At 67.1% G+C, this 88,830-nt stretch carries 74 protein-coding genes (1 of these 74 cut by a window edge); 39 read left to right on the top strand and 35 right to left on the bottom strand.

Features of this window, described 5'->3' with window-relative positions; genetic code table 11:
* The first annotated feature begins 109 nt into the window (after positions 1–109).
* The 3 genes from AC06FB_RS09610 (at position 110) to AC06FB_RS09600 (ending at position 6,669) form a co-directional block, all read left to right on the top strand.
* A complete protein-coding gene (locus tag AC06FB_RS09610; RefSeq protein WP_053515984.1) occupies positions 110–499 on the top strand; it encodes an I78 family peptidase inhibitor in 390 nt (129 codons plus the stop codon).
* A 174-nt stretch (positions 500–673) separates the two neighbouring features.
* Entirely contained in the window at positions 674–5,128 is a 4,455-nt protein-coding gene (gltB, locus tag AC06FB_RS09605; RefSeq protein ID WP_065174109.1) for a glutamate synthase large subunit, read from the top strand.
* A 95-nt stretch (positions 5,129–5,223) separates the two neighbouring features.
* Positions 5,224–6,669 carry an FAD-dependent oxidoreductase gene (locus AC06FB_RS09600; protein WP_478053629.1) on the top strand — a complete coding sequence of 482 codons (1,446 nt, stop codon included), beginning with the start codon at positions 5,224–5,226 and terminating at the stop codon, positions 6,667–6,669.
* Here AC06FB_RS09600 and AC06FB_RS09595 read toward each other — a convergent pair.
* Positions 6,655–9,015: an ATP-binding protein gene (locus tag AC06FB_RS09595; protein WP_478053628.1), complete on the bottom strand. Its 2,361-nt coding sequence runs from the start codon at positions 9,013–9,015 to the stop codon at positions 6,655–6,657. The genes AC06FB_RS09600 and AC06FB_RS09595 overlap by 15 nt on opposite strands.
* A gap of 260 nt (positions 9,016–9,275) precedes the next feature.
* On the opposite strand from AC06FB_RS09595, the gene AC06FB_RS09590 reads away from it, so the two are divergent.
* Entirely contained in the window at positions 9,276–10,151 is an 876-nt protein-coding gene (locus tag AC06FB_RS09590; RefSeq protein ID WP_065174107.1) for a methylglyoxal synthase, read from the top strand.
* 92 nt (positions 10,152–10,243) lie between these two features.
* On the opposite strand, the gene adhP is transcribed toward AC06FB_RS09590, so the two are convergent.
* The 3 genes from adhP to AC06FB_RS09575 form a co-directional block, all read right to left on the bottom strand.
* Entirely contained in the window at positions 10,244–11,272 is a 1,029-nt protein-coding gene (gene adhP, locus AC06FB_RS09585; protein ID WP_053515992.1) for an alcohol dehydrogenase AdhP, read from the bottom strand.
* Between the two features lie 94 nt (positions 11,273–11,366).
* Positions 11,367–12,005: a bifunctional 4-hydroxy-2-oxoglutarate aldolase/2-dehydro-3-deoxy-phosphogluconate aldolase gene (eda, locus tag AC06FB_RS09580; protein ID WP_283220042.1), complete on the bottom strand. Its 639-nt coding sequence runs from the start codon at positions 12,003–12,005 to the stop codon at positions 11,367–11,369.
* Entirely contained in the window at positions 11,992–13,011 is a 1,020-nt protein-coding gene (locus AC06FB_RS09575; protein WP_065174104.1) for a sugar kinase, read from the bottom strand. The genes eda and AC06FB_RS09575 overlap by 14 nt, the downstream gene beginning before the upstream one ends.
* Positions 13,012–13,296: 285 nt before the next feature.
* Between AC06FB_RS09575 and AC06FB_RS09570 the strand changes: the two genes are divergently transcribed.
* On the top strand, positions 13,297–16,062 hold the full coding sequence (locus AC06FB_RS09570; RefSeq protein WP_478053627.1) for a TonB-dependent receptor: 2,766 nt from the start codon (positions 13,297–13,299) through the stop codon (positions 16,060–16,062).
* A gap of 137 nt (positions 16,063–16,199) precedes the next feature.
* Positions 16,200–20,000, top strand: a complete 3,801-nt coding sequence (locus AC06FB_RS09565; RefSeq protein ID WP_478053626.1) for a LamG-like jellyroll fold domain-containing protein — start codon at positions 16,200–16,202, stop codon at positions 19,998–20,000.
* Positions 20,001–20,019: 19 nt separating this feature from the next.
* Here AC06FB_RS09565 and AC06FB_RS09560 read toward each other — a convergent pair whose 3' ends face one another.
* Genes AC06FB_RS09560 through AC06FB_RS09550 form a run of 3 tightly spaced genes read right to left on the bottom strand, consistent with a single transcriptional unit; the run spans position 20,020 to position 23,276 of the window.
* Positions 20,020–20,607, bottom strand: a complete 588-nt coding sequence (locus tag AC06FB_RS09560; protein WP_053516003.1) for a cysteine dioxygenase family protein — start codon at positions 20,605–20,607, stop codon at positions 20,020–20,022.
* A gap of 51 nt (positions 20,608–20,658) precedes the next feature.
* The gene (locus tag AC06FB_RS09555) at positions 20,659–22,296 is read right to left on the bottom strand and encodes a carboxylesterase/lipase family protein (RefSeq protein WP_478053625.1); all 1,638 of its coding nucleotides are present in this window, start codon (positions 22,294–22,296) and stop codon (positions 20,659–20,661) included.
* Positions 22,293–23,276, bottom strand: coding sequence for an alpha/beta hydrolase (locus tag AC06FB_RS09550; RefSeq protein WP_478053624.1), 984 nt, complete (start codon positions 23,274–23,276; stop codon positions 22,293–22,295). The genes AC06FB_RS09555 and AC06FB_RS09550 overlap by 4 nt, the downstream gene beginning before the upstream one ends.
* Before the next feature lie 155 nt (positions 23,277–23,431).
* Between AC06FB_RS09550 and AC06FB_RS09545 the strand changes: the two genes are divergently transcribed.
* The 9 genes from AC06FB_RS09545 (at position 23,432) to AC06FB_RS09505 (ending at position 32,906) form a co-directional block, all read left to right on the top strand.
* Complete coding sequence (locus AC06FB_RS09545) at positions 23,432–24,256, top strand: 2-keto-4-pentenoate hydratase (RefSeq protein WP_478053623.1); 825 nt, start codon at positions 23,432–23,434, stop codon at positions 24,254–24,256.
* 40 nt (positions 24,257–24,296) lie between these two features.
* Positions 24,297–25,301: a TRAP transporter substrate-binding protein gene (locus AC06FB_RS09540; protein WP_065182105.1), complete on the top strand. Its 1,005-nt coding sequence runs from the start codon at positions 24,297–24,299 to the stop codon at positions 25,299–25,301.
* 10 nt (positions 25,302–25,311) lie between these two features.
* On the top strand, positions 25,312–25,851 hold the full coding sequence (locus tag AC06FB_RS09535) for a TRAP transporter small permease (protein ID WP_478053622.1): 540 nt from the start codon (positions 25,312–25,314) through the stop codon (positions 25,849–25,851).
* A gap of 3 nt (positions 25,852–25,854) precedes the next feature.
* Complete coding sequence (locus AC06FB_RS09530; RefSeq protein WP_053516013.1) at positions 25,855–27,138, top strand: TRAP transporter large permease; 1,284 nt, start codon at positions 25,855–25,857, stop codon at positions 27,136–27,138.
* A 16-nt stretch (positions 27,139–27,154) separates the two neighbouring features.
* The gene (locus AC06FB_RS09525; protein ID WP_263176690.1) at positions 27,155–28,744 is read left to right on the top strand and encodes a family 43 glycosylhydrolase; all 1,590 of its coding nucleotides are present in this window, start codon (positions 27,155–27,157) and stop codon (positions 28,742–28,744) included.
* A gap of 40 nt (positions 28,745–28,784) precedes the next feature.
* On the top strand, positions 28,785–29,843 hold the full coding sequence (locus AC06FB_RS09520; RefSeq protein ID WP_053516017.1) for a LacI family DNA-binding transcriptional regulator: 1,059 nt from the start codon (positions 28,785–28,787) through the stop codon (positions 29,841–29,843).
* A gap of 184 nt (positions 29,844–30,027) precedes the next feature.
* On the top strand, positions 30,028–30,876 hold the full coding sequence (kduI, locus tag AC06FB_RS09515; protein ID WP_197572129.1) for a 5-dehydro-4-deoxy-D-glucuronate isomerase: 849 nt from the start codon (positions 30,028–30,030) through the stop codon (positions 30,874–30,876).
* 80 nt (positions 30,877–30,956) lie between these two features.
* A complete protein-coding gene (kduD, locus tag AC06FB_RS09510) occupies positions 30,957–31,712 on the top strand; it encodes a 2-dehydro-3-deoxy-D-gluconate 5-dehydrogenase KduD (RefSeq protein WP_053516021.1) in 756 nt (251 codons plus the stop codon).
* Between the two features lie 93 nt (positions 31,713–31,805).
* A complete protein-coding gene (locus AC06FB_RS09505; RefSeq protein WP_197600178.1) occupies positions 31,806–32,906 on the top strand; it encodes a GDSL-type esterase/lipase family protein in 1,101 nt (366 codons plus the stop codon).
* Positions 32,907–32,941: 35 nt separating this feature from the next.
* Here the strand turns inward: AC06FB_RS09505 and phhA are convergent, their stop codons facing one another.
* Positions 32,942–33,835, bottom strand: coding sequence for a phenylalanine 4-monooxygenase (phhA, locus tag AC06FB_RS09500; RefSeq protein WP_445393956.1), 894 nt, complete (start codon positions 33,833–33,835; stop codon positions 32,942–32,944).
* Positions 33,836–33,960: 125 nt separating this feature from the next.
* Here phhA and AC06FB_RS09495 point away from each other — a divergent pair, with 125 nt between their 5' ends.
* Positions 33,961–34,446 carry an Lrp/AsnC family transcriptional regulator gene (locus AC06FB_RS09495; RefSeq protein WP_053516027.1) on the top strand — a complete coding sequence of 162 codons (486 nt, stop codon included), beginning with the start codon at positions 33,961–33,963 and terminating at the stop codon, positions 34,444–34,446.
* A 24-nt stretch (positions 34,447–34,470) separates the two neighbouring features.
* Here the strand turns inward: AC06FB_RS09495 and AC06FB_RS09490 are convergent, their stop codons facing one another.
* Both AC06FB_RS09490 and AC06FB_RS09485 read right to left on the bottom strand, forming a co-directional pair.
* Positions 34,471–35,463 (bottom strand): patatin-like phospholipase family protein, encoded by a 993-nt coding sequence (locus tag AC06FB_RS09490; protein WP_478053621.1) that lies wholly within the window; start codon positions 35,461–35,463, stop codon positions 34,471–34,473.
* A 182-nt stretch (positions 35,464–35,645) separates the two neighbouring features.
* Entirely contained in the window at positions 35,646–36,668 is a 1,023-nt protein-coding gene (locus AC06FB_RS09485; RefSeq protein ID WP_053516031.1) for a TIGR00266 family protein, read from the bottom strand.
* Positions 36,669–36,828: 160 nt separating this feature from the next.
* On the opposite strand from AC06FB_RS09485, the gene AC06FB_RS09480 reads away from it, so the two are divergent.
* Positions 36,829–39,096, top strand: a complete 2,268-nt coding sequence (locus AC06FB_RS09480) for a TonB-dependent receptor (RefSeq protein WP_478053620.1) — start codon at positions 36,829–36,831, stop codon at positions 39,094–39,096.
* Between the two features lie 106 nt (positions 39,097–39,202).
* On the opposite strand, the gene AC06FB_RS09475 is transcribed toward AC06FB_RS09480, so the two are convergent.
* The gene (locus AC06FB_RS09475) at positions 39,203–40,042 is read right to left on the bottom strand and encodes an acid phosphatase (protein ID WP_478053619.1); all 840 of its coding nucleotides are present in this window, start codon (positions 40,040–40,042) and stop codon (positions 39,203–39,205) included.
* A 259-nt stretch (positions 40,043–40,301) separates the two neighbouring features.
* On the opposite strand from AC06FB_RS09475, the gene AC06FB_RS09470 reads away from it, so the two are divergent.
* Together AC06FB_RS09470 and AC06FB_RS09465 are read left to right on the top strand one after the other, a co-directional pair.
* Complete coding sequence (locus AC06FB_RS09470; protein ID WP_065182116.1) at positions 40,302–41,180, top strand: hypothetical protein; 879 nt, start codon at positions 40,302–40,304, stop codon at positions 41,178–41,180.
* Positions 41,181–41,191: 11 nt separating this feature from the next.
* Positions 41,192–42,397, top strand: a complete 1,206-nt coding sequence (locus AC06FB_RS09465; protein ID WP_478053618.1) for a DUF4785 domain-containing protein — start codon at positions 41,192–41,194, stop codon at positions 42,395–42,397.
* 88 nt (positions 42,398–42,485) lie between these two features.
* On the opposite strand, the gene AC06FB_RS09460 is transcribed toward AC06FB_RS09465, so the two are convergent.
* Entirely contained in the window at positions 42,486–43,244 is a 759-nt protein-coding gene (locus AC06FB_RS09460; RefSeq protein WP_231107769.1) for an ABC transporter ATP-binding protein, read from the bottom strand.
* Positions 43,245–43,458: 214 nt separating this feature from the next.
* Between AC06FB_RS09460 and AC06FB_RS09455 the strand changes: the two genes are divergently transcribed.
* The 4 genes from AC06FB_RS09455 (at position 43,459) to AC06FB_RS09440 (ending at position 47,529) form a co-directional block, all read left to right on the top strand.
* Positions 43,459–44,661: a DesA family fatty acid desaturase gene (locus tag AC06FB_RS09455; RefSeq protein WP_053516042.1), complete on the top strand. Its 1,203-nt coding sequence runs from the start codon at positions 43,459–43,461 to the stop codon at positions 44,659–44,661.
* Positions 44,658–44,987: a hypothetical protein gene (locus tag AC06FB_RS09450; protein WP_197572617.1), complete on the top strand. Its 330-nt coding sequence runs from the start codon at positions 44,658–44,660 to the stop codon at positions 44,985–44,987. The genes AC06FB_RS09455 and AC06FB_RS09450 overlap by 4 nt, the downstream gene beginning before the upstream one ends.
* Before the next feature lie 19 nt (positions 44,988–45,006).
* Positions 45,007–45,819, top strand: a complete 813-nt coding sequence (gene mutM, locus AC06FB_RS09445; protein WP_053516047.1) for a bifunctional DNA-formamidopyrimidine glycosylase/DNA-(apurinic or apyrimidinic site) lyase — start codon at positions 45,007–45,009, stop codon at positions 45,817–45,819.
* Between the two features lie 105 nt (positions 45,820–45,924).
* Positions 45,925–47,529 carry an OpgD/OpgG family glucan biosynthesis protein gene (locus AC06FB_RS09440; RefSeq protein ID WP_053516049.1) on the top strand — a complete coding sequence of 535 codons (1,605 nt, stop codon included), beginning with the start codon at positions 45,925–45,927 and terminating at the stop codon, positions 47,527–47,529.
* Between the two features lie 214 nt (positions 47,530–47,743).
* On the opposite strand, the gene AC06FB_RS09435 is transcribed toward AC06FB_RS09440, so the two are convergent.
* Together AC06FB_RS09435 and AC06FB_RS09430 are read right to left on the bottom strand one after the other, a co-directional pair.
* Positions 47,744–48,364: a thymidine kinase gene (locus AC06FB_RS09435; RefSeq protein WP_053516051.1), complete on the bottom strand. Its 621-nt coding sequence runs from the start codon at positions 48,362–48,364 to the stop codon at positions 47,744–47,746.
* A gap of 39 nt (positions 48,365–48,403) precedes the next feature.
* The gene (locus tag AC06FB_RS09430) at positions 48,404–49,162 is read right to left on the bottom strand and encodes an SEL1-like repeat protein (RefSeq protein ID WP_053516053.1); all 759 of its coding nucleotides are present in this window, start codon (positions 49,160–49,162) and stop codon (positions 48,404–48,406) included.
* Between the two features lie 118 nt (positions 49,163–49,280).
* Here AC06FB_RS09430 and AC06FB_RS09425 point away from each other — a divergent pair, with 118 nt between their 5' ends.
* Both AC06FB_RS09425 and AC06FB_RS09420 read left to right on the top strand, forming a co-directional pair.
* The gene (locus tag AC06FB_RS09425) at positions 49,281–51,257 is read left to right on the top strand and encodes a UvrD-helicase domain-containing protein (RefSeq protein ID WP_065182170.1); all 1,977 of its coding nucleotides are present in this window, start codon (positions 49,281–49,283) and stop codon (positions 51,255–51,257) included.
* A gap of 86 nt (positions 51,258–51,343) precedes the next feature.
* Positions 51,344–51,871, top strand: a complete 528-nt coding sequence (locus tag AC06FB_RS09420; RefSeq protein WP_053516055.1) for a GNAT family N-acetyltransferase — start codon at positions 51,344–51,346, stop codon at positions 51,869–51,871.
* A 48-nt stretch (positions 51,872–51,919) separates the two neighbouring features.
* Here the strand turns inward: AC06FB_RS09420 and AC06FB_RS09415 are convergent, their stop codons facing one another.
* The gene (locus tag AC06FB_RS09415; RefSeq protein WP_478053617.1) at positions 51,920–52,570 is read right to left on the bottom strand and encodes a YceH family protein; all 651 of its coding nucleotides are present in this window, start codon (positions 52,568–52,570) and stop codon (positions 51,920–51,922) included.
* Positions 52,571–52,669: 99 nt separating this feature from the next.
* Between AC06FB_RS09415 and AC06FB_RS09410 the strand changes: the two genes are divergently transcribed.
* The 5 genes from AC06FB_RS09410 to plsB all read left to right on the top strand — a co-directional run bounded on the left by AC06FB_RS09410 (position 52,670) and on the right by plsB (position 59,254).
* Positions 52,670–53,587 (top strand): 5'-nucleotidase, lipoprotein e(P4) family, encoded by a 918-nt coding sequence (locus AC06FB_RS09410; RefSeq protein ID WP_128987646.1) that lies wholly within the window; start codon positions 52,670–52,672, stop codon positions 53,585–53,587.
* Positions 53,584–54,309 carry an orotidine-5'-phosphate decarboxylase gene (gene pyrF, locus AC06FB_RS09405; protein ID WP_180876196.1) on the top strand — a complete coding sequence of 242 codons (726 nt, stop codon included), beginning with the start codon at positions 53,584–53,586 and terminating at the stop codon, positions 54,307–54,309. Before AC06FB_RS09410 ends, pyrF begins: the two co-directional genes overlap by 4 nt.
* A 219-nt stretch (positions 54,310–54,528) precedes the next feature.
* Positions 54,529–55,350, top strand: a complete 822-nt coding sequence (locus tag AC06FB_RS09400; protein WP_065182122.1) for a serine protease — start codon at positions 54,529–54,531, stop codon at positions 55,348–55,350.
* A 365-nt stretch (positions 55,351–55,715) separates the two neighbouring features.
* Positions 55,716–56,618, top strand: a complete 903-nt coding sequence (locus tag AC06FB_RS09395) for a hypothetical protein (protein WP_277381242.1) — start codon at positions 55,716–55,718, stop codon at positions 56,616–56,618.
* Positions 56,618–59,254: a glycerol-3-phosphate 1-O-acyltransferase PlsB gene (gene plsB, locus AC06FB_RS09390; RefSeq protein ID WP_065174083.1), complete on the top strand. Its 2,637-nt coding sequence runs from the start codon at positions 56,618–56,620 to the stop codon at positions 59,252–59,254. Before AC06FB_RS09395 ends, plsB begins: the two co-directional genes overlap by 1 nt.
* Positions 59,255–59,327: 73 nt before the next feature.
* On the opposite strand, the gene AC06FB_RS09385 is transcribed toward plsB, so the two are convergent.
* A complete protein-coding gene (locus AC06FB_RS09385) occupies positions 59,328–59,531 on the bottom strand; it encodes a YdcH family protein (protein WP_053516066.1) in 204 nt (67 codons plus the stop codon).
* Positions 59,532–59,622: 91 nt separating this feature from the next.
* Between AC06FB_RS09385 and ttcA the strand changes: the two genes are divergently transcribed.
* From ttcA to AC06FB_RS09360, 5 genes are all read left to right on the top strand, one after another.
* The gene (ttcA, locus tag AC06FB_RS09380; protein ID WP_262218840.1) at positions 59,623–60,543 is read left to right on the top strand and encodes a tRNA 2-thiocytidine(32) synthetase TtcA; all 921 of its coding nucleotides are present in this window, start codon (positions 59,623–59,625) and stop codon (positions 60,541–60,543) included.
* Positions 60,544–60,579: 36 nt separating this feature from the next.
* Complete coding sequence (locus AC06FB_RS09375) at positions 60,580–61,485, top strand: recombination-associated protein RdgC (protein WP_053516071.1); 906 nt, start codon at positions 60,580–60,582, stop codon at positions 61,483–61,485.
* Positions 61,486–61,544: 59 nt separating this feature from the next.
* Complete coding sequence (locus AC06FB_RS09370) at positions 61,545–62,324, top strand: M48 family metallopeptidase (RefSeq protein ID WP_065174487.1); 780 nt, start codon at positions 61,545–61,547, stop codon at positions 62,322–62,324.
* A gap of 36 nt (positions 62,325–62,360) precedes the next feature.
* Complete coding sequence (locus AC06FB_RS09365; RefSeq protein ID WP_478053616.1) at positions 62,361–62,756, top strand: hypothetical protein; 396 nt, start codon at positions 62,361–62,363, stop codon at positions 62,754–62,756.
* A 119-nt stretch (positions 62,757–62,875) separates the two neighbouring features.
* Positions 62,876–65,677: a TonB-dependent receptor gene (locus AC06FB_RS09360; RefSeq protein WP_478053615.1), complete on the top strand. Its 2,802-nt coding sequence runs from the start codon at positions 62,876–62,878 to the stop codon at positions 65,675–65,677.
* 36 nt (positions 65,678–65,713) lie between these two features.
* Here the strand turns inward: AC06FB_RS09360 and ligD are convergent, their stop codons facing one another.
* From ligD to AC06FB_RS09345, 3 genes are all read right to left on the bottom strand, one after another.
* A complete protein-coding gene (gene ligD / locus AC06FB_RS09355) occupies positions 65,714–68,167 on the bottom strand; it encodes a DNA ligase D (RefSeq protein ID WP_322523025.1) in 2,454 nt (817 codons plus the stop codon).
* Between the two features lie 3 nt (positions 68,168–68,170).
* Complete coding sequence (gene ku, locus AC06FB_RS09350) at positions 68,171–69,091, bottom strand: non-homologous end joining protein Ku (RefSeq protein ID WP_053516081.1); 921 nt, start codon at positions 69,089–69,091, stop codon at positions 68,171–68,173.
* 104 nt (positions 69,092–69,195) lie between these two features.
* Positions 69,196–69,594 carry a hypothetical protein gene (locus AC06FB_RS09345; RefSeq protein WP_053516083.1) on the bottom strand — a complete coding sequence of 133 codons (399 nt, stop codon included), beginning with the start codon at positions 69,592–69,594 and terminating at the stop codon, positions 69,196–69,198.
* Positions 69,595–69,739: 145 nt separating this feature from the next.
* On the opposite strand from AC06FB_RS09345, the gene AC06FB_RS09340 reads away from it, so the two are divergent.
* Positions 69,740–70,084, top strand: a complete 345-nt coding sequence (locus AC06FB_RS09340) for a hypothetical protein (protein WP_065182172.1) — start codon at positions 69,740–69,742, stop codon at positions 70,082–70,084.
* 25 nt (positions 70,085–70,109) lie between these two features.
* Here AC06FB_RS09340 and AC06FB_RS09335 read toward each other — a convergent pair whose 3' ends face one another.
* The gene (locus AC06FB_RS09335; RefSeq protein ID WP_478053614.1) at positions 70,110–72,224 is read right to left on the bottom strand and encodes a TonB-dependent receptor family protein; all 2,115 of its coding nucleotides are present in this window, start codon (positions 72,222–72,224) and stop codon (positions 70,110–70,112) included.
* 171 nt (positions 72,225–72,395) lie between these two features.
* Between AC06FB_RS09335 and AC06FB_RS09330 the strand changes: the two genes are divergently transcribed.
* The 3 genes from AC06FB_RS09330 to AC06FB_RS09320 all read left to right on the top strand — a co-directional run bounded on the left by AC06FB_RS09330 (position 72,396) and on the right by AC06FB_RS09320 (position 75,642).
* Complete coding sequence (locus AC06FB_RS09330; RefSeq protein ID WP_053516086.1) at positions 72,396–73,598, top strand: amino acid aminotransferase; 1,203 nt, start codon at positions 72,396–72,398, stop codon at positions 73,596–73,598.
* Between the two features lie 209 nt (positions 73,599–73,807).
* The gene (locus AC06FB_RS09325) at positions 73,808–74,824 is read left to right on the top strand and encodes a class 1 fructose-bisphosphatase (protein WP_053516088.1); all 1,017 of its coding nucleotides are present in this window, start codon (positions 73,808–73,810) and stop codon (positions 74,822–74,824) included.
* A 107-nt stretch (positions 74,825–74,931) separates the two neighbouring features.
* Positions 74,932–75,642: a 2OG-Fe(II) oxygenase gene (locus AC06FB_RS09320; protein WP_074902476.1), complete on the top strand. Its 711-nt coding sequence runs from the start codon at positions 74,932–74,934 to the stop codon at positions 75,640–75,642.
* 710 nt (positions 75,643–76,352) lie between these two features.
* Here AC06FB_RS09320 and AC06FB_RS09315 read toward each other — a convergent pair.
* From AC06FB_RS09315 to gyrB, 15 genes are all read right to left on the bottom strand, one after another.
* A complete protein-coding gene (locus tag AC06FB_RS09315) occupies positions 76,353–76,634 on the bottom strand; it encodes a hypothetical protein (RefSeq protein ID WP_262100984.1) in 282 nt (93 codons plus the stop codon).
* Positions 76,635–76,879: 245 nt separating this feature from the next.
* Positions 76,880–77,140, bottom strand: coding sequence for a hypothetical protein (locus tag AC06FB_RS09310; RefSeq protein WP_478053613.1), 261 nt, complete (start codon positions 77,138–77,140; stop codon positions 76,880–76,882).
* Between the two features lie 330 nt (positions 77,141–77,470).
* A complete protein-coding gene (locus tag AC06FB_RS09305) occupies positions 77,471–77,689 on the bottom strand; it encodes a hypothetical protein (protein ID WP_128987638.1) in 219 nt (72 codons plus the stop codon).
* A gap of 749 nt (positions 77,690–78,438) precedes the next feature.
* Positions 78,439–79,530, bottom strand: a complete 1,092-nt coding sequence (locus AC06FB_RS09300) for a PA0069 family radical SAM protein (protein ID WP_478053612.1) — start codon at positions 79,528–79,530, stop codon at positions 78,439–78,441.
* Between the two features lie 77 nt (positions 79,531–79,607).
* Complete coding sequence (locus AC06FB_RS09295) at positions 79,608–80,351, bottom strand: pyridoxine 5'-phosphate synthase (RefSeq protein WP_065182131.1); 744 nt, start codon at positions 80,349–80,351, stop codon at positions 79,608–79,610.
* Between the two features lie 9 nt (positions 80,352–80,360).
* Complete coding sequence (locus tag AC06FB_RS09290; protein ID WP_053517208.1) at positions 80,361–80,630, bottom strand: hypothetical protein; 270 nt, start codon at positions 80,628–80,630, stop codon at positions 80,361–80,363.
* A gap of 40 nt (positions 80,631–80,670) precedes the next feature.
* The gene (gene cls, locus AC06FB_RS09285) at positions 80,671–82,134 is read right to left on the bottom strand and encodes a cardiolipin synthase (protein WP_065182132.1); all 1,464 of its coding nucleotides are present in this window, start codon (positions 82,132–82,134) and stop codon (positions 80,671–80,673) included.
* 160 nt (positions 82,135–82,294) lie between these two features.
* Complete coding sequence (locus AC06FB_RS09280) at positions 82,295–82,708, bottom strand: ExbD/TolR family protein (RefSeq protein ID WP_053517211.1); 414 nt, start codon at positions 82,706–82,708, stop codon at positions 82,295–82,297.
* A 3-nt stretch (positions 82,709–82,711) separates the two neighbouring features.
* Positions 82,712–83,137 carry an ExbD/TolR family protein gene (locus AC06FB_RS09275; protein WP_053517212.1) on the bottom strand — a complete coding sequence of 142 codons (426 nt, stop codon included), beginning with the start codon at positions 83,135–83,137 and terminating at the stop codon, positions 82,712–82,714.
* Between the two features lie 61 nt (positions 83,138–83,198).
* Complete coding sequence (exbB, locus tag AC06FB_RS09270) at positions 83,199–83,960, bottom strand: TonB-system energizer ExbB (protein WP_053517213.1); 762 nt, start codon at positions 83,958–83,960, stop codon at positions 83,199–83,201.
* Positions 83,961–84,052: 92 nt separating this feature from the next.
* A complete protein-coding gene (locus AC06FB_RS09265) occupies positions 84,053–84,721 on the bottom strand; it encodes an energy transducer TonB (protein WP_053517215.1) in 669 nt (222 codons plus the stop codon).
* Between the two features lie 143 nt (positions 84,722–84,864).
* Entirely contained in the window at positions 84,865–86,058 is a 1,194-nt protein-coding gene (locus AC06FB_RS09260) for a tetratricopeptide repeat protein (RefSeq protein ID WP_128987818.1), read from the bottom strand.
* Between the two features lie 132 nt (positions 86,059–86,190).
* On the bottom strand, positions 86,191–86,997 hold the full coding sequence (locus AC06FB_RS09255) for a M48 family metallopeptidase (protein ID WP_053517217.1): 807 nt from the start codon (positions 86,995–86,997) through the stop codon (positions 86,191–86,193).
* Positions 86,998–87,067: 70 nt separating this feature from the next.
* Positions 87,068–87,913: a CPBP family intramembrane glutamic endopeptidase gene (locus AC06FB_RS09250; RefSeq protein WP_053517218.1), complete on the bottom strand. Its 846-nt coding sequence runs from the start codon at positions 87,911–87,913 to the stop codon at positions 87,068–87,070.
* 67 nt (positions 87,914–87,980) lie between these two features.
* A protein-coding gene (gyrB, locus tag AC06FB_RS09245; RefSeq protein ID WP_065174070.1) for a DNA topoisomerase (ATP-hydrolyzing) subunit B crosses the window boundary here: on the bottom strand, positions 87,981–88,830 show its 3' portion. It continues 1,610 nt past the right edge of the window; only the last 850 of its 2,460 coding nucleotides appear in the window; the start codon falls outside the window, past its right edge; it ends in the stop codon at positions 87,981–87,983.

Genomic DNA, 88,830 nt, shown 5'->3' with positions numbered 1-88,830 from the left:
CAGCAGTGTGGCGATCGACATGACGCGGCCGCGTCAATAACGCAAGACAAACACGTGAGGATGGGTTCGCGGCTATGCTCCGGCTTTCACAGTCCCTTCCGGAGTCATGATGTCGTTCCCGATTCGCGCCCGTTCGCTCTCCGCCCTGCTGCTGCCGGCCGTGCTGGCCTTGTCCGCCTGCCAGGCGCCGGCGCTGGATGAACAGGATTCGGCCACGGCCCACGCCCAGCAGGCCGCCGAAGCCGCCAAGGCACCGGCCGATGAAGCCGGCAAGGCCACCGAGGCACCGCCGGTGGGCACCTGCGACGCCAGCCAGGTACAGAGCCTGGTCGGCCAGGCCTACACCGATGCGCTGGGCAAGCAGGCCCAGGAAGATGCCGGTGCTCAGCAGGTGCGCGTGCTGCACCCCAATGACGCGACCACGATGGAGTTCCTGGGCGACCGCCTGAACATCGAAGTGGACGCCAAGGACGTGGTCAGCGGCGTCCGCTGCGGCTGATCCCGGCCCGCGCCGGCGGATCACCGCCGGCGCTTTCCGTTGCACCTGCAACCGTGTATTGCGGCGCTGCAGCAACCTGTGCTTTATTCGAGGCATCCGGTGGCCTCACGATGCGCTCCAGGGATTGGGCGGGCTTGAGTGTCCCCGCTCATTTCATTCCGCATCGAGGTAGAGATGGCCCCCCGCAACCGCCAAGGGCTTTACGACCCGCGCTCCGAGCGCGATGCCTGTGGATTCGGCATGGTCGCGCAGCTCGACGACCAGCCGTCGCGCCTGCTGGTGGATACCGCCATCGCCGCGCTTTCACGGATGACCCATCGTGGTGGCGTCGCCGCTGACGGGCTCACCGGTGATGGCTGCGGGCTGCTGCTGCGTCGCCCCGATGCATTCCTGAAACTGCTGGCCAGCGAAGCGGGCATCACCGTGGCCACCCGCTTCGCGGCGGGCCTGGTGTTCCTTCCGCACGACGCCGACGCCGCGCAGGCCTGCCGGACGCAGCTGCAGGTGCAGCTTGAAGCGGTGGGCTGCCGCGTGGCGGGCTGGCGCGAGGTTCCCATCGACGACAGTGTCTGCGGCCAGCTCGCGCGCGATACGCTGCCGCGCATCGAGCAGGTGTTCGTCGATGCCGGTGTCGGCCAGGACGGCACCGGCTTCGCCCTGGCGCTGTACCTCGCACGCCGTCGCAGCGAGCAGCAGCTGCGCGACCATGGCGATTTCTACGTCACCACGCTCACCCCGGATGCGATCAGCTACAAGGGCATGGTCCTGCCGGACAAGCTCAGCCGCTTCTATCCGGATCTGCAGCGGCGCGAGCTGGCCTCCAGCGCGATCGTGTTCCACCAGCGCTTCTCCACCAACACGCTGCCGCGCTGGCCGCTGGCGCATCCGTTCCGCCTGCTTGCGCACAACGGCGAGATCAACACCATCGAGGGCAACCGTCGCTGGGCGCAGGCGCGCAGCAAGGTGTGGAAGACACCGCGCTTCGACATCGCCGAGTTCGATCCGGTGATCTCCATGCATGGCTCGGACTCGCAGAGCCTGGACAACATGCTGGAACTGATGGTCGCCGGCGGCATGGAATTGATCCAGGCGCTGCGCATCCTGGTGCCACCGGCGACGCAGTCGCTGGAGTTCAAGGATCCGGACCTGGCCGCGTTCTACGAGTTCCATGGCCTCAACAGCGAGCCCTGGGACGGCCCGGCCGGCATCGTCGCCTGCGACAGCCGCTATGCGGTGTGTACGCTGGACCGCAACGGCCTGCGCCCGGCGCGCTGGATGCTGACCGCCGACCGCCACTTCCTGGTCGCCTCCGAAGCGGGCGTGTGGGAAGTGCCGACCGAGCGCGTGGTACGCAAGGGCAAGCTCGGCCCCGGTGAAATGGTGGCCATCGATCTCAAGCGCGGCGACCTGCTCGATTCGGACGCGGTGGACCGCATCAACCGCGGCCGCGCACCGTACAAGCAGTGGCTGCAGCAGGGCGTGACCTACCTGCAGACCGAACTGATCGATCCATCGCTGGTGGAGGAGCCCTTCGACGAGGGCACCCTGCGCAGTTACCACAAGCTGTACCAGCTCAGCAGCGAGGAGGTGGAGCAGGTGCTGCGGCCGCTGGCCGAGACCGAGCAGGAAGCCACCGGCTCGATGGGCGATGACACGCCGATGGCGGTACTGAGCCAGCGCAGCCGGCCGCTGTACGACTATTTCCGGCAGGCATTCGCGCAGGTCACCAATCCGCCGATCGATCCGCTGCGCGAAGACTGCGCCATGTCCCTGTCCACCCAGCTCGGCAAGGAGACCAACATCTTCCATGCCGGCCCGGAGACGGTGAACCACGTCATCCTCAACTCGCCGGTACTCAGCCAACGCAAGCTGCGCCAGCTGCTGAAGATGGACCAGTACCTGCAGGCCAACCGCCTGCTCGACCTGTCCTACAGCGAGGAAGAAGGGCTGCGCAACGGCATCGAGCGCATCTGTGCGGAGGCCGAACGCGCCGCACGCGAAGGCATGGTGATGCTGCTGCTGTCCGACCGCTATCCGGTGGCCGGGCGACCGATGGTGCACGCCCTGCTGGCCACCAGTGCGGTGCATCATCACCTCTCGCGGCTGGGGCTGCGCTGCGACGTCAACCTGATCGTCGAGACCGGCACTGCGCGCGACCCGCACCATATGGCCTGCCTGCTCGGCTTCGGGGCCACTGCGGTGTACCCGTATCTTGCCTACCAGACCCTGTTCGACCTCGGCCGGCGCGGCATCCTCAAGCTCAGCAAGGGCGGTGAGCAGTCGCAGATCGGCCGCCGCTACCGCAAGGGCGTCTACAAGGGCCTGTCGAAAATCATCTCGAAGATGGGCATCTGTACCGTGGCCAGCTACCGCGGCGCGCAGCTGTTCGAGATCATCGGCCTGGAGCCGGAAGTGGTCGCGCTGTGCTTCCCCGACACCGCCTCGCGCATCGGCGGCGCCGGCTTCGCGCGGCTGGATGCCGATGCGCGCGAACTGTGCGCGCAGGCCTGGGATGCACAGCAGGATGTCGATGTCGGCGGCCTGCTGAAGTACGTGCACGGCGGCGAGTACCACATGTACAACCCGGACGTGGTCACCACCCTGCAGCGCGCGGCGCGCAGTGGTGATGCCCGCGCCTGGCAGCAGTACTGCGATGCCGTGCATGCCCGGCCGCCATCGGCGTTGCGTGACCTGCTGCAGCTGGTGCCGGCGCCGGCACCCACGCCGCTGGACGAGGTGGCGCCGGCCAGCGAACTGTTCCCGCGCTTCGACACCGCCGCGATCAGCCTCGGCGCGCTGTCGCCGGAAGCGCATGAGGCGCTGGCCATCGCGATGAACCGCCTCGGCGGCCGCAGCAATTCCGGCGAAGGTGGCGAAGACCCGGCCCGCTACGGCACCCCACGGCGCAGCAAGATCAAGCAGGTGGCGTCGGGTCGCTTCGGTGTCACCGCCGAGTATCTGGTCAATGCCGAGGTGCTGCAGATCAAGGTCGCGCAGGGCGCCAAGCCCGGCGAAGGCGGCCAGCTGCCGGGGCACAAGGTCAACGAGCTGATCGCCCGCCTGCGCTACGCGCGGCCGGGCATCGGCCTGATCTCGCCGCCACCGCACCACGACATCTATTCCATCGAGGACCTGGCGCAGCTCATCTACGATCTCAAGCAGGTCAACCCGACCGCGCTGGTATCGGTGAAGCTGGTCAGCCATGCCGGCGTCGGCACCATCGCCGCCGGCGTGGTCAAGGCCGGCGCGGACCTGATCACCATCTCCGGCCACGACGGCGGCACCGGTGCCTCGCCGGTCAGCTCGATCCGCTACGCCGGTGTGCCGTGGGAGCTGGGCGTGGCCGAAGCGCACCAGGCGCTGCTGGCCAACGACCTGCGCGGGCGCACCCTGCTGCAGACCGATGGTGGCCTGAAGACCGGCCTGGACGTGGTCAAGGCCGCGCTGCTGGGTGCGGACAGCTTCGGCTTCGGCACCGCGCCGATGATCGTGCTGGGCTGCAAGTACCTGCGCATCTGCCACCTCAACAACTGCGCCACCGGCGTGGCCACCCAGGACGAACGCCTGCGCGAGAACCACTTCACCGGCCAGCCCGAGCGCGTGGAGAATTTCTTCCGCCTGCTGGCCGAGGAAGTGCGTGGCTGGCTGTCGTACCTGGGCGCGCGTTCGCTGGAGGAGATCGTCGGCCGCACCGACCTGCTGCGGCAAATCGAGGCCGCACCGCGCGACGGCGTGCGCGTGGACCTGTCGCGCCTGCTGGCAGATGCGCGCTACGAAGGCAGCCACTGCGCGGCGCAGCGGCTGTACGAATCTCCGGACAGCCTGGCCACGCAGATGGATGGCCTGCTGGCGGACGCGATCGAACAGCGCAGGGGGGGCGAACATCGCTTCCTGATCCACAACACCGACCGCAGCATCGGCACCCGCCTGGCCGGCGCGGTGGCACGCGCGCACGGCAACCAGGGCATGGCCGACGCCCCCCTGGAGCTGCGCTTCCGTGGCAGCGCCGGACAGAGCTTCGGCGCCTTCAATGTCGGCGGCCTGCATCTGGAAGTGGAGGGCGAAGCCAACGACTACGTCGGCAAAGGCATGGCCGGCGGCCGCCTGGTGGTACGTCCGCCGCGCGGCGCGCGGTTCGAGGCGCGCAGCACTGCGATCATCGGCAACACCTGCCTGTATGGCGCCACCGGTGGCGAGCTTTTCGCCGCCGGACGTGCCGGCGAGCGCTTCGCGGTCCGCAATTCCGGTGCGCTCGCGGTCGTGGAAGGCGCCGGCGATCACTGCTGCGAGTACATGACCGACGGCGTGGTACTGGTGCTGGGCAAGGTCGGCCTGAACTTCGGTGCCGGCTTCACCGGGGGGTTGGCCTACGTGCTGGATGTGGACCGCGACTTCGTGGACCGTTACAACCACGAGCTGATCGACATCCATCGCGTGTCCGCCGAAGGCTTCGAGAACTACCGCCAGCACCTGCACCGCCTGATCGGCCGCCATCGCGAACTGACCGGCAGCATCTGGGCGCAGCAGATCCTGGACGAGTTCCGCGATTACATCGGCAAGTTCTGGCTGGTCAAACCGAAGGCCGCCAGCATCGAATCGCTGACCGAGACCCTTCGACGCGCGGCGTAAGCGCCTCCGGCGCGCCGCCCGCAACCGGCGCGCGCCTGCTCCCTCACCGCAGTAGTGCCGGCCTCTGGCCGGCCATCGAAATCACAGAGCCCGCCATGAGCCGCAAGCACGCCTTCCAGTTCCTCGATCTGCCCCGCACCATGCCGCAGCGCATTCCGGTTGAACTGCGCACCTCCGGCGACTGGGGCGAGCTGTACGGAAAGTTCGGCAAGGAGGATGCGCAGTACCAGGCCGGGCGCTGCCTGGACTGCGGCAACCCTTACTGCAGCTGGAAATGCCCGGTACACAACGCCATTCCACAGTGGCTGCAGCTGGTGCAGGAGAACCGCGTCCACGAGGCCGCCACGCTGTGCCACAGCACCAATCCGCTGCCGGAAGTGTGCGGCCGGGTCTGCCCGCAGGATCGCCTGTGCGAAGGCAGCTGCACCCTGGAGGAATTCGGTGCGGTGACCATCGGTGCGGTGGAGAAGTACATCGTCGATACCGCACTCGCCAGCGGCTGGCGTCCGGACCTGGGTGCCGTGCAGCCCACCGGCCACAGCGTGGCGGTGATCGGTGCCGGTCCGGCGGGTCTGGCCTGTGCCGATCGCCTGGCCCGGGCCGGCGTCACCGCCGTGGTGTACGACCGCTACGAACAGATCGGCGGCCTGCTGCAGTTCGGCATCCCCAGCTTCAAGCTGGACAAGGACGTCATCCATCGTCGCCGCGAGGTGCTCGAAGGGATGGGCGTGCAGTTCCGCCTGGGCGTGGAGATCGGCCGCGACATCAGCGTGCAGCAGCTGCTGGACAGCCACGACGCGGTGTTCGTCGGCACCGGGGCCTACCGCTACACCGACGGCGGCCTGCCGGGCCAGGACCTGAAGGGGGTGCTGCCGGCCCTGCCGTTCCTGGTGCAGAACAGCCGCATCGTCGGCGGCGATGACCCGCAGGGTCGACCGATCGCCGGCTGGGAGGACCAGATCGCCCTGCCCGACCTCAACGGCAAGCGCGTGGTCGTGCTCGGCGGCGGCGACACCGGCATGGACTGCGTGCGCAGCGCGGTGCGGCTCGGCGCGGCCAAGGTCACCTGCGCGTACCGTCGCGACGAGGCCAACATGCCCGGCAGCGCGCGTGAAGTCGCCAATGCGCGCGAGGAAGGCGTGCGCTTCCTGTTCAACCGGCAGCCGCTGTCGATCGAGGCCGGCGCCGACGACGAAGCGATCGGCGTGACCGTGGTTGAAACCCGGTTGGGTGAGGCCGACGCCCAGGGACGCCGCAACGCGGTGCCGATCGAGGGCAGCGAGTCGCTGCTGGAGGCGGACGTGGTCATCATCGCCTTCGGTTTCGCGCCGAGCGTTCCGGCCTGGCTGGCCGAACACGGTGTGCAGGGCCAGGCGAACGGTCGCATCGTTGCCGGCGGCAAGGACCGCCTGCCGTTCCAGACCGCGCATCCACGCCTGTTCGCCGGCGGTGATGCGGTACGCGGCGCCGACCTGGTGGTAACCGCTGTGGCTGAAGGCCGCGACGCCGCTGCCAGCATCGTCCGTCTACTGTCCAACTGAGCCGGGTTCCATTGCCGGCAGTACGTCGGCCAGCGTCGTGCGCAACCCCTGGGTGTCGACCGGCTTGGCCAGGAACCGGTCGATGCCGGCGGCACGACAGGCCTCGCGCGTGCTCTCCAGCACGCTGGCCGTCAGCGCGATGATCGGCACCCGTGCGCGCGAAGGACAGGGGTCTTCGCGGATCGCACGCGCCAGCGCGAACCCGTCCATGCCGGGCATGTGGCAATCGGTAACGACAACATCGAAGCCCTGCGCCCGCCATGCCGCCAGCGCCTGCAGGCCATCGGCAGTGGCGTGCACCTGCAGGCCCAGCTCGCGCAGCCGCTGCACCAGCAGTTGCAGGTTGGTCGGGTGGTCCTCGGCCACCAGCACCCGTGCCGCAGGCAGTCGCGCGACCACCTCGGCCATGGCCGGCACCGCCTCCAGTGGCGCCAGGCAGCTGGCGAACTCCAGGTCGAACCAGATGCGCGTGCCCTTGCCCGGCGAGCTTTGCAGCTGCAGCTCGCCGCCCATCGAGGCCACCAGGTCCCGGCAGATGGCCAGGCCCAGGCCGCTGCCGCCGAACCGGCGCCCCGTCGACGGCTCGGCCTGGATGTAATCGGCGAACACGGCCTGCTGCCGCTCGGGACTGATGCCTACGCCACTGTCGCTCACCTGCAGGCGCAGGCATTGTCCTGCTGCCTGCGTCCGCAGCACCCGCAGCCGCAGTTCCACACCTCCGTGCAGGGTGAACTTCAGTGCGTTGCCCACCAGGTTGAACAGGACCTGGCGCACGCGCAGGCCATCGGCCAGCAGCCACCGCTGCAGCGCAGGATCAAGCACGCACCGCAGGTGCAACGCACGGCTGGCCGCCATCGGTGCCAGCAGCTGCTGCACGGCCGTGGCCAGCGCACCCATGTCGGTGGCACGCAGCTGCAACGGCAGCGCCTGCAACCGATGACTGTCGAGCACATCATCGAGAATCTGCCGCAGCATCTGCGCGGCCACATCGACGGTGGACAGGACCTGCCGCTGGCACGGGTCCAGGGGGCTGTCCGCCAGGCATTCGAGCATGCCCAGCAGCGTGCTCATCGGTGTGCGGATCTGGTGGCTCATGGTGGCCAGGAAGTGCGTCTTCGCCGCTGCAGTCTCTTCGGCCTGATGGCGTGCCCCGGCCAGGGCACGGGTGCGTGCCTGCGCCTGGCTGACGTCCATCCAGTAGCCACTCCACTCGATGTCGTCGCTCTCGCCCGGCAACGGCCTGCCATGCGAACGGATCCAGCGCCAGCCATGGGGACCCAGCGTGCGGAAGGTGATGTCGATCGGCGCACGGGCCCGCGCTGCGGCTTCCAGATGATCCAGCACCGGCTTGCGATCGTCGACATGCACCGCCGCCATGAGCCGGCGATGGTCCAGCCGCACACTGTCCAGACTCATGCCGAACAGCGACTGCACGTCGCCGGCGACCAGCGGCAGGCTGTAGTCGCCCTCGCCGCTGCGGCGCGCCCGGTAGACCACCGCAGGCAGGTTGGCGGTCACTTCCTGCAGCCGCTGTTCCAGCGCGCGGCGCTGGCTGCTTTCGCGATGCAGCCTCCAGTAGCCGAAGGCATACACCAGGATCAGCGCCAGCGCGACCAGCAGCACCGGCACCAGCCAGCGCAACGGCGACCGTGCGGGCGGCGCGCGTGCTCCGCTGGGCGCCCACGTCGCACGGAGCGCGTCGCGCTGCGCGTCGTCCAGTTCCTGCAGCACGGTGTCGAAGGCGGCGACGGTGGCCGCACAGGCCGGCGCAGCCGCCAGCACCCAGGCATCATCGAAGCCGGCCGGCGCGGCGATCACCAGGGCATCGCTGCCGGGCCTGCGCAATGCGGCTTCCACTTCGCCCAACGTGGCAACCACCGCGTCCACCTGGCCGATGGCCAGCAGCTGCAGCGCATGATCGAGCGCGTCGACCTGCAGCAGCCATGCGCCCGGCGCCTGCTCACGCAGGTGGGCCGCCAGTGGCACCGTGTCGAGGCTGGCGACGCGGCGGCCGCGCAGACCGCCCAGTCCCTGCAGTGGCGTGTCGTTGCGACGGCGCACGATCACCTGTGACAGCTGCAGGTAGGGCCTGCTCACGACCCAGCCGTCGGGCACCTGCTCGCGCGGCCATCCCAGCACGGCCTGGGTACCGGCCGGCAGCGCCCCGACCGCGCCGGCCGCGGCGGGAAGCGGATGTGGACGCAGCGCGATCTGCTCGCCCAGCCGCCGCAGGTAGTCGGCAACCAGGCCGCCGGGCTGGCCCTGCGCGCTGAAGGACAGTGGCGGGCGGTCACTGGGCCAGGCCACGGCCAGGGGCATGTCGCACCCGTCGGCCCGCGTGATCATGGGCCACAGCAACAGGGCAGGCAGCACGATGCGGGATCGCAGCCACGGGCAGGAGCGTGCAATGGATGCGGCCGCAGGGCCGGCGGCATTCACGATGGGCATCCTCGAATCGCAGGCGGAGACGACGGCCGCGCAGCGGTACCGCTCTGCCTGCCACGCTAGCGACGCACGGCACAGCAACAATGAGGAAAGTTGCAAAGCGCGCAGAATTGGCCGTTCACGACATAAACTGCCGCTTCCACCAGCCCACGGAGCGTTCGATGCGTATCGGCCTGGCCGCCAACCGGCTCCACCACCAGGATGCGCGCGCCGCCCTGTTCCGCTGGCTGCGTGCCTGCGAACCGGGCCTGCGCGAACTGGGCATCACGCTGCACGCTGTCGGCCGCACCCATGATGCGATCGGACGCCACGGCTTCCTCGACGGCTATGCCGGCCTCCATCGCTATCCCTACGGCCGCGAGGGCGGGCTGATGAAGCTGGTCGCCGAGGTGGTCGGCATGGGCCCGCAGCGCACGCTCGACGGTGCCATCTATCTGATCGATCCGGTCGATCCGTCCTCGGTGTTTCCTGAAGCGACCGCGCTCAAGCGGCAGTGCGTGATCCACGGCAAACCTTTCATTTCCACGGTAGCCACCGCACGCGACTGGATCGAGGTAGAGCGCGTGCACGCCGGCCTGCAGGCCGACGCCGGTGCCGACGATCTGCATGCCTTCGGTACCCAGACCCTGGCACTGATCGCGCACGATGCGATGAAGCCGGCGATGCTCGCCTTCGCCGACGAGCACTTCGACGTGCTGGCACGCTTCGGCGAGCGGGTGGCGACCGGGACCACCGGTCAGCGCCTCAACGAGCTGGCATGGAGCCGCGGCTGGCCCAGCGACACGCCCTGGGTGACGCGCTACCAGAGCGGACCGATGGGCGGCGACGCACAGATCGCCGACCGCGTGCTGGAGGGCCGTTGCCAGCGCGCCATCTTCTTCGAGGACCCGCACGTGGCACGCCAGCACGAGGCAGACATCCAGCTGCTGGAACGCGCGGTGACCACGGTGACCGACCAGGCGGTGTGCATCACGGCTCCGGTGGTGGCGGCGCGCTGGGCGACGGCTGCCGCCCGGCGCGCTGGGTCACAGCGCTGACCACCTGCGCAGCTACGCCGGGCGCGCATCGATCGGCATGACCGCCGCACCCGTGGGAGAGGGTGCCGGGCCGCGGCGGCCATGCACGGGTGTCAGGCGGCCATGTCCAGTACCACGCGCCCGTCGATGGTGCCCGCGCGCATGCGTGCGAACACCTCGTTGATGTTCTCCAGGCGGTCGGTGCTGACCGTGGCCGCGACCTTGCCCTCGGCGGCGAACTGCAGCGACTCCTGCAGATCCAGCCGCGTGCCGACGATCGAACCGCGCACCGTCACGCCATTGAGGACCATGCCGAAGATGTCCAATGGGAAGTTGCCCGGTGGCAGTCCGTTGAGCGAGACCGTGCCGCCCCGCCGGACCATGCCCAGCGCCTGCTCGAAGGCCTTGGGCGATACCGCGGTGACCAGCGCCCCGTGTGCGCCACCGATCTCCTTCTTCAGGAATGCTGCCGGATCGGTCGTGCGCGCGTTGACCGTGACCTGCGCGCCCAGCCGCCGCGCGAGTGCCAGCTTGCTGTCCTCCACGTCGATGGCAGCCACGTTCAGGCCCATCGCACGCGCGTACTGCACCGCCATGTGGCCCAGGCCACCGATGCCGGAGATCGCCACCCAGTCACCGGGCTTCGTGTCCGTCACCTTCAGGCCCTTGTAGACCGTCACGCCGGCGCACAGCACCGGCGCGATCTCGACGAAGCCCACCTCCTTCGGAAGCAGGCCGACATAGTTGGCATCGGCCAGTGCGAACTCGGCGAAGCCGCCGTTGACCGAGTAGCCGGTGTTGCGCTGCGTCTCGCACAGCGTTTCCCAGCCGCCCAGGCAGTGTTCGCAATGGCCACACGCCGAGTACAACCAGGGGATGCCGACCCTGTCGCCTTCCTTGACATGCCCGACCCCGCCGCCCACGGCCACGATGTGCCCCACGCCCTCGTGGCCGGGGATGAACGGCGGGTCCGGTTTCACCGGCCAGTCGCCCTCGGCGGCGTGCAGGTCGGTGTGGCAGACACCGCAGGCTTCGATCCTGACCAGCACCTCGCCCGCCCCCGGGCGCGGTACCGGAACTTCCTCGATGACCAGTGGGCTGCCGAACTCGCGAACGACAGCGGCCTTCATGGTTCTGTTCATGGGTTTTCCTCCGTCGTGCGCTTGCAGACAGAGTGACGCCGGCACGAGGCCGGCGCTTTGATCCCGATCAAATCCTGGGAGATTGCCTGCCGGTTCACCCCGCCAGCACGGACGCCTCACGTGCCAGGCGTTCGATCGCGCCCCAGTCGCGGGTCTGCAGCAAGGCCGCCGTGGTCAGCCATGAACCGCCCACGCACAGCACGTTCGGCAGGTGCAGGAACTGCGCCGCGGTCTGGGCACTGATGCCACCGGTCGGGCAGAAGCGCACGTCGGCGAAGGGGCCGTGCCAGGCCGCCAGCAGCGGTGCACCGCCGGCCTGCACCGCGGGGAAGAACTTGAAGGTATCCAGGCCATGCTCGAGGCCAAGGATCAGCTCGGACCCCGTGGCCACGCCCGGCAGATACGGCAGGTCGGCATCGCGCGCGGCCGCGTACAGCGTCGGCGTTGCGCCCGGCGACACCGCGAAGCGCGCACCTGCGGCCCTGGCCGCCTCCATCTGCGCGGGCGTCAGCACCGTTCCGGCCCCCACCACCGCGTCGGGTACGGCCTCGACCATGGCCCGGATGGCATCCATCGCACGGGGTGTGCGCAGGGTGACCTCGATCACCGGCAGACCGCCCCGAAACAGCGCCTGCGCCACCTGCACGGCATCGTCGACATCATCGGGGGTGAACACCGGAATCACCGGTGCCAGTTTCAGTACCGCGCGAACGCGCGGATCAGCGCCGGACATCGAATCGCTCCTCGCCCATCTGGGCCAGCACGTCAGCTTCGCTGACAGGATTGAAATCGCCGGGGATGGAATGCTTCAGTCCGCCGGCAGCCAGGCCGAAACGCACGGTGGCGTCGGCATCGAAGCCTGACAGGATGCCATGCAGGATGCCTGCCGCGAAGGCATCGCCGCCGCCGATGCGATCGATGATGCCGGTCAGCTGCCGCACGGGCGCCTGCGCACGCACGCCCTCGCGGCCCAGCAGCAGGGCGCCCAGCACATGATGGTCCACGCTCAGCGCCTGCCGTTGCGTGCATGCCAGCCATTGCAGCCGCGGGAACGCGGCGAATGCCGCCGCTGCGGCAGCGTCCACGCGCTCCACGGCGCCGGCCTGGGTAAAGCGCTGGCCCAGGATCACTTCGATATCGCGGTAGTCGGCGAACACGATGTCAGCCTGGTCGAACAGGGCATGCAGGATCGCCTGCGCGTCGCCGCCCCAGCGCTGCCACAGCGTGGGCCGGAAATTGCCGTCGAAGGAAACGCGCACGCCACTGGCACGCGCGGCGCATGCCGCCGCCAGCGTCGCCTCGGCCACCTGCGGCCCCAGCGCAGGGCTGACGCCGGACAGGTGCAGCCAGTCCGCGCCCTGCAGCAGCGCCGGCCAGTCATGATCGGCTGCAGTGCTGCGCGCGAAGGCCGAATCGGCCCGGTCGTACACCACCTCGCTGGCACGTTGCACGGCGCCGGTGGTGAGGAAGTACAGGCCCATGCGACCGTCCGCCACCTCGCGCACCGCCCGCGTATCGACGCCATGGCGGCGCAGTTCACCCAGTGCGTGCGCCCCCAGGGCATTGCCGGGCACCGTGCTGACCATGGCCACGTCATGTCCGAATCGGGACAGCGAGACACCCACGTTTGCTTCCGCCCCGCCCACGTGCACCTGCAGCTGCGGCGACTGCAGCAGCAGCTCGCGACCGGGCGCGCCGAGCCGCAACAGCAGTTCCCCGAAACATACGATACGCCCCATCTCCACTCCTCCCCGCTTGCCGCCAGCATGTGAAACTGCACGGCGTGAATGTGTACCACGCGTCGGCGCGGCGTTTGGCCATCGGTGTCATTCTAGCCTTCCGATGCGCCCCACGCACCCGTAGGAACTGACGGAAGCATTGTCCTGCAAGCCTCTTGGAGACATTTCAGATCTGTTGCGGTGCAAGATGCCGGATCCGGGACGTGCTGCTAACGTCCGCTCTGACCAGCGGTGTCATCACGCTGAAACAGCCGCAGCACCAGACCTTTGGGAGAGGGGAAAGGCATGCAGTCTCGGAACCACCAAAAAAAGACACCGGTTACCTTGCTCGCTATGGCCGTCGGACTGGCCCTGGCGGCCAATGCGACCGCCCAGCAGCAGAGCAGCGCCGCCGGCGCCACGGACCTGGATACGGTCACCGTCACCGGCTACCGCGCCAGCGTGGAGAAGGCGCTGGACATCAAGCGTGGCGAGGCCGGCGTGGTCGACGCCATCGTCGCCGAGGACATCGGCAAGTTCCCGGATCTGAACCTGGCCGAGTCGTTGCAGCGCATCCCGGGTGTGGTCATCACCCGCGAGGCCGGCGAGGGCCGCAACATCTCGGTGCGCGGCCTCGGCCCGGATTTCACCCGCGTGCGCATCAACGGCATGGAGGCGCTGACCACCGTCGGCGCCGGTGACCAGAGCGGTGGTACCAACCGCGGCCGTGGCTTCGACTTCAATGTCTTCGCCTCCGACCTGTTCTCGCAGCTGGTGGTGCGCAAGACCGCTTCGGCCGATGTCGAAGAAGGCTCGCTGGGCGCCACCGTCGATCTGCGCACGGCGAGGCCGTTCGACTATGACGGCTTCACCTTCGCCGCCAGCGGCCAGGCCGGCTACAACGCGATGGCGGAGAAGGCCGACCCGCGCATGGCCGCGCTGGTGTCGAACATCTTCGCCGACGGTACGTTCGGCGCCCTGCTGTCGGTGGCCTACTCCGAGCGCCAGGCGCTGGAGGAGGGCTCCAACACGGGCCGCTGGGCCAACGGCCCGAGCAACGGCAACTTCAGTGCCTCGTCCCCGTTCACCGCCGCGCGCAGTGCCGACGTCTACCACCCGCGCTTCCCGCGCTACGTGCAGATGGAACATGAGCAGAAGCGCCTGGGCGTGACCGGTACGCTGCAGTGGAAGCCCAGCGACGCGACCGAGATCTCGCTGGACGCGCTGTACTCGAAAATCGATGCCACCCGCGACGAGCACTACATCGAGGCGATTTCCTTCAGCCGCGGTGCCAACACCAGCCAGCCACGCCTGGCCGGCAAGCCGTCGATGATCGTCAGGAACGGCGTCATCGAGAACAACGCGCTGGTCTACGGCGAGTTCGACAACGTCGACATCCGCAGCGAGAACCGCCACGACGAGTGGAGCACCGAGTTCAAGCAGATCAGCCTCAACGGCCAGCACCGCTTCAGCGACGACTTCACCCTGTCCGGCAAGCTGGGGGTCTCGCGGTCCCGGCATGAGAACCCGGTGCAGACCACCATCATCATGGACAAGTACGACGTCGACGGCTACAGCTACGACTACCGGGGCAACAACCGCTCGCCGATCCTCAACTACGGCATCGATCCCACCGATCCCAACGGCTGGGAACTGGCGGAGATCCGCCTGCGACCGCAGTACGTGGACAATGATTTCGATACCGGCCAGATCGACTTCAACTGGAACATCAGCCCCGGCTTCCGCCTCAAGGGTGGCGTGCTGGCCAAGGATTACACGTTCAAGACCACCGAACTGCGCCGTGGCAGCGAGCTGGCCGTGCCCACCTTCGCCGATGGCAGCAGGATCGTTCCGGTGGACATGACCACGCAGGCCGGCCTGAAGGGCATCAGCGGCAATCCCTCGAACTGGGTGGTGCCGGATCTGGACGCCGTCGCCGATCAGTTCGACATCTACAGCAACAGCGGCATCTACGCCGTCGCACCGCGCGCCAACAACGTGCGCAGCGTGGAAGAGAAGGATCGCGGTGCCTACCTGATGGGTGAGTTCTCCACCGAGATCGGCTCGCTGCCGCTGTCCGGCAACTTCGGCGTACGCTATGTGCGCACCAAGCAGTCCTCCACCGGGCTGTCGACGCTGGCCAGTGGCACCACGTCCACCACCGCCACCCGCACCTACGACGACACCCTGCCCTCGTTCAACCTGGTTGCCGAAGTCACCCCCGATTTCCTGATCCGCCTGGGTGCGGCCAAGGTGATGACCCGACCCGGCCTGGGCAGCCTGACGCCGGGTGCCACTGTGGCCGTGGCCGGTGGCGCACGCACCATCTCCAGCGGCAACCCCAACCTGGATCCGACCCGCGCGACCAATGTCGATCTGAGTTTCGAGTGGTACTTCGCCGAAGGCGCCATGGCCGGCCTTGGCCTGTTCTACAAGGACATCGAAACCTCCGTACAGACGCTGCGCGAGAATCGGCCGTACACCGACAGCGGCCTGCCTGCCGAACTGCTGATCGGCACCGGCGCATCGCCGACCGATGAGTTCACCTTCACCCGTCCGGTCAACACCCCGGGTGGCGAGCTGTTCGGCGCAGAAGCGAACTACACCCAGCCCTTCACCTTCCTGCCGGGCAAGTGGGCCAACCTCGGTCTGCAGCTGAACTACACCTGGGTGGATTCGAAGATCCAGTACATCAACTCGGCCGGTCAGCCGGTGATGAAGAACGATCTGCTGGGCCTGTCCAACACCTCGTGGAACGCGACCCTGTTCTACGAAGGCACCACCTTCTCCGGGCGCATCTCGGCCACCAACCGCGACGACTACCTGACCCAGGTGCCGGGCCAGGAAACCGGCTTCAATCTGGACGGTTACCACGGCATGACCGGTACCACGGTCATCGATGCGTCGGTCCGTTACCGGATCAGTGACCAGCTGGAACTGAGCCTGGAAGGGGTGAACCTGACCAACGAAGCGTCCGATGAGTGGGTGTATTCGCCCGCGACCGGCCGCCTGCCGTTGCAGTACACCGAGACCGGCCGCCAGTTCCTGCTCGGCGTGCGCTACAAGTTCTGAGCAGCGCCGGCGATGCGCCGACCGGTGCATCGCCGTTCGCCACGACCGCTGCTGCGCCGCAAGGTGCCGTGGCGGCGTGGCCTTGCTACGGTCCGGCGGCCCTACGCCGGCTGTCGCCCGTTGAAAGGAAACATCTGATGCCGCATCGCTCGACCCTGTCCCGCTGCCTGCTGCTGGCAGTGGCCCTGGCTGCTGGCCCTGCGACAGCTGCCGATGGCCCAACCCTGCTGTTCCACGTCGACGCCAACCAGGGCCTGCAGGCCACCGTGGCGCACGGCGAGGCGATACCGAACTTCCGCGACAGGGTGGCGGTGGTCGATGACGGTGTACGCGGCAAGGCCATCCAATGGCAGGACGATGGCGTCCTGGCGTGGGATGCACCGGGCAACATCCTGGCCCAGCGCGGCACCCTGGCGTTCGATTGGCGTGCGCGGTACGCGGTGGGCGAAGCCCCGTTCGTGATCTTCCGCGTCGGCTATGCCGATCACAGCAGCTGGGACATGGCGTGGCTGCGCATCGACTGGAACGGCCACGGTTTCGATGCGTTCGTCACCGATGCCAATCTTGCCCGCACCCGCGTCTCGTTCCGCATGGACACGCCGCCACGCGCGGACCAGTGGCTGCATCTGGCCTTCGCCTGGGACGAGGACCAGGGTGTACGCCTGTTCATCGATGGACGCGAAGTGGCCCGCGCGCAGACCACCGGCGACTACGATGCCGCGCTGGACCAGCTTGGCCTGGCCGGTCGGGTGATGGCACCGTACCAGGTACAGAGCCGTTACAACTTCCTGCGCGGCAGCGATTTCCAGCACATCCGCATCTACGACCGCATGCTCGATGCGCCGGCCGTGGCGGCGCTGGCCCGTGGCGTTACGCCCACCACCGCCGAGGTTCCCGAGGCAGGCCTGCGTGCCTGGCGCCATCGCTTCGGCTGGGACGGCGCCGCACCACCGGCGCTGACCGCGCCGACCACCCGCATCCGCAAGGTCGAATTCGCCGACACCCGCGATCTGAAGGCGTGGATGTGGAAGGCCACCGACGGCATCGCCGAGACCACATGGCCCGGCGTCTACAACCGCTCGCGGCTGCCCGGACGCAACGACTACTTCCAGCTGCCGGACTGGAACACCTACGTGGAGGGTGGAAAGCACCTGGACCTGACGCTGCCGGACGGCGAGACGGTCAACCGCATCGAGATCCGCGGTGCGGCCTTCGGCACGCTGGCACATGGCAGCGACGCCGCGCACGCCACCCGCACCCTGTTCACCCACCCGCGCGGCGGGGTGCGCAGCGTCGATCCGATCCCGTCCCTCAGCGGCGGCGTGCTGCGCTTCAGCAACGTCGAGCAGGAAACGCCGATCCAGGAAATCTGGGCCTACGCCGTGAGCGAGGGCAGCGAGCCGGACGGCACGGTCAAGCAGACCTACACGATCGACAGCCAGGCGCTGCCGGACTACACCAATCTGGATGCCCTGCGCCGCTACATCGACGGTCGCTATCCCGAGGCCGAACGCAGCACGGTGATGGCGCTGCCCAAGGGGGCCGGATCGCGCCGCCGCGATGCCGGTACCCTGCCCACGCAGCCGCGCCCGATCGTGCACGTGCTCATTCCTTCCGGGGTAGGCGATGCGCCGCCCGACCAGCCGCTGATCCGCAGCTGGGCCTACAGCTGGGAGAACATGCACGACGGCCTGGACGGCGTTGCCATCGATCTTCCCGCGCTGGATCTGGCGGCCACGCATGAAGGCCTGATTCCGCTCAACATCCGCATCAAGGACCCGATCTGGCCGGCGCGCGACATGATCGACGTGTCGGTCTCGGTGCAGCCGGGACAGAAGCGCACCCTGTGGCTGGACCTGCGCGACCGCATCCTCACCCCTGACAGCCTGTGGTTGAGCATCGCCTCGGCCGCGCCCGGCTTCGATGCCCGGGCGCTCGATGGCGCGCAGATCCGGCTGGTGTTCAAGCCGCGCGCCGAAGCGCTGAAGGAGCACGTGGCCGACCGCTTCAACCAGGTGCGCGACAACTGGGGATTCCTGGTGGAGGAGCACACCACCTCCAAGCGACAGCGCCTGTATGCGCGCGTCTACGCCGACCTGAGCGACCTGCTGCGGGTCGATCCGGACCACGCGCTGGGGCGGCAGTACTGGAACTACATCAGCTACAACAGCCAGGGCCGGCCGCCCTACTCCGCACCGGCGGTGCCTGCCGGTGTGCCGGCCTGGGCCTTCCACCAGGTGCAGGACCTTGCACAGGTGCGTCGCTTCGTCGACTGGTGGATCGACCATCGCCAGGTGCCCTACGGCGACTTCGGCGGCGGCATCTCCGATGATTCCGATCTCACCCAGCAGTGGCCGGGCCTGGCGCTGATGGGCGTGCAGCCGGACCGCCTCAATGCCTCGCTCACCGCCCTGTCCGATGCGGTGTATCGCAATGGCATGTTCAGCAACGGCCTGAGCACCATCGAAACCGATGAGCTGCATGCCTACGAAGAGGGCATCAACACCAACAGCGCGATGCTGTACCTCAACTGGGGCGATCCGCTGACGCTGGAACGGCTGATGGAGACGGTCAAGGCATTCGACGAGCGGATCATCCTGCCCAATCCGCAGGGACACCTGCTGTTCTCCAGCAACTGGTTCGGCGGCAACAGGATCTACCGCGAACCGAACTGGCAATGGCAGAAGCCGTATTCGTTCCCGGTGCTGCACCCTGCGTTCCTGCTGGGCCAGTACAACGCCGATCCGACCGGGCGCCGGCTGGTGACCGGCCTGGCCGACAGCTACCTCGCCCATGCCGGCACGGACGCGAAGGGACGCTTCACCCTGCCCAACGAGATCCACTGGGCCACCGGCGCCACCCGCGGCGGCGAACTCAACGACGGGTCCGGCAGCGGCGACACGCTGCACACCTTCTGGGCCGCCTGGCGCTGGACCGGCGATGCGAAGTACCTGCAGGCGCTGGACTATCGCGTGGCACGCGGGGGACCGGGCGCGCTGGCCAATCTCGGCGAGAACATCGTCGAGGTGCTGGGACGCCAGCAGGACTGGTATCCGCAGCTGACTGCCGAAGCCGACGCCGGAAAGACCGGTTTCGCCAGCCTGATGGCCTGGCAGGCCAGTGGTGACCTGAAGTACATCGATGCACTGCATGCCGAAGGACTGCAGGCCAAGGTGCTGCGGGCCTACATGAACACCGAGGGCCACTGGTGGTCCGATCGCGTGGAAGCACCCAGCGAGTTCCTGCAGCGCGCCCGGCTGGGGGGCATCGCGCTCAAGCGCAACCAGAGCTGGCCCGGGCATACGGTCAGCTGGCGCTTCGATCGCGACGGTGCCGCCGAACAGGTTGCACTGCTGGTGCATGCGCCCTCGCGCGAGCGCTTCACCATCACCAGCCACAATCTGGGTAACCGCACCATCAGTGCCGACATGACCGGCTGGAACGTTGCCAGCGGCACGTGGCGCATCCGTGCCGGCGTGGATGCCGATGGAGATGGACGCATCGATGGCACGCCGACGGAGCGCACGGTGCGGCTGGAAACCAGCCGCGCGGTGCCGATGCAGTTCCGTCCCGGGCGCACGGAACTGTTCGAGTTCGAGCGCGTCGTCGCCGGCAGCCCGGTGGAAACACGCGCCGACCTGGGCGTCGGCCGCGGTGATGTGCAGGTGGACGGCCAGCGTGTGCGGGTGACCGTGCACAGCCTGGGCCACGTGGCCACCGGCGCGGGCGTGGCGATCCTGGAAGACACCACGGGCCGTGAGATCGCGCGTGCCGATGTGCCCGCGATGGCGGCACCCGATGACCTGGAACCGAAGACCACCCACGTGACACTGATGATCCCCGCAGGTCATCAGGGTGGCCTGCGCGTGCGCGTGGCCCTCGCTGACGGTGGCGAGGAAGTGACCCTGCTCAACAACGTCGTGGACGTGCCGCGCTGAACGCGGCGGCCGGCGCGGGCTATGCCGCGTCGGTCTCCATCCGCTTCACCCGTCGCTGGTACCAGTCATCGCCCAGCGGCTCGAACACCGCGCTGCGCTCCATCACGCCCTGGTAGACGTGCAGCGACACGGCCACATCGGCATCGCTGGCATTGCGCAGCGTGTGGTATTCGTGCGGGGGAATCAGGCTGCCGGCGCTGCCGCGCTGGCCGTACAGTGTCGGCTGCGCGGCAAAGCGGTGGCGAGTGCCCTTCCGCTCCAGCAGCGCATACGGCGTGACCAGCAGTTCGCCCTGCCAGACGCCTTCCACGCACCACATCGCATCGTGATCGTGCAGCGGCGTACCCTGCCCCGGGCCCCAGCACATGGCGATGACGCTGTACCCCAGGGTCCGGCTGCGGTGCAGTTCACGACGTGCGTAGTGACCACGCACCGGTCGCCTTACACACGGCGGTAGCTGTATCGAAGGATCGGTGATGGCATCACGCAGCACGCGCTGCAGGCCCTCGGTGATCGCGTGCGGATCCGCCAGTGCTACCGCACCATCAATGGCGGCAAGCAGGCGCTCCCGGCCGGCGAACGGCAGTGGCGTGAACGTGTCTCCCATGACCCGACTCTAGCCGAGCGGAGTTAACAGAATGTTTGTGCTGCGGTGTCATCACTGCGTGCCGCGCTGCACGAAAGGCACTTTTTCGTAGAGCGCGCGCTCGCCTGCGCGCGGATCGTCAACCGCGCGACTGGTGCGATCGAACAGCATTGTCCGCCGTTGCGGCAGCGTATAAGGGGCCCATTGCGACAATCCGGCGTGATTGGGGTCGCCGCTGCGGGCGAAGGCGATCAAGGCCTCGCTCATGGTCGCCGCCAGCGCACGCGCATCATCGCCCCCCCCGGTGCGCGCGCCCGGCAGCCCTGCGTTGTCAAAGACCAGCGGGATGTCCAGCGTATGGAAAGCACGCAGGCGCCCCTCCTCCACCGGCGACCCCCAATCCAGCTGGTACGCCCAGGTCGGTGCTGCACCCGCGGGCTGGCGCGCCCGCGCTTCCAGTTCCTCCACCGCTCCGCGCCAGCTGCGGCCAGCCGTGGTTGCAGCAAAAAACACTTCGGACGGCGTGTAGTGCGGATACAGGCGGCGATACTCGGCGATCACGGTCTCCGGCCGCAGATCGACGAACTGCTGTCGTTCGAGCTGTGCCGGCAGTGTTTCCCAGGTCAGGGCGAAGTTGGCGGGATCGTTGCCGAGGAACGCGCGGGTCTCGTCGCGGGTGTTGCCGATCACCATCGGAATCGCCGCCGACTGCTGCGGCGCCTGTGGCCAGAACGGATGCACCGGCAGCACCACATCGTCCAGCACCGGGCCGAAGTACAGCGACGTGCTTTCCACGCGCGAGGGATCACGCGCACGGGTGGCTTCCAGCAGCACGTCGACCGGCAGGTCCAGCAGTGCCTGCACGTCTCGTGCAGCGACGGCCTGCATCGCGATCGCAGCCCGCTGCGCGGCCGCGCGCGGTCCGGCAGCGGTGACCTGCTGGCCACTCATCGTCCACGCGCGCTGGAACAGCCCTCGGGCCGCCGGCATCGCCATCAGCGTGGCGATCTTGGCGCCCCCGCCGGACTGCCCGAACACCGTGATGTTCGCCGCGTCGCCACCGAAGACCGCCGCGTGCTGCCGCACCCACTGCAGCGCCTGTACCAGGTCGAGCTGGCCGACGTTGCCCGAGGCGGCGTAGCGCGGATCGCCCAACGCCCCCAGGTAGAGATAGCCAAACGTGTTGAGGCGATGATTGAGGGTGACCACCACCACATCGCCGCGGCGGCACAGCGCAGCGCCGTCGTACAGCGGATCACTGCCGGACCCGTTGTTGAATCCACCGCCGTGAACGTACACCAGCACCGGCCTGCGTCCATCGTCGCCGAGCGCGGGCGTCCACACATTGAGGAACAGGCAGTCCTCGCTGCCGGGCCCTTCACTGCCGCCCTGCGGTGCGCCCGGACCGTACTCCAGTGCATCGGCGATGCCGCGCCAGGCAGCTTCATGCCGCGGCGGCTGGAAGCGGTGGCGAGCGGTATCGGCACCATAGCGAAGCCCACGGAACACCAGTACCCCGTGCTCGCGCTGGCCACGCACACGTCCGCCACGGACCCGGGCCAATGGCAGGCGGTCGTCGCGGACACCCGGCACGCTGGCCAGCGTTGGCAATGCGGTGAAGGCAGCCGTAGCGGACGCGGTGGCCAGCGCCCAGCGGGCGCTGTCGCGCAGGAACCGCCGACGCTGCAGGTCGGCCGGCGCATCGTTCATCGCGCGTCCTCCGCAGGGCCCAGCCAGCGTTGCGCGAGCAGCGGCCAGAGTGCCAGCGTCGACCGCGCGGGGATGTCCATGCCAAAGCCGTGGCCGCCATGGGCGAAGACGTGCAGTTCGTGCTCGACACCCGCACCCGCCAGTGCCTGCGCCATGAGTTCACTGTTGTGCACCGACACCACGGCGTCGTCGGCGGCGTGGACCAGCAGCGTCGGCGGCATGTCGCCACGTACGCGCTGCTGCATCGAATAGTCTGCCTGCAGCGAGGTCCCCGGATGCTCACCCAGCAGGCGGGCGCGCGAGCCGCTGTGCGCATGCGCGCCCATGTCGATCACCGGGTAGACCAGCACGGCACGGCTCGGGCGGGCGCTCAGCCGGTCGAGGTCATCCCGTGCGGGATGGACGGCGATGTCGAAGCCGGTGGCCAGCCGCGCCGCGACGTGGCCGCCCGCCGAGAAGCCCATCACCGCCACGTCGTTCGCGTCCAGCCCGCGCCGTCGCGCCTGGTCGCGCACCACCCGCAGCGCGCGCTGCGCGTCGGCGAGCGCGGCCTGGCGGTCGCGCCCCGGCTGCGGCAGGCGGTAGCGCAGGACGAACAGGGTGTAGCCGGCGCCGTCCACCCAGAACGGAACCAGCGCGCTGCCCTCCTTGTCGATCACCACCCGCTGGTAGCCGCCGCCGGGGATCACCAGCAGGGCCCGGCCGTTCGGCCGGGCGGGTGTGTACACCTGCAGAGAGGGCGCGTCGATCTGGTCGGCGTAGCGGTCCGGGCGTGCAGGGTCCGCACTGCGCTCGACCACCCGCGTCGGACGTGCGGGGCCGGTTTCGCCCGGCACTGCGCCTGCCGGCCACAACGGCAGCTGCTCGCCGGGCAACGCCTGGGCCACACGCTCGCCTTCGCGCAACGACGTGTCGACCGCGCAGGCGGGCGCCGCCGGCAGCAGCAGGGACAGGCACAGCAACACGATGGGCAGACGCATGACTGACGGGGCTCCAACAGGACAGGACAGGGCGCTGGCGGCGTCGGCAAAGACGGCGTGATGCGCTGCCGCTTGCGTGATGACACCGGTTTACCATATACACGTCCTGCAGACGCTGTCGATAGGCAGCGCAACAACGCCAGAGGGAGACGTTCTTGAGCAACGAACACGGCACACATGGGCACACGCCGCCGGCCGATGCGGTCGCGATTGCCCAGGCCTTCACCACCGCACGCCTTGCGGGCCAGGCACTGGAGGCGTTCCCGGGCGACATCCCGGCGGACCTGGTCGCGGCCTACCAGGTCCAGGACCTGGCCATCGCCCGCTGGAACCAGCCGGTGGTCGGCTGGAAGGTCGGCTACATCGCTGCCGAACGCCGCGATGCGTCCGGGGACGAACGGCTGCTGGGCCCGATCTTCAAGCCTCAACTCAAAAATGCTACCGGTGGAACAACGGATGTTCCGGTGTTCGTCGGCGGTTTCGCCGCGATCGAGGCCGAGTACGTGCTGGAACTGCTGGAGGATGCCCCCGCCGACCAGCTGCACTGGTCGCCGGAACAGGCTGAAGCGTTGCCGGCCCGCCTGTACCTCGGTGTCGAGGTTGCCAGCAGCCCGCTGGCAACGATCAACGAGCTGGGCCCGCGCGTGGTGGTATCCGACTTCGGCAACAACAACGGCCTCGTGCTGGGGCCGGAGATCGGCAACTGGACGTCCCTCGATGAGTCGGCGTTGCGCGCCGAGACCCTGATCGAGGGTGAAGTGGTCGGGGTCGGCGGCGCGAGCCGCCTGCCCGGTGGCCTGCGCGCAGCGTACGCGTTCGCGTTGTCCCGTTCCGCGCTTCGCGGCCGGCCCCTGCGGCGTGGCGACCTGATCGCCACCGGCAATGCGACCGGCATCCACGACATCCAGGCAGGACAAACGGCGCTGGTGCGCTTCGCCGGCTTCGGCGAGATTGCCTGCAGGGCCGTGCCGGCCGGGTAAGCCGCGGCACGAACCAGTGAACACGCGCGGGAGGGCGCAGATGATCACACGACGACATTTCCTGGCCGGTGGCGCCACTGCACTTGCCACTCCCCTGCTCGCCGCCTGTGGCCGCGGGCCGGGCCCTGACGCAGCCGGCGGCCAACTGCTGACGGCGACCGATGTGCACGTGGCCGATTACCCCACCGTGACAGCGGTGAAGTGGATCGGCGAGACCCTGCAGCGTGAGACCCAGGGACGCCTGCGTCTGCGCCAGTACCACTCGGGCCAGCTCGGCCGCGAGTCCGAAGCGATCGACATGGCCCGCTTCGGCGCCATCGACATCACCCGTGTCTATGCGGGCGCGCTGAACAACGCGTTTCCGCTGACCCAGGCGCTGTGCCTGCCCTACGTGTTCGAATCGGTGGCGCATCAGCGGGCAGCGCTTGATGGCGGCGTGGCCGATGCCGTGCTGCGCGGCTTCGAACGCCGCGACCTGGTCGGCCTGGCCATCTACGATTCCGGTGCGCGCTGCTTCTACAACACCCGGCATCCGATCACGCAGCCCGGTGACCTGCACGGACTGAAGCTGCGCGTCGCATCATCGGACATCTTCATCCAGCTGATGCGGCTGCTCGGCGCCAACCCGACGCCGATGTCGCTGGGCGATACGTTCTCCGGCATGGAGACGCACATGATCGACGGTGCCGAGAACAACATGCGCAGCTTCCACTCCAGCCGTCACTTCGAGGCTGCGCACTACTGGTCGCAGAGCGATCACTCCTATGCACCGGACGTGCTGCTGATGTCACGCGCCAGTTTCGAGCGGCTGCAGCCGGATGACCGCCAGCTGCTGCTGGAGACCGCACGTGCGTCGGTGAAGGTGATGCGCGACCAGTGGGATGCCTCCGAGGATGCGGCACGACGCGCGGTGCTGGCGTACGGCGTGAAGGCCAACGAGGTCGACATGCCGGCGTTCCGCGCCGCCGCGCAGCCCCTGCTGCAGCAGTACCTGCAGCACGCGGAAATCGCCGCGCTGGTCGATCGCATCCGCGGTGCAGCCTGAGGACACAGCCATGACCGAAACGACGACATTTTCCCCACCCGGCCCCGGGCAGCGCCTGCTGGACCGCGTCGCCGACATTGCCATCTACACCGCCGTGGCGGCCCTGCTGGGGCTGGTGGTGGTGCAGGGCTGGCAGGTCTTCGCGCGCTATGTGATCAACGATTCCCCGAGCTGGACCGAACCGGTGACCCTGCTGCTGCTCAGCACCGCGATGAGCCTGGGCGCGGCCTGTGGCGTGCACACCAACCGCCACTTCGGCTTCTTCCTGCTGCATGCCTACATGGCGCCGGCGCTGCGCCGCGCTGTGGACGTGCTGGTGCAACTGGTGGTGGCCGTGCTGGGCGCGTTCATCGCAGTGTGGTCGGCCGAGCTTCTTCTCGACGGCCTGGACATCAAGACCGCCGGTGCCGAGCTTCCGCAGAGCATCAACTACCTGCCGCTGGCGCTGGGCGGCGTGCTGATGGTGGTGTTCGCGCTGAACCGTGCGTGGAAGGCCACGCAGTCCCCGCCGGCAGACGCTGCCGCCGATGACGCTGAAGGAGATCGTTGATCCATGGGTATCGCCATTCTGTTCTCGGTGTTCGCGGTGTTCCTGCTGCTGGGCGTGCCGGTGGCCTACGCGCTGGCTGCGGCCGCCCTTGCCACCCTGCTCTACCTGGACATCCCGTCCATCGTGCTGGTCCAGCAGATTTCGGCAGGCACCGGGTCCGCATCGCTGATCGCCATTCCACTGTTCATCTTCGCTGGCGAGATCATGATGCGCGGCGGCATCTCCGAGCGCCTGATCGCGCTGGCGTCCTCGCTGGTGGGGCGCCTGCGTGGCGGCCTGGGCCAGGTTTCGATCCTGTCCTCGCTGTTCTTCGGCGGCGTCTCCGGCTCGGCCATCGCGGATGTCTCGGCGGTGGGTGGCACGATGATTCCGCAGATGGTCAAGCGCGGCTATGACCGCGATTTCGCCGTCAATGTCAGCATCACCGCCGCCCTGGTCGCGCTGCTGGTTCCGCCCTCGCACAACCTGATCCTGTTCTCGGCCGCAGCCGGTGGCGGCCTCTCGATCGCCGATCTATTCGCGGCCGGCATCGTTCCGGCACTGCTGATGACGCTGGCATTGATGATCACCGGCTACGTCGTCGCGCGCCGCCGCGGCTATGGCGTGGAGGTGTTCCCGGGCTGGCGCGCGGTGATGCTGCGGATGATCTCCGCCCTGCCCGGCCTCGGTCTGGTCGCGCTGATCTTCGTTGGCATCCGCGCTGGCATCTTCACTGCGGTGGAAAGCGCGGCGATCGCCGTGGTGTACGCACTGCTGGTGACTACGGTGCTGTACCGGCAACTGCGCTGGCGCGAGTTCTTCGCCACGGTCGTCCACGCCGCACGCAGCACCGGCGTGATCCTGTTCGTGATCGCCACCGCTGCGGTATTCGGCTGGCTGCTGGCCTACCTGCAGGTGCCGGCGGCGGCGGTGGATTTCCTGCAGTCCTTCGCGCACAGCCAGTTCATGGTGCTGCTGATGATCGTGGTGATGCTGTTGCTGCTGGGAACCTTCATGGACCTGGCACCGATGATCCTGATCTGCACGCCGATCTTCCTGCCGGTGGCGCGCGCGTACGGCATCGATCCGATCCACTTCGGGCTGGTGCTGGTGCTGACCGGCGGCCTGGGCCTGGTGACACCGCCGGTGGGCTCGGTGCTGTTCATCGGTACCGCCATCGGCAAGATCAGCGTGGGCCAGAGCATGCGTACCATCTGGCCGTTCTGGTTCGCTGCGCTGGGCGTGCTGCTGGTGGTCACCTTCTTCCCTGCCCTGTCGCTGTGGCTACCGGCCACGCTGCGCAGCTGAGCCGGAGACCGCTGCCATGCACCGTCCGCTTCGCCGCATCCCTGCCGTGGCCCTGGCCAGCCTGCTTCTGGCCGCGCTTCCGGCGCTGGCCTCCGGCCCGGCCTCACCGACCTGGGCACGTGGGCTGGAGAACCAGCGCCAGGCCGATCTCGGCGACGGCACCTACCTGAACCCGGTGCTGGCCGGCGACCGCCCCGATCCGTCGGTACTGAAGGACGGACAGGACTACTACCTGACCCTGTCCTCCTTCGACGCCTATCCCGGCCTGCCGATCTGGCATTCGCGGGACCTGGTCAACTGGCAGCCGCTGGGTCATGCCATCACCCGCAACGTGGGTGCGATCTGGGCACCGGACATCGTCAAGCACCAGGGTCGCTACTTCATCTACTTCCCGGCCCGGACCGGCGAACACCGCAGCAACTTCGTGGTGTGGGCCGATGACATCCGCGGGCCGTGGAGCGATCCGATCGACATCGGCCTGGGCGGCTACATCGACCCCGGCCATGCGGTGGGCGAGGACGGCAAGCGCTACCTGTTTCTCAGCGGAGGCGACTATGTGCAGCTGGCCGATGACGGGCTGAGCGTGGTCGGCACACCGAAGCATGTCTACGACGGCTGGCGCTATCCGCAGAGCTGGGATGTGGAAGCCTATGCGCAGGAAGGACCGAAGATCCACTTCCGCGAGGGCTGGTACTACATGACCACCGCCGTGGGAGGCACCGCCGGCCCACCCACCGGGCACATGGTGATCACTGCGCGCTCGCGCTCCATCCATGGGCCCTGGCAGAACGCACCGAACAATCCGATCACGCGCACGCAGTCGGCGTCCGAGCCGTGGTGGTCACGAGGCCACGCGACAGTGATCGAAGGCACCGACGGTCGCTGGTGGATGATGTACCACGGGTATGAGAACGGCTTCTGGACCCTGGGCCGGCAGACCCTGCTGGACCCGATCGAGTGGACGGACGATGGCTGGTTCGTGGCCAGGGGCGGTGACCTCGGCCAACCGCTGCGCAAGCCTTCCGGAAGCGGCCTGGCACCGCACGGCATGGCGCTTTCGGATGATTTCCGCGGCGGCAGGCTCGGGCCACAGTGGGCGTTCTTCAACCCGGGCAGTGACGAATACGAGCGCCTGCGCTTCAGCGGCGATGGGCTGGTGATGCAGGGCAAGGGCAGTGCGCCGCGCGATGCGTCTCCGCTGACCACCATCGCCGGCGATCCGGCCTACCAGTTCGAGGTGGAGCTGGAGGTAGCGCCGGGCGCAGTCGGGGGCGCGCTGCTGTTCTACAGCGACCGTCTTTATGTGGGCGTGGGCAGCAACGGCGAGCAGTTCATCATGCACCGTTACGGCGAGGAACGCCCTGCCCGGCTTGCGCCCAGCGAGCGCGGCGGGCGGCTCTGGCTGCGCGTCACCAACAACCGCCATATCGTCACCTTCCATACCAGCAGCGACGGCCGGACCTGGCAGAAGTACCCGGTTCAGATGGAAACCTCGGGTTACCATCACAATGTGGCTGGTAAGTTTCTCGCCCTGAAGCCGGCGCTGTACGCTGCCGGTGACGGTGCGGTGACCTTCCGCAGCTTCCGCTACCGCGCGCTGGACTGAGTGCGCGGCCGGAAATCCCCCGACTTACCTGGTCCATTACATGTCAGTGCGCAACAAGAATGATGCCGCCACGCCGGCATTGGCCAAAGGCAAGGCAGCCACGATCAACGACATCGCGCGACTGTCCGGAGTGTCCAAGAAAACGGTTTCAAGGATCATCAACAACTCACCGCTGGTGCGCAAGGACACGCGCGACAAGGTAGAAGCCCTGATGCGCGAGGTGGGCTATACGCCCGATCCGCTGGCGCGCGGCCTGGCCTTCCGTCGATCCTTCCTGATCGGCATGGTCTACGACAACCCCACCGCCCAGTACATCGTGGACATGCAGTACGGTGCACTCGACGCGCTGCGCGGTTCCAGCTTCGAGCTGGTCGTGCACCCCTGCGACAGCCGCAGCCCGGGCTACATCGACGGCGTGCGCCGCTTCGTGCAGCAGCAGAAGCTGCATGGGGTGATCCTGGTGCCGCGTGCCTCCGAGGACCAGGCGCTGGCGGACATGCTGGATGAGATCGGCTGCCGCTTCACCCGCGTGGCTGCGCTGCCGCTGGACGAGAGTTCGCAGATGGTGGTCACCCACGATCGTGACGGCGCCGCCGAAGCCGCCGACTACCTGCTCTCGCTGGGCCACCGCGACATCGCCCTGGTGACCGGGCCCAGCGCCTATCGTTCGGCGCACGAGCGTACCGCCGGCTTCATCGATGCGCTGTCGCAGCGTGGCATCGAGCTGCCCAAGGACCGCATCATCGAGGCGGGCTACACCTTTGAATCGGGTGTGGCCGCCGCCGAGAAGCTGCTGCTGGGCAAGCGCCGGCCGACCGCGATCTTCACCGGGAACGATGAAATGGCGGCGGGCATCTACAAGGTGGCGCTGCGTGCAGGCATCAACATCCCGCGCCAGCTGTCCATCATCGGCTACGACGACAGCCCGCTGGCCTCGCGCCTGTGGCCGTCGCTGACCTCGGTACGGCGCCATACCCGCGATACCGGCCGCACCGCTGCGGCGATGCTGATCCAGCCCGACGGCCAACCGGCGCTGCAGATCGCCAGCGTGCGCCCGCACCTGATCGTGCGCGACTCCTGCCAGCCGCCGGAGGACTGATCCGGCGGGGATCAGTCCGGTAGCCCGCAGGCCTGCCTGCGACTCCGTTGAAGCCGCCTCACCTTGCCGCGACCGTTGAGCGCTATCGTGCGGCGCAAAATGACACCGGTTACCAACGTCGCTAAAATCCCCCTGAACCGTGCCGGGGCCGAATGATCGGCCCGCCCCCTGCTCTGGAGATGCCATGTACTGCAAGACCCACTACGCCACCCATCCCGACGCCATCAAGGGCGCCAGCAACGACCAGCTGCGCGAGCTGTACCTGCTCGACGGCCTGTTCAACCCCGGCCAGGTGACGCTGAAGTACACCCACTACGAGCGCTTCGTACTCGGTGGCGCGGCGCCCCTGGATGCGCCGCTGGCGCTGCCGGTGCAGACCGACCCGGCGTCGGCCGCCGGCCATCCGTTCCTGGAGCGTCGCGAGCTGGGCGTGATCAACGTCGGCAGCGGTACCGGTACGGTCACCGTCGACGGCACCGTCTACACGCTGGGCCCGAAGGATGGCCTGTACGTGGCGATGGGCAGCAAGGACGTCGTGTTCGCCTCGCAGGACGCCGCCAACCCGGCTCAGTTCTACCTGGCCTCGACCCCGGCCCATGCGCGCTTTGAAACCAAGCAGCTGTCGATCAAGGACGCGGTAGCGCTGGACCGCGGCGCGCTGGAGACCAGCAACGAGCGCACCATCTACCAGTACATCGTGCCGGCCACCTGCCAGTCCTCGCAGCTGCTGCTGGGCCTGACCGTGCTCAAGCCCGGCAGCGTGTGGAACACCATGCCGCCGCACCTGCATGACCGCCGCAGCGAGGTCTATTTCTACTTCGACCTGGGCGACAACGACCGCGTGTACCACTTCATGGGCGAACCGGACGCGCAGCGCCACATCGTCATCCAGAACAACGAAGCCGTGGTATCGCCGCCGTGGTCGATCCACATGGGTGCCGGTACCAGCAATTACGCCTTCATCTGGGCGATGGGCGGCGAGAACCTGGATTACACCGACATGCACGTGCTGGACATCTGCCAGCTCAAGTAAGTCCTGCCTGGCCGCCGCGCACGCGTGCCGGTGGCCGTTCGCCTGCATCACGCACACCTCTACCAAGGAACGCACACGCAATGGCCAATCCCTTCAGCCTGGAAGGCAAAGTCGCTCTGGTAACCGGTGGTAATACCGGTCTGGGCCAAGGTATCGCGGTTGCGCTGGCCACCGCCGGCGCCGATGTCGCCGTGGCCGGCATCGCGCCGCCCACCGAAACCATCGAGAAGATCACCGCGCTCGGCCGACGCTGCCTGGCGGTGGAAGCCAACCTGATCAGCATCGAGCCGGTCGAGCGCGTGGTGCGCGAAACCATCGAGGGACTGGGTGGCCTGGATATCCTGGTCAACAATGCCGGCCTGATCCGCCGCGCCGACGCGGTGGAGTTCAGCGAACAGGACTGGGATGACGTGATGAACGTCAACATCAAGTCGGCGTTCTTCATCTCGCAGGCGGCGGGCCGTCATTTCATCGCCCAGGGCAGCGGCAAGATCATCAACATCGCCTCGATGCTGTCGTTCCAGGGCGGCATCCGGGTGCCGTCGTACACCGCCAGCAAGAGTGGCATCGCCGGCATCACCCGCCTGCTGGCCAACGAATGGGCCGGCAAGGGCGTCAACATCAACGCGATCGCGCCGGGCTACATGGCCACGGACAACACGGCGGCCCTACGTGCCGATGCCGACCGCAACAAGGCGATCCTGGATCGCATTCCGGCCGGCCGTTGGGGCACACCGGAGGATCTGGCCGGCGCGGCGGTGTTCCTGGCATCCAGCGCATCGGATTACATCAACGGCGCCGTGCTGCCGGTCGATGGTGGCTGGTTGGCGCGCTGAGGCACACCAGTCTGTAGAGCCGAGCCCATGCTCGGCTGTCGCGCTCTGATCGAAAAACAGCCGAGCATGGCTCGGCTCTACAGGAGTGCCGCGATGCGAAGGCTGTTGCTGTTGTTGCTGCTGTCGTGCACCACCGCGCAGGCGGCGCCGGTGCGGGTGTTCATCGCAGGTGACTCCACCGCGGCCGAGTACGGTCCCGAGCGCGCGCCGCAGGCGGGCTGGGGCCAGGCCCTGCAGAGCTACCTCGATCCGGCGCGGTTCGAAGTGCGCAACCACGCCCGGGGAGGCCGCAGCACGCGCAGCTTCATCGATGAAGGCCGCTTGGATGCGATCGCCACCGAGCTGCGCCGTGGCGACGTGCTGCTGATCCAGTTCGGCCATAACGACGCCAAGTTCGAAGATCCCACGCGCTATACCGATCCGGACAGCGACTATCCGCGCCTGCTGATGCGTTACGTGCAGGTGGCGCGCGACAAGGGCGCCACGCCGGTGCTGGTCACGCCGGTGGCGCGGCTGCTGTATGACTTCGGTTCGCTGCTGGACACACATGCGCGTTACACGCGGGCGATGCAGCAGCTGGCCGCGCGCGAGCGCGTTGCCCTGATCGAACTCAACGACCGCAGCACGCGCTGGATACGCGCGCTGGGCGAGCAGGGTGCACGCCCCTACTTCCTGTTCGTGCCCGAGCAGGGCAAGGCCGACGGCACCCACTTCAGTGTGGCCGGCGCCAACGCCGTTGCCTGCCTGGTGCTGCGCGAGTGGAGGGTGCTGCAGCCGGGGCTGGAAGATGCACTCGTGCGCGACATCGACTGTGACGTGGGCGCGGCGGCGGGGCAGGGCGGGCAACCGGCGCAGCCCTCGCGCGTGGTCCATGAGCATGACATCGCCATCCGCCAGCCCGGCCCGCATGGTGGCGCCGGGCCGACCACGGCCTATCCGTTCTTCGCCGGAGAGAAGGACCTGCCGTTCGTGCTGCGCAAGCGCGTACTGCACAAGGGTGCAGGCATCGGCCTGCATCCGCAGCACAAGGACGAGATCTACTACATCGTCAGCGGGAAGGGCAGCTACGTGCTGGACGGAACGCAGTACGACGTCAGCGCAGGCGATGCCCTGCTGACGCGCAAAGGCAGTTCGCATGCACTGCAGCAGGTGGGTGACGAGGATCTGGTGCTGCTGCTGGCATACCCGCGCTGACCCGTGGAGCCGGCCTTACGGATGCCCCTGCCGCATCACACGTCGCCGCCGTCGGCCCAGCCTTCGCCGGTTCCCTTCTGGAACACACGGTCGTCGGCCTGCACGTCACCGGCCGGCAGGTGCTGCTGCTCGGCCAGCGAGGCATAGATCGGGGTGAAGTCCGGCGACGTCGCCTGCATCAGCTGCTCGAAGCTGTCGATAACGAAGTAGGTCTTCTGGAAGGTATCGATGCGGTAGCGCGTGCGCATGATGCGCTGCAGGTTGAAGCCGATGCGGTTGGGCGCGGCCGATTCCAGCGAGTACAGCGATTCGCCCTTTGACGAGACGATACCGGCGCCGTAGATGCGCAGGCCATCCGGGGTATCGATCAGGCCGAACTCCACCGTGTACCAGTACAGGCGCGTGAGGTTCTGCAGCGCCTCCGGGCCGATGGCGTGGGCTTTGACACCGCCACGGCCGTAGGCCTCCATGTAATCGGCAAACACCGGATTCATCAGCAGCGGCACATGGCCGAACAGATCGTGGAACAGGTCCGGCTCGGCGATGTAGTCGATCTGGTCGGGGCGACGGATCCACCACGTGACCGGGAAGCGACGGTTGGCCAGGTGGTCGAAGAAGTCCAGCTCCGGCAGCAGCCCCTCCACGCCCACCAGCGTCCAGCCGGTGGCTGCGCCGAGCACTTCGTTCAGCTGGTCGAAGCGCGGAATCATGTGCGCGCTCATGCCCATCTCGTCCTGTGCGTCCAGGAACTCCCGGCACGCACGGCCGACCAGCAGCTCGCGCTGGCGCTGATACAGCGTGCTCCACGTCGCGTGGTCATCGGCGCTGTAGGTGTCCCACGGCTGCTCGACGAGCGCGGTGGTGTACACCGGCACGTAGCCCTTGTCGGTCTGCTGGTGTTCGACGCGGCGGGGCTGGGCGGGATCCATGGGACGCTCCTTGAAGGGATGTCCACGATGCTAGGGCAGGGCGGGCGCAACAGGGTTGCAAAAGTTGCGCGGAATGACCTTGCTGGCGCAATATCCTTGCGTACACACCATGTTGCGGGGCAACAATGGCCGGAGAAGTCCAGTTCGATCGCACGGATATACGCCTGCTGGCCGAAATCCAGCGGGATGGTCGCGCCACCAATGCCGAGCTCGCGGCCCGGGTGAACCTCTCCCCCTCCGCCTGCCTGCGCCGCCTGCAGCGGCTGGAGAGCGAGGGTGTGATCGTCGGCTATGGCGCGCGCCTGGAACCCCGGCAGCTGCGGCTGGGCCTGCAGGCGTTCGTGCGGGTGCAACTGGAAAAGCACGACCAGGCGGCCATCGCGCATTTCGTGGACAGCGTGCAGGGCTGGGATGAAGTGGTGGCCTGCCATGCGCTCACCGGCGACATGGATTACCTGTTGCACGTCTACGTGCGCGACCTCGAGCACTTCTCGCGCTTCCTGCTGGACCGCCTGCTCAATGCCGGTGGCGTGGCCGATGCCAATTCCAGCTTCGTGCTGCGCACGGTGAAGGGCTTCCAGGCGTTGCCACTGTCGCAGCTGGAACCCTGAGCACCGGTCAGCGCGGGCGAGGGCTCAGCACTTGTCCTTGCGCCCCATCAGCCTGCCCAGCCGCGAGGTCTCCTCGCACTTCGGCGCGGCTACCGGTGGCGGTACCAGCGCGGCGGCGCGCGCCTTCTGCAGCTGCTGGATCTTCGCGCGGATCTGCGGCATCGCGGCCATCGCCGCCTTTTCCCCCTCCAGGATCGCGGTCCCGCGCTGGCTGAAATCAGCCGCACCGATATCCAGCACGCGCGGGCGGATCACGATGTCGGCGCGGGCCAGTTCCTGCTCGCCCAGGCGCTGGCCCATGATCGCGATCGACTGGTTGACGATGCCGAGCATGTCAGTCGGTGCCTTGCCACTGGCCTTGCTGGAGATGTCCACGGCGATCACGAAGTCGGCACCGAGCTGGCGCGCGGCATCGACCGGCACCGGGCTCACCACGCCGCCATCGACGTAGTTGCGTCCGCCGATCTTCACCGGCTCGAACACGCCGGGGATGCTGCTGGACGCACGGACGGCCTGGCCCACATTGCCGCGCACGAAGATCGCGCGTTCGCCGGTTTCGAGCTGGGTGGAGACGGCGGCGAACGGCTTCTTCAGGCGCTCTGCCGGACGGTTGGCGACCTGCTCGTTGACGTAGTCCTGCAGCTTCTGGCCCTGCACCAGCCCGCCGGAGAACAGGCGCACGTCGCGGATGCTGGCTTCATCCAGCGCGACGGCCCGGCTCTGCATCTGGAACGCATCCATGCCGCTGGCGTACAACGCGCCGACCACACTGCCGGCGCTGGTGCCGGACACCACCACCGGCTCGAAGCCATTAGCCTCGAGCATCTTGATCACGCCGATGTGGGCAAAGCCCTTGGCCGCGCCGCCGCCCAGCGCGATGCCGATCTTCACCGGCTTGGCCTGCGGCACCACGGTCGGCGCCGGCGGCGGCGCCGGACGCACCGGATCGCCACCGCAACCGGCCAGCAGGCCAAGCAGGGCAACGGACAGCAGCACGCGGGGACGGAACAGGCTCATCGGCAATGCGCTCGCGGCGCCGGATTCAGGGAAGGGCGCCAGCATACCGAAGCCACGGCGGGCCGGGCAGGGCAGGACGACGCCCTATTCATGGACCGCCATGGATAGCGCCGGGCATGGCCTGGCGGGCAGTTCAGGGCCGCTGCGCTCGCCGGGCATGGCCCGGCGCTACGCGCGGGTGATCAGAACCGGTTGTCGCCGTCGAGGATGCGGCCGATGCCGCCCAGCACCGAGCCTTCGCCGCGGTTCTGCCCACCGCCCTGCGGCGCGGCCATCCACATCCGGCCGGCCAGGCGCGAGAACGGCAGCGATTGCAGCCAGACCTTGCCCGGTCCGGTCAGGGTTGCCAGGAACACACCCTCGCCACCAAACACCATGCTCTTGATGCCACTGACCCGGCGCACGTCCATGTCCACCGTCGGGTGGTAGGCGACCACGCAGCCGGTATCCACGTCCAGCCGCTCGCCGGCGGCCAGTTCGCGCTCGACCACACAGCCTCCGGCGTGGATGAACACCCAGCCATCGCCTTCCAGCTTCTGCATGATGAAGCCTTCGCCGCCGAACAGGCCGGTCATGATCTTGCGCTGGAACTGCACGCCGATCTGCACACCGCGCGCCCCGGCCAGGAAGCTGTCCTTCTGGCAGACCAGGCGGCCGCCGTGCTGGTCCAGCTTCATGGCCAGCACGGTGCCGGGGTAGGGCGCGGCGAAAGCGACCTTGGCCTTGCCCTGCCCGGTATGCGTATAGAGCGTGGCGAACAGGCTCTCGCCGGTCAGCACGCGTTTGCCGGCCGACATCAGCTTGTCCATGATGCCGCCGCCCTGGCCGCTGTGCGTGCCGTCGCCGAACACCGTATCCATCTGCACCGAGGCGTCCTTGAACATCAGCGCGCCGGCTTCGGCGATGGCGCTCTCGCCGGGATCCAGCTCGATCTCCACGAACTGCATCTCATGGCCGACGATGCGGAAGTCGATGTCGTCGGCCCGGCCCCGCGCAGGCCCGCCCGGCACGGGTGGCGGCGTGTTGGGCATGCCCGGGGCGGGCGCCTGCAGCTCGGGCACCTCGGCGATGGCGGTCCAGCCGCTCATGCCCTGGCACCAGGCCAGCGCGCGGGGGTTGGCCTGCGCGTAGCGGCGCGCGGCTTCGTCATCGAGCGGCCCGATGCGGTCGGCCTGGGCGGAGGAATGGAAGTACCACTGGGTCATGGCGGTGCGCCGGGTCGGGGTGGGAAAGCCCGAGTCTAGCGACCCTCCCCGGTGGCCCGCGACCGCGCCATGAACAGCGGCCATTTGCGGCGCAGGTGCTGTATTGCAACAATTATCTGGTAGCGCCGTTTTACCACCCCTCCAAACACAGCCTACCGCCATGTCCCCGACCCGCACTTCCCGCGGCCGTATTCCGGTCGCGCGCCCCCTCGTTGCCGCTCTCTCCGCCCTGCTGCCGCTGGTTGCAGCCGCCCAGGAAACCCCCGCCGCCAAGGATCCGGTCGCGCTCGATACCCTGCAGGTGACGGCCCAGCGCCGCGTCGAGAATGCCAAGGACGTGCCGGTCGCGATCACCGCGATCCAGGGCGAGAAGCTTGATGTGCTCGGCTCGGCCGGCGACGACATCCGCTTCCTGGCCGCGCGCGTACCCAGCCTCAACATCGAATCGTCCTATGGCCGTGCCTTCCCGCGCTTCTACATGCGCGGCCTCGGCAACACCGACTTCGACCTCAATGCCTCGCAGCCGGTCTCGCTGGTGTACGACGACGTGGTGCAGGAAAGCCCGCTGCTGAAGGGCTTCCCGTTGTTCGACCTGGCCAACGTGGAAGTGCTGCGTGGGCCGCAGGGCACCCTGTTCGGCCGCAACACGCCGGCCGGCGTGGTCAAGTTCGATTCGGCGCGTCCGTCGCAGGATGCCGATGGCTACGTCCGCGTCGGCTACGGCAGCTACAACAGCTGGAACGTGCAGGGCGCCTACGGCGGCCCGCTGACCGACCGCTGGTCGGCACGCGTTTCGGCGATCTACCAGCGCCGTGACGACTGGGTCGACAACACCCGCGTCGGCGCGCCCAACAGTGGTTTTGAAGGCTATGACGAGGCCGCCGGCCGCGTGCAGTTCCTGTACGAGGGCGACGATTTCGAGGCCCTGTTCAACCTGCACAAGCGCAAGCTCAACGGCACCGCCCGCCTGTTCCGCGCCAACATCATCCAGAAGGGCAGCAACGCGCTGGTCGAGAACTTCGACCGCGACAAGGTGGCCAACGACGGCGTGAACTTCTCCGACCTGGAAACCTGGGGCGGCAGCGCGCGCCTGCAGTGGAACCTCGGCTCGGTGACCCTGCACTCCATCACCGGCTACGAGACTGCCGAATCGCTCAACCGCGGCGATATCGACGGTGGCTACGGTGCTTCGTTCCTCGGCGCCGGCAATTATGGCCCGGGCTTCATTCCGTTCCCGTCCGAATCGGCCGATGGCCTGCCGCACCACCGCCAGTGGACCCAGGAATTCCGCGTGGAATCCAATGAGTGGGGCCGCTTCGACTGGCAGGCCGGTGTCTTCTACTTCGATGAAGACGTCACCATCGACAGCTTCAACTACGACTCGCTGACGCCGGGCAATCCGCAGACCGGCCATGCCGTGCAGAGCCAGCGCAACAAGGCGTGGGCGGTGTTCGCATCGGGCGACTTCGATGTCACCGACCGCTTCAAGCTGCGCGCCGGCGTGCGCTACACGCAGGACAAGAAGGACTTCACCGCGCGCGTGCTGCAGGCCGTGCCCGGCGGCACCCCGGTGAGCGGGCCGTACCTGGCCAACACCGACGTCGATGACGTCAGCTGGGATGTCAGCGGTGTGTACAAGCTGACCGACAACGTCAATGCGTATGCGCGCGTGGCCAAGGGCTTCCGCGCGCCGTCGATCCAGGGCCGTCTGGCCTTCGGTGGCGTGTCGCAGGCCGATTCCGAGAAGGTGATCTCGTACGAAGCCGGCATCAAGGCCGACCTGTTCGATCGCCGCGCCCGCCTGGGCTTCAGCGTGTTCCGCTACGACGTCGACGGCCAGCAGCTGATCGCGGTCGGCGGCAGCAACAATACCGCCACCCTGCTCAACGCCGACAAAACCATCGGCCAGGGTGTGGAGCTGGACCTGGAAGCCTACCTGGCCGACAACGTCCTGCTGACCCTGGGCAGCAGCTACAACGACACCGAGATCAAGGACGGGAACCTGGCCGTGGCGATCTGCGGCGGTGGCTGCACCATCACCGATCCGACCACGGTGATCAACGGCGGCACCTACGCCCTGGTCAACGGCAATCCGCTGCCGCAGGCGCCGAAGTGGATCCACAACATGACCCTGCGCGTGGGCTTCCCGCTCACCGATGGCAGCGAGCTGTACGCCTACACCGACTGGGCCTACCGCAGCCCGGTGAACTTCTTCATCTACGAGTCGCCGGAGTTCCGCAGCCGCAGTTCGCTGGAAGGCGGCCTGCGCCTGGGCTACAACTGGGAGTACGGCCAGTACGACGTGGCGGTGTTCGGCCGCAACCTCACCAACCAGACCCGCGTGGTCGGTGCGATCGACTTCAACAACCTGACCGGCTTCCTCAACGAGCCGCGGACCTGGGGCGTGGAGTTCACCGCGAAGTTCTGATGCGGTCGCTGTAGCGAGGCAATGCAGAAGGGCCGGCGCAATGCCGGCCCTTCCGCGTTCGGTGTCCGCCGGGCGTGGCCCGGTGCCACCTGTGCGCCGCGCGCGCTTACAGCGCGCTCTGCGGGCGTACCTTCAACACTGCCTCTTCGGCGGTGCAGTTGCGGCTGGAGTGCAGGCCGGCCTTGCGCGCGGCGGCGATCTCGCTGCGTGCCGCCAGCAGGTCGCGCTGGAACGCGGCATTGTCATGCAGCCGGGCAACGGCAGCAGCCCCCATGAAACGGCCTTCGAGGATGTCGCTCTGCCAGTGCACGTTGCACACCAGGCGGCTCTCGCCGTAGTTGCGGCCGCGGGCCTGGATGGCATCGGCACGATCCGGCGCGATCTCCGACAGGATCAGGGCCCATGCCCAGCCGATCGAGGTGTGGCCGGACGGATAGGACCCGTTGCTGCGCAGGCCCGCTTCATCATCCGGCGTGCAGGTCGGCTCGCCGTTGACCATGAACGGGCGCGGGCGCTGGTAGTGGTTCTTGGCGACCTTGGTGGCAGCACTGGCGTCGATCCGGCTGCGCTCCAGCAGGCGGTACAGCGCGGGCGTCTTCACCGCGTCCACATCGATGTCGACCGCGCAGGAGAACTGGTTGGCACCTTCCGGAAAGCCCAGTTCGGCATCCCGCGTGGCCTGGGCGAAGCGTGGGCTGCCGCGCAGTGCACGCGCTTCGCGGCTGACCTGTTCATCCAGGGCGAAGCCCGCCGAGCCCGCGGTGGGTGGCGCCGGAACCAGGGCCAGGCTGGCCGGTACGGCGCGCGCGTCCAGATAGCCCACGGCCTTGGTGGTGACGTTGGCTTCGACGGCGGTCGGCCGGGCAGCAGACGCGGCACAGCCGGCCAGCGCCAGCACGATGGCCAGGCCAAGCAGGGGACGGGCAGGGCGGAAGATCACAGACATGGTCAGGCTCAGCAGAGGAAACACCGTGCCATGATCGCAGCCCGCAGCCGGCGTGGCAGTGGCCGTCGGTCATACGGCCAGACCCGGCATGGTCATCAAAACGGGGCAAAAGCGTCATCGCGCTCCGCCATTCTCCCGAATCCGGGCGCAGCGCACGGACTTTCACGCGCCGGGGCATCGAGCATCGGCGCAACGATGGCATGCGTGCCATTCCATTCCAGCCGGGTCGGGGGGATCCGCTGACAGAGGGAGAGAAGCGATGCGCAGCACCGCAACAGGAAGTACCGTCCTGGTCCTGCTCGCCACCATGGCCGTCACGCCGGCCACCGCCGCCGATGTGGTCGGCGTGGCCTTCGTGCACGGCACCGGCGCGCAGACCAACGCCACCCAGGACTACTGGCAACCGGCGATCATCGACACCGTCCGCCAGGGGCTGCCGAACAGCAGCAACTATGTGGTCATCAACTGCGATTTCACGCAGTACATGTGGAAGCCGGAAGCCGCCGGCTGCCTGGCCGACCAGCTCACCGGCTTCATCAACAGCCGCGGCATCACCCAGCTGGTGGTCATCACCCATTCCAACGGCGGCAACGTGATGCGCTGGATCCTCTCCAACCCGACCTACGACAGCCGCTACCCGAACATCATCCGCACGGTGCGCAAGGTCAACGCGCTGGCACCCTCATCGGCGGGTACGCCGCTGGCCGATGCCGTGCTCAACGGCAACACCTTCGAAACCTCGCTGGGCTGGCTGCTCGGTTACAAGAACGATGCCGTGCGTATGCAGCAGGTCGCCAGCATGGCCACCTACAACGCGCAGAACCTGTACGGCACGGCCGGTCGGCCGGCACTGCCCAAGCCGTTCCGCGCGGTGGTCGGCAGCGATGTCGAATCGGCCGTGTGGGACAGCAACAGCTACTGCGGCGGCTACGCGGCCAACGTCGGCCTGGAGTTCACCCAGAACTGGCTGTCCTCGTGCTCGGACGGATTCCTGGAGTGCAGCAGCCAGAAGGCAGCGGGCAGCACCTGGTTCACCGACACGGCGCGTACCCAGGGCGCCGAGCCGTTGAGCCACAACCAGAGCCGCCGCGAGTGCTTCGGCCTGGGCGCCATCCTGCGCAACGACCTGGCCCAGTGAGGACGACGACGATGACGATGATTTCCCTTCCGCTGACCACCGCCGTGCTGGCAGCCCTGGCCACAGCCTCCGTCACGGTGCACGCTGCGCAGCCGCTGCGCTCCCTCCCCGGCGACCAGGTGGTGGCCACGCTGGTGGCCGCACCGCTGCCGCCTGACGACAGCGAACACGCGCCCCTGGCGTTTGCCTGGGCACTGGACCCGGCGCAGGCCCTGCAGGCCTCCACGCCCTACGCCTCGGTCAGCCGCAGCTACTGGCAGCAGGTCGATGGCGCGCAGCTGCAACGTGGCCTGGAGCTGCCGCTGACCGCCCCCGATGCGGTGATCCAGCTGAGCCCGGCAGCCGGTGCGCGCGCGGTTCCGGCGCAGTCACTGCAGGTCCGGGATCCGGCCGGCCGCAGCAGCGTCGCCCGCGCCGTCGACGCGCGGCAGCTGCAGGACGCCGGCATGCCCGTGGGCGAAGGCAGCAGCATGCTGCGCACCGGCACGGGCAGTGCTGCGGGAAATTACCGCCTGCAGAGCGCGCAGGCGCAGGGCCGCTACGTCGTACAGGTGCTTGAACCCAACAGCCCGTTGCGGCTGGAGGTGCAGGCCAGCCAGGCGCAGGTCCTGGCCGGCGGCAGCGTACAGCTGCGGGCACGCCTGCTTGAAGACGGAGCCAGTCCCGCCCAGCTGCAGGCGCGTCGCGGGGGACTGGGCGGCGAAGCCTTGCTGGTCGCACCCGATGGCCGCAGCTGGCCGCAGCGGTTGCTGCGTACGACTGACGGCAGCCTGCACGCGCAGGTACGGATTCCCGCCGAGGCCAGCAACACGCAGGGCCTGTGGGAACTGCAGGTGTTCGCCCAGGCCGATGGCGTACTGCGCGACGGCAAGGTCGCCTTCGCCGTAGCCCGGCCGACCGCCCGCTTCGTCGGGCGGGCCACACCGGACCAGGCCAGCCGGCGCGTGGCGCTGCCGTTGCAGGTCGCCGCCGCCGGGCGCTACGAAGCGCGCGGCACCCTGCACGCCACGGGCCCGGATGGCCAACTGCGTCCGGTCGCGCAGGCGCACGCCGCCGCATGGTTCGACGGTCCCGGTCGCGGCCAGCTGGTGCTGCCGTTCGACCAGGCAGCGCTGCCGGCCGGCTTCGGTGCCCCCTTCGAACTGCGCGAGCTGCAGTTGCATGACCAGAGCCGGATGGCACCGATCGAGTCACGCGCAGTCGCGTTGCGGTTCTGAGGCATGACGTGGCGGGCCGGAATGCCGGCCCGCTACCCTGCACCGCCTGCAGCGCCACGCCGACGCCGGCACTGCGCAGGCGTACTGCTCACCCCGCGTACGCCGTCAGCCGGCCATCCTGTTCAACCACCCGGATCGGCCCGCCGAACACCTCCGACAGAGGCTCGTCACACAGCAGCGTGGCCCGACTGCCGTCAGCCAGCACGCGGCCGTCGCGCAGCAGCACCACCCGCTCGATCTCGGGAATGACCTCTTCGATGTGATGGGTCACCAGCACCAGGGTGATGCCCTGCTGCGCCAGTGCCCGCATGGTCGCGATCAGCTGCTGGCGGGCGACCAGATCCAGGCCGGTGGAGGGTTCGTCCAGCAGCAGCGCCTGCGGCCGGTTCACCAGCGCGCGCGCGATCAGCACCCGGCGCGTCTCGCCGGCAGAGAGCTCTGCATAGGCGCGCTCGCGCAGGGCCAGCGCACCGGTCATCGCCAGTGTCTCGCCGGCGCGGGCACGCATCTCGGCGGTCACCTCACGGAAAGCCGGCACCACGCAGCTGGCGAAGAAACCGGACAGCACGGCCTGCTCGACGGTGAGCCCCGGCATCTCGGACAGCGTGCTGCTGAGGTCACCGGTGACGATGCCCAGCTGCGAGCGCAGCCGGTCCACCTGCCAGCGGTTCTGGCCCAGCACCTTCACCGCGACCGCGCCGTCGCCCTGCGCCAGCGGGTAGAGCTCGCGGGTGATCAGCTTGATGAAGGTCGATTTGCCGCAGCCATTCGGGCCGAGCAGGGCGGTGTGCTGGCCCTGCGCGATGCGCAGGCTCAGCCCATGCAGGACCTTCACCTGGCCGCGCATCACGCTGGCGCGGTCCAGTTCGATCAACGGCGGCCGCTCCCCGGCGGACGGGACGGCGACAACGGCGCGGGCGCGCGGATCCAGGCTCGACAACTCAGGTCCCCAACTGTGAACGGTGCCACGGAAGCGGTGCTGGCGCACCGCGGTCAGAGGTGCAGTTTGCAACGCAAGCGGCCATGATGTCTGCCATCCCCGTGCGATCCGGAGAGCCTCCATGTCCGATGCCCTGATATCCCTGTTGACCGGTGGCGTGCTCGGCCTGGGAGGGTGGGCCATGCTGGCGGTGCTGCTGGTCTTCACCCAGATCACCATCTTCTCGGTGACGCTCTACCTGCATCGCAGCCAGGCCCATCGCGGCGTCGATTTCCATCCGGCACTGGCCCACGTGTTCCGCTTCTGGCTGTGGCTGACAACCTCGATGATCACCCGCGAGTGGGTGGCCATCCATCGCAAGCACCACGCCAAGGTGGAGACCGAGGACGACCCGCACAGCCCGGTCACGCGCGGCATCGGCACGGTGTTCTGGCGGGGAGTGGAGCTGTATCGGGAAGCACGCGGCATGCGCGCGGATATCGAGCAGTATGGACGCGGCACGCCCGACGATGCCATCGAGCGCCACCTGTATACCCCGCATGCGACCCTCGGCCCGGTGCTGCTGCTGGCCATCAACAGCGTACTGTTCGGCCTGCCGGGCGTAGCACTGTGGGCGATCCAGATGGCGTGGATTCCGTTCTGGGCGGCCGGCGTGGTCAATGGCCTGGGGCACTGGTGGGGTTACCGCAACTACGAATCGGCCGACACCTCCACCAACCTGACACCGTGGGGCGTCTGGATCGGTGGCGAGGAACTGCACAACAACCACCATGCCTTCCCCAGTTCGGCACGCTTTGCCATGCGGCGCTGGGAAGTCGACATCGGCTGGTGCGCGATCCGCCTGCTGCAGGCCCTGCGCCTGGCCAGGGTGCTGCGCGTCGCACCGGCGATGGATGTGCGCCCGAACATCGCCGTGCCCGACGCCGAAACCCTGAAGGCACTGCTTTCGCATCGCTTCCAGGCGATGACCGATTACCAGCGCAACGTCTTCATGCCGGCCCTGCGCGAGGAGGCCGCCCAGGCGGGCGCCAAGCTGCGTCGGCTGCTGCCGCGGCGGCTGCGCCGTGGCCTGGTCAACGATGGGCGCTGGCTGAAGCCGGACAACCGTGCCCAGCTCAGCGAATGGGTGGCGCAACGCCCGCGCATCCGTGTGCTGGTCGAATACCGCGCGCGGCTGGCTGCGCTGCTGGAGGCGCGCGGGCACGATGCCGCCGAGCGCCTGCGACACCTGCAGGCGTGGTGCCGCGAGGCCGAGGGGAGCGGAATCGCGGCGCTGCAGGCCTATGCCGAACGGCTGAAGGGCTACACGCTGGTGGGCGCATGAGGGCAGGGGCGCTGCTGCTGGCCGCGCTGCTGCCGGCCGCCGCCCCGGCCCAGGTCAGCGACACCCGCAGCTACCTGCAGAAGATGGACAGCGACGGCGACGGCCGGGTCAGCGAGACCGAGTACGTGCAGTGGATGCTGTATGCCTTCGACCGCATGGACCACAATGGCGACGGCGTGCTGACTGCCGATGAACTGCCCGGTGGCAAGGGCAGAGCGATCACCCGCGAGCAGCAGCGGCAGGTCATCGTGCAGCGCTTCCACAAGCAGGATGCCAACGGTGACGGGTTTCTCGACGCCCGTGAGCTGTCCGCGCCCCCGCGTTGAGCGGGCGTAGAATCGGGGCATGCCTGAACTGCCCGAAGTCGAAACCACCCGCCGCGGCCTGGCCCCGCATCTGCAGGACCGCCGCGTCCACGGCGTGATCCTGCGCCGCGCCGACCTGCGCTGGCCGATTCCGCCGGAGATTGCGCAGCTGCTGCCGGGACAGCGCATCGAAGGCATCCGCCGGCGCGCGAAGTACCTGCTGCTGGACACGGCCATCGGCAGCGCCGTACTGCATCTGGGCATGTCCGGCAGCCTGCGTGTACTGCCCGGAGATACCCCACTGCGGCCACATGACCACGTGGATATCAGCCTGGACAACGGGCGCCTGCTGCGCTTCAACGATCCGCGCCGCTTCGGCAGCCTGCTCTGGCAACCGGCCGGGCAGGTCCATCCGCTGCTGCAGGGGCTGGGGCCTGAACCGCTGGACGAGGCCTTCCATGGCGATTACCTGTTCGCCCGCAGCCGAGGCCGCAGCGCCCCGGTCAAGACCTTCCTCATGGACCAGGCGGTGGTCGTGGGCGTCGGTAACATCTATGCCGCCGAGAGCCTGTTCAAGGCCGGCATCAGCCCGCTGCGCGAGGCCGGCAAGGTCTCACGCGAGCGCTACCAGCGGCTGGCCACCGCGGTGAAGGAAACGCTGGGCTACGCGATCACCCGCGGTGGCACCACACTGCGTGATTTCATCAGCCCCGATGGCGCACCGGGCTACTTCGAGCAGGAACTGCTGGTCTATGGCCGCGACGGGTTGCCCTGCCCGACCTGCGGACGCCCGCTCAAGCACGCCATGATCGGCCAGCGTGCCAGCGTGTGGTGCAGCCACTGCCAGCGCTGAGGCGGTCCAGCCAGCGGCAGCTGAATGGGAGGTTGCGCCCTCCGCTGCCCGTTAACGTTTGTCTGCCTATGATGGCCGACCCTTCCCTGTGCCTGACGCGCCTGCATGCAACGACGCGACTTCATCCGCAACGCCTCCCTGGCCCTGGCAGCCTTCGGCCTGCCGTCCCTGCCCGCCTGCGCTGCCAGCAGGAACGGCCAGGTCGGCCTGCGCCGCCTCGGCCAGCCGCAGCCGTTCAGCTTCGCCACCCTGAAGGGGCAGGCACGCGCACTGGCACAGGCCCCCTACCAGAGCCACAAGCGGGTGCTGCCGGGCCGGCTTGAAGCGCTGGACTGGGACCAGTACCAGTCCATCAGCTATCGCCAGGACCACGCGCTGTGGGCCGATCAGCCCGGCAAGTTCCAGGCCAAGTTCTTCCACCTGGGCCTGTACTTCCATTCGCCGGTGCGCATGTTCGACGTGGTCGACGGCCAGGCGCAGGAACTGGCGTATGACGGTGCAGCGTTCAACTACGGCAAGAGCGGGATCCGCAACGGCGAACTGCCGGCGGACCTGGGCTTCGCCGGGTTCCGCCTGAACACCCGCAAGGATACCGACCGCGATTTCGCGGCGTTCCTTGGCGCCAGCTATTTCCGCGCGGTCGGCAAGGAAGGCCAGTACGGGCAGTCCGCGCGCGGACTGGCGATCGATACCGGCATGGGCAGGCCGGAGGAGTTTCCCGACTTCATCGCCTATTACCTCGAACAGCCTGCCGCCGATTCGGACACCATCATCGTCTATGCGTTGCTGGACTCGCCCAGCGTAGCCGGCGCCTACCGCTTCGCCATCACCAACGGCGATGTGCTGCTGATGGACATCGACAGTGCGCTCTATCCGCGCAAGGCGATCGAGCGCCTGGGCATCGCGCCGTGCACCAGCATGTACCAGGTGGGTGAGAACGACCGCCGCATGGACTGGGACTGGCGCCCGGAGATCCACGATACCGATGGCCTGTCGATGTGGACCGGGGCCGGTGAGTGGATCTGGCGGCCGCTGTGCAATCCGCGCAACCTGCGCTTCAACATGTTCGTCGACCGCAATCCGCGTGGCTTCGGCCTTCTGCAGCGCGACCGCAACTTCGATCACTACCAGGACGACGGCGTCTTCTATGAGAAGCGGCCCTGCCTGTGGATCGAGCCGAAGGGCGAATGGGGCGAGGGCTCGGTGCAGCTGGTGGAGATCCCCACGGTCGATGAGACCTTCGACAACATCGTCGCCTTCTGGAATCCGAAGGAGAAGCCGCAGCCGGGACAGGAGCTGCTGGTCGGCTACCGCCTGTACTGGGGCGCCGAGCCGCCGGCACGGCCACCGCTGGCGCATTGCGTGGCCAGCCGCACGGGGCTGGGCGGTGTGGTCGGCAAGAAGCGCGAGTACTTCTCGTGGCGCTTCGCCGTGGACTTCGAAGGCGGCGAACTGGCCAAGCTGATCGACAAGGCCGAGGTCGAGGCAGTGGTGGAAACCAGCCGGGGCCGTGTCGAGATCGTATCGGCGCGTCCGCTGCGCGAGATCGACGGTTACCGCGCGATGTTCGACCTGGTGCCGCCGGAGGGCAGCACCGAACAGATCGACATCCGCCTGTACCTGCGCAGCGGTGGCAAGCCGCTGACAGAAACCTGGCTGTACCAGTACACGCCGCCGCCGGCCGGTGCACCGGAGCGGACGCTGTACTGAGTGGGTGTCGGTTTGCAGGGCTTGCAGCCCCCCATCCGCAGACGCTGGAGCAACGTCAGAAGCTGGCTTCCTGTGGATGGGCAGTTTCCCGGGGTGAGTTGGATACGTCGATGGGGTCAGATCCCTTTTCCCGAAGGGAAACGGATCTGACCCCACAGTTTCATTCGACGTTGACGTTGCTTCTGCAGGTGAGCGCAGCCCTGCCAAACACCGCCTACAGCGGCAAGGGTGCCTGCATCGGCTCGATGCGGCCTTCACCGCGGGTGATCTTCTTGAACTCGGCCCGGCTCACCGACACATAGCGGTCGTTGCCGCCGATCTCCACCTGCGGGCCGTCCTGCACGGCATGCCCATGCTCATCCACACGGACGGTCATGATCGCCTTCTTGCCGCTGTGGCAGATGGTCTTGATCTCCTGCATCTCGTCGGCCCATGCCAGCAGGTACTGGCTGCCTTCGAACAGTTCACCGCGGAAATCGGTGCGCAACCCGTAGCACAGCACCGGGATGCGCAGCTGGTCGACCACTTCGCTGAGCTGCCAGACCTGCGCGCGGGTCAGGAACTGTGCTTCGTCCACCAGCAGGCAGCCCATCGGCCCGTTCGATGCCAGGTCCTGTTCGGCCCAGCGCTGCAGGTCGGTGTCGCGGTCGAACGCCATGCCTTCGGCGCGCAGCCCGATGCGCGAGGCCACCACGCCTGCGCCCGCGCGATCATCCAGGCGCGGGGTCAGGATCGCCACCCGCATGCCGCGCTCGCGATAATTGTGCGCGCTCTGCAGCAGGGTGGTGGTCTTGCCGGCGTTCATCGCCGAGTAGTAGAAGTAGAGCTTGGCCATCGGCCAATTGTACGCATCCGCTGCGCAGCCGGCCGCAGGCTACTTCGCTGCCGGTGGCACGTTCGGCAGCTGCTCCAGTTCGCCCACTTCGACGGAGGCATCCAGTGGGCGGGCCCAGAACGCATCCTGGTTGCACCAGTACCGCTGGGGATCCCACCAGGCCTTGTCGTAGACCAGCTGCGCCGGCACCTGAGGGGTAACCAGGCCGGGCATAGCGTCGGGCCCCGAACGCGACGCCACCATCAGCCCGGGCGAGATATGGCCCGTACGCGAGCCGGTGATCTGGCCAAGGCCCTGGCGCAGCTTCCTCTCCATGCGCGGCTTGGCCTGGGCATCGCCGAAGCGTGCATACACGGCCTGGCCCCGGTGCACGGCCTGTGCGCGTTCGGTCTCGTCCAGCTGCTCCCAGTAGAGTTCGCGCTGGCGCAGGAAATCGTGGTACATCCGCTCGGCGGCCAGATCCATCCAGGCATAGGCCAACGGCCGGTCGACGGCGGTCCCGACGCCCTGCCAGTACATCCGCGCCACCATCGACTGCGAGAACTTGTCGGCATACAGCGCGGCAGTGCGGAAGCTGCGCAGCGCCTGCGCGTACTTGCCCTCGCGATACAGCCCCAGGGCATGACCCCGCCATCGCAGGTCAGGATGGGCCTCAAAGAAGCCGTTGGTGAGTACATCGCGGGGAATGGGCTTGGCCGGTTGCAACCTGCACTCCAGCGCCGGCGCGGCGGCCACCGCCAAGCCTGGCGCAGCCATCGCGAGTATGACCAGGCAGAACAAGCGCGTGTGCGTGTTCATGACATCACTCCATTGATGCGTCTGCCCACTGATAGCACCGGACGGCGCCCATCGCAAGCCGGGCCGGGCGATGGCGACTCTGTGGTGGTGCCCGGCCGCCCGGTACAATCCGCCCATCATGCACGGTCTCAATCCTCCCCAAGCCGCCGCCGTCCTGCACATCGAAGGCCCGTTGCTGGTGCTGGCCGGTGCCGGCAGCGGCAAGACGCGCGTGATCGTGGAGAAGATCGCCCACCTGATCGGCTGCGGCCGCTACCCGGCCCGCCGCATCGCCGCGATCACCTTCACCAACAAGTCGGCCAAGGAGATGCGCGAACGTGTGGCCAAGCGTCTGCGCGAGCAGGACGCCGACGAGGTGACCATCTGCACCTTCCACGCCCTGGGCCTGAAGTTCCTGCAGATCGAGCATGCGGCGGTGGGCCTGAAGCGCGGCTTCTCGATCTTCGATGCCGACGACGCCGCCGCGCAGATCAAGGACCTGATGCATGGCGCCAAGCCCGACGATATCGAGGACATGAAGAACCTTGTGTCGCGGGCGAAGAATGCCGGTCTCTCGCCCGAGCAGGCGATGGCTGCCGCGCGCAGCAACCGCGAGAAGGAAGCAGCCAGCGTCTACGAGCGCTACCAGCTGCGCCTGACCGCGTTCAACGCGGTCGACTTCGACGACCTGATCCGCCTGCCGGTGCAGATCCTGGAGGAGAACCCGGAGATCGCCCTGGCCTGGCGCGAACGCATCGGCTACCTGCTGGTGGACGAATGCCAGGACACCAACGACGCGCAGTACCGCCTGCTCAAGCAGCTGGCCGGGGACAAGGGCAACTTCACCTGCGTAGGTGACGATGACCAGTCCATCTACGCCTGGCGTGGCGCCAACCCCGAGAACCTGCAGCAGATGGGGCGCGACTACCCCACGCTGGAGATCATCAAGCTGGAGCAGAACTACCGCTGCTCCAACCGCGTGCTGCGCGCGGCCAATGCGTTGATCGCCAACAACCCGCACGAGCACCTGAAGAAGCTGTGGAGCGATCAGGCCGACGGTGAGCGCATTCGCGTATGGGAATGCCGCAACAGCGAGCACGAGGCAGAGAAGGTGGCCGCCGAGATCGCCTTCGTGGCGCAGTCGCGCAACGTGCCGTGGAGTGACTTCTGCATCCTGTTCCGCGGCAACTTCCAGTCGCGGCCGCTGGAGAAGGCGATGCAGCTGCTGCGTATTCCCTATCACCTGACCGGCGGCACCATGTTCCTGGAGCGCCAGGAAGTGAAGGACACGCTGGCCTGGCTGCGGCTGCTGGTGAACCCGGACGACGACACCGCATTCATGCGTGCCGTGCAAGCACCCAAGCGTGACGTGGGTGCCGGAACGCTGGCCAAGCTGGCCGAACTGGCATCGGAAAAAGACATGCCGATGGCGCAGGCGGCCGAGGCGATCGGCGCGCTGTCACAGCTGCCGCCGCGCGCTGCCAACAGCCTGGCGCGTTTCACCGACATCCTGCGCGACCTGCGCGCACAGATGCGGCAGGTCAGCTCCGGTGACATGATCCGCAAGGTCGCCAAGGAATCGGGCCTGCTCAGCGAGCTGCGCCAGCAGGCCAAGGAAGAGGCCAGCTACCAGCGCCGCGCCAACAACATCGAGGAACTTGCGCAGTGGTTTGAAGGCGGTCCGCGCGGTGCCACCGCCGCCGATCTGGCCGGCCAGCTGGCACTGTTGTCGCGCAGCGACAAGGATGAGGGCGGCAACCAGGTGCGGATGATGACCCTGCATGCCTCCAAGGGCCTGGAGTTCCCGTATGTCTTCATCGTCGGCTGCGAGGACGGCGTGCTGCCGCACCAGGTCAGCCTCGATGAAGGCAACCTGCAGGAGGAGCGGCGGCTGCTGTACGTGGGTATCACCCGCGCCAAGATCCAGCTGTGGATGAGCTACAGCAAGCTCACCCGCAAGTTCGGCGAGCATGTGCGGCTCAAGCCCAGCCGCTTCTTCGACGAGATCCCGGCCGAGGAGATCCAGCGCGACGGCGCCGACCCGGTGGCCGATGCCGCGCGCAAGAAGGAGCGGGCAACGGCGGGACTGGCGGCGATCGAGGCCCTGTTCGACTGACCGGGGTCGGATCCCTTCCCGCAGGGAAGGGCTCTGACCCCAGCACATCGCCCTACAATCGGGCCTCTCCACCCACAGGTCTGCGCATGCATCCCATCGAAAGCGAACGCCTGCGGCTCCGCCGCATCGAGCCAGATCGTGATGCGGCGCCGATGCTGGCGCTGCTCAACGATCCTGGTTTCGTGCGCTTCATTGGTGACCGCAACGTGCACAGCGAAGCGCAGGCCCGCGAGTACATCGCCCTGCGCGTGCTGCACAGCTATGCGTTGAACGGGTTCGGCATGTATGCCATCGAGCGTCTGTCCGATGGCGCCTGGCTGGGCAATGCCGGGCTGGTCCGGCGCGACGGCCTGCCGGGACCGGACATCGGCTATGCACTGTTGTCGGAGTACACGGGGCACGGCTACGCGGGGGAAGCAGCGCGGGCGGTCTTCACCCACGCGCGCGGCGCCCTTGGCCTGCAGGACCTCTATGGCATCACCGACCTGGACAACGTCGTGTCCGGGAAAATCCTGCTGGGCCTGGGCATGTGCGAACAGGGGGTCATCCAGCTGCCGGGCATCGCCACGCCCAGCCGTCTGTATGCCACGCCGGGAGCGGCGCCGGTCGGCTAGTCCGCCTGTACCGCATCGACAGCGTTGGGCCAGGCCCGGCGGGCCGCCTCAGCCGCGCAGGTCCGCCAGCTGCGCCTGCAGTTCGGCCACTGCCGCTTCCAGCTGGGCCACCCGTTCAGCCAGGCCCGGGTCGGCCGGCTCGCTGCCACCGGCACCGCCTGCGTACCGTGCCGCCAGTGCCGCCGCGTCCACCTCGCCGCACAGCAGGTGCATATAGCGGTCCTCGCGCTGGCCGCTGGCGCGCGGCAGCACGATGAGCAGCTCACGCTGCTGCAGGCGCTCGATGGCGTGGCGGGCTTCGTCGGTGTCGGCGAAGTGGTACAGGCGCTCGCTGCGCGTGACCAGCTCGCCCAGTGTCTGCGGCCCGCGCAGCAGCAGCATCGCCAGCAGCACGGTCTGCTGCCGGGTCAGGTCCAGCGCGGCCTGCAGGCGATGCTCGTAGCGGTCTGCACGCGAGGAGAAGTGCTGGCGCGCCAGGCCCATCGACTCCAGCTGGCGCAGCGCGTGCTGGACACTGCCGGCGTCGACGTTCATCACCGGCTCGCGCGCGGTCTTCTGGTTGGCGGCCGACTGGGCGGCGTTGACCGTCAGCGGGTAGGTGTCCGGCGTGGTCGCCTCCTTCTCCACCAGGCAGCCCAGCAGGCGGGCCTGCACGGGGTCGAGCAGGGGACGGTCGGGGGTCTGGATGGCATCGGTCATGGCGGCCTCCGGGAAGGCATCGGGTCAACCGCCAAGCATAGCCGTCCCGATGGCGCCTTTGCCGGTAAAATGAGCCGATATCTGTTGCCGGTGAATGCCATGCGTCGTCCTGTTTCCCTGTCCCTCACCCTGCTCGCCACGGCGCTGCTGGGTCTGTCCGCCTGCAAGCGCGTCGAGACCCCGGCCACCGACGCGGCCGCTCCGGTGGCCCCGGCTGCCAAGACCGGGGCGGCCGGCGAAGCGACCGCCAACGACAACCTCAACGCGGTGCTGTGGATGCAGCGCGCGCAGGAGTACCGCGCGATCACCGAGCAGACCTACCGTGCCGCCGCCGACCGCCTGGACGGCGCGCTGAAGGAAGCCCACTGGGACGCGCTGGTGCCGGAAGAGCGCGGCAACGAGGCCAAGGGTCTGAAGCCCGCGGTGGTGCTGGACGTGGACGAAACCGTGCTGGACAACTCGCCCTACCAGGCGCGCCTGGTGCGCGATGGCAAGGAATACGACGAGCTGAGCTGGGACCAGTGGGTCGCGGAGAAGAAGGCCAAGGCGATTCCCGGCGTAGTCGATTTCGCCAAGGCGGCCAATGCCCGCGGCGTGACCCTTCTGTACATCTCCAACCGCGCCGTGCACCTGAAGGAAGCGACCCTGGCCAACCTGCGCGAGCAGGGCCTGCCGGTCGCCGATGACAGCGTGTTCCTGGGCCTGGGCACCGTGGTCGAAGGCTGCGAGCAGGCCGGCAGCGAGAAGAACTGCCGCCGGCGCCTGGCCGGGCAGAAGTACCGCGTGCTGATGCAGTTCGGCGACCAGCTGGGCGACTTCGTGGAAGTGACCGCCAACACCAATGAAGGCCGTGACGCACTGCTGCAGCAGTACCACGACTGGTTCGGCGAGCGCTGGTGGATGCTGCCGAACCCGACCTACGGCGGCTTCGAGCCGGCGCAGTTCAACAATGACTACAGCCAGTCGCGCCAGGCACGCCATGAGGCCAAGCGCGCTGCCCTGGACTACGCGCCGTGAGCCGCGCACCGCTGCCGCTGCGCGACGATGAGCGCCTGATCTTCGCGCTGGATGTCCCTGACCGCGTACAGGCACTGGAGTGGGTCGACCGCCTCGGCGAGAGCGTGGCCTTCTACAAGATCGGCATGGAACTGCTGGCGTCCGGTGACTACTTCCAGGTGCTGGATGAGCTGGCGCGCCGCGACAAGCGCGTGTTCGTCGATCTGAAGTTCTTCGACATCCCCGCTACCGCGGCGGCGGTGATCCGGCGGCTGTCGCAGTGGCCGGTCAGTTACGCCACCATCCACGGCTGGCATCCGGCAATGATGGAAGCCTGCGCCGCGGCCAGCACCGGCGACATGCGCCTGCTGGCGGTCACCGTGCTGACCTCGATGGGGCGTCCGGACCTGGCGCAGATGGGGATCGACCGCGAGCCGGTGGACGTGGTGGTCGAGCGCGCGCTGGCCGCGCAGGCCGCCGGTATCGACGGAGTGATCGCATCAGGCCAGGAAGCCGCGCCGATCCGTGCCGCGAGCGGTGCCGGCTTCTCGATCGTCTGCCCGGGCATCCGCCCCGGGGGTCCGGTCGGCGACGACCAGAAGCGTACCGTCGGCGTCGCCCAGGCGTTTGCCGATGGCGCCGACGCCATCGTGGTCGGTCGACCGATCCGCCTGGCGGCCGATCCGCAGGCAGCGGCGCGGTCGATCCAGCAGGAAATCGCGTCGGCTTTGGCTGCACGCTGAGTCCCGCACCAACAGCGATCACGGTGACATCATGAACGCCATCGCGCTGCATGCGGGATGGCGTTCGCAATTGTGGCTCCCGTAATGACGCGACCGTCCCCACACCGATGAACTGTGAGCCCGCTCGCAGTGCGCGGGGGTGGTCGCCCTTCCAATCGATGCACCGGCGTGGACCGCGGCTTCGCCGGTTCCAATCATCGATAGAGGGAGTACAAGGATATGTATCGCAGCACCTCTTTGCTGTTCGGTGGCCTGCTGGCCGCTGCCATCTTTCCTGCCACCGCAGCAGCACCGGCGACCGGGTCGCCCCACATCATCGGCGGCGCCCCGGCCGTGCCCGGCGAGTATCCGTTCATGGTCAGCCTGCAGGGCCTGGAGCTGGGGGACAGTGACTTCGACCGCCACGTCTGCGGCGGCACGGTGATCTCGCCGTCCTGGATCCTGACCGCCGCGCACTGCGTACAGGGCAACTCGCCCGCGCGGCTGGCGGTGCTGGCCGGCAGCACCACGCTGGCCACCGCGCCATCGCCTCGAGCATCCAACATCAGGGCGATCCACGTGCATCCGGCCTTCAACAGCGGCAACACCCTGGAGCACGACGTGGCCCTGATCCACCTCAGCGCGCCGCTGGCCGACGTGCAGCCGGTTGCCCTGCGCCTGCGTCCGGACGCCAGCTATCTCAAGCCGGGTCGTGATTTCACCGTGATCGGCTGGGGTGACACCGGCATCGATGACGACGTGATCTACCCGACCGAGCTGCAGGCGGTGCGGACGCCCTTCGTGCCCTTCACGCAGTGCCAGCAGGCATACGCCGGCGAGCTGGCCCGCGGCAAGGTGATCTGTGCCGGTCGCGAGGGCATCGACAGCTGCCAGGGCGATTCGGGCGGGCCCCTGCTGTTGCGCCTGCGGGAGGGCTGGACCCAGTTCGGCATCGTCAGCTGGGGCGAAGGCTGTGCCCTGGCTGGCTACCCGGGGGTTTATGCCCGAATCGCCGAAAAACATGCCGTGGATTTCATCGAATCGGTGTGGCAACGCGATTGATTCAATAAAATCAATAACTTGAATAACATTACATCATGTGTTGCCTTAAGTTGTGCGGCGGCGTAGGATCGCGCCATCCGGTCTTCGGACCGGACCTGCGCCACAACACTGTCCTCCGGCCTCGAGCCGGCTTGAGGAGCCTGTGATCCCCGTGATCCGGGCTCTTTTTTTATCCCGGTGGCGGCGCTGGGGTCAGATCCCTTCTGCCACAGCAGAGGGGATCTGACCCCCTTGGCTGGAAACCGTGACGTCCCGGCTTGCCGCTGTCACCTTGCAGGCCGCAAGATGCGGACCGGTCCGGGGAGTCCGAAGGCATGGGCACGGTAGTGCGAACGAAGTCTGCACGAGGGTGGGGGCTGGCGGCCATGGTGCTGCTGGCCGTGGCCGCGTGCCGCGAGCCAGGCAGTGATCCGGCCCGACCGGCAGCCGAACCGGTGGCCGCCGTGCAGGCGATGGCGCAGCGTCTGGCCGAGGACGATCTGCTCGGCTACGCGAAGCTGTCGGTGCCCCCCAGCCAGTACCAGCGGCTGCAGCAGGCCTGGGCGGACGGACACAGCCAATGGCCGCTGACCGAACTGCCGCTGGGTGACCAGCTGCTGCCGATGCTGGCCGCCCTGCGCAGGCCCGGCGCCAGCGCCGAACTGCAGCGCAGTTTCGACCGCCAGTTGGCCGGGCAGTCCGGCGCGGTGCGCCAGGCCGCGCAGTCGATGGGCAACTTCGGGGTGCAGTACCTGCGCCATCAGAAGGGATACACGCCCAGCCAGCAGGCCCACTACATCGCCCTGGTGGAGGCCCTGTCCGGCTGGGCGCAGGGCGCACCGATCAGCGATCGCGCACGGGCGCGCAGCAGCATCGCCGCGCTCGTCGGCGCCGCCACCCAGGTCGGCTTCGAGGATGATGCCGGCCTGCAGGCCGCGGGGATGGAGGGCAGCCTGCAGCAGCTGGCGCCGTTCATCCACACGCTCAAGGCCGTGCTGGCCAGCTACGGGCTGGGGGTGGACGAAGCCCTGCGCAGCATCCGCGGCGAAGTGCTGTCACTGGAGGGCGACAACGCGCTGGTCCGCCTGCAGTACGACCTGGCCGGGCGCGAGCTGACCCTGCAGCTGCCGCTGAGCCGGCGCGAAGGTCACTGGTACCTGACCCGCACTCTGGCCGATACCGACGCGATACTGCGCCAGGCCGACGCGGCCCGTGCGGCAGCCGCGCCCGCCCCGGCCGAACCCGCCGATGCAGGCGAAGAAGCGGCAATGCCGCCGCCTAAGCCATAATGGCGCCGATGTCGAAACAGAACCCGCTGCCGTTCCCCGGCGAAGAATCCCAGTCGACGCCCGCCGAAACGGCGCTGGCGTCCCCCTCGACCAGTACCGGCCCGAATCCGGTGCCGCCGCCCGTGCACGCCCGTCCTCCTGGCCGCCGCCCGCTGTGGGCACGGCTGCTCGGCCGCCTGGTCGAGCCGTGGCTGTCGCTGAAGATCGAACCTGAGGATCCGGGCCAGTACAACGATGGCCGCCCGGTGATGTACGTGCTGGAAGACTACGGGCTGTCCAACGCGCTGATCCTGGACAAGGCGTGCCGCCAGGCGGGCCTGCCGTCACCGCTGGTGCCGCTGGCCGGCGACCCGACCGGTCGCAAACGCGCCTACCTGGCACTGTCGCGGCGCAGTTCCAGCAACTCGCTGATTCCGGAACAGCGTGGCGCCAAGACTCATTCCGATTCGCTGGCCAAAGTCCTGCAGGCGCATCGCGTGCATGAGGATCTGGACGTGCACCTGGTGCCCGTGTCGATCTTCGTCGGCCGCGCGCCGGACAAGCAGAGCGGGTGGTTTGCCGTACTGTTCTCGGAGAACTGGGCCCTGGTCGGCCGTTTCCGCCGCCTGCTGGCGGTCCTGCTCAACGGCCGCAGCACCATCGTCCGCTTCGCTCCGCCGATTTCGCTGCGCTCCACCGTCAACGAGGGCCTGGAGCCCGAACGTACGGTGCGCAAGCTGCAACGCGTGCTGCGCACCCATTTCCGCCGTATCCGCGAATCGGTGATCGGCCCGGACCTTTCCACCCGCCGCCTGCTGGTGGACCAGGTACTGGCCGCCGAGCCGGTACGCGAAGCGATCGCCGCGCAGGCCAAGCGCGACAATTCCAAGCCGGCCGATGCCTGGAAGAAGGCGCATGCCTACGCCTGGGAAATCGCTGCGGACTATTCCAGCCCGGTGGTGCGCTCGGCCAGCTTCATGCTCAGCCATGTCTGGAACCGGATCTATGCCGGTGTGCTGGTTCACCATCTGGACAAGTTCAAGGCGGCCGCGCCGGGCCATGAAGTGGTGTACGTGCCCAGCCACCGCAGCCACATGGACTATCTGCTGCTGTCCTACCTGCTGTACGACCGCGGCATCGTGCCGCCGCACATCGTGGCCGGCATCAACCTCAACCTGCCGGTGGTCGGCACGCTGCTGCGCAAGGGCGGCGCGTTCTTCATCCGCCGCTCGATCCGCGGCAACGCGCTGTACTCGGCGGTGCTCAGCGAGTACGTCGCGCAGCTGGTGGCCGGTGGCTATTCCATCGAGTACTTCGTCGAGGGCGGCCGTTCGCGTACCGGCCGCCTGCTGCAGCCCAAGGGCGGCATGATCTCGATGACCCTGCGTGCCTTCCTGCGCCAGCCGCGCAAGCCGGTGCTGTTCCAGCCTGTCTACATCGGCTACGAGAAGCTGATGGAAGGCGGCAGCTACCTGGACGAACTCTCCGGCCGACCGAAGGAAAAGGAATCGATCTGGCAGCTGCTGTGGGGCATCCCCAAGGTGCTCAAGCAGAACTACGGGCAGGTGGTGGTCAACTTCGGCGAGCCGATCGCGCTGAACGACGTGCTGGCCGAGAAGGCGCCGGAGTGGAAGGGTGAGGCGGTGCCGGAAGACGAGAAGCCGGCATGGCTGTCGACCACTGTCGATACACTGGCCGAGCGCATCCAGGAACGCATCAATGGCGCGGCGGACGTCAACCCGATCAATCTGCTGGCATTGGCCCTGCTGTCCACGCCCAAGCATGCAATGGGCGAGGCGGACCTGATCGCGCAGATCGAACTGTGCAAGACCCTGCTGGTCGAGATGCCGTATTCGGACCGGGTGACGGTGACTCCGCATTCGCCGGAGCGGATCATCGCCCACGCCGAGGAGATCAACGTCCTTACCCGCATCAAGCACCCGCTGGGCGACGTGCTCAGTGTGAGCGGCGACACCGCGGTGCTGCTGAGCTACTTCCGCAACAACGTGCTGCACCTGTTCACCGCCTCCTCGTGGGTGGCGTGCTGTTTCCAGAACAACCGCCGCATGAGCCGCACCGGCCTGGTCCAGCTGGGCCGCACCGTCTACCCGTTCCTGCAGGCCGAGCTGTTCCTGCCGTGGACCGAGGACGAATTCGCCCAGCGCATCGACCAGACCATCGACGTGTTCGTGCGCGAGGGACTGCTGCAGAACGTCAACGAGGACGATGGCGGCATTCTTGCCCGCAACACCGGGCAGACCGACGAAGTGTTCCGCCTGCGTGCGATCGGCCACTCCCTGCAGCAGGCCTTCGAGCGCTACTACATCGCCATTTCGGTGCTGGTGAAGAACGGGCCGGGCACGCTCGGCGCCGCCGAACTGGAAAGCCTGTGCCAGCAGGCCGCACAGCGCCTGAGCCTGCTCTACGCGCCGGCGGCACCGGAGTTCTTCGACAAAGCCCTGTTCCGCAGCTTCATCCAGAAGCTGCGCGAACTGCGCCTGGTATGGCCCGACGAGAACAGCAAGCTGCTGTTCGACCAGCGCCTGGATGCCTGGGCCAAGGACGCCAAGTTCATCCTCGGTCGCGAACTGCGCCACACCATCGAGCGGGTCAGCCCGGAAGCCGCACGCCCGGACGAGCCCGCGCCGCAGGATTGAACGGTGGGTGTGGACCTTGGTCCACACACCTTTCAGCTGTGCCAACCAAGGTTGGCACCCACCCGAACCCGGCTCACGCCGGCTCGTCGGGAATCTGCAGGCTTTCCAGCCGGGTGATGCAGTCCTTCAGCTGCAGCTTGCGCCGCTTCAGGCGTTTGGACTCGAGCTCGTCCTCGCCATTGGCCGCCATGCGGGTGATCTGTTCATCCAGCAAGCGGTGCTCGGCGCGCAGGGCGGCGAGGCGTTCGGCGATCTCGGCGGGGCTGTAGGTGTCCACAGCCTCCGAGCATACACAGCGATGATGACCACCGGGAGAGGGCCGGACCGTTCCCCGGCCGGGGCCGCTCCAAGCCGGTAGAATGGCAGGCATGAGTGCCGTGATCTCCCTTCCCGATCCCCTGCCGCGCGCGCCCCGCGATCCGCGCGCGGCCGAGCGCGAGCAGCACAAGCTGGCCAAGCGCCTGCGCCGTCAGGTGGGCGAGGCGATCGCCGACTTCGGCATGATCGAGGCCGGCGACAGGATCATGGTCTGCCTGTCCGGCGGCAAGGACAGCTATACCCTGCTGGACATGCTGGTGCAGCTGCAGAAAAAGGCACCGGTGCCGTTCGAACTGGTGGCGGTGAACCTGGACCAGAAGCAGCCGGGCTTCCCCGAGCATGTGCTGCCGGAGTATCTGGCCGGGCTCGGGGTGCCGTACCACATCATCGAGCAGGACACCTATTCAGTGGTCAGCCGGGTGATTCCGGAAGGCAAGACGATGTGTTCGCTGTGCTCGCGCCTGCGCCGCGGCGCGCTGTACCACCATGCCGAGACCCATGGCTTCACCAAGATCGCGCTCGGCCACCACCGCGATGACATGGTGGCCACGTTCTTCATGAACCTGTTCCACCACGCCAAGCTGTCGGGCATGCCGCCGAAGCTGCGCAGCGATGACGGCCGGCACGTGGTGATCCGGCCGCTGGCCTACGTGCGCGAAAGCGACATTGTCGCGTACGCGCAGGCACGCCGGTTCCCGATCATCCCCTGCAACCTGTGCGGCAGCCAGGAAAACCTGCAGCGCCGCCAGGTCGGCCTGATGCTCAAGCAATGGGACAGGGACCACCCCGGCCGCATCGAGCAGATCGCGCGCGCCATGGGCCAGGTCCGGCCCTCGCAGCTGGCCGACACGTCCCTGTTCGACTTCATGGCGCTGGGCCGTCGCGATGACGCACCGCTGCCCGATGCCCATGCCTGGCTGGCCGGTACCCCGGTCGACGCCGACGCAGATCCCGAGACGCCCACCGCATAAGGTCGGTCGCCCTTTCTCTTTGCCATCCGGAAATCCATGTTCTTTCGCAACCTGACGTTCTTCCGTTTCCCGACCGCCACTGATTTTTCTGAAATCGATACGCTGCTGCCGCACGCCGTGCTCAAGCCGGTCGGCGCGCTGGAGATGAATTCGCGCGGCTTCATTTCACCGTTCGGCCGCGAGGAGAAGGAACTGCTCTCGCACCGCATCGCCGAGCACCTGTGGCTGACGGTCGGCGGCGAGGACAAGATCCTGCCGGCAGCCGTGGTCAACGACCTGCTCGAGCGCAAGCTGGAGGAGATCGAGGAGAAGGAAGGCCGGCGCCCCGGCGGCCGCGAACGCAAGCGCATGAAGGACGACCTGCTGCATGAACTGCTGCCGCGCGCCTTCGTGAAGTCCTCGCGCAACGACGCCTTCATCGACCTGCAGCACGGCTACGTCGCGGTGGATACGTCCAGCCGCAAGACCGGCGAGTACTTCATGTCCGACATCCGTGGCCTGCTCGGCAGCTTCCCGGCAATGCCGCTGAACGCCGAAGTCGCGCCGCGTTCGATCCTGACCGGCTGGATCGCCGGCGAACCGCTGCCGACCGGGCTCAGCCTGGGCGAGGAGTGCGAGATGAAGGATCCGGTGGAGGGCGGTGCGGTGGTCAAGTGCCAGCACCAGGAACTGCGCTGCGACGAGATCGACAAGCACCTGGACGCCGGCAAGCAGGTGACCAAGCTGGCGCTGATCTTCGAAGACAACCTGTCCTTCGTCATCGGCGACGACCTGATCGTGCGCAAGCTGAAGTTCCTCGACGGCGCCCTGGACCAGCTCGAGCATGCCGACGAGGACGGCCGTCGCGCCGAGTTCGACGCACGGTTCGCCCTGCAGAGCGCCGAGATCCGCCGCCTGTTCCTGCTGCTGGAAGAGGCGTTCAAGCTCAGCAAGGCTGACTGAACAGGCACCGCGTGGGCCGCCGGTCATCCAGCGGCCCGAAGCAGCGCTATGCTGGCTGCATGAGCCGCCTGCTGCGCCGCCTGATCTCGCCCACGCCGCCCGCCACCGTGCAGCGCGATACCGTTCGCCTGCGCCTGGAGGATGCCGAGATCGACGTGCTGCGCGTACGCGATCCGCGCGCGCGCCGCATCAAGCTCAGCGTCGACGAACGCGGCGCGCGCCTGACCCTGCCGCCGCGCGCCAGCCTGGTGATGGGCGAACGTTTCCTGGAGCAGCATCGCGACTGGTTGGCACTGCAGCTGCGCCAGTACCAGGGCCAGGGCCTGCCCGCACCGCTGCAGCCCGGCGTGGACGGAGTGCTGCCCCTGCGCGGGGAGCTGCTGCCGCTGCGCTGGCAGGAAGGCCGCTACGCACGCCTGGACATCGACGAGCACGGCGCCTGCCTGCAGTGGCCGGCCCGCGCCGGTGACGCGACCCTGCGCCGTCTGCTGCGCGAGTTCTTCGAGGCGCAGACCCGCGCCGACGTGGGGCGCTGGCTGCCGCGCTATCTACCCGGCCTGCCACGGGCACCCAGCCGCCTGCGCTTGAAGGTGATGTCCTCGCAGTGGGGTTCGCTGGCTCCCGATGGCAGCATGGCCCTGGATCTTGCGCTGGTCCTGGGGCGTCCGCAGGCATTCGAGTATGTGCTGGTGCATGAGCTCTGCCACCTCATCCAGCCCAACCACTCGCCGGCGTTCTGGCAGGAGGTCGAGCAACGGTTCCCGGCCTGGCGTGAGCAGCGCGACTACTTCCAGCAGGAAGGGCGACGCCTGAAGGCGATGCTGAGGCAGCTGCTGTAAGCCATCACCCTGCCGGTCCGGCCGTACAATGCGGCCATGCCCGGCATGCTCAAGACTGTGTTTCTTTCCATCGTTGCCCTGGTTGGCGCGCTGCTCGCGCTTGCCCTGGTCACCAGTGCCGGTGGCTGGCTGCCTGCACTGCTCGGCCTGCATCCCGGCAGCGAAGCGCAGCTGGTCTGGGACCTGGCGTTCACCGTGCTCGGCGGCATCGCCGCGATCGCCTTCGCCACCTACTACGCGCCCTGCTGGCCGCGTGCGCACGGCACCTCGATCTGGTCGCTGCTGGTGCTGGGCGCAGGCTACGGCCTGTGGACGCTCGGCGCGGATTTCCCACGCTGGTTCGTCATCGGCCTGCTGGTATCACTGCCGGTGCAGCTGCTGCTGGGATGGGGGTTCGGACGCCGGCCCTCACGCATCGCAACACGGGCTTAACAATCTCCCCCTAGGCTCGGTGCCCGCCGAACGTCGGCAACGCGGCGCAGGGGCCTGTACCCACGGAACCCGGGAACAGGCGCGGCGTAAGACACCACAGGGAACCGGGGAATCATCCGATGCGTTACCAGACCCGGGAGGCCGCCGCCGCGGCCTCCCAAGCGAAGCTGTTGTCCCGCGCCGTGCATGCGGTGCTGATCGGCGGCCTGGCCGTGCTGCCCGTCGAAGCGATGGCCGAGGAGGCGATCGAAGGCGATACCCGCCAACAGCTGCAGCAGCTGGACACGGTCACCGTGACCGGCAGCTATGCACGGAGCCTGGAGCGCGCCGTCGACCTGAAGCGCGCCAACATCGGCTTCTCCGACTCGATCGTCGCCACCGACGTGGCCGATTTTCCCGAGCAGAATCTCGCCGAAGCGCTGCAGCGCATGCCGGGCGTCACCATCGAACGCAACAAGGGCCTGGGCAGCAGGGTCAGCGTGCGCGGCCTGCCCAGCGAGTTCACCCTGGTCTCGATCAACAACCTGGCGACGGCCTCCGGCAGTGGCGGACGCGACGTGCAGTTCGACATCTTCGCCTCGGACGTGGTGCAGACGGTGACCGTGCAGAAGTCGCCGACCGCCGCCGATGAGGAAGGCGGCATCGCCGGCTCGGTCTACATCGAAACGGCCAAGCCATTCGACTTCCCCGAGCCGAAGTTCAGTGCGTCGGCCGAAGCTTCGCACAACTCGATCAACGGCAAGATCGATCCGAAGATCTCCTTCCTCGCCAGTGACACCTGGGGCAACTGGGGCGGCCTGGTGTCGTTCTCCAAGGCCAAGCGCAGCAACCGCACCGACTCCAACTCAGGCATCAACTTCCGTCCCATGGGCCGCTTCCTGGAAGCGTCGGGCACACGCGGATCGCAGGCCGCGGCGGTGCTGGCGCGCGATGCCGGCATCGTCGTCAGCAACCGGATGGACAAGGATGAAACCAGCCGGATTGTCTTCCAGGACAAGGTCGGCGACCGCGTCTACCTCAACGAGCAGGACCAGTGGGGCGCCACCGCCTCGCTGCAGTTCAAGCCCAGCGACACGTTCTCGCTCAGCTTCGACGCCATGCTCGGCGGCTACGACACACACGAGGACGAGTACGATGCCGCAGCGTACTCGGCCTCCAGCCGCAGCACGCTGGACACCATCCACGACTACGACCGTGACACGCTGTCGGCCTACGGCATCACCGTGCTGAAGGACGTGTCCTACACCGCCACCCAGCACGAAATCCTGAGCAAGGAACGCAACGCCGATACCGACTACCGTCAGTTCAGCAGCACGCTGGACTGGAAGGTGGGCAACTGGGACATCGACGCGCTGGTCGGCTACTCCGGCGCGCGCAAGGACTCGGACTACGCCAACCTCAAGCACGTGGCCTACGCGCCGTCGCGCACGCGCTGGACCCGCAACGGCGGCGAGACCGTGCCGAGCACAACCGGCGGTTTCGACATGTACAACGCCGCGGACAAGTACCTGTTCGAAGCGTACGAAACCGAGCTGGAGAAGGTGAAGGATGACAAGTACGCCGCGCAGCTCGACCTGAGGCGGCAGATGAACCTGGCCTTCTTCCCGGCACTGAGCGGCGTGCAGTTCGGCGCGCGCTACACCGACAAGACCAAGGAACGCGCGTTCGGCAGCGGCAAGATCCAGGGCCCGGCCGCCGGCAGCGCCGCGTGGGTCAATACGCGCACGCTGGCCGACAGCAACCCGGTGTGGATCAGCCAGCTGGCACCGGGTGGTGCGTATCGCCCGAGCGACCTGGACTGGCAGCAGGTTTCCAACGCCTATGCGCGCGCTACGTTCCGCTACCCGGGCTATGAAACCCCGATCGATCCGGGCCAGTACTACGAGGTGAAGGAGAAGACCCTGGCCCTGTATGCCATGGCCGATCTCTACTTCGATATCGGACAGGTACCGGTGTACGCCAACCTCGGCGTGCGTTCGATCGACACCGACGTCGATTCGTCAGGCTTCCATCCGGTGCAGAACCCGGATGGCAGCAACGGCTTCACCGCCACACCGATCTCCAGCAGCGGCGACTACAGCAGGATCCTGCCCAGCTTCAACATGACCGCCGAGATCGCCGACGGCCTGGTGCTGCGCGGTGCTGCCTCGGAAACGCTGATGCGTCCGTCGCTGACCGACATTGCCTACCGCCGCACCGTCAGCTGGAGCAGCTTCCGCTTCACGGACGGCAACCCGGCACTGAAGCCGACCACCGCCAGGCAGTGGGAAGTGGGCCTGGAAAAGTACCTGCAGAACGGTGGCCTGCTGGCCGCGTCGTACTTCTCCAAGAAGATCGACGGCGTAGTGCGGCAGTCGTTGACCGGCATCGTGCCGAACGTGGAGAAACTCAACGCCAACGGTTCGCTGGACGGCTACTACGACTTCGAGGTCTACCAGCCGGTCAACGCCGATGGCTCGTACAAGGTCACCGGCGTGGAGCTGGTCGCGCAGCTGCCGCTGTCGATGCTGCACCCGGCGCTGGAAGGCTGGGGCATCAATGCCAACTACACCCAGCTCGACAATTCGCTGACCGGTGCATCCGACCTGGATATCCCGACGCCGCCGGAAGGCCTGGCCGAGAAGGCGTACAACGTCACCCTGTACTACGAGAACGATCGCTTCAGCGCGCGCGCCTCGTACAACTACAAGGACAAGTACGTCGAGTACATCCATCTGAACATGTATCCGGTTTACCGCGATGCCTATGGCCAGCTCGATGCCTCTATCGGGTTCCGCCTCACCGACACCTGGAAGCTGAACCTGGAGGCGATCAATCTGCTCGACGAGAAGACCACCGGCTACACCATCGACAAGGCCTTCCCGACCCAGTACGAGTTCTCCGGCCGTCGCATCACCTTCGGCATCCGCGCGGACTTCTGAGCCCGCCGCTGCAGGGCCGTGGCCAATACCCCGGCCCTACAGATCGAGCGACGGCAGGGTCTGCTTCACCGCATCGATGCCCTGCCACGGATCGGCCTTCAGGCGCTTGGCCCGTGCCAGCGCCTTGTCGAGCGGGAAGGCGTCGGCCGCCTTGATCCGCGCAAGCTCTTCCCAGCGCAGCGGCACCGCCACGCCCGCACTTTCGCGGGCGCGCAGCGACCAGGAGCAGACGCTGGTCGCGCCACGCGTATTGCGCAACCAATCGATGAAGATCACACCGCCGCGCTTGGCCTTGCTCATCGTTGCCACATAGCGTTCGGGCGCCTGCTGTGCCATCGCCTGCGCGAAGGCCTCGCAGAATGCCTTGGCCTGTTCCCAGTCGGCGGCGGGCTGCAGGGGGACCACCACATGCACGCCCTTGCCGCCGGACAGCCGCACGAAACTGCGCAGGCCGATCTCCTGCAACCGGTCGCGCACGTCGCGCGCGCCGGCCTTGACCTCGTTCCAGCCGACGCCCTCACCGGGGTCCAGATCGAATACCAGCCGGTCTGGATGTTCGGGATCGGCGACCGTGGCGCCCCAGGGATGCAGCTCGAGCGTGTTCATCTGCACCAGCTGCAGCAGGCCGCGTACATCGTCGATGTAGACGTAGTCCTCGCGACCGCTCTTCTGCTGCAGGGGGACCGCATGCACGGCGTCGCCCAGGCCCGGGCCGTGATGCTTCTGGAAGAAGCAGGCCTTGCCCGCGCCATCAGGGCAGCGCAGCAGCGAAAGGGGCCTGCCCACGATCCCGGGCAGGATCCAGCGAGCCATCTGCCGGTAGTAGTCGGCCACGTCGCCCTTGCGGATCTTCTTCTTCGCGAAGACCACACGCTCAGGGTGACTGATGGCAACCGCGTCGTCGCTGCTTGTGGTCTTTGCAGGCATCGCCAGATCCTCGCCGCTCTTGTCGCTGCGCAGCCGCTTGAAGCTGGCCTGTCGCAGCAGCCCCTCCTTGCCCCAGCCACGGAAGGCCACTTCCGCCACCCTCACTGGCTTCACCCAGTGCACGCTGGCGGCGCGGAACGGGACGTGCGCGGGCAGCGCCACCGCAGCGTCCTCCACCGCCAACGGCTTCAGCGTCCGCGCCAGCGCGCGCAGGCTGTCATCGTCGAAGCCGGTGCCGACGCGACCCACGTAGCGCAGGCCGTCCTTGTCGGGAGTTGCCAGCAGCAGCGATCCGAACCCCACGCGCGAGCCCTTCGGCGCGGTATGGCCGACGATCAGGAACTCATCGGTGTCCTCATGCTTGACCTTCACCCAGCTGCGCGCACGCACGTTGACGTAGGGCGCGTCCACCTGCTTGCTGACGATGCCCTCATACCCGGCCTTACCACTGGCGGCGAAGACCTGCGGCCCATGGCCGAGCACGTGATCGCTGAACGCCAGCGTTCCGGGCGTGTCGCCGATCAACGCCTTGAGCAGCGTCTTGCGCTCAAGCAGCGGTGCCGCGCTGATGTCCACTCCCGCCACGCCGGGCAGGTCGAAGAGAAGGTAGCGTAGCGGCGCCTTCGAGCTGCCATCGATGACCCGCTGCAGGGCGGCGAAATCGCTGCGCCCCTTCTCGTCGAGCACTACCAGTTCACCGTCCAGGCGCGCGTCATCAACCGGCAGCGCCTGCACGGCCTGCACGACTTCAGGGAAGTCCCCGGTCCAGTCCAGCCCGTTGCGCGAGCGGAGCTTCACTTCACCGCCGTGCAGATCGGCCAGCAGGCGATAGCCATCCCACTTGATCTCGTGCAGCCAGCGATCGCCATCGGGCGCGGCATCGCGGTGGTCGGTCAGTTGTGGTTTGAATGCACGCGGATACGGGCGGTCGCGGGCGCCCTGCAGTTTCAGCGCGCGCGCGTGCCAGCGCGACTCCGCCTTGCGTGTCTTCCTGTCCGTCATCTTCTTCGCGCTCCCGGGGTGTTCACGCAATGGCGCGTGCAGCAGGTCGTCGGCCTCTGCGTCGCGGGCCTCGCTGTCTTCGCGCTTGATCAGCAGCCACTGCACCTGGCGTCCCTTCATCGCGGTCCGCACCAGTTTCCATCCCCCGGCCAGCCGCTGGCCATGCAGGACGAAATCGATCTTGCCCGCTGCCAGCGCCTGCAGTGGATCACCCGCGCATGCCCAGGTGCCGTGGTCGAAGACCTCCACGTGACCAGCACCGTAGTGGCCCTCGGGAATATCGCCCTGGAAGCCGGCATAGGACAGGGGATGATCTTCCACTTCCACCGCCAGCCGCTTCTCGCCAACGCGCAGCGATGGCCCTTTGGGCACCGCCCAGCTCTTGAGCACGCCGTCCATTTCGAGGCGGAAATCGAAATGGCGCGAACTGGCGTGGTGCAGCTGGATGACGAAGATCGGCCGCCGCTTCGGATCACCCGGCGCCGGCTGGTCGTCCGGTTCCGGCGTCTGCCCGTTGCCGCCGCCGAGCCGACGCTTGCGCCGGTACTGATGCAGCGACATGGATCACCCTGCCTTGCGCCGTGGCGCGGCCTTCTTCGCTGCCTTCTTCGCGGTCTTCCTGCCTGTCTTGCCGGCCGCCTTCTTCGCCGGCGCCTTGCGCGCGGTCGTCTTGCTCGCGGGGGTTCGCTTGTTCGCATCCAGGCTCTTCTGCAACAGGGCCATGAAATCGACCACGTTGGTGGTGGCGTCCTCGCGCGGTGCAGGCTCTTCGTCCACCCGGGTGGTGCCCCCCTTGGCCTTGATCCGTTTGTTGAGCACCTGCTGCAGGCGCTCGCGGAACTCGTCGTGATACTGCGACGGATCCCAGTCGCCAGCCATCGACTCGATCAGCTGCTCGGCCATCGCCGTTTCCTTGCCGGTGATGCGGTACTCGGACAGGGTGCCGGTGGGCAGCTTGAGGTCCTCCGGATCGACAAGCTCCTGCGGATAGCGGAGGATCATCAGCACCAGGGCGTGCTCGTGCGGCATCACCGCGCAAAGATACTCGCGGGTACGCACGACCACCCGTGCAATGCCGACCTTGCCGGTGCTGCGCAGCGTCTCGCGCAGCAGTACATAGCCCTTCTCGGCCTTCTTGCCCGGCACCAGCAGATAGGGCTTTTCGTAGTAGCGCGGATCGATCTGCGCCGCGTCCACGAAGGTCTCCACCTCCACGGTCTCATGGCTTTCGGGCGCCGCCGAACGGATGTCGCCTTCCTCCAGCACGACATAACTACCCTTGTCGTACTCGTAGGCCTTGACGATGTCCTTCCACGGAACTTCCTCACCGGTATCGGCGTTGACCCGTTCGAAGCGGATCGGTTTGCGGTCGCGCGAATCGAGCATGCGGAACTGCAGATCGACCTTGCGTTCGCCGGACATCAGCGACACCGGCACGTTGAGCAGGCCGAAGGAGAGTGTTCCGGTCCAGATCGGGCGGGCCATGCGCGCACCTGTGCTTGAGCAGGACCGTCAGCTTCCGGTGCCGGGTGTAAACCACCCGTGTCGATGCCGTGCACGCCGGGTCGGCGCGCAGCATCCCGGCCAGGTCACTGCAGCAGGGGTCTTACCGCCGCTGCCGGAATATGATCCAGCGCGCGCCATGCGTCTTCCACCACCGGCCGCGCCTGGGACCAGCCCAGTCGCGACTGCCCTCGCATCTGTTCCCAATGCTCGGCCAGCTCCTCGCAGGTATCGGCCGCATCCCCACGCGGCCAGTCCGCCGCATGTGTGGTCAGTGCGAAGGCATACACCGGGCACAGGTCACGCCAGTTGCGATGACCGTGACCACGGCGTTCCTCGTAATCGCTGAGCATGTACTGGAGGTAATCCTGGGCCACGGCCTGCGGATCTTCGTGGCGACGCGTCCGGCGCTGCGCGGTGCGCTGGCCGAGCGGATCGAGCAAGGCGTTGAACACGGACGGGGCGGGGCGTTCCAGGCGGGGCATGACCGGCTCCTGCAGCGGGTCGGGTGGGCAGGAATACCGGCGGCAGCGTTATCCAGCCGTGACAGAGATGTTCATGACGCAGGGTTCGCGGTGCCTTTACCTCGGTGGAGGTGTAGTGGTCCTCCCCATGCGCAGGTACCTGATCATGAGCCGAGAGACCTCCCGAGACCCGCTCCGCGAGAACCGTGCGCCAATTCCCGGCGAGCAGCGCGGCAAGCACGACAACGATGATGCCGACTTCCGTGGCACGGGCGCGCCCTTCTTCGACGCCGCACAGTCCGGCGAGCATCTGCCGGTGAAGCGCGAGGCTGAACAGGCCGCGCTGGACCGCAAGGACGGCGGCGACCGCCATCGGGGAGGGCAGGAGAGCCCGCTCAAGCGACGCGAACGCAAGCAGCACGCCAGCGACAACCAGGACGAGGCGCTGGAGGAAACGTTCCCGGCCAGCGACCCGACGTCACCGTTCGTGCCGGCCAAGGCGCCCGACTGACGTCCCGCAGGCGCCGCCGGTCAGGTCAGCGCCATGACCACTGCAGGCCGACACTGGCGCGGCGGCCCGGGCCGGGCTCGTAGTAGCGGCCATTGCCATCGTTGACGATGACCGAGCCGATGTAGGCCTGGTCAAGCACGTTCTCCAGCCGGGCGAAGGCCCGCAGCTCACCTCCGGGCAGCCGCCACTGGCGGCCCCCTTCCAGATGCAGCAGGGCGTAACCCGGCGCGCGTTCGTCGGCGAGGTCGTTCACCACGGTATCGCTGCTCGCGGTGGCCTCCACCGCCCACTGCCAGTCCGCGGGCGTCCACTCCAGGCGGGCAAAGGCCTGCTGGCGCGGAACACCCGGCAGGCGGCTGCCGGCATCCACGCGGGTATCGGGCACACGGCAGCCGCTGCCGGCACAGGTCAGATAGGGCGACCGCACCTGTGCCTGCAGCCAGGTCCAGGCCAACTGCAGTTCCAGCTGCTCGGCCAGCGGCTGCCGGTACTGCAGTTCGATGCCCTGGCGCCGTGTACGGCCGATGTTGCGGTAGGTGCTGCGGCCACCGATATTGCTGGCAACGGCCAGCTCGTCGTCGGTATCTGCGCGGAACAGGCTTGCATCCAGCTGCATTCCATCCTGTGCATGCCATTTGCTGCCGATCTCCAGCGTGCGGCTGCGCGCCGCCGCCAGATCCAGCGCCAGCCCGGCCTGGCCGTCGGCGCGATAGCCCAGTTCATTGAAGGTCGGTGTCTCGAAGCCACGGCCCACGGCGGCATGCAGGCGCCACTGCGGGTGGGCTTCAAAGCTGATCCCGGCCACGGGTGTGGTGGCCCGGTAGCGGCGGTGGCCGCTGTCGTCCGGGTTACGGTCGGTGATGTAGCGGTCGTCCGATTCGAAGCGCACGGCACTGTGCCGCACGCCGGCCAGCAGCGACCAGCGCGGACTCCACTGCCACCAGGCCTGGGCGAACTGGTCCACGTTCTGCACGATGTCGATCTGGTCGCGGCGCAGGCGCCCGCGCACGCCCAGCGTGCCGCCGACGAAGTTCTCGTAGCCGGTGCGCTGCTGGCGCTGGCGGTCCGCACTGAGCCCGGCGACCAGGTCCAGCGGTCGGCCGGCCATCTCGCCCTGCCAGCTCCAGCGCGCGTCCAGGCCGCCATAACCACTGTCCAGGTCGATCACACCGCCGGCATGCAACGGGTTGGCCTGGGCCGTCGGCGGGATCGCCAGATACTGGGTGACCGAGCGCTGGCCGGCATAGCCCATCAGCTGCCACCGCTGCGCGCCGGCCTCGCGGCTCCAGCGCAGGCCGGCCTGCTGCTGGCGCACTGATTTGCGGGTGTTGTACTGATGAGCGACGGCGGTGGCCTGGCGCGGGTCGGCCGCGACCTGCGCGCGGGTCAGACCCAGCGGATCCTGCGCATCGGGCGCATCCAGCGCGTTGAGCAGCAGCTCCAGCCGCCCGCCTGCCAGTTCGCCGCCGACGCGGGCGTTGAGCGATTCGCGCCGGGCACGGCTGTGGTCGCGCCAGCCATCGGTACGGAAGTGGTTGGCCGCGATGTTGTAGTCCAGCACCTGACCCGCGCCACGCAGCTGCGCACCCACGCTCAGGGTCGTGTCCGCGCCCGCGCTGAGCCGCAGCCGCCACGGGTCGCCCGCCCGGCCCTGCGCGCTCCACACCTGCAGCACGCCACCGGAGGAATTGCCGTACAGCGCCGAGAACGGTCCACGCAGCACCTCCACGCGTTCGGCACCCAGCAGGCTGGCGTGCGACAGCTGGCCCTGCCCATCGGGCATGGTTGCCGGCACACCGTCGATCAGCACGCGTACCCCGCGTACGCCGAACGTCGAGCGGGCGCCAAAGCCCCGGATCGACAGCTGGGTGTCCTGCGCGAAGTTCTGCCGGTCGCGGGCCAGCAGGCCCGGCACCCCGCCCAATGCTTCGGACAGCTGCGCCCCGGTGCCGGGGCGGTCAGCATCGATCCAGACCGTGTCCTGGCTGGCGGGCAGGGCGAACGGATCGATCCCCTGCACACGGGCTGCCTGCACCTGCACCGGGGGCAGGGCGGTCGTGGACGGCTCCGCCATCGCGACCAGCGGCGACAGCAGCAGGGCGGACAGGGGCAGGCGATTGCGGCGTGGGGCAGGATTCATGATTCAGGTTGATGGATCGGTCGGCAACGCACGCCATGGTACGGGGCTGCGGATGACGATGGTGGCGGCCAGCCCCGGCAGGCTTTGTTACGATGGGCCGTTTTCGGCCGAAATGCCGCAAGCCGCGTGGCGCAATTCCTCCCCCTTTCCGTCTACCGAACGAGTACCGCCGTGTCCTTCTTTGCAAACGTGGAACTGGTCCCAGGCGACCCGATCCTGGGCCTGACCGAGGCATACAACGCCGACAGCCGCCCGACCAAGGTCAACCTGGGTGTGGGCATCTACTACGACGAGAGTGGCCGCATTCCGCTGCTGCGCGCTGTCAAGCAGATCGAGCAGCAGCTCGCCGCCGAAGCCAAACCGCGCGGCTACCTGCCGATCGACGGCCTTCCGGCGTACACGCAGGCGACGCGTGAGCTGGTGTTCGGCAAGGATTCGCCGCTGCTGGCCGCAGGCCGCGTCACCACCGCACAGACCGTCGGTGGCAGCGGTGCGCTGCGCGTCGGCGCCGACGTGCTCAAGAAGCTGCTGCCGCACGCCACCGTCGCGCTGAGCAACCCGAGCTGGGAAAACCACCGCGCGGTGTTCAGTGCCGCCGGCTTCGAGGTGGTGGATTACACCTATTTCGATCCCGCGACCCACGGTGTCGACTTCGACGGCATGCTGGCCGACCTGCAGAAGCTGCAGCCGGGCAGCGTGGTGCTGCTGCACGCCTGCTGCCACAACCCGACCGGTGCCGACCTCACGGTCACGCAGTGGACGCAGGTCGCACAGCTGCTGAAGGACCGCCAGCTGTTCCCCTTCATCGACATGGCCTACCAGGGCTTCGACAAGGGCATCGAGCAGGATGGCGCCGCCGTGCGCATCATCGCCGAAGCCGGCATCGACAGCTTCATCGTCGCCAACTCGTACTCCAAGTCGTTCTCGCTGTACGGCGAGCGCGTGGGTGCACTGTCGATGGTGGCGCCGACCGCCGCTGACGCCAAGGCCGTGCAGTCGCAGGTCAAGCGCGTGATCCGCACCATCTACTCCAGCCCCTCCACCCACGGTGCAGCGCTGGTGGCCGGTGTGCTGACCAACCCGGAACTGCGTGCGATGTGGGAGCAGGAGCTGACCGAGATGCGCGAACGCATCCACGCGCTGCGCCAGGGCCTGGTCGAGAAGCTGGCGGCCGCCGGTGCCCCGCAGTTCGGCTTCATCAACGAGCAGGCGGGCATGTTCTCCTACTCCGGCCTGAGCCGCGAGCAGGTCGAGCGCCTGCGCGACGAGTTCGGCATCTACGCCGTCGGCACTGGCCGCATCTGCGTGGCCGCGCTGAACCAGAACAACCTGGAGTATGTCGCCAAGGCCGTGGCCACCGTCGCCAAGGGCTGAACCCACGCTCCAGTGGCTTGAAGACAAAGGCGCCGGAAGGCGCCTTTGTTTTTGCAGCGTGTCCTGCATCGCCTCCCCTTCCCACGAGCCTCGACAAAAGGAAGGCGCTACGAGCGCATCTGGAAACGATTACGCCTTCCCGCGCTCACGCACGCAGCGGCCAGACGGGCGACAATAGGCGTTTTCCCGCTGCCGAGACCTGTCCGCCCATGTCCCGTACCTCGTTGACCCGCTTCCTGATCCAGGAACAGCACGCCGGCCGCATCAATGCCGACCTGCGTCAGCTGATCGCGGTCGTCGCCCGCGCCTGCACCAGCATCTCCATCGCCGTCAGCAAGGGCGCCCTCGGCGGCGTGCTCGGCGACGCCGGTACCGGCAACGTGCAGGGCGAGGCGCAGAAGAAGCTGGATGTCATCAGCAACGAGATCCTGCTCGAAGCCAACGCCTGGGGTGGCCACCTCGCCGCCTGCGCCTCGGAGGAAATGGACCACAGCCAGCCGGTGCCGGACATCTACCCGCGTGGCGATTTCCTGCTGCTGTTCGATCCCCTCGATGGCAGCTCCAACATCGACGTCAACGTCTCCGTCGGCACCATCTTCTCGGTGCTGCGCTGCCCGACCAACGTCGAACTGCCGGGCGATGACGCGTTCCTGCAGCCGGGCAGCAAGCAGATCGCGGCCGGCTACTGCATCTACGGGCCGAGCACCCAGCTGGTGCTTACCGTGGGCCACGGAACGCATGCCTTCACCCTGGATCGCGAGAAGGGCGAGTTCGTGCTGACCACCGAGAACATGCAGATTCCGGCGGCCACCCAGGAATTCGCCATCAACATGTCCAACCAGCGCCACTGGGAAGCACCGATGCAGGCCTATGTCGGCGATCTGCTGGCCGGCAAGGAAGGTGCGCGTGGCAAGAACTTCAACATGCGCTGGATCGCCAGCATGGTGGCCGATGTGCATCGCATCCTGACGCGCGGTGGCATCTTCATCTATCCGTGGGACCGGAAGGATCCGTCCAAGGCCGGCAAGCTGCGCCTGATGTACGAAGCCAACCCGATGGGCCTGCTGGTCGAGCAGGCCGGTGGTGCCGCCTGGACCGGCCGCGAGCGCATCCTCGACATCCAGCCCGACCAGCTGCACCAGCGCGTGCCGGTGTTTCTCGGCTCGCGCGAGGAAGTGGCCGAGGCGGTGCGCTACCACCACCAGCACGACGCTGCACAGGCCTGAGCGGCGCACCGCGGCCACGCTCATGGCAGTTCGATGACATGACCGTGGGGTGACACCGACGGCGGCAAACGGCACCATCAAGCCATTGCCGCCGAAGGAATGCACGCATGCACGAGCAGGGCCCGGTCGATTTCATCGAAGTCATCCACAACGCGGTGCCCACGGAGGTCTGTGCTGCCATCGTCGAGCGCCTGCGTGCCACCCGCGGCCTGATGCCAGGTGCCGTCGGCAGCGGCGTGTTCCCGGAACTCAAGCACAGCAAGGACCTGCGCATCAGCGGCCTGGAGGGCTGGCAGGACGTCGACGTACAGCTGCAGCAGGCCGTGTTCAAGGGCCTGCTGACTTATCTACGCCGTTATCCACAGGCGCTGATCGCACCGTTGATGTTGCAGATCCAGGACAGCGACGGTCAGCCGCGACGCCTGTCGGCCGAGGACTTCCCCGACATGCCGGAGCAGCAGTTGGCCGACCTGGCGCGCACCTGCCTGCGCCCGGGCGCGATCAACCTGCAGTGGTATGCCGCAGGCGAGGGCGGTTACCCGTACTGGCACTGCGAGCTGTACCCGAAGGATGCGCAGGCCGAGACGCTGCACCGGCATGTGCTATGGACGCTGTACCTCAACGATGGATTCGACGAAGGCGAAACCGAGTTCCTGTTCCAGGGCCGCAAGATCGCACCGCGTACCGGCAGCCTGCTGATCGCTCCGACCGCCTTCACCCACACCCACCGCGGCAACCGGCCGCAGGGCGGCGACAAGTTCATCGCGACGAGCTGGATCCTGTTCCAGAGTGCGCAGAAGTTGTTTGGGGGTGGGTGAGGCATCACTGATTTATTACCCCATCAGACGGTCATCCCACACCATATGGTGTGGAGTTCCAGTCGCAGCACCGACCGCAGTCCTGCCATGTTGGCAATCAATGCCCGGCGGCGGCAGATTCATCGCAACGAACTGGACCCCGCCCGGAATACGCAGAAGCTGTCAGTGGGGGGGCACCACCAGGAGCTACGTGCTTGGCGTGTGCGTTCGCCCATATCGCTCCGGTCGCCTGTCGGCGATGAGCACTTTGGCGTTCCGCGAATGGAAAAGCATGGTCGGCGTCCAAATGAGGCTGGCAAGGATGAGTGCTGCAGCTACCCATAGCCACTGTGCGGTCAAAATTCCCGCAACAAGGACAATCCCAATGGGCGCCACAGAAACCAAAGCGATTACGTAGCAGATTGCATATTTAACGTGGCCCAGCTCCGAAACGATTTCGGTTCCGCAGCTACTGCATTCGGTCCTTACCTTCTTCTCGATCGAACGGCGAAGCGGAAAGCCCTGCCTCGGAGCACCACAACTGGGGCATGAAAATTTGAATGGGGATTTCAATTGCATATCTCCTCTCCCACTACAGCCGCAGCCGCCAATGCGCCAGAATTGTTGTGTGCTGCTTTGATTGCAGAAGCGCGCAGAAGTAGTTCGGTACTGGGTGAGACGTCACGGACAGCCCCGAATATGTTCTGGCAGGTCTGTGATTCTGCCATTGCCTACTGGAGAGCCGTCGAGCAATACATGTCGCTGTTCCTGTTCGACTCCCAGTAGATCCCGCCATACAGCTTGACGATCCGCCCCTTGACGGTCAGCTCCACCGAGCGTGCCAAGCGGCCATCGCAGAACACCATCAGGCGGTAGTCGGTCTGCTGTCTGTCCATTTTCACTTGCCACTTGTTCTCTGCTGCCTGCTTCAAGAAGAATGCAGCGACCTGCTCTGGATCAGATTCGAGCTCAGCGTCGAAGACCACCGCCAGGAAGGTGACCTTCTGCAGCATCTGGACATCAGTCGGAGGGAATCCAGAAGGCAACACGAACGTCCTGGCAGCCCCGCGCAACTCTGCTTCCGTTGGCTTCCCATTCCAATCTCCGCCTCCTATCGAACGACCCATTGAGAGGTAGGTCGCACCTATCAGGACAGCCACCGCCACGTACAGCAGCGACCGGAAAAACGATTTGGTCTTTACCATCTACTTCCCCAACTGCCGTCTCTCTCCGAGATCGGACATGGCTCTGTTTTCCCTTATTTTTCCGCAGATAAAATCTTGCAGTTTGTCAGCGCAAGAATCGCGAAGAACGCCACCGTCATACCAATGAGCTCAAACTGAATTGAGTCCGGATGACGCTTGCAGGCTTCAAACGCAGGGACGTCCTCCACATGATCAAGGCACTCTCTGACAAGACGGTAGAGCGACGACGCCCTACTGTAGAAATAGACCAAGGCGCCGACACTCGTAGCCCTCGCCGTCAAAATAAGGATCTTTACAAAATTGGCATTATTCACATTTTTCTTCCAGATCCTGATTGATGTTTCTTCCATAGCTGGTGGTCGCAGCTTCCATGAATGCAGCCTATTGTCACCGCGATTGGGGTCTCATCTGGTCCATCCCGCTTGCATCGGCAGCTTTCGTCTTTCCGAAAAATTTAGGTAGACCGAAAGTGCAGACCGACAAGTCAGCCCCTGCTTCTGAGCGCTGCATGCGTTGTCAGAACCAACATCTCGAACAGTGCGTAGATTGCCCCCAGTGTCGCCAGATAGCTCCATCCGCTTCCGACGTTTGGACCACAGTATTCCCCGGTAAGGCAGTTGAAGAGATGTCGCAGGATCTGCAGCTCACTCCAGAGGGCTGCGCTGGTCACAACCAGCATCGATAAAAAGATCGCTCGATTCCCAGTCGCCTTGGCTCCGTTTCATTGCAAGCCTCCGCAGCTCCAGCCATGAACGGAGCGGGAGAGTAACCACTGCGCCAAGACCCACGAATCCCAGCAGATGGATGAGAGCGCTCAATAGCGAATTGCTCATTTTCTCTCCATGCAGTTGATGCAGCAGCATGGGCCGCATCTGGGGTCATCATGTGGAGGGCCTGATGAGGTCACTGCTGGTTGCAGAAGGCGATCCAACCGGCGATTAGCCGCAGGGCATTGATATGGCTCTCGAAGCCATGTGGATGCACGCACCGCTCCTTGCCCGCAATGTTGCCGTGACTACCGCCCATACCGGCTTCGACCGTATCAGTCCGAATCCACTGTCAACGATTCCCTTGTCGTCGAGAGCTTCCGAGTGAGCGCCGCCTGTACAGAATGACGGCTGCCGTCACTCCGAATATCGCCGTGCCAAGACCCACCACTTCCCTTGCCCCGAAGACTTCGCCTGACAGAAGTCTGCCAATAGTCACCACAAGGAAGTTCACCGGGAGCATCACAAGAAGCGCGATGCCAAGCCAGAAAAGCGCTTTCATAATGTTTGCTTTCCACAATCGCAGAGGCGAAGCAGGGTCCGTCACGTTGTCCTTTTACCCTCTGGTGGCTTCGTCCGCGTCTGACGACTTTGCACTTCCTGTAGCATATTTCGGATTCCTTTAGTCAAGCGAATGGAGCTTCATGCTCGCTTTCATTCCTTGTGTTGCCGGATCTGAAGTCGCTTTCGCCTGAACCGTGAGTTCAGGAGGAAGTGGATAGTAATCTGGAGTTCACACAGTTGAACAGAGCGATGTGCGCAGTCGCGATGTCGTATCCGTCGCCGAGGCGCAGATCGCGATCACGGTTTTCCCCACGCGTTCCGCAGTAGCCAGTGCCACTACTTCAGAACAACGACCCCTGAGGCGAATCCACCTTCGGCGGCAGTGGCTTCTGGAAGCGGCTGCAATCCAGTTTCGGCCAGTGGCTGTTCTGGGCGTCGAAGCCCAAGCGCTTGCGCGCCAGCTTGAAGCGGTTGTTCAACAGATCCGCATAGACCCCCTGGCCACGCATGCGCGTGCCGAAGCGGCTGTCATAGTCCTTGCCACCGCGCAGCTGCTGGATGGTGCTCATCACGTGCGCCGCGCGATCCGGATGGTGGGCGTCCAGCCAGTCGCGGAACAGCGGTGCAACCTCCAGAGGCAGGCGCAGCAGCACATAGCCGGCAGTGCGCGCACCCGCCTCGTGCGCCGCTTCGAGCACGCTTTCCAGTTCACTGTCGTTGATCCACGGAATCACCGGCGCGACCATCACGCCAACCGGAATGCCCGCCTCGTGCAGACGCTTCATCGCGCGCAGGCGCGCGTGCGGTGCAGAGGCGCGCGGCTCGAGCTTCGCCGACAGGCGTGGATCCAGCGAAGTCACCGAGAAATGCACGCTGACCAGGTTCTCTGCCGCCAGTGGCGCAAGCAGGTCGATATCGCGCTCGACCAGCGCGTTCTTGGTGATCAGCGAGAACGGATGCTTCGTCTCCAGCATCACCTCGATCAACTGACGGGTCAGCTTGAACTTGCGCTCGATCGGCTGATACGCATCGGTGTTGATGCCGAGCGCGATCGGTTGCGGGACGTAGCCTGGCCGGGACAGCTCCTTGCGCAGCAGCTGCGGCGCATTGGTCTTGGCAAACAGCTTGGTCTCGAAATCCAGGCCCGGCGACAGGTTCAGATAGGCATGCGACGGGCGCGCGAAGCAGTAGGAACAACCGTGCTCGCAGCCACGATACGGATTGACCGACTGGCTGAAGCCTACGTCCGGCGAGGTATTGCGGCTGATGATGCTGCGCGCGGTTTCAGCGCGTACCTCGGTGCGCAGGCGGGGGGCCGCGAACTCGTCGCTTTCATTCACGTCCCAGCCGTCGTCCACCGCCTCGCTGACGGTGCTCTCGAAGCGCCCGGCAAGGTGGGAGCTGGACCCTCGGCCTTTGATCGCGATACCCATGTGGGTAGCCTACGCCGCTGCCGTCTCAGCGGCTGCGACAACAGTATTGGTCCCGCCGGGCAGGGTCCGGCGCTACCTCAGAGCAGCGCCAGATAGCCCCGAACGGTCGCATCCAGCCCGTCATACAGGGCCTCGCCGATCAGTGCATGCCCGATCGAGACCTCCAGCACCTCCGGCACGTTCGCCAGGAAGTCACGCAGGTTGTCCTGCGACAGGTCATGGCCGGCATTCACGCCAAGCCCCACGGCCTGCGCGCGGCGCGCGGCCGTGGCGAACAGCGCCAGCATCGCTGCGGCGTCGCCTGCGGCGTGCGCTTCGGCATAGGGTCCGGTGTACAGCTCGATGCGATCGGCGCCGACCTCGGCCGCCTGTTCCAGCAACGGGTTGCCGGCATCGACGAACAGGCTGACCCGGCAGCCCATCGCCTTCAACTCCGCCACCAGCGGACGCAGGCGCTCGCCGTCGCGCTCGAAGTCGAAACCGTGGTCGGAGGTGATCTGGCCATCGCCGTCCGGCACCAGGGTGGCCTGCGCCGGACGCGTCTGCGCGCACAGCGGCAGCAGTCCCGGGTAGCCGTCGCGTGGCGGTGCGAAGGGATTGCCTTCGATGTTGAATTCGACGCCACGGACGCGGGTCAGCGTGGACAGCGCAAGCACGTCCTCGGCGGTGATGTGGCGTCGATCAGGTCGCGGATGCACGGTGATGCCATGGGCGCCGGCATCCAGGCAGGCCTGGGCGGCACGCACCACATCGGGTTCGGCACCACCGCGCGAATTGCGCAGGACGGCGATCTTGTTGACGTTGACACTGAGCTGGGTCATCGAACGGTACTACTTGGAAAGAGGGGACGGATCGTGTTCGTCGCGTTGATCCGCGCCACGGGCCTCGGCCTGCTCACGCAGGCGGCGCAGCTCGTCGGCATCGATCAGGGTTGAGGGATCACTCTGCAGATCACCGAACCGGGCCACGTAGCGGCCACGCACCCAGGCCAGCAGGAAGGCGAGGGCCGCCAGCAGCGCCAGCGCCATCAGCCCCGGGCTTGGGGTTTTCAGCGCGAAGGCGAAACAGCCCAGCGCCGGCAGCAGGTACAACCAGTACATAGTCAGGCTCCCCGGATGATCGCCGCAGTGTAGCGCCGCCTTACAGCAGCGGCGAGGCCAGGCGCGCGAAGGCCTCAGGCAGGCGTTGCAGCCACAGCGAGCGGGCCGCGGCCTGGTCGTGCACGCGGGTAGCGCGCTCGAACTCGGCCTCCAGCAGGCCCGCCAGGGCGGCGACCCGCTCGCGGTCGCTGATCATCATCGACAGTTCGAAGTTCAGGCGGAAGCTGCGATGGTCGAAGTTGGCACTGCCGACGATGCAGACGTCGTCGTCGGCGATGAAGGCCTTGGTATGCAGCATGCGGGGGCCGTACTCGTAGATCTTCACCCCGGCGTGCAGCAGCTCGTCGAAGTAGGACCGTGCGGCCTGGGTCACGAACCAGGAATCGCTCATCTTCGGCACCAGCAGGCGCACGTCCAGTCCGCCCAGCGCGGCCGAGGTCAGCGCCATCCGCGCGGCTTCGCCCGGCACGAAGTAGGGCGTGACCAGCCACACGCGCTCCTGCGCTTCCTGGATGGCCGCCACGTGGAGCCGGTGGATGGTCTCCCAGCCCGAGTCCGGGCCGGACACCAGCACCTGTGCGTTGATCGAGCCTTCGCCGCGGAGCGGCATGTCCGCCGGCCACATCCGCGCGATGTCGAAATGCGAGTGGTCCTGACCGCTGGCGTAGAGCCAGTCCTCTGCAAACACCAGTTGCAGGCTGCGGACCACGTGACCGCGGATGCGCATGTGCAGGTCGCGATAGGCGTTGGCGTTGCGGCTCTCATCCTCGTCATCGGTGATGTTGATGCCGCCGGTGAACGCGAGGCGGCCATCGACGATCACCAGCTTGCGGTGGGTGCGCAGGTTCAGCCACGGTCGCTTGAAGGGCTTCAGCAGCTGGCGGGGATGGAACCAGACCGCTTCACCGCCGGCGTCGAGCAGCGGCTGCAGGAAGCGTCGCGGCACCGCGGACGAGCCCACTGCATCGAGCAGCAGCCGCACCTGCACGCCGGCGCGGGCACGTTCGACCAGGGCATCACGCAGTGCGGTTCCGGCATGGTCGGGATTGAAGATGTAGTACTCCAGATGCACGTGGTCACGCGCCTGCGCCACCGCTTCCAGCAGCGCGGCATAGGTCGCCGCGCCATCGACCAGCCAGGTCACTTCGGTGGCACTGCTCGGCGCCAGTCCGGTGGTGGCCTGGGCGATCTTGGCCAGCTCGGTGCAATCGGCATCGGGCGGGCAGACGTCGCTGTAATGCTCCATCCCCGATCGCGCGCGGCCACGACGCAGGCGCTGCCGCTTCACCTTCTGCGGACCGAGCAGGTAATAGATGAAAAGGCCGAGGTAGGGCAGCAGGGCCAGCGACAGGATCCAGCTCAGCGTGGCTACCGGTTCGCGCTTCTGCAGCATGATCCAGCCCGCCAGCGCGAGCAGGTACAGCAGGTAGGCCACGGCCAGGATCGAACCCAGGTGGGCAATGCCATCAAGCCAGTGGCGGAGGGAGTCGAAGAGGGCGAGCATGCGCCGATCATAGCGGGCGCGTGAAGTCAGAGGGGGTCAGATCCCTTTTCCGCAGGGAAAGGGATCTGACCCCGTCGGGCTTCGCAGGCACAAAAAAAGACGCCCCTGTCTCCAGGGGCGTCTGCAGTCGCGTCATGACTGTTGTGTTGCGGTATTGCGTTTACTGCTGTACGAAGCCGATCTTCTTCATCTGAGCATTCTTCGCGGCAGCCAGAACCTTGGCCATCACGTCGTACTCGGAATCCGGGCTTGCATCGATCCGCAGTTCCGGCTGGTTGGTCGGGTCACGCTGGACCTCCTGTTCCATCCGCTGCTGCAGCTCGCTGGTGCTGATCGGGCTGTTGTTCCACGAGACCTGGTTGCTGGCGTCGATCTTCAGTTCGATCGGCGGCGGCGGTTCGACCAGCTGCGGCGGTGGGTTGAGCACGCGCTGCGGCAGGTCCACGGCGATCGGGTAGGTCATGATCGGCGCGGTCACGATGAAGATGATCAGCAGCACCAGCATCACGTCCACGAGGGGCGTGACGTTGATGTCGGCCATGGGGCCCTTGCCACCACCACTACTGAATGCCATGGCTTATTGCCCCTTTTCTTTGGTCGCGACGAAGCCGACGTCCAGCATGCCCTGCTCCTGCGCGACCTTGGTCAGGTCGTTGATGACGCGCATCTTGGTGGTGCGGTCACCACGCAGGTTCAGCGGCGGCTGCGGGGTCTGCTGGGCGGCGGTCGCCAAGCGCGACTCGAGCGTCTGCTTGGTGATTTCTTCGTCGTTCCAGTAGATCGAGCCGTCTTCCTTGACTGCCAGGGTGATCGGACCGGAGCGCTTTTCGGCGTCATCCGGATTCTGGATCAGGTTGGCTTCCGGCAGATCCACCTTGACCTTGTGGGACATCAGGGGCGCCGTGATGATGAAGATGATCAGCAGCACCAGCATCACGTCCACGAGGGGCGTAACGTTGATGTCGGCCATGGGGCCGCCGCTGTTACCACTACTGAAAGCCATAACGGGCTCCGTCTAGATCTTGATGACTACTTGCTTCGTCGCGGGTGGAAGCGCGCCGCAATCAGCGGACGCGCGAACCGGTGGCGAAGAAGTCGTGCAGGTCGTGCGCGAAGGTATCGAACTTGCTGATGGTCGCGCTGTTGATCTTGCTGAAGAAGTTGAAGGCGAACACGGCCGGGATCGCGACGAACAGACCGATCGCGGTCATGATCAGCGCTTCACCCACCGGGCCGGCAACGGCGTCGATCGAAGCGGAGCCGGTGGCACCGATCTTGATCAGCGCGCCGTAGATGCCCCACACGGTACCCAGCAGACCGACGAACGGAGCGGTCGCGCCGACGGTGGCCAGCAGGGTCATGCCCGACTGCAGCTTGTTGCTTTCGCGGGTGACGGCCTGACGCAGGGCGCGGTCGACGAATTCCGAACGGCTCAGGTTCTCACCCAGGCCACCGGTACCGCCGCCTTCAGCGCGCTGGTGGTGGGCAGCTGCCTGGGCAGCGTCCAGGGCGATCTTCGAGAACGGCTCCGAAGCCGGCTGCTCTTCCATCGCACGGATGGCGTCCTGTGCGTTCGGGGTGTCCCAGAACAGGCTGACGACGCGATCGGCAGCGCTCTTCAGGCGGGTGGCGCGGAAGATGTTGATGACGGTCCAGTACCAGGACATGGCCGACATGATCACCAGGGTCAGCAGCACGACCCAGGAAACAGCGAAATCACCCGGCTTGGTGGTCATTTCGTGGATCAGGTGCTCGAAGCCCATCTGCGACAGGGCGTTGGACGGATTGCCCCCGGCAGCAGCGGCGATGAAAATTTCCTGCAGCATGACGCTTACCTTTGTTGTGTGTGGTGATAAAGGGTGTAGCTAAGCTAAACAATCGAACCGGAGCGGGGGTGGCCCGAAGCCACCCGAACGCATCAGTTCAGCGCAAAGTTGACCGGGACGCGAACGCGACCTGCCGTCTTCTTACCGCCAGATTCAGCGGCGTTGAAGCGCCACTTGCGTGCTGCTTCCATCGCAGCACGGTCCAGGTCGCGGTTACGGCTGGACTTTTCCACCGTGACATTGGTGACGTTGCCGCTGGCATCGACATCAATGATCAGGATCACTTCACCCTGGATACCTGCGCGGAATGCTGCCGGCGGATAACGCGGGGGATTCATCGCCTTGGACGAGATGTCCACGCTGGCCTCGATCGACGCCGGCGGGCTTGGCGGCGACGGCGGGGTCGGCGGAGTGACGATATCGTTCGGACGCGGTTCCGGCACGTCCACGACCGGCGCCTGCGGCGGCGGCGGGACCGGCGACGGCTTCGGCGGCGACAGATTCTTCACCGGCGGCGGCGGAGTATCTGTCGGCGGCGGCGGCGGCGGCGGCGGGGGCGGCGGCGGCGGTGCGTCGACGATGGTCACCATCACATTGCGTTCCTTCTCCGCAGCGGCCTTGGGAGCCACGGCAGGGATCAGAAGCATCATGAAGGCGGCCAGATGCAGGGCGATTACAAACGCGATGCCGACGATGCGAGGCCAGCTCAGCCCCTTGTCATCGGGTTGTTCGTACCGGTGAACGACTAGTTGTTCCGTCATGCGCCAAGAGCTCAATAGTGGGGCCGGGATGCCGGGGGCGGAATCCCTGATCAGCGGTGCATGACACCGCAGGAACCTCCAAGCTTATACCAATCCTGAGCGCCTGCGCATCAACTGAGCAGGCGTTCAGGCGTTATTCCTACTTACTTCAGGTTGATGATTTTCTTGGCATCAGCCTGGTTCTTCACGCCCTTCGCCAGCGCCTGCTGGGCGGCCTGCTTGGCCTCGGGGACGCGACCTTCGGCATGCAGGACGCGTGCCAGGTTCAGGTAGGTCTCACCGTCCTTGGACAGCGGGGCGGCCTTCTGCCACGCATCGATCGCCTGCGGCACCTGGTCGGAGTAGTAGTAGGACTGGGCCAGCGCCAGGTAGACCTGGTAATCCGGCTTCAGGATGCCCTTCTGCAACCCTTCGTTGATGACCGCGATGACGTCCTTTTCCTTGTTCTCGGTGTTGGCATAGATCGAGTACAGCTGCTTGTACTCGCGCTCTTCGGTGAGCTGGCCGCTGCTGCGCAGCTTGTCCATCACCGCGGCGGCCTTGGGCATCTGGTCGGCCTGCATGTACATGTTGGCCAGGTTCAGCTGCGCCTTCTTGTCGTTCGGGTTCTTCGCCGCCAGGGCCTCGGCGGCCTGCACGGCTTCACCGGTCTGGCCGGCCTCGGACAGGGCGGCCATCAGCAGCTGGTTCCAGCTGTCCTTCGGCTCGGTGGAGCCGGCGATCGCCTGCTTCAGCACCGGGATCGCTTCCTGGTAGCGCTCCAGCTGGTACAGCGCCTGGCCCTTGGCGATCAGCTCTTCCGGCTTGGTCGACTTGCTCTCGGCGAAGTACTTGTCCAGGGTGGCCAGGCCTTCGGCGGTCTGGTCTTCCTGCAGCTGCAGCTGGCCCAGCATCAGCATCGACTGGAAGTGGCCGTTGTTGTCCAGGCCGTTGAACTGCAGCACCTGCTTCAGGTAGGCGATGGCGGCGGCAACGTCGTCGGTCTGGTAGGCGGCCTGCGAAGCCAGCTGCGCGGCCAGCGACTTGTCGTACTCGTTCGCGGCGCTGTCAGCCAGGATCGCGTCGGCCTGGGTGCGGGTCTCCGGGAACTTTTCCTTGTTGTAGCTGTCTACCAGTTTCTGCAGCTTGCCACCCATCTTGGCCGAGGACTTGGCCGCCGGCTCCTGGCGGGTCGCATTGGGGTACAGCGGTTCGGCCTTGGCCTGCTTGCTGCTGCCGCCGCGGTTGCCACGGTCGGAGGAACGCGAGGACTGCGCGAGCGCATCGGTGACCACGGCGCCGGTCAGGGCGGTCGCGACGAGGACGGAAAGCACAGCTTTGTGTTTACGGAAAATCATCGTTCACCTCGATCGAACCGCCGGATAGCGGCAAAGTCGGACTGTCAGAAAAATCTGAGCCGCCAAACGTATCAGAAACAGATGGCGTGAGAAATCGTTTTATGTGCTGCAATACAGCATGAAACTGCGCACTCATCCGCACTTTGGTCGCAGTCCGGCCGCCTGCGCCTGCTGGTAGACCGGCATCAGGGCAGGGGAATCACGTCGCAGCTCCTGGATCCGGTTGGCCGGATCGGGGTGGGTGGACAGCCATTGCGGGCTGCGTCCGCCGCTGGCGGCCATCATGTTCTGCCACAGGTCCACCGCCTGCGCCGGGTTGAAGCCGGCCTGCGCCATCAGCCGCTGGCCGATCACGTCCGCCTCGCTTTCCTGGGTCCGCGAGCCCGGCAGCAGGAACGCCGTCTGTGCCCCCATGCCGCCAAGCTGGTTGACCGTGCTGGCCGCGCCTTCGCCATAGGCAGCGCCGGCCAGTGCGCCGAGTACCGCCAGGCCGGTCTGCGCGCCCATCTGCCGGGTGATGCGCTCCTCGTGGTGGCGGGCGATGACATGGCCGATCTCGTGGCCGATCACGGCCGCCAGCTGGTCCTGGTTCCTGGCTACGGTGAAGATGCCGGTGTTCACGCCCACCTTGCCGCCAGGCAGGGCGAAAGCGTTGGGTTCCTTGTCGACGAACACGGCGGTTTCCCACCGTACGCCACGGTATTGTGGAGGCAGCTGGGCGACCAGCGCGTTGACCACGCACTGCACGTAGCCGTTCTGCCGGCCGTCCGTGCTGATCTTTTCCTTCTGCTTCGTCTCGGCGAACGCCTGCGCGCCGAGCTGGTCAAGCTGTGCCTGCGAGACGCCACCGATCATCTGCCGCCGTCCGGTCGGCGATGTGGTGGTCGCGCAGGCGCTGACCAGGGTGGTGATGACAAGGGCCAGCAGCAGTTGTTTCATGGGTCCACCCCCGTGTTCATGAGCGCAGTGTGTATCGTCGCTGCTTAATCTTTCGTCAAGCGGACAGCCGTTACGTCGCGCCGAAGAACACCAGCGCCACCAGTGCCACGGCATTGTTCAGGGCATGTGCGGCGATGGCCGCCCAGAGCGTTCCGGTACGGCGGTACAGCCAGCAGAATGCAGCGCCCATGCCGCCGTAGACCAGCCACAGCTGGGCGATCTCGGCCGGGCCGTTGGCGCTGGTGCCGGGAATTTCATGGATCAGGGCGAAGGCAAGGCTGCTCAGTATCATGCCCAGCCAGGGGCGACCGGCCTGCCACAAGCGCCCGAACAGGACGCGCCGGAACAGCAGTTCCTCGTAGGCCGGCGCCAGCACCACCGCGAACAGCATCAGGAACAGCGGAAAGCGCGCGACCGCGTTCTGCATCAGTTCCACGTTGGTCGGCACCGGTTCGATGCCGAACTGCCGAGACAGGAAGGCGATGCCGTTGCTGCCCACTACGATCAACGTGGCCACCAGCAGCGTCCAGCCCCAGGTGGAGGGCCGGCGCAGCGCGTCACGCGACGCCTGGCGTTCGGCCGCATTGGCCGGTCGTCGCCAGAAATACAGCAGCAGGGCCGCGCCGCCGGTAGCGAACAGCGCCATCAGGATCTGCGCCAGGGCCCCCGGCTGACCCAGTGCTTCGGTCAGGGTGCCGGGATCGGGTGCGGCGCCGTTGGCCTTCGCGTTTGCGTAGCCGACCATCATTCCGCGGTACAGGCCCCAGAACAGGCCACTGATCAGGCTCAGGCCGAACAGGGTGACGGCGGCGATGCCCAGATCGATGAAGAATCCCGCCAGCGGCGAAGCGGCGCGGGGGGCGGCGGTCGCCGGCGGAACCGGCGGCGGTGCGGAAACCGGAGCGGAAGCGGACATCAGATACCTGCGATCAAGGGGCAAGGGCCGGCGCGCCTCCCCGCGCACCGGCCACGTCCCGATTGTGTCAGATATCCAGGTTGGCGACCTTCAGTGCGTTGTCTTCGATGAAGTCGCGACGCGGCTCGACGACATCGCCCATCAGGGTGCTGAAGATCTGATCGGCGGCCACGGCGTCTTCGATGCGTACCTGCAGCAGGCGGCGGGTATCCGGATTCACGGTGGTATCCCACAGCTGTTCCGGATTCATTTCACCCAGGCCCTTGAAGCGCTGGATCTGGCGACCGCGCTTGGCTTCATCCAGCAACCAGTTCTGCGCCTTCACGAACGAATCGACCTCGATCGACTTGGCACCGCGGGTGATGGTCGCCCCCTCGCGTACCAGGCCATGCAGCAGCTTGGCTGCCTGGTGGATCGCGCGCAGTTCGCCGGTTTCCAGGGCCGAAAGCGGCAGCACCTGGATGTGCTCTTCGCCCATGTGACGTCGGGTCACCAGCACGGCCGCGGGGCGCTGTTCATTGGCCTCCTGCAGTTCCAGGCTGAAACGCGGGCTGCCCAGGCTGCCCTGGTTCAGGCGCCTAGCCAGCGCGTCCAGGCCTTCACCTTGGCCGGCATTGCGCAGGGTGTCCAGTTCCAGCGGCATGAAGTCGACCAGCGCTTCGAGCAGGTTGCGATCATAGCGATGCGCATTGCGTTCGATCGCGTCCTGCGCGGAGGCGTAGGCCAGCAGCAGCTTCTCCAGGGCAACGCCCTCGATGCCGGGCTCGCCGGCGGCCGGCACCAGCGACGCGTTTTCCACCGCGCTGCTGGCCAGATAGCTGTCCAGCGCCGGATCATCCTTCAGGTACAGCTCCTGCTTGCCCTGTTTGATCTTGTACAGCGGCGGCAGGCCGATGTAGACGTAGCCGCGCTCGATC

This window comes from Stenotrophomonas sp. Steno-C15 (assembly GCF_056393265.1).
Note: the sequence above shows the minus strand (reverse complement) of the source record. Positions and strands in the feature narration are given on the sequence as shown.

Bases quoted from the DNA above. Each gene is read 5' to 3' on its own strand.
- AC06FB_RS09265 (WP_053517215.1), bottom strand. From the start codon at position 84,721: ATGACGGAACAACTAGTCGTTCACCGGTACGAACAACCCGATGACAAG.
- AC06FB_RS09340 (WP_065182172.1), top strand. From the start codon at position 69,740: ATGAGCCGAGAGACCTCCCGAGACCCGCTCCGCGAGAACCGTGCGCCA.
- ku (WP_053516081.1), bottom strand. From the start codon at position 69,091: ATGGCCCGCCCGATCTGGACCGGAACACTCTCCTTCGGCCTGCTCAAC.
- AC06FB_RS09540 (WP_065182105.1), top strand. From the start codon at position 24,297: ATGATCACACGACGACATTTCCTGGCCGGTGGCGCCACTGCACTTGCC.
- mutM (WP_053516047.1), top strand. From the start codon at position 45,007: ATGCCTGAACTGCCCGAAGTCGAAACCACCCGCCGCGGCCTGGCCCCG.
- AC06FB_RS09590 (WP_065174107.1), top strand. From the start codon at position 9,276: ATGCGTATCGGCCTGGCCGCCAACCGGCTCCACCACCAGGATGCGCGC.
- AC06FB_RS09400 (WP_065182122.1), top strand. From the start codon at position 54,529: ATGTATCGCAGCACCTCTTTGCTGTTCGGTGGCCTGCTGGCCGCTGCC.
- AC06FB_RS09370 (WP_065174487.1), top strand. From the start codon at position 61,545: ATGAGCCGCCTGCTGCGCCGCCTGATCTCGCCCACGCCGCCCGCCACC.
- exbB (WP_053517213.1), bottom strand. From the start codon at position 83,960: ATGCTGCAGGAAATTTTCATCGCCGCTGCTGCCGGGGGCAATCCGTCC.
- AC06FB_RS09555 (WP_478053625.1), bottom strand. From the start codon at position 22,296: ATGAACGATGCGCCGGCCGACCTGCAGCGTCGGCGGTTCCTGCGCGAC.
- AC06FB_RS09275 (WP_053517212.1), bottom strand. From the start codon at position 83,137: ATGGCTTTCAGTAGTGGTAACAGCGGCGGCCCCATGGCCGACATCAAC.
- AC06FB_RS09360 (WP_478053615.1), top strand. From the start codon at position 62,876: ATGCGTTACCAGACCCGGGAGGCCGCCGCCGCGGCCTCCCAAGCGAAG.
- AC06FB_RS09305 (WP_128987638.1), bottom strand. From the start codon at position 77,689: ATGCTGCTGCATCAACTGCATGGAGAGAAAATGAGCAATTCGCTATTG.
- AC06FB_RS09295 (WP_065182131.1), bottom strand. From the start codon at position 80,351: ATGACCCAGCTCAGTGTCAACGTCAACAAGATCGCCGTCCTGCGCAAT.
- AC06FB_RS09375 (WP_053516071.1), top strand. From the start codon at position 60,580: ATGTTCTTTCGCAACCTGACGTTCTTCCGTTTCCCGACCGCCACTGAT.
- AC06FB_RS09600 (WP_478053629.1), top strand. From the start codon at position 5,224: ATGAGCCGCAAGCACGCCTTCCAGTTCCTCGATCTGCCCCGCACCATG.
- plsB (WP_065174083.1), top strand. From the start codon at position 56,618: ATGGCGCCGATGTCGAAACAGAACCCGCTGCCGTTCCCCGGCGAAGAA.
- AC06FB_RS09575 (WP_065174104.1), bottom strand. From the start codon at position 13,011: ATGGGGCGTATCGTATGTTTCGGGGAACTGCTGTTGCGGCTCGGCGCG.
- kduI (WP_197572129.1), top strand. From the start codon at position 30,028: ATGTACTGCAAGACCCACTACGCCACCCATCCCGACGCCATCAAGGGC.
- AC06FB_RS09530 (WP_053516013.1), top strand. From the start codon at position 25,855: ATGGGTATCGCCATTCTGTTCTCGGTGTTCGCGGTGTTCCTGCTGCTG.
- AC06FB_RS09260 (WP_128987818.1), bottom strand. From the start codon at position 86,058: ATGATTTTCCGTAAACACAAAGCTGTGCTTTCCGTCCTCGTCGCGACC.
- AC06FB_RS09255 (WP_053517217.1), bottom strand. From the start codon at position 86,997: ATGAAACAACTGCTGCTGGCCCTTGTCATCACCACCCTGGTCAGCGCC.
- AC06FB_RS09300 (WP_478053612.1), bottom strand. From the start codon at position 79,530: ATGGGTATCGCGATCAAAGGCCGAGGGTCCAGCTCCCACCTTGCCGGG.
- AC06FB_RS09435 (WP_053516051.1), bottom strand. From the start codon at position 48,364: ATGGCCAAGCTCTACTTCTACTACTCGGCGATGAACGCCGGCAAGACC.
- phhA (WP_445393956.1), bottom strand. From the start codon at position 33,835: ATGGATCCCGCCCAGCCCCGCCGCGTCGAACACCAGCAGACCGACAAG.
- AC06FB_RS09475 (WP_478053619.1), bottom strand. From the start codon at position 40,042: ATGTCTGTGATCTTCCGCCCTGCCCGTCCCCTGCTTGGCCTGGCCATC.
- AC06FB_RS09455 (WP_053516042.1), top strand. From the start codon at position 43,459: ATGTCCGATGCCCTGATATCCCTGTTGACCGGTGGCGTGCTCGGCCTG.
- AC06FB_RS09420 (WP_053516055.1), top strand. From the start codon at position 51,344: ATGCATCCCATCGAAAGCGAACGCCTGCGGCTCCGCCGCATCGAGCCA.
- AC06FB_RS09470 (WP_065182116.1), top strand. From the start codon at position 40,302: ATGCGCAGCACCGCAACAGGAAGTACCGTCCTGGTCCTGCTCGCCACC.
- AC06FB_RS09320 (WP_074902476.1), top strand. From the start codon at position 74,932: ATGCACGAGCAGGGCCCGGTCGATTTCATCGAAGTCATCCACAACGCG.
- AC06FB_RS09450 (WP_197572617.1), top strand. From the start codon at position 44,658: ATGAGGGCAGGGGCGCTGCTGCTGGCCGCGCTGCTGCCGGCCGCCGCC.
- AC06FB_RS09505 (WP_197600178.1), top strand. From the start codon at position 31,806: ATGCGAAGGCTGTTGCTGTTGTTGCTGCTGTCGTGCACCACCGCGCAG.
- gltB (WP_065174109.1), top strand. From the start codon at position 674: ATGGCCCCCCGCAACCGCCAAGGGCTTTACGACCCGCGCTCCGAGCGC.
- AC06FB_RS09410 (WP_128987646.1), top strand. From the start codon at position 52,670: ATGCGTCGTCCTGTTTCCCTGTCCCTCACCCTGCTCGCCACGGCGCTG.
- AC06FB_RS09335 (WP_478053614.1), bottom strand. From the start codon at position 72,224: ATGAATCCTGCCCCACGCCGCAATCGCCTGCCCCTGTCCGCCCTGCTG.
- AC06FB_RS09570 (WP_478053627.1), top strand. From the start codon at position 13,297: ATGCAGTCTCGGAACCACCAAAAAAAGACACCGGTTACCTTGCTCGCT.
- AC06FB_RS09465 (WP_478053618.1), top strand. From the start codon at position 41,192: ATGACGATGATTTCCCTTCCGCTGACCACCGCCGTGCTGGCAGCCCTG.
- kduD (WP_053516021.1), top strand. From the start codon at position 30,957: ATGGCCAATCCCTTCAGCCTGGAAGGCAAAGTCGCTCTGGTAACCGGT.
- AC06FB_RS09345 (WP_053516083.1), bottom strand. From the start codon at position 69,594: ATGCCCCGCCTGGAACGCCCCGCCCCGTCCGTGTTCAACGCCTTGCTC.
- AC06FB_RS09325 (WP_053516088.1), top strand. From the start codon at position 73,808: ATGTCCCGTACCTCGTTGACCCGCTTCCTGATCCAGGAACAGCACGCC.
- AC06FB_RS09395 (WP_277381242.1), top strand. From the start codon at position 55,716: ATGGTGCTGCTGGCCGTGGCCGCGTGCCGCGAGCCAGGCAGTGATCCG.
- ligD (WP_322523025.1), bottom strand. From the start codon at position 68,167: ATGTCGCTGCATCAGTACCGGCGCAAGCGTCGGCTCGGCGGCGGCAAC.
- AC06FB_RS09535 (WP_478053622.1), top strand. From the start codon at position 25,312: ATGACCGAAACGACGACATTTTCCCCACCCGGCCCCGGGCAGCGCCTG.
- AC06FB_RS09415 (WP_478053617.1), bottom strand. From the start codon at position 52,570: ATGACCGATGCCATCCAGACCCCCGACCGTCCCCTGCTCGACCCCGTG.
- AC06FB_RS09480 (WP_478053620.1), top strand. From the start codon at position 36,829: ATGTCCCCGACCCGCACTTCCCGCGGCCGTATTCCGGTCGCGCGCCCC.
- AC06FB_RS09440 (WP_053516049.1), top strand. From the start codon at position 45,925: ATGCAACGACGCGACTTCATCCGCAACGCCTCCCTGGCCCTGGCAGCC.
- AC06FB_RS09315 (WP_262100984.1), bottom strand. From the start codon at position 76,634: ATGCTGCAGAAGGTCACCTTCCTGGCGGTGGTCTTCGACGCTGAGCTC.
- AC06FB_RS09290 (WP_053517208.1), bottom strand. From the start codon at position 80,630: ATGTACTGGTTGTACCTGCTGCCGGCGCTGGGCTGTTTCGCCTTCGCG.
- AC06FB_RS09550 (WP_478053624.1), bottom strand. From the start codon at position 23,276: ATGCGTCTGCCCATCGTGTTGCTGTGCCTGTCCCTGCTGCTGCCGGCG.
- AC06FB_RS09495 (WP_053516027.1), top strand. From the start codon at position 33,961: ATGGCCGGAGAAGTCCAGTTCGATCGCACGGATATACGCCTGCTGGCC.
- AC06FB_RS09595 (WP_478053628.1), bottom strand. From the start codon at position 9,015: ATGATCACGCGGGCCGACGGGTGCGACATGCCCCTGGCCGTGGCCTGG.
- AC06FB_RS09520 (WP_053516017.1), top strand. From the start codon at position 28,785: ATGTCAGTGCGCAACAAGAATGATGCCGCCACGCCGGCATTGGCCAAA.
- eda (WP_283220042.1), bottom strand. From the start codon at position 12,005: ATGTCCGGCGCTGATCCGCGCGTTCGCGCGGTACTGAAACTGGCACCG.
- adhP (WP_053515992.1), bottom strand. From the start codon at position 11,272: ATGAACAGAACCATGAAGGCCGCTGTCGTTCGCGAGTTCGGCAGCCCA.
- AC06FB_RS09365 (WP_478053616.1), top strand. From the start codon at position 62,361: ATGCCCGGCATGCTCAAGACTGTGTTTCTTTCCATCGTTGCCCTGGTT.
- AC06FB_RS09490 (WP_478053621.1), bottom strand. From the start codon at position 35,463: ATGAGCCTGTTCCGTCCCCGCGTGCTGCTGTCCGTTGCCCTGCTTGGC.
- AC06FB_RS09250 (WP_053517218.1), bottom strand. From the start codon at position 87,913: ATGTCCGCTTCCGCTCCGGTTTCCGCACCGCCGCCGGTTCCGCCGGCG.
- AC06FB_RS09525 (WP_263176690.1), top strand. From the start codon at position 27,155: ATGCACCGTCCGCTTCGCCGCATCCCTGCCGTGGCCCTGGCCAGCCTG.
- AC06FB_RS09565 (WP_478053626.1), top strand. From the start codon at position 16,200: ATGCCGCATCGCTCGACCCTGTCCCGCTGCCTGCTGCTGGCAGTGGCC.
- AC06FB_RS09485 (WP_053516031.1), bottom strand. From the start codon at position 36,668: ATGACCCAGTGGTACTTCCATTCCTCCGCCCAGGCCGACCGCATCGGG.
- AC06FB_RS09430 (WP_053516053.1), bottom strand. From the start codon at position 49,162: ATGAACACGCACACGCGCTTGTTCTGCCTGGTCATACTCGCGATGGCT.
- AC06FB_RS09560 (WP_053516003.1), bottom strand. From the start codon at position 20,607: ATGGGAGACACGTTCACGCCACTGCCGTTCGCCGGCCGGGAGCGCCTG.
- AC06FB_RS09425 (WP_065182170.1), top strand. From the start codon at position 49,281: ATGCACGGTCTCAATCCTCCCCAAGCCGCCGCCGTCCTGCACATCGAA.
- cls (WP_065182132.1), bottom strand. From the start codon at position 82,134: ATGCTCGCCCTCTTCGACTCCCTCCGCCACTGGCTTGATGGCATTGCC.
- AC06FB_RS09460 (WP_231107769.1), bottom strand. From the start codon at position 43,244: ATGCGCGGCCAGGTGAAGGTCCTGCATGGGCTGAGCCTGCGCATCGCG.
- AC06FB_RS09280 (WP_053517211.1), bottom strand. From the start codon at position 82,708: ATGGCATTCAGTAGTGGTGGTGGCAAGGGCCCCATGGCCGACATCAAC.
- ttcA (WP_262218840.1), top strand. From the start codon at position 59,623: ATGAGTGCCGTGATCTCCCTTCCCGATCCCCTGCCGCGCGCGCCCCGC.
- AC06FB_RS09610 (WP_053515984.1), top strand. From the start codon at position 110: ATGTCGTTCCCGATTCGCGCCCGTTCGCTCTCCGCCCTGCTGCTGCCG.